The organism is Microbacterium faecale (assembly GCF_014640975.1).
Classification (GTDB): Bacteria; Actinomycetota; Actinomycetes; order Actinomycetales; family Microbacteriaceae; genus Microbacterium; species Microbacterium faecale.
In genome coordinates this window covers 939,445-1,054,787 of the sequence record NZ_BMHO01000001.1, presented here as the reverse complement: position 1 = coordinate 1,054,787, position 115,343 = coordinate 939,445, and the positions used below count along the sequence as shown (strand labels likewise).

Below are 115,343 nucleotides of genomic sequence, written 5' to 3'. Positions count from 1 at the left end.
TGAGATCACGCAGCTCGGATCCGGGCAGGCCCCGCCGCTTCCCACCATCGCGGTCGTGACGGGGACCGCCACTGCCCGCCGCCCGCTCGGGCACCGCGACCGCGCCGACCTGCGCGTGGTCCGTGGATCCGCCCGCACCCCGCACGCCGTTCTCGTCACCGGAACCGTGCCGGGGCCCGACGACGAGGGCTGGCAGCAGCATCCCGGCGACGCCATCGTGCTCGACCGCGGCGACTCGGCCGCGCTCGCCCGCGCCGTGACCGCCGTCGAGGCCGCCGGCCGCCGCGCCGTGATCCTCCCCCACACCACCGACTCCGACGACGAGAACGCGCGCATCGCGACCCAGCTCGTCGCCGACGATGTCAGCGTCTGGCAGACTCCCGCCCCCGCCTCGTCAGGTCGCGTGGTGCTGCTGACCGGGCTCAGCGGATCCGGGAAGTCGACGATCTCGAAACTGCTCGTGCAGCGCCTCGCCGAGACGGATCCGCGCACCACGACGCTGCTCGACGGCGACGAAGTGCGCCAGATCCTGTCGAAGGGTCTCGGCTTCTCGCTGCACGACCGCATGCTCAACGTGCAGCGCATCGGCTGGGTCGGCGCCCTCGTTGCCCGGCACGGCGGCATCGCGGTGTGCGCCCCCATCGCCCCGTTCGAGGCGATGCGTGTCGAGATGCGCCGCCGCGTCGAGGAGTTCGGGCGCTTCCTGCTCGTCCACGTCTCGACACCGCTCGAGGTGTGCGAGGAGCGCGACCGCAAGGGCCTCTACGCGAAGGCCAGGGCCGGCGAGATCCCGGCGTTCACCGGCATCAGCGACCCGTACGAGATCCCGCCGCGCCCCGACCTCACGATCGACGCCTCCGTCGTCTCCCCCGACGACGCGGTCGACCGGATCCTCGCCGCGCTCTCCGAGCTCGACGCCCGCTGAGCGCGCCTCAGTCCGTTCGCGCGCCCTCCGCGACGCGCGCCTTCTCGAGGCGACTCGCGGCGAGGTGCGCCCGCACGCTCCACGCGACGGCTCCGGCCCACACCAGCGCGATGACGACGTAGACCGTCCAGGCCACGGGCGCTGGCGCCGCGATCCAGTCACTCCGCAGCAGCGTGCGCGAGTTGGTCAGCACGATGAGGCCGCCGACGAGGGATCCGAGGATGCGCGGCGGCACGTGCCGAACGAGCCACGCGGCGATCGGGGCCGCGATGAGGCCGCCGATCAGCAACGCGAGCGCCCACGACCAATCGATGCCGACACCCGATAGCCCGAAGAAGAATCCGATGCTCGCCGCGACCGCGACGAAGAACTCGCTCGTGTCGATGGTGCCGATGACCTTACGCGGCTCCATCCGTCCGCTCGCGAGCAGCGCGGGGGTTCCGACGGGGCCCCACCCGCCTCCGCCCGTGGCGTCCATGAAGCCGCCGACGAGCCCGAGCGGCACGAGGAATCGACGGCGCAGGGGACGCTCGCTGCGCGTCGGGAGCCCCTGCACGGTGAACCGCAACAGCACGTAGATGCCGAGCCCGAGGAGGATCGTCGACATCACCGGCTGGGCGAGTTCGACCGCGAGCCACGAGAGGAACGTCGCACCGACGAACGCGCCGACCGCGCCGGGGATCCCGACCCTGGCGACGACCTTCCAGTCGACGTTTCCGAAACGCCAGTGAGCGGCGCCGGACGCGAGTGTCGTGCCGATCTCCGCGAGGTGAACCGTCGCGGACGCGGCAGCGGGGTTGGTGCCGATGGCGAGCAGCAGCGTCGTCGAGGTGACGCCGTACGCCATGCCGAGGCTTCCGTCGACGAGCTGTGCGCCGAGCCCGACGAGCGCGAGCAGTATGAGCGTGTTCATGGCGACGAGCATATCCTACTAATTCCGTCGGATTACCGCGGATTACGAGCCGCAAGGAGCGCGAGGCGCAGCAGTGGCCGCCGCTACTCCTGTTCCCAGGCCCCCGGATCCGCCACGAGGTTCGCGATGTCGTTCGGCAGCCGGCCGTCGGCGAGGTCGGCGAGGGTGACCGATTCGAGCACCGCCCGCACGTTCGCCCGCAGCGCGACCCAGACGTTCACCAGCGGTGTCGCCGTGCCCCGCAGCTCCACGTCCGACGGCCGGTCGTCCCGCACGTAGACGAGCGGGCCTTCCACGGCGCGGATCACGTCAGCGACCGTCACGTCCTCGGGCGCGCGAGCCAGGCGATGGCCGCCGCGCGCACCGCGCTGGCTGAGGATGATGTCGGCACGGCGCAAATCGGGCAGGATCCCCTCGAGGAAGCGCCGCGGGATGTCCTGCCCGGTGGCGATCGCCTCGGCCGACAGCGGCGCGTCGTCGGGGCGCACCGCAAGCTCGAGGCAGGCGCGGACGGCGTAGTCGCCGCGGGCGGAGATTCGCATACCTCGATTGTCTCGGATGACACTGTCTTTCTTCCGCCGACTCGCGCTTCCCGATATACGGGGGACACGACCCTAAGATGGTGCGAGATGTCAGCAACAAGGGGAGATGTGTGCTGAGACTTCAGGACGACCCGTCGTTCCTCGACTCGCGATCGACCCTCGAGATCATGCTGATCCTCGGCGTCGTCGCGGTCGCGGCGCTGGTCGTCGCTGCGCTCGCATTTCGCGTCAGATCGCGCTGGCTGTTGGCGGCGACGCTGGCACTGGGCGTCGTGCAGTTCTTCGGGCCGTTCGGCTTCACGTCGTTCGCCCTGCTCATCACGTGCACCCTGCTACCCGTCGCGTTCTGGCGCACGCGCGACGATCGGCGCACGCTGCGATCCGGCGCGACGATCTGGGCGCTGTTCCTCGCGGCGCTGGCCGCCTGGCAGGCCGTGTCAGTGCTGTGGTCGGAGAAACTCGGATCCGCTGGTTACGGGGTGGTCTTCAGTGTCGCGCTGCTCACCGTGTTCCTGCTGGCGCGCGACGTGATCCGCCGCGATCCGGCCGGAACGCCCGTCGCGCTCGCGGTCGCCTCACCGTTCGTGATCATCTCGGCCCTCATCGTGATCGTGTTCCGGCTCTGGCCGCCGCTCGAAGGGGCGTACCTCCGGTCGCCGATCGCGACGCTGTTCACCGAGCCCGACGTGATCCTCGTCAGCGATGCCGAGATCGCGATCGCGCTTGACCCGATCCGCACCCTCGGGCTGTTCGCGGGCGAGGCCATGCCGCGGCGCGAGTCGCACCCGTTGCTGCCGCGCCTCTTCACGCAGGACGACCCGACGCACTACCAGAACGTTCTCTCGCCCGACAAGGCCGGCGGCCTCTTCCTCAACGGCAACACCGCGTCGCTGTTCTTCGCGATCGCCGCCTGTGCCGCACTCTGGGCTGTCTTCGCCGGTGGGCGGCGCACGCTTCACCTCGTCACGGCCGTCGTCTCGGTCGCCGCGCTCGTGGCCACCGGATCCATGACCGCCGTGCTGCTCGTCGTCGCGCTGCCGGTCGTCGCGCTCTTCGCGCTGTTCGCGGTGCGCCGCCCGGTGATCGGCTGGATTGTCGGATCCATCGCCGTGCTCGTCGCGATCGCCGGTGCCATCGCCGTCGCGACCTTCCGGCCCGGGGCGCTGTCGGCTGGCACCACGCTCGGCGACCGCTTTACGCTGTGGCGCATGGTGGCCGAGGCCTTCCCGCACCGCTGGTTCACCGGATTCGGGTTCGGCAACTGGCGCACCCACATCGTCGACGTCTGGTCGGACTACTTCCCCGGCATCGCGACGCAGGTGTGGCCTCCGCACAACCTCATCCTGCAGGCGTGGGTGGACGCGGGCCTCATCGCGGTCGTGCTCACCGTCGCGCTCGTCGTCGTCGGCCTCGTCGGATCCCTGCGCCGCATCGGCGAGACGCGGCGGCGGCCGATGTTCTCGCGGGCGGCGCTGCGAACAGCGATCGTTCTCATCGGGCTCACGTGGGTGTTCCTGCACGGCATGGCCGACACGACGTTCTTCGTCGGAGACAACCACACGCTGCCGTTCGTCGCCGTGCTCACTGCGCTGGCGTTGACGCCGGTGGGTGGCGCCGGTGCTGCTTCTGGCGCGCATGCTTCCGCGGGGTCTGGGGCGAAGTCTCGTAAGGTCGACGCGTGACCACCTACGTCTACTACCCGAGGGGCCTCGCCACCGGCGGCCCCGAGGCGCTGCACCAGCTCGTCGACTCGCTGCGGCGACAGGGGCGCGAGGCGTTCCTCGTTCCGATCCCCGGCACGACTGCGACGCCGCGCGCCGAGCGCTATGAGCACTACGACGCGCCGGAAGCGAACGGGGTGGTCGACGCGCGCGGCAACGAGGTCATCGTGCCCGAGACGCAGGCACTGCTGCTACGCGGCCTGCGGCGAGCGCGCGGATACGTGTGGTGGTTGTCGATCGACTATGCCCCGCGCTTCGTGATCGAACGCGACGCGACGTCGCTGCTGCCGATCGAGCGCGGGCGCAATCAGCGCGCACCGCTGCTGCAAGTGCGCGCGGCCAAGCGCTTCCTACGGGGCCTCACGAGCGGCGAGGATCGCGTGCTGGCCCGCAGCGGACACCTCGCCCAGTCGCACTACGCGTGGAGCCACGTGTTCGCCCACCTCGGCCGAGCCGGATCCATCCTCAGCGACTACACGCCGCTGTCGTCGTCCGCGGTGACGGCCGAGGGGCGGATCCCCCGCATCGCTTACAACCCCGCGAAGTCGCGCGCCATCATGACGGAGTTCTCGCGGCGCTGGCCGGGCATCGAGCTGCTGCCGCTGCAGAACATGACGCGCGACCAGGTCGACGACGCCCTGCGCACCTCCCTCGTCTACCTCGATCTCGGCGCGCACCCCGGCAAAGATCGCTTCCCTCGTGAAGCCGCGGCCATGGGATCCGTGGTGCTCGTTGCCAACCGCGGCGCGGCGGCCAATGGCGTCGACGTGCCGCTTCCACATGAGCACAAGGTCGAGGTGCGCCCCGACATCGTGCAGAACGCCAAGCGCGCCTACGACCGCGTGCTCGCGGATCCGGCCGCCGCGTTCGAGGCGCAGGCCTCCTACCGCGCGCGCATCCCCCACGAACGCGCCGTGTTCGACGACGAGGTCGCCGCGATCTTCATCCACGGCATCGAGGGCTCTGACGGGGCGCAGCCGGCGCGTTAGATCAGCGGCGGGAGAGCATCGACGTGACGCGCAGGCGCCCGGAGTGGATCCACACGTCGGAGTATTCGATGGGACGCCCGTCGGCGAGATAGGTGACCTGCTCGAGGTACTGCACCGGTGACGACTCGGCGAGATCGAGGTAGCGCGCCACGATCCCGTCGGCAGCGCGCGCACTGAACGTTCGACGAGCAGACGCGATCTTGAGCCCGAACTGCCGTTCGAGCGTGCCGAACAGGCTCGTCGTCGCGAAATCGACGCCCTCGATGCCGGGCGCGAGATCGGCGCGCACGTAGTTGTAGAGGAGCGCGACGGGCCCTTCCGCCGTGCTGCGGCGGCGCACGAGTTTCAGAACCGCCCCACCTCGCGCGACGTCGAGCAGGGCGGCGATGGGGCGCGGCGGGTCGATCAGCACGGCTTCAATAACCTCGGTGTCGGTCTCGATGCCCTGCTTCGCGAAATCCTCCGTCAGCGTGCTCAGCTTCTGGGCAATCGCCGGTTCGATCGTCGTCGACGTCACGAAGGTCCCACGCCCGCGCACCTGCTTGAGCAGACCTTCCTCGATCAGCGTGGTCAGCGCGCGCCGCAGCGTGCCCCGGCTGACGCCGAGCTCGCCCGCGAGATCCGGTTCGCTCTTCAGGCGATAGTTCGCCGGCCACTCTCCGGAGGCGATGCGGGAGCGGAATCGATCTGAGATCTGAGCGTGGATCGCCACGGGAAGCTCGCGCTGGATCTCGCTCCCGATCACGTCACCCTGTTCCGCCACTCTCGCTCCTCACGCATCGCCTCTCTACAAGTATCACCGCCTGCCCAACCGAGCCGGGCAGGCGGTGAGACTCTTCCGGTCAGTAGCTCACAGTCGAGTCATCGCCGGTGTCGCTGATGATCGACGTGCCCGCGCTCGTTCCGAGAAGCACGGCGCCCGCACCGATCAGCTCGAGAGCCTGGTGATAGGTCTTGATCGACCCCGACGCCTTCACCTTGACGCCCTCACGTGCGCGACCCACCAGGTAGCGGATGTTGTCAGGGCTCGCCGTCTCGATCTGGCCGCTCGACGCGTTCTTCAGGAACGCGGCGCCTGCCTCCATCGCGAGGTCGACGGCGGCATCCTTCTCCGACTCAGTCAGCAGCGGCAGCTCGAGCATCACCTTGACGGGGATCCCGCTCGCCTTCACGACGCCCGCGATGTCATCGCGGAACGCGTCGTACAAGCCGCTCTTGAGCCAGCCGACCTGAACGCCGATGTCGAGCTGCGTCGCGCCCAGCTTGGCGATCGCTTCCGCCTCCGCTGCCTTGCCCGCGCTCGTCATCACTCCGACGGTCGGGAAGTCGAGGGCCGACGCGATCTCAACGCCCGTGCCGGCCAGTTCCGAGGCGACCTCGCGGATCCAGGACGCGGGAATCATCGCCGCGTTGAATCCGTGCTCCGCCGCCTCACGAGCGTGCGCGATCATCTCGTCACGGGTGGCCCCGGGTTCGATCTTGGTGTGCTGGATGTAGGGCGCCAATTCGGCGGGCGACAGCGAGAGCGCAGCGGGCGCAGTGGTGTCAGTCATGTTCTTCTTTCTCTGTATTTCGGGTTCTAGAGCTTCGATGCGTAGTAGTCCGGCGCGATGATGCCCTCGCCGCCGAACCAGCGCGGCACGTCGACACCACAGAAGAGGCCGATGTTGCCCCACGGCTCGAATGCCCCGGTTCGGACGATCACCTTCGCCTGCTGCGCGAGCTCTCCGAGCATGTCGGCGTGGCTGCGCGTCGTGAACTCCGCGTCCGTGAACTCCTGCTGAAGCCACTCATCGAGGCGGGGGTTGTTCGAGGTCACATCGTCAGCCCGCACGACGCCCTCGACGACCATCTCCGCGGAGATCAGTTTCAACACGGTGCGGAGGTCGGGGAGGTTCTCCGCGATGGCGAGGTCGACCCGATGCGCACTTCGCGGGATCGGGAAGCCGGCGTCGACGACCATCAGGAGGTCGGTGTGCCCGAGCGTCGCAAGCGCGCCGCTGAGCTCAGCATTGAGAATTCCGTGTCGTTTCATCACATTCCTTTCGTCGGGGTGAGTTCATCGGCGGTTGCGTTCGTCGCGAGCGCCATGATCGTCTCTTCGGTCGCGTCGTTCGACTCCACAACGCCAGCCACCTGTCCTTCACGCATCACGAGGATCCGATCGGTCGCGGTGAGCAGTTCCGGCAGGTCAGACGACGAACAGACGATCGCGACGCCTTGCTCCGCCAGCTCGAAGAGCTGTTCGTAGATCTCGACCTTCGCGCCGACGTCGACGCCGCGGGTCGGCTCGTCGAGCATCAGGACGTCCGGCCGGATCGAGATCCATCGCGCGAGCAGCGCCTTCTGCTGATTGCCTCCGGACAGGCTCGTGATCGGCTGGCCGAGGCCGGCGGTCTTCACACGCATCCGCGTCGCCAATCGCTGCGCCGACTGCGCGATCTTGCCCTTCTTGAGCATGCCGAGCGTCGAGTTCGCACGCGTTCCGAGCACGCCGATGTTGTCTCCGACCGACATCGTCGTGAGGATCCCCTGCGCGCGCCGCTCGCCAGGCAGAAAACCGAGCTTGTGCCGCACACTGGCGATCGGGGACCGTGACTCGTAAGCCGTCCCCGACAGCCAGACCTGGCCGGCTGTCCCTCGATCCGCCCCGAAGATGTTCGCCAGCAGCTCGACGCGACCCGAGTCCGGCAGTCCAGCGATCCCGACGATCTCGCCGGGCCGGACGTCGAACGAGACGTCGCGATGGCGACGGCCGCTCAGCGCATCGATTCGCAGCGCGGGCGTCGCCTGCGGATCCGTGCTTCTGTTCTCGCGCCCGTCGAACTTTTCGAGTTCACGGCCCACCATCGCGGCGACCACGTCGTCCGGGCCGACCTCCTCGCGCCGCCATGACGCGACGTGTCTGCCATCGCGCAGCACCTCGAGGCGATCGCAGAGCTCGAAGATCTCCGGCATTCGGTGCGAGACGTACACCATCGTGGTGCCCTGTGCCTTGAGCTTCGCCATCAGCACGAACAGCCGGTTCGCCTCAGCGGGGGTGAGCATCGCTGTCGGCTCGTCGAGGATCAGCACCTTGCATCCGCGCGCAACCGACCGCGCGACCACGACGAGCTGCTGGATCGCGAGATCCAGCTGCCGGACGTTCGCCCCGGGGTCGATGTCGAGGTCGAGCTCGGCGAGCAGCGCCCGCGCACGGGCGTGCATCTGCCGCTTCGACGGGAAGAGGCGAGACCCGGGCTCGATGCCGGCGAGGATGTTCTCGGCGACGGTGCGATCCTGCAGCAGCGACAGCTCCTGCGGCACGATCGCGATGGAATGCTTGGTGAGGACCGTGTTCGGGTCGAAACTCTCCACCTCCGCGCCGTCGACGCGCACCGATCCGGAGCTCGGCGGCTGCAGACCCGCAAGGATCTTCAGCAACGTCGACTTTCCCGCGCCGTTCTCACCCACCAGACCGGTGACCTCACCTTCGACGATGTCGAAGCTCACGCCGTCGAGTGCGGTGACCGGACCGAACTTGCGAGTGAGGTCGCGGACTTCGACGAGGGGCGAGACGGCACTCATCAGTCCTCCACCGTGGCTTCGTCGAGGTTGTCCTTGGTGATGATCTGCGCGCCGGTGTCGACGCTTTCGATCGCCGTGCCGTCGGTGAGGTACTCCGCGAGGACCTTGACTGCCTGGTATCCCTGCTCGGTGGGGTTCTGGCTGATCGTGAATGTCACGACGTCGTTGCGGATGTAGTCGGCGGTGGTCGAGAGCAGGTCGAATCCGACCATCGAGATCTCGCCCGTCTTGCCGGACTGCGACAGCCACTTCGCGGCGGCCGTCGTGGAGCAGCAGTCGAGGCCGGCGATCCCGACAACGTCGGACTGCCCGGACATGGTCGATTCGACGGTGTTGTACGCCTCGCTCGGCTCGTTGCCGACGTTCACCGGACCGACGATCTCGAGGTCGGTGTCTGCAAGCGCACTCTCGAACCCGCCGAAACGGTCGTGCGACCAGCCGGCGCCCGTGTCGAGCGAGAACACGACGACCTTGCCGGACGGGTTGTCACCGAGAGATTTCAGCAGCTCCTCCGCCTCGGCCTCGCCGGACGCCTTGAGGTCCTGCCCGACGAAGCCCATCTGGTCGGATCCGGGGTTGTCGGTGTTGAACGAGATGATCGGGATGCCCGCGCTGTGCGCCTGCGAGATCACGGGCTTGAGCGCATCGCTCGACGCAGATGAGACGGCGAGTCCATCAACGGCCTGCTGCTGGATCAGGGTCTGCAGCTCCGAGACCTGCTTCGCCGCATCGCCGCCCGTGGGGCCGATCAGGCTGACGTCGGCGCCGAATTCCTCGGCGGCCTCTTCCATTCCCACCTTGATCGGCGTCGCGAACGCGAGAGACGGGTCGTGGTAGCTGAGCTTGATCCGCAGCGGCTCGCCGCTGTCGACGCGCTCCTGGATGTAGTCGGCCAGCTCGAACTCGCTGTCGTCCGACGCCGAGCTCGCGGGGGTGATCGCCGCGCATCCGGCAATCAGAAGTGCGCCGGTCAGCGCGGCTGCGCTGGCTGCCATGAGGCGTCGGGCGGTTGTCTTGAGAAACATCGGTCCTCCTTTGGTCCGGGATAACGAATGGCGCATGATCCTGCGCGGGTGGATGGCGTTACGCCTTCGATTTGCGTCGGCGCTGCCAGGTATCGGTCGCGACGGCGGCGACGATGACGAGACCGGTGACGACGGTCTGCCAGAACGACGAGATGCCGTTGATGTTGAGGATGTTCTGCAGCAGGCCGATGAACGTGACGCCGATGATCGTGCCCCACATCGTGCCGGAGCCGCCGAACAGCGCCGCGCCACCGATGATCACGGCCGAGATGACGGTCAGCTCGAGACCGGTTCCCGTGACGCCCTGCACGTACGAGAGGAACGACAGGCCGAGCACGCCCGCGGCGGCGGCCGTCAGGCCGGCGATCGTGAAGGCGGCGAGCTTGACGCCCTTGACGCTGATGCCGACGAGGCGCGCAGCTTCGGGGTTGCCGCCGACCGCATACGTGTTGAATCCGAAACGCGAGCGGGCGAGGAGCAGGACGCCGATCGCCGCGATCACCGCGAAGACGATGAGCTGCATCGGAATGACACCGAAGAGATAGCCCTGTCCGATCAGGCTGAACTCCGCGACGCCCGGCTGGCTCGAGCTGAGCGAGATGGGCGCGCCGTCGGAGATCAGGAGCGCGACGCCGCGGAAGACGCTCAACGTCCCCAGTGTGACGATGAAGCTCGGAACGCCCAGCACGACGACGGCGAGGCCGTTCAGCAGACCGGCGAGCGCGCCCACGGCGAGACCGATGATGACAGCCAGCGTCCAGGTCATGCCGCCCTCGATCGCGAGGCCGGTCGAGATCGCCGCCAGCGCGTAGACGGATCCGACGGACAGGTCGATCTCGCCGTTGACGATCACGAACGTCGCACCGATCGCCATGATGCCGATCTGAGAGATCTGCTGGCCCACCGACAGGAGGTTCCCTGCCTGCATGAAGCTCGGCGACAGCACCGCGCCCAGCACGAAGAGGAGCACCAGTGCGGCGAACACTCCTGCCTCTCGCGCGTGAAGGAGCTTTCGCGGGTCGAACGAGGCGCGCCGTGGCGCGGTCGCGGTAGCAGCGGTCACAGGGATTCTCCGTTCGTGAGGTTCAAGTCCTGCCGTCTCGGCAGTGCAGGGACGACGCCGTCGGTCGCCACGGCGAATGCCCCTGCGCGCGCGGCGAAAGCGGCGGCGTCGGCAAGCGTGTGTCCTTCGGCGACGCCGACCGCGAGTGCCGCGTTGAACGCGTCCCCCGCGCCCGTCGTGTCGACGACGTGCGACGCGCGGACGGCAGCGATCTCCTGCATCGTTCCGTTCTCGATGACGATCGCCCCCTCCGAGCCACGCGTCATGATCACGGCCGCGTCGACGCGATCCGCGATGGCCTTCGCGACGTCGGCGTCGGAGGTCGTGGCATCGTCCGTGCCGAGGATGACGCGGGCCTCCGTCTGGTTCGGCGTGATGATGTCGACGTTCTTGAGCGCGTCATCCGGCAGCGGCTGCGCGGGCGCCGGGTTGAGAATCGTCGTGACGCCGAGCTCGCGTCCGATGCGGAGCGCGGCGACGACGGCGTCGATCGGGATCTCCATCGACACGAGCACGACGTCCGCCTGCGCGATCTCGTCGCGGAACGTCTCGACGTCGCTCTCGCTCAGACGGTCGAGGGCGCCCGGCGCGATCGCGATCCGGTTCTCTCCCGACGGCTCGACCATGATGAACCCGGCCATCGTGGGAGCGTCGGTGAACTCGACGACGCGCGACGCGTCAACGCCCTCGTCCGCCCACAGTTCGCGGGCGGCGCGGCCGTAGTCATCGGCGCCGATAGCGGTGAGGAAGCGGACGTCGGCACCGAGCCGGGCTGCACCGATCGCCTGGTTGGATCCCTTGCCGCCCGGGCCGGCCTCGAACGTGCCGCCGGTCAGGGTCTCCCCCGCGTCAGGCATCCGCGGCACCCGCATGCTGAGCCCCACGCCGTAGCTTCCGATCACTGCAATCTTCATCGATGCACACCCATTTGTATGTGGACAACTATGTACATGAAAAGTATGCAGTGAGGCCGAAGCGATGTCAACGCGAGGCCGAGTGGCGCCGCCGTTCGGGAGGAAGTTTTTGTTTTCGGAGGGCCAGATCGCTGTTTCGCCGCCTGTCGCTCGCAGTCTCACTCCGCTAGCTCGCCGTTTCACCACCGCGTCAGATGGTCGTGACGAGCGCCCGACGCTCGTCTTCACCGCCCCGCTCGTCCGGCACACGTCGCGTCCTTGCCGAGGGGCGGAGAATCTGGCGAGATCTAGCCGAATCGCACTTTAATTCGAGCCACTCGGCGAATTTCGAGCCACTCGCCGAATGATTCCCCTCCGGCGGGGCCGCTCCGCGCCGCCCGCGCGTCAGCGGCCGCGGAGGGCGCGGCGCACCTTGCGCATGCCACTCTGGGCCGGCGGCAGGTCGTGCGTGAGCATCGCGTCGATGTCGCTCGGGTGCGCGCGGCGAGCCGACTGGATCCGTGCCCGCTCGCGCAAGCCGTGACCGCGGGCGAGACGAAGCCCACCGATGAGGCCCAACCAGGCAGGCTTCGCGGATCCGGTGAGCGTCGCCTTCGCGAGCATCATCGTGAACAGGATCACGAATCGCGGCACGATCATGCGCCGCAGCCCGACCGGCACGTTCTTCACGAGCAGCAGCGGCAGGTTCTGGAAGTTCTGGCGCACGGTGAAGCCGGGGATCCGCCCGCTCGTCGCGCCGATCTTGTGGCGCACGACGGCCTCGGGGTCGTAGACGATCGCGTGTCCGGCCAGTCGCGCGCGGAATCCGATGTCGACGTCCTCGAAGTAGGCGAAGAACTTCTCGTCGAATAGGCCGATGTCGCGGAAGAGATCTGTGCGGAACAGTGACGCTCCGCCCGACGCCGAGAACACGGGTCCGCCGGCGGGCATCGCGTAGGGGGCGTCGCCGCGGGAGCGCGGGAAAGGCATCCCCCACGTACTGATTGCGTCGCCGGCGGTGTCGATCGTGCCATCGAGGTTCGGATCCTCGCTCGCGCGCAACATGAGGCCGGTCGCGACCATGGCACCCGTGCGCTCGAGGGCCTCGTCGAGCTTGGCGAGCCAGTCAGGGTCGGGCACGGCATCGTTGTTGAGCAGCGCGACAGCGTCGTAGCCCTCGGCCATCGCGCGGCGGATCCCCACGTTGACGCCGCCCGCGAACCCCAGGTTCTCGGGCTCCTCGTGCAGGGTGACCCTCGCGGCGCGTTCGCCGAGCGTCTCGGAATTGCGCGGCGGTCTCGAGGATCCGGCCGTATCGCCGCCTTCTCGGCGAATTTCGAGATGCTCGGCAAGGCCAGCGTCGCGCCTGATGGCGGCGCCATCCCCGAGACGCGAGGCAAGGCCAGCTGGCTCCACCCGCTCGCGCAGGCGGGCGACGTCGTCGCCGACGGATCCGTTGTCGATGACGAGCGCGTCGAAGTCATCGTGCGTCTGACGGTCGAGCGCGTCGAGGCAGGAGAGGGTGTCGTCCACGCCATTCCAGTTGAGCACCACCACGAGTGTCCGCATGCGCTTCCCTCCGTCCCCTCCACTTTGACGCATCTTGCATATGAATCTGCGCAGTCACGTGCGTCTGCGGCGAATGAGAATCATCGCGACCTGCACCAACAGCACGCACCCCTCGGCGGCGGCGAGCCCGATCGCGCCACCGAGCGCCCCGAGTTGGCCGGCGAGCAGCAGCGAGGCGGGCACGCCGACGACGGCGCCCACGACGACGCTGGCGAACACGGCGCGCGGCAGGCCCCACGCGATCAGCACGTGCCGCCCGGTCGCGGTCGACATCGACAGGCAGAAGGTGGCGATGCCGAAGAGGATCGCGGTGGGCCGGTCGATGACGTGGTCTTCGAACAGCAGCCCCGTCAGCCACGGTCCGAGCAGCGCGAACGCCGCGAAACCGACCAGGCCGAGCACGGCGTGCAGCAGCAGCGCGCGCCGGACGCGATGGCCGAAGTGCGCCCGGTCGTCCTCGACGACCCACCCCTGCAGAGCGTTGCCCTGGGCCCCGACGACGGTCTGCCCCATGCGCCACAGCTTGTCGCCGGAGATGTAGACGCCCGTCTGCGCCGTGGTGGTGCCGAGCGTCACGATCGAGACGGCGAGCGCGGTGTAGGCGCCGCTGACGACCTCGGTACCGGCGGCCGACAGCTGCCGACGGGCGAAGCGCAGCGAGTCACGCCATCCGGTCACGAGGTCGCGCGGCGTCACGGTGCGCAGGACGTAGGCTCCGATGCCGCCCACGATCGCCACGATGAGCAGCGTCGGATACGCCCACACGAGACCGTCGCCGCCGGTCACGACCAGCGCTGCGCCCGCCGCGGTCGCGAGGGCGCGCGGCAGGAGTTCGAACCCGATCAGCGGCAGCGGCGTGCCGAGCCCGATGAGATACCAGCTCGAGGTCAGCCCGCCGAGTGTGATCGCGATCGCCATGAGCAGCGACTCGAGGCGTGCGCCCTCGGGGGCGAGCAGCCAGGCGAGTACGGATCCGACGACGATCGCCGGCGCGACGAGCACGAGCCGCGCGCGCGTACCGCGGGCGAACAGAGCGGCACGGTCGGCGGCCGGGGCGAGCGCGACGAGCGTCGGGCCCTGCACGTTCAGGCCGAGGGCAACGGCGAGCGCGAGGAACCCGCCGATCGACTGCCCCACCCCGATCGCGACCCACGAGGCGTCGCCGGCCGCGTACGCGATCACCGGCAGGATGAGGAACGGAATCAGCGCCGAGAACGCCGGGATCGTCGAGAAGCTCAGCAGACGGCGAGTGAGAGACATGTCACCTCGCCCGGGCGCGTGTCGATCGCACGGCCATCACGCCCGCCAGTATCCCGCCGAGCGCATGCGAATGGACTGCAGCATGCCGATCGTGCGGTCGATGCCCTCCAGGGGGATCTGCGGACGCTCGACGCCCTTCGCGGCGCGCCATCCCTGGATCCGCCCGACCAGCGCCGAGGGATCGCGCTGCAGCACGAGGCGTCGCACGCAGACGAGCGCCTCGATCGCGAGCGCCATCGCCGCGTGACGCGTGCCGAGAACACCCCACGCGCGCAGCAGGTAGCCGCGCCCGAAGCCCGCCAGGCGCACCTGTTTCGGGGATCCGTCGCCCGCCGAGGCGCCGCCGATGTGCACGCCGCCGGGCACGGCGAGCGCACGCGTGTCGTAGCCGCCCGCGCGCAGCCGAAGGGCGAGGTCGAGCTCCTCGCCGTACATGAAGATCCCCTCGTCGAGCAGCCCCACCTCGTCCAGCGCGCGGCGGCGATACGCCGCGACGGCACCGTAGGGGCCGAGCACGAGCGGATCCCGCGGGTCCTGTCGCGACGGATCCGCGCCGTGATAGCGCACGAAGCCCGCGCACGTCGGATCCGCGGTGATGCCCTGCGAATCGATGGATCCGTCGGGCGTCGTCAGCAGCGGGCACACGCTCGCGACGTCGGCGGGCGCCATGGCGAAGGCCTCGGCGATGTCGGCCATGAGTGTCGGCTCGGCGATCACGTCACTGTTGACGAGCACGACGACGTCGGCGGATCCGTGCCGGATGCCCCGGTTGCAGGTCGCGGCGAACCCTCGGTTGGTCTCGTTGCGCAGCAGCGTGAGCTCGGGGAAGGTCGCGACAACGCGATCGGCGGTGTCATCCGGCCCGCAGTCATCGACCACGATGACGTTCACGGGGTGCGTCTGTCGGGTCAGCGCGGTCAGGCACTCCTCGACGTGCTCCCACCCGCCGTACACCGGCACGATGGCGTCGATGGTCACGGCGTGCGGCATGGGAATCATCCTAGGGCGTGTCTCATAATTGGAGCCGTCGCGGACGTGTTGCGGAATGTGGCCGATGGGGCCGGCAATGGACGGTTTGTCAGGGGTCGCGTGCGATGATGAACCTCGTTCGTCTCCGGGAGGAAATGTCGACTCGTGGCTCTGACCAAGCGCAACCGAAACCTGATCTTCATCATCGCCGGTGCCCTCGTGGTGCTGCTCGGCGGCGGCGGGATCGCCTACGCCGCGCTCTTCGCGGGCGACGAACCGCAGCCGGTCGCGACCACGCCGACTCCCACACCGACTCCGACGCCCACTCCCACACCGACGCCGACTCCTGAGAAGCCGGAGCCCGCGGAGATCCCGACATCGACCGCGCTGCACGCGATGATCGACGGCTGGTCCGGCGCCGATTCGAAGAAGATCGCCGACATCATGCCGCAGATCGGCGACGCGGCGTCCGGCCGCATGGCGGCGTACATCGACGCACCGCGCGTGAAGGAAGCGACGACGGCGCTCAGCACCGAGGTCTCGGTCGAGCCGGGCGAGACGTACGAGATCTCAGCGCAGGTGCGCGCGGGCACGCGCGAACTCGAGAAGGCGGCCGCCACGATCCGCATCGGCGACACGAAGATCCCGTTCGGCGAGGTCAACGGCGACTGGAGCGAGATCACCGGAGAGTTCACGGCACCGGACGGCGAGGACACGGCGACGATCGAGATCCGTGTGCAGGACGCCGTGTCAGCGCTCGGCATCGACGATGTGACGATGACGCCCGCCTCGGGCGGCGACAACATCGTTCCGAACGCGTCGTTCGAGAACGTCTCGGGCGAGTGGGGCATCCTCAACGACTCGCTCATCCTGCGTGAGACCGGCGCCGCGATGGGCGTTGCACTGCCCGACGGCGACGCGCAGTGGTCGGTGACGACCTCCGACGGCGACGCCGTCGCCGAGGGCACGGAGGAGGTCAAGAACGGCATCGCCCGGATCGGCCTCGACGACGTCACGCAGGGCTACTACACGTTCTCCGTCACCGACTCCGACGGCCGCCAGATCTCGACGCCGTTCGGCGTGGTCGACTACACGGGCACGCACATCACGCCCGACGACCGCTTCGGCGTCGCCACCCACGCCGATCAGAGCTGGTACTTCGACTCGGCCGACGCGATCCGCGCGGTCGGGTTCGGCCTCGCCCGCAACGACGTGCTGTGGGACCAGAACGAGACGTCGCCCGGACAGTACAGCTTCTCGGACCACTACGTGAACGAGTTCGGCAAGTTCTCGTCGCACGGCATCGACCTGCTCGGCATCGTCAACTACGGCAACCCGCTGTACGACGGCGGCAACACCCCCGCCTCCCCCGAGGCGGTTGACGCCTTCGGTCGCTACGCGGCGGCGATCGCGAAGAACTTCGACGTCGCCGGCCTCGAGGTGTTCAACGAGTTCAACCACGACCGGTTCCAGACCGGCTCCTGCGGATCCGCCCCCGAGTGCTACCCGCCGCTCGTGAAGGCGACCGAGAAGTACGTCGAAGAGGTCGACCCCGACATCCCGATCGTCTCCGGATCCACGGCGAACTACGACGGCGACTGGTTCCGCGGCCTCTGGCCGACGGGCGTCATCGAGAACTCCGACGCGATGAGCTTCCACCCGTACAACAAGTGGATCTACGACACCCCGGAGAGCCTGTCGACGGTGGTGCGCGAAGCGAACAGCGACATGAAGGACATCACCGGCACGACGGTGCCGATCTGGATCACCGAATTCGGCTGGACCACCGGCGCCGAGCTGGGCCAGCAGGTGTCGTACGCGAACCAGGCCGAGCGCCTCGTGCGTGCCGAGCTCACAGCCTTCAGCTACGGCGTCGAGAAGTACTTCTGGTACGACCTCGTCAACGACAGCACCGACGGAAACCAGCACGAGGGCAACTTCGGCATCTTCGAGCAGCGACGCGACGGGATCCAGGCCCTGCCCCCGAAGCCCGCCGCCTTCACGCAGGCGCTGCTCATCAACGAGCTCGGCGGCCGCGGCAACCCGGATCGCGTTGATGCCGGGGATGGTGTCAAGACCGCCGTCTTCGGCAAGAATGATGACAAGGTCCGCACCGCGTGGACCCTCGAGGGCGAGCGCGACGCGACGTTCTCGGTGTCGGGCCCAGTCGAGGTGACGACGATGTGGGGATCCACGAAGACGGTCAAGCCGAAGGACGGCAAGGTCACTGTGACGGTGGGCAGCTCCCCGGTGTTCATCAAGGAAAAGTAGAGACGTGGCAGACGAGAACGACCCCTTCGCCGGACTGAGTCGGCGCGAGCTCCGCGAACTGCGGGAGCGTCTCGACCAGGCCGAAGCCGCCCACGACGTGAAGGACGACGCGCCCACGACGGCGCTGCCGCACCTGCGCGACGACGATGGCTCCCCGGACGAGGCCGCGACGACGATGCTGCCGCAGCAGGAGAACAGGGCGTTCGACGAGACCGCACCTGGTGCTGGTGCCGAAGCGGGTACTGGCGCCGCGAGTGCCACAGGCGGTGCGGGTGCCGCGGGCGCGAGTGACGCGGCGACGCCGCCGATGGGAACGCCCGTCGCGATGGCCAGCGCGAGCGACGGATCCGATGACGGTTCGGGGGACGGTTCCGTGAGCGACACGAGCGCCTCGGACGACGACTCCGGCCGACGCTGGACGAAACGCCACACCAAGCGCACGATCATCATCGCCGTCATCGTGCTGCTCGTCTGCGCCGCGTGGCTGGGGATCCGCGCGCTCATGGTGAAGGGTGACCTCGAGGCCGCGCAACGCATCGTCTCGCACGTGCAGCAGGAACCCGACAGCATGGAGGCCTCGCTGCCCGTGCTGGGCGAGTACGCGGGATCCGCCGCGAGCGTGAAGTGGGATCCGGTCTGGCGCATCGCCGAGTTCATCCCGTGGGCTGGCCCGAACCTCAAGGGCGTGCGCCTCGCATCCGAGACGCTCGACGTCGCAACGAACGATCTCGCCGTGCCCGCGCTCGCGGAGATGAACTCCAACAGCGAGGATCCGGTGCTCGAGCGGCTGCTGCCGATCCTGTCGGACGTGCAGCCCGACATCACCTCGCTCGCCGGCGCCGTCGAGGGCGTCGCCGACTCCGGATCCCTCATCGCCCCCGTGCGCAGCGGCGTCGACCTCGTCAACGGCGTGCTGCAGATGGCGGAGCCCGCGATCGGCGTCGCGCCCGGGCTGCTTGGTGCCGAGGAGCCGAAGAACTACCTGCTCGTGTTCATGAACAACGCCGAGTCGGTCGGCCTGGCCGGATCCGCGGCCTCGCAGACGCTCATCAGCGTCGACTCGGGGAACCTCGAGATCACGGCGCAGGCGTCGAGTGGCGACTTCGTGGAGGGGCAGGCGGTCGACGTCGAGGTCGACGAGAGCGCCATCGACCTCTACACCGACTACCTGCGCACGCACGTCAACACGACGCCCTCGCGGCCGGACTTCCCGACCATGGCGGAGCTGACGCGCGCGTTCTGGAACCGCGACATCGGGGATCAGCAGATCGACGGCGTCGTCGCGATCGATCCGATCGCCCTCGGCTACATCCTCGAGGCCACCGGCCCGATCCACATCGAGGAGACCGGCGACACGATGTCGAGCGGGAACGCCGTGCAGATGCTACTGAGCGACGCGTACAGCAGGTACGAGCCCGAGGTGGCCGATGCGTTCTTCGCGAGCGTGGCGGCGCAGGTGTTCGACAAGATCGCGACCGCCGACTTCGACATGCTCACCATGGCGAGCTCGATGAGCCGCGGTATCGACCAGGGATCCGTGCTCTTCCACAGCTTCGACGACGAGACGCAGCAGTTCATCGCCGACGAGCGCGTGTCGGGGATCCTGCCGACCGACAACGAGGAGACCAGCACGGTCGGCGTCTACTTCCGTGACGAGTCGGCGTCGAAGATCGACTACTACATGAAGTCGAACATCGACGTGACGCAGACGTGCTCCGACGGGGGCAGCACGTTCGACGTCGCGACGACGCTGCACCTCGATATCGACCAGGCCTCAGCCGACGTTCTGCCCGACTACGTCAAGAGCGGGACCCCTGGGTGGGGCTCGCAGCGCTTCCGCACCGCCGTGTACGTGTACGGGCCTCCCGGCACGACGCTCGACGAGGTCAGCTTCGAGGGACGCGAAGTCGAGGTGAAGAACGAGGACATCGACGACCTCGGCCGTCCGGTCGCGTTCTTCTGGACCTACCTCGCGCCCACCGAGCTGGCGAGCGTCAACGCGACGTTCTCGGGCGACGGTGAGTTCGGCCCCGCCGCACTGTGGTCGACGCCGATGGTGAACGCCACCACGGGCACCGTCGACGCCTGCGGCGCCGAGTAGGTATCGGCGCCCCTCTTCGGTGGGTCGCCAAAGAATGCGGCCGCGCACGCGCGAAAGCCGCATTCTTTGGCGACCCACCGCCTGACGCGCTCAGCCGAGCCCGCGCAGGTACAGCAGCGCGCTACGAAGCGCGCAGGTAACTGGAGAGCGCGTCGCGGATCACGTCGCTCCGGTTGCGCTGCTCCTTTTCGGCACGCTCGGTGAGTGCGCGGTCGAGGTCCACCGGAAGTCGGACCTGGCGCTTGGGCGACTCGCCTCGCGGGCCAACCGCGCCGACACTGGGCCGCCCGCGTCGGATCGCCGTCTCCAGCTCGGCGAGCTCGTCCTCATCGAGCACCATTTCGATCAGTTGACGTCCACGACGGGAAGCATCCTCTCCGCTGTAGATCTTCGCGTGAGGAGAAACGTCGATGTCTCCGCGTTCGTAACGCGCAGCGCGCTCGTCGTAGGTTTCAGATGCGTCGCCCATGGTGCTTCCTCACTGCCTCTCCGATTTCTCGGCCTTCTGGATCCGACGGATGACGTGCGCACGAGCCTCCATCATGTGAAAGATCCAGATCTCTCGGGCGCCATGGTCAACTTCGGCGAAGACCTCGATCTCGGTTCCGTTGATCGCGGGGCCAATCCAACCGGCTGGATCCGGCTGCGACGAGACCCGCGAATCCTCGAACGGATCGGCGGCCAATCGCGTGCGTCTTATCGCCGCGAGAGCGTCGAACCGGTCGTATCCATGTTTATAGGCGGAGCGTGCGAGGACGATCCGTCATTTGTGAGCTTCGCCATTATTGTACTCCGAATATCCGGTCATGTGTAGTCCAATAATCGAGTGTCGTCTCCCCACTATGGGTGTGTGATCCGACAGTCGAACGCGGACGGGAGCGCGCGCACTCACGCGCAGGCGCCCACCACAGGAGCCTCACGTCAACACACCGACCACCCTGACGGTGAGCCCCTGTGGATCCCCACGTGAGGGTCGCCAGAGTTTGCAGCTCGGGATGCCCCGAAGCTGCAAACTCTGGCGACCCTCAGCGTGTGGGGCCGGGAGTGCCGCGTCAGAACGGGATCTGGCGGGTGGGGGCCGTCGGCGTACGGTCAACGGGGACGCCGAGCTCCTCGAGCACGGCGGTGCGGTTCGGATCCCGCGACGCACGCTGCGTACGGCGAGCGCGTTCCTCTTCCCACTTGGCGCGGGCGAGCACCTTTGCGTCGCGGGCGTGCACCATCGCGCGCAGCGTCGCCGCGATGAGCGTGCCGATCCAGGCGCCGAGGGAGTTGGAGATGATGTCGCGCACATCTCCGACACGATCGCCAAGGAACTCGCTCTGGAACCACTCGATGCCGATCGAGTACGCGGGCAACAGGATGAGTGCGAGCCACCAGCCCCACCCGGGAAGCGCCAGGCCGAGCAAGAAGCCGAGCGGGATGAACATGCCGATGTTCGCCGCGAACTCGAGCTCCATGTAGCCGAAGCTCTCGGGCACGCCGATGCGATGGAGGACGCTCAGCACTCGATCGGCGACGGTATCGACGCCGACGCCGTCGAGGCTCGGGGTCATCGTCACCCACATCACGAACCCGAGATAGAAGATGAAGAGCACCGTCGCGAGGCCGACGCGCAGGCGGCTACGGCGCGGCTTGCGGTCGTCGTCTGCGTACGTCATATGGGGCAGGTTAGACGCTCGACGTCAGCATGAAGCTGAGAACACGGTCACGAAGCGCTTACTCTCCGCCTCAACCGCGGCTCCGGCCACGGCGCAAACCCTGCCTACTACGCTCGGTTAACCGTATGCTCAGATGAATTTTTTCGGAGGCGTAGAATCGGAGGATGGACGGGCAGGAGGAGCGTCGCGTGAGCGATCTGGCGTCGTTGATCGACCCCCGCCTACTCGACCCCGCGGAGGAGCTCGTCACCCGTTCGCATCTGTCGGACGACGACGTGGCGGAGACCGTGGCTGTGCTCGAAGCGATGAGCGCGTGGCGCGGCGTGGAACGGGCCATGAGCGAGCGCTCCCGGCGTTACATGCGTCTCGGTGACACCGACATGCGGGCGCTGCGTTACCTCATCGCCGCGCAGCGCCAGGGCGTCGTCGCGACCCCGGGGGCGATCGCCGCGCACCTCGCTATCTCCCCCGCCGCCACGACGAAGCTCATGGACCGACTGGAGTCCGGCGGGCATATCCGCCGCCGCGCACACCCCGACGACCGCCGCAGCACGGCCATCGACGTGACGCCCGAGACGCTCAGATCGGCGCGCGCCACGGTGGGCCGCAGCCACGCGCGGCGCTTCGAGGCCGTCTCGCAGCTGTCGCCCGCGGACCGCGCGGCGGTACTGCGCTTCTTCGACGCGCTCGTCAGCGCCTCCGACGAGTAAGCGCACCCGCGCCGGCCGCGCGGATCCGCTCGTGCAACGAGAAAGCGGGCGGATCCCGAAGGATCCGCCCGCTTCTCAGCAGGACCGGAAGGGTCTTACTTGATGACGTTCGTCACCGTGCCGGCGCCGACCGTGCGGCCACCCTCACGGATCGCGAAGCCGAGACCGTCTTCCATGGCGATCGGCTGGATCAGCTCGACCGTCATGTCCGTGGTGTCACCCGGCATGACCATCTCGGTGCCCTCGGGCAGCGAGATGACGCCCGTGACGTCCGTCGTACGGAAGTAGAACTGCGGACGGTAGTTCGTGTAGAACGGGTTGTGACGGCCGCCCTCTTCCTTCGAGAGGATGTAGGCCGTGCCCTCGAAGTTCGTGTGAGGGGTCACCGAACCGGGCTTGACGACGACCTGGCCGCGCTCGACGTCCTCACGCTTCAGACCGCGAAGCAGGAGGCCACAGTTCTCGCCGGCCCAGGCCTCGTCGAGCTGCTTGTGGAACATCTCGATACCCGTGACCGTGGTCTTCTGGGTGTCGCGGATGCCGACGATCTCGACGTCGGAGTTGATCGCGAGGGTGCCGCGCTCGGCGCGACCCGTGACGACCGTGCCACGACCGGTGATCGTGAAGACGTCCTCGATCGGCATCAGGAACGGCTTGTCGCGGTCACGGACGGGCTCCGGAACGGAGTCGTCGACGGCCTGCATGAGGTCGACGATCGCCTGCGTCCACTTCTCGTCGCCCTGGAGTGCCTGGTAACCGGACACCTGCACGACGGGAGCGTTGTCGCCGTCGAAGCCCTGCGAGGAGAGCAGCTCGCGCACCTCGAGCTCGACGAGCTCCAGGATCTCCTCGTCGTCGACCATGTCGCACTTGTTGAGCGCGACGAGCAGGTAGGGAACGCCGACCTGCTTGGCGAGCAGGACGTGCTCACGCGTCTGAGCCATCGGGCCGTCGGTCGCCGCGACCACGAGGATCGCGCCGTCCATCTGGGCGGCACCGGTGATCATGTTCTTGACGTAGTCAGCGTGACCAGGGGCGTCAACGTGCGCGTAGTGACGCGCGGGCGTCTCGTACTCGACGTGCGAAACGTTGATCGTGATACCGCGGTCGCGCTCCTCCGGAGCCGAGTCGATCGAGCCGTAGTCACGCTGGACGTTGACGTCCGACGGGTACTTGTCGGCCAGCACCTTCGAGATGGCGGCGGTAAGCGTGGTCTTGCCGTGGTCAACGTGACCGATGGTTCCGATGTTGACGTGCGGCTTGCTGCGCTCGAACTTGGCCTTAGCCACTGGGTCCTCCTCAGGACGTTCGTGGAGGGCACCGGGCGCTGGATGCGACCGGATCCTCCGGGGTTTATTTCAGTCTAATAGAGACGAGTCTGTGTGAAGTTGTGCGTTGTGGATGGGGCCGACCTGACGCCGACCCCACCCCAGAGCCGTCGGGGAGGCGAGTGTTACTCGCCCTTGCCCTTCTGGATGATCTCGTCGGCAACCGCCTTCGGCACCTCGGCGTAGCTGTCGAACTCCATGGAGTAGACAGCGCGGCCGGACGTACGCGAACGCAGGTCGCCAATGTAACCGAACATGCTCGAGAGCGGAACCAGGGCCTTGATGACCTTGACGCCCGCGGCGTCCTCCATCGACTGCACCTGACCGCGACGCGAGTTCAGGTCGCCGATGACGTCGCCCATGTACTCCTCGGGCGTACGGACCTCGACGCCCATGAGCGGCTCGAGCAGCGCGGGGCTCGCCTTCTGGATGGCCTCCTTGAAGCCCATCGAACCGGCGATCTTGAACGCCATCTCCGAGGAGTCGACGTCGTGCGCGGCACCGTCGACGAGCGTCGCCTTGACGCCCACGAGCGGGTAGCCGGCGAGCACGCCGACGTTCATCGCGTCCTGGAAGCCCTGGTCGACCGAGGGGATGTACTCGCGCGGAACGCGGCCACCAGTGACCTTGTTCTCGAACTCGTACACTTTGTCGCCCTCGACCTCGAGCGGGTCGAGACGGAACTGGATCTTCGCGAACTGACCCGATCCACCCGTCTGCTTCTTGTGCGTGTAGTCGTGACGCTCAACGGCCTTGCGGATCGTCTCGCGGTACGCCACCTGCGGCTTGCCGACGTTCGCCTCGACCTTGAACTCGCGCTTCATGCGGTCCACGAGGATGTCGAGGTGCAGCTCACCCATGCCCTTGACGATCGTCTGACCGGTCTCCGGGTTGTTCTCGACGCGGAACGTCGGGTCCTCTTCGGCGAGCTTCTGAATGGCGAGACCGAGCTTCTCCTGGTCAGCCTTCGTCTTCGGCTCGATGGCGACCTCGATCACGGGCTCCGGGAACGTCATCGACTCGAGCACGACCGGTGCGGCCGCGTCGCTGAGCGTGTCGCCCGTCGTCGTGTCCTTGAGGCCGATGACCGCGTAGATGTGGCCAGCGGTGACCGACTCGACCGGCTGCTCCTTGTTGGCGTGCATCTGGAAGATCTTCCCGATGCGCTCCTTGCGGCCCTTGGTCGAGTTGACGATCTGCGCACCGGACTCGAGGTAACCCGAGTAGACGCGGATGTAGGTCAGGCGACCGAAGAACGGGTGCGAGACGACCTTGAACGACAGCGCCGCGAACGGCTCGTCGGCGTCGGCGTGACGCTCGATGATCTTCGACTCGTCCTTCGGGTCGTGCGCCTCGATGGCGGGCACGTCGACCGGCGACGGGAGGAAGTCGACGACAGCGTCGAGGATCGGCTGCACTCCGCGGTTCTTGAATGCCGAACCACAGAACACGGGGAACGCGTCGCCCGCGATCGTGCGCTTGCGGATACCCGACTTGATCTCGTCGATCGTGAGCTCTTCGCCACCGAAGAACTTCTCGAGCAGCTCGTCATCGGCCTCAGCGGCCGCCTCGACGAGCTTCTCGCGGTACTCCTCAGCCTTGGCCTGGAGGTCCGCGGGAATCTCCTGCGTCTCGTACATGGCGCCGATTTCGACGTTGCCCTTAGCATCGCCCGGCCACACGAAGGCCTTCATGCTGAGCAGGTCGACGACGCCGGTGAAGTCGCTCTCAGCGCCGATGGGCAGCTGCATGACGATCGGGGTCGCCTTCAGGCGGTCGATGATCGTCTGAACGGTGAAGTAGAAGTCCGCACCGAGCTTGTCCATCTTGTTGACGAAGCAGACGCGCGGGACGTTGTACTTGTCGGCCTGACGCCACACCGTCTCCGACTGGGGCTCCACGCCCTCCTTGCCGTCGAAGACGGCAACGGCGCCGTCGAGCACGCGAAGCGAGCGCTCGACCTCGACCGTGAAGTCGACGTGGCCGGGGGTGTCGATGATGTTGACCTGGTTGTTGTCCCAGAAGCACGTCACAGCAGCGGACGTGATCGTGATGCCACGCTCCTGCTCCTGCTCCATCCAGTCCGTCGTCGCGCCACCGTCGTGCGTCTCACCGATCTTGTGGTTGACGCCCGTGTAGTACAGGATGCGCTCGGTAGTCGTGGTCTTACCGGCATCGATGTGCGCCATGATGCCAATGTTGCGGACCTTCTTGAGGTCGGTGAGCACGTCTTGTGCCACTTCGATGTCCTTACGTGAGAGATCAGATGAAACAGGAACGTCGGCTCCGGATCGCCCCGGGGACGGATCCGGAGCCGACGTCTGGCGCTGTGGTGATTACCAGCGGTAGTGCGCGAAGGCTCGGTTGGACTCCGCCATCTTGTGCGTGTCCTCGCGGCGCTTCACCGCGGCACCCAGGCCGTTGGAAGCGTCGAGGATCTCGTTCATGAGACGCTCGGTCATCGTCTTCTCGCGACGACCCTTCGCGTAGCTCACGAGCCAGCGGAGGGCGAGCGTGTTGGCACGGTGAGGCTTGACCTCGACCGGAACCTGGTACGTCGACCCACCGACGCGGCGGCTGCGAACCTCAAGCGTGGGACGCACGTTGTCGAGCGCCTTCTTGAGCGTGGCGACCGCGTCGCCGTCCGACTTGGCGTCGACACCGGCGAGTGCACCGTAGACGATGTTCTCGGCGAGTGCCTTCTTGCCGTGGACGAGGATCTTGTTCACGAGCTGCGTGACAACGGGGGCGCCGTATACCGGGTCGTTGACGACGGGGCGCTTGGGTGCGGGACCCTTACGAGGCATCTAACTCAACCCTTCTTTGCGCCGTAGACGCTGCGCGCCTGCTTGCGGTTCTTGACGGCCTGCGTGTCGAGCGCGCCACGGACGATGCGGTAACGCACACCCGGGAGGTCCTTGACACGACCGCCGCGCACGAGCACCAGCGAGTGCTCCTGCAGGTTGTGTCCCTCGCCGGGGATGTAGGCCGTCACCTCGGTGCCGTTGCGGAGCTTCACACGAGCGACCTTGCGCATCGCCGAGTTCGGCTTCTTCGGGGTGGTGGTGTACACACGGGTGCACACGCCGGCCTGCTGCGGGTTCGCCTTCAGAGCCGGCGAGTTCGAGGTCTTCTTCCTCGTCTGGCGGCCCTTGCGAACCAACTGCTGAATAGTTGGCACGTCTCTCCTTGATTCAAATGCTGCACGGTGACAGCAGTGCGTGATGTTTCACGTCGGACCCACCCATGCGAACGAACGCTCACATGTACTGCGATGGGTATGCCGTGGGGGTGGACCTGTTCGCAGGCCTGAACCCTTATGTGTTCGCGCGCACGCGAAAACGCATGTACGCAGACTGACCCATCATACGCGTGCGACACGCCGCCCGCAAACGCCTGCGTGTCACTACCCTGAGTGTATGGAGCGCTCACTGGAGACCCGGGTGAGCCAGGCCGTCGATGCCTGGCTGCGTTGGCTGCCCCGCTGGGAGCCGGCCACGCACCGCGGGCGCCGCTCCCCGTGCTCGCGCTGCTTCGGATCCCCGGTGCTCACCGCCGCGGGAATCGACACCGACACGCCGCACGGCGTGCAGCACGGCCTCTCGACGCGCATCAAGACGATCGTCGACCAGCGTGTCGCGACGTACACAGCCAACAACCTGCCGCTGCTGCAGTCGGAGCTCGATCAGCAGGCGGCGCGCAACAACGCGCGCAGTTACCGGCCGCGCGAGGATCTCGGGCCCGAGTTCGACGGCCTCCCGCTGGATCCCGAGCCCGAGCCCGGCGCGCCCTTCCTCTTCACGATCGCCGACTTCGAGGCCGAGGCCGCTCAGGAGACCCCTCCCCTGCCGCCGCTCTCGGAGGAGGCGAAGCAGTCGCTGCGACGCGAGGTGCACCTCGCCGACGCATTCGCGAACGACGTCGGACGCGAGGTGTGTCGGCTCCTCGAGACGCACCGCCAGCGCGTGCGCGCCGCAGTGAGCGAGTACGTGGATCCGCAGATCGACGCGATGCTCAAGGAGCTCACCAGCTCGCTCGACGCGCCGTTCGACCCACGCGACTTCGGCGCGTAGGGCCTGCTTCACAGTTCGAGCCGTCGCGAGAACGGGGCTGCACGCCGAACCGCCGCTACTCCTCGTCCTCCCACGGCCAGCGTGGACGGTCGGCGCGCGTACGGCGCATCGCGACCGCCGCCCAAGCCGCCATCGCGGCGGTGAGCGCGATGACGGGCGTCACCCATCCGATGAGCACTTCGCCGACCACGCCGATTGCGACGCCGATGTCGCCGGAGTCGATGACCGCCGTCAGCGCGAGCGTGGCGAGATGTGCGAGAGCCGCCCCGATCGCGATGGGGACGACGGACACGTAGCTCGGCCGATCACGCGCGACGGTGCTGCGCACGAGCAGCGCGAACGTCACGAGCGCCACGGCCGCCGCGACGTAGGCGGGGATCAGCCCGACGCCCTGCGTCTCGATCACGTCAGAGTCGGTCAACAGGCTCGCGAAGCCGAGGCCCGCCACGAGCAGCGCCAGGTAGCCGATGCTCGCGAGCGACGTGAGCACGGCATCCGGCAGCTGTTCCCGACTGGTCATGCCTTCATTGTCTCGCCCCGGACGCGATGAGGGCGAAGATCCGCAGATCCTCGCCCTCGTCACCGGTCAGCGCCGTCAGGCGCGCTCGGGACCCTTCGGCCCCTCGGACATGACCTTGTCGTACTCCGCACGCTCCTCTTCGTTCAGCTTGGTGACGCGCGCTCCGCGACGCGACACCCACGAGCCGAACCAGATGGTGACCTCGCGAGCGATGATGAACGCGAGCAGCACCAGCGGGGAGAAGACGAGGTTGCCGAGCAGCGTGACGCCCTCGTCCGAGGTGAGGTTCCAGAACGGCGCCTCGAGGAAGTGGCCCACGATCGCGCCAACGTAGGTCAGCAGCGCGACGATGATGCCGAGCACGACCCACGACCACCAGCGCGCACGGTTCACGAACACGCCGAGCAGCCAGAACGACAGCCAGAACGCCACGACGGTGAACCAGAACGGCGGCGTCAGCAGCACGTCGGTCACGAACGTCGCGGGGTCGGTGGTGCCCTCGCCGACGGCCGCGGTGCCCCAGCCGAGGAACGCCTCCCAGGCGAAGTTCACAACGGCGAACAGCAGCGCGAACACGACAGCTGCCAGGAGACCGATGAGGCCGGCGGCGCCACGGTTGCCGCGCTTACGCGGCGGCTCGGGTGCCTGCACGAAGATCGGACCGGGTGCGGCGGCGGGCGGCGGGGTCGACGTCGCGTGGGGCGTCGCGTCCGGCGCGTCCAGCGTGGCGGGCTGCTGGTGTTGCGGCTCGGAAGCGGAGAACGTCTGCGACGTCGCCGGCTCGAACCAGGGATCCGCGGTTTCGTTCGTCGGCTCGGGCTCGCGCGCGCCAGGAGCGACGGGCGCGGCGGCGGCCGTGTCGGCCTCGAGCCGGTCGAGCTCGGCCGCGAGGGCCTCGTAGTCGGGCTCCTCGTCGGTCGTCTCGGGCGCGGTGACCTCGCCGCGACGGTCGGCGCTCACGGAGCTGTCCGCGGCATCCACACCGGAAGCGCCCTCGGCGCTGAACTCCGTCGTCTGCGGCTCCGGTCCGCTCCGCGTCAGCTCGGGCTCGGCGCCCGGGGCGTCGTACGGCGCGGCGTCGCTCGGCGCCACGTCATCCGCGGATCCGGGCTCCTCCGTCGCGTGCGCGGATTCGGCGGCGGCTTCGTACAGCGGCTCGTCCTCGGTTCCGTTCGCAACCTCGGCCGCGTCGTTCACGGATCCATCGGTCGGCGCCTGCTCTGCGGCAGGCGCGTCGGCGGAGGCGGGAGCGGTGCGGTCGGCCTGCTCATCGCCGTCGTTCTTCGGGCCCTCTGCGTCAGTCATCGCAGGCACTCCTCACGGTCGCGGGGTCTCTCCCCTCCGCCGCAGGATAACGCGCGCAGAGACGCTGGCGCGTGCGCCACGCGCGGCGATCATCGGCTATCCAGTCGTGAGGTTGTCGGCTACCCAGCCGTGAGTGAGCGCAGCCAGTCGAAGAAACCGAAGAAAAGGTCGGAGATCCACTCCCCCACGATCGGCCAGAACGGCCAGGCCGCCCACACGAGCAGCCCCACGACGGCGAGGATCAGGATCGCGCCGACCGCCGTCGCCACCTTGCTGCGCCCACCGATCGCCATGCGGCCAGGCTATGACACCGGCCCTGCGTCCTCGCTTCACGCGAGCGCGCGTCACGTATCTCGGAGATCTCACGAAATGCGGGCGTTTCGCGCGGATCCGCCCGAGATACGTGAGATCTCCGAGTTTCGTGATGCGGGACGAACGCGACGGAGCCCCGTGACCGGTGGTCACGGGGCTCCGAGGCTCAATCAGTTGTGTTCGCGACTTTGTCGCTCGACAACCTCAATTGGTTCGGCCAATCGAGCAAGCTCGCTTGGCTCTCGCCTCAATCAGTTGTACGTACCGGGCGTGAAGTCGTCCGTCGAGAACGCGTCGAAGTCGACGTAGCTGTACTCGCCGTCATCGAGCGCGCCGTCCGACGCGAAGATGCGGTTCGGGTACCGCTCGCTCTTCGCCTCTTCGGTCGCTTCCACCTCGACGTCGCGGTACTTGGCAAGGCCCGTACCGGCCGGGATGAGCTTTCCGATGATGACGTTCTCCTTGAGACCGATCAGCGGGTCGCGCTTGCCCTGGAGCGCCGCCTCCGTGAGGACGCGGGTCGTCTCCTGGAACGATGCAGCCGACAGCCACGACTCCGTCGCGAGCGACGCCTTCGTGATACCCATCAGCTCCGGACGGCCCGAGGCGGGACGCTTGCCCTCGCCGACGGCCGCGCGGTTGACACCCTGGTAGTGGCGCATGTCGACCATCTCACCCGGCAGCAGGTCGGTCTCGCCGTGGTCAACCACGGTGACCTTGCGCAGCATCTGCCGCACGATGACCTCGATGTGCTTGTCGTGAATCGGCACACCCTGCGAGCGGTACACGTCCTGCACGCCGTCGACGAGGTACTTCTGCACCTCGCGAGCGCCCTGCACACGCATGATCTCCTTCGGGTCGAGCGTGCCGACCTGAAGGGCCTGTCCGACCTCGACGTGCTCGCCGTCCTCGACGAGGAGCGTCGCGCGCTTCAGCACGGGGTAGATGTGGGGCTCGTCTCCGTTGTCGGGAGTGACGATGACCTTCTTCCCCTTCTCGCTCTCCTCGATCGTGACGCGACCGGCCGACTCGGAGATCGGCGACGCGCCCTTGGGGGTACGCGCCTCGAAGAGCTCCTGCACGCGGGGCAGACCCTGCGTGATGTCGTCCGCCGATGCCGAACCACCGGTGTGGAACGTACGCATCGTCAGCTGCGTGCCGGGCTCACCGATCGACTGAGCGGCGATGATGCCAACCGCCTCGCCGATGTCGACGAGGTTGCCGGTCGCGAGCGAGCGGCCGTAGCAACGGGCGCAGACACCGACGGCCGAGTCACAGGTGAGCACGGAGCGCACCTTGATCTCGGTGACGCCAGCGGCGACGAGCTTGTCGATCATCGGGTCACCGATGTCCTGGCCGGGCTCCGCGATGACAGTGCCGTCTTCCGCCACGACGTCGACCGCAAGGCTGCGGGCGAACACCGAATTCTCGACGTTGCTGTCCTTGACGAGCGTGCCGTCCTCGCGCTTCTCCGCAATCGGGTAAGCGAGGCCCTTCGACGTGCCACAGTCGTCCTCGCGGATGATGACATCCTGCGAGACGTCGACGAGACGACGCGTGAGGTAACCCGAGTCGGCGGTACGCAGAGCCGTGTCGGCGAGACCCTTACGCGCACCGTGGGTGGCGATGAAGTACTCGGCGACCGTGAGGCCCTCACGGAACGACGACAGGATCGGGCGGGGGATGATCTCGCCCTTCGGGTTGTTCACGAGACCACGGATCGCAGCGATGTTCCGGATCTGCAGCCAGTTGCCTCGCGCACCCGACGACACCATGCGGTAGATCGGGTTGTCCTCCGGGAAGGACTCCTTCATCTCCTTCTGGAGAACATCGGTCGCCTCCGTCCAGAGCGCGGTGAGCTCCTGACGACGCTCGTCGTCAGTCGTGAGGCCCTTCTCGTACTGGGCGGTGATCTTCGCGACCTTCTTCTCGTACTCCGCGATGATCTCCGGCTTGCGCTCGGGCGTGATGATGTCACTGACCGCGACCGTCACACCGGAACGCGTGGCCCAGTAGTAACCGGCGTCCTTGATGTTGTCGAGCGTCTCGGCGGTGACCGTCTTCGGGTACTCCTCCGCGAGCTTGTTCACGATCTGCGAGAGCTTGCCCTTGTCGGCCTGCTCACGCACGAACGGGTAGCCCTTCGGCAGCTGACCGTTGAAGATCATCTGACCGAGCGAGGCGTCGACGAGACCGTGCGTGTCGTAGCCCTCCGGAGAGTCGCCCTCGAGGAACGCGAGGCCCGGCTGGAAGATGCGCGCACGCGCCTGGAGGTGCAGCGTGCCTTCCTCGAACGCCATCTGCGCCTCTTCGACGGAGCCGAACACGCGACCCTCGCCCTCGACATCCTCGAGCACCGTCGTCAGGTGGTGCAGACCGATGATCATGTCCTGCGAAGGCAGGGTCACCGGGCGGCCGTCCGACGGCTTGAGGATGTTGTTCGACGCGAGCATCAGCACGCGAGCCTCGGCCTGCGCCTCCACCGACAGGGGAAGGTGCACGGCCATCTGGTCGCCGTCGAAGTCGGCGTTGAACGCCGCGCAGACGAGCGGGTGCAGCTGGATCGCCTTGCCCTCGACGAGCTGCGGCTCGAACGCCTGGATACCGAGACGGTGCAGCGTCGGCGCACGGTTCAGCAGAACCGGACGCTCGCGGATCGCCTCGTCGAGCACGTCCCAGACCTCGGGACGTGCGCGCTCCACGGCGCGCTTGGCGGCCTTGATGTTCTGCGAGTGACCGAGGTCGATCAGGCGCTTGATGACGAACGGCTTGAACAGCTCCAGCGCCATCTGCTTGGGCAGACCGCACTGGTGCAGCTTCAGCTGCGGGCCGACCACGATGACCGAACGGCCCGAGTAGTCGACACGCTTGCCGAGCAGGTTCTGACGGAAACGTCCCTGCTTGCCCTTGAGCATGTCACTCAGCGACTTCAGCGCACGGTTGCCGGTGCCCGTGACGGGGCGACCGCGGCGGCCGTTGTCGAACAGTGCGTCGACGGCCTCCTGCAGCATGCGCTTCTCGTTGTTCACGATGATCTCGGGAGCCCCGAGGTCGATGAGGCGACGCAGACGGTTGTTGCGGTTGATCACGCGGCGGTAGAGGTCGTTCAGGTCGCTCGTCGCGAAGCGGCCACCGTCGAGCTGCACCATCGGGCGCAGCTCCGGCGGGATCACGGGAACGACGTCGAGGACCATCGCGGCCGGGCTCATGCCCGTCGTGAGGAACGAGTTGACGACCTTGAGGCGCTTGATCGCGCGGATCTTGCGCTGGCCCTTGCCCTCGGCGATCTGCGTACGCAGCGACTCGGCCTCGCCGGCCAGGTCGAACTCCGCGAGACGCACCTGCAGCGACTCGGCGCCCATGCGGGCGTCGAAGTACTGGCCGAAGCGGTCCTGCAGCTCCTGGAAGACGTCGTCCTCCGGCTTGAGCTGACCGACCTCGAGCGTGCGGAACTCCTCCCACATGCGCTCGAGCTTGGCGACCTGCTCGTCCGCACGCTTGCGGATCGTCGCCATCTCCTTCTCGGCGGCGTCCTTCGTCTTGCGCTTCTGGTCGGCCTTCGCGCCTTCCTCTTCGAGGGTGGCGAGCTCCTCCTCCAGCTTCTGGAGGCGGTCGGCGACGCGGGCGTCACGACGGTCGGACAGCGCCTTGATCTCGAGGCGCAGGTTGTTCTCGTGCGTCGGCAGGTCGCGGTGGCGCGCGTCCTCGTCGACCGAGATCACCATGTAGGCGGCGAAGTAGATGACCTTCTCGAGGTCCTTCGGCGCCATGTCGAGCAGGTATCCGAGGCGCGACGGAACGCCCTTGAAGTACCAGATGTGCGTGACGGGAGCAGCGAGCTCGAGGTGGCCCATGCGCTCACGGCGCACGGAGCTCTTGGTGACCTCGACACCGCAGCGCTCGCACACGATGCCCTTGAAGCGCACGCGCTTGTACTTACCGCACGCGCACTCCCAGTCGCGGCTCGGTCCGAAGATCTGCTCTCCGAACAGGCCGTCCTTCTCGGGCTTCAGGGTGCGGTAGTTGATCGTCTCGGGCTTCTTGACCTCGCCATAGGACCAGCGACGGATGTCGTCCGCGGTGGCCAGACCGATACGAAGCTCATCGAAAGTGGTTGCGTCGAGCAATTGACTCTCCTGTGTGGAAATCTAGAAATCGGCCGGGCGGATCAAATCTCGTCGATCGAGGCGGACTCGAATCGCGACGAGATGTTGATACCGAGCTCCTCCGCCGCGCGGAAGGCCTCGTCGTCGGTGTCCTTCAGGCTGACGGGCTCGCCGCCCGCTCCCAGGACCTCGACGTTCAGGCAGAGCGACTGCATCTCCTTCATGAGCACCTTGAAGGACTCGGGGATGCCAGGCTCCGGGATGTTCTCGCCCTTGACGATCGACTCGTAGACCTTGACGCGGCCCAGAATGTCGTCGGACTTGACCGTAAGCAGCTCCTGCAGGGCGTAGGCGGCGCCATAGGCCTCGAGGGCCCAGACCTCCATCTCGCCGAAGCGCTGACCACCGAACTGCGCCTTACCACCGAGCGGCTGCTGGGTGATCATCGAGTACGGTCCGGTCGAACGCGCGTGGATCTTGTCGTCGACCAGGTGGTGCAGCTTCAGGATGTACATGTATCCGACCGCGATCGGGTACGGGTACGGCTCTCCGGTGCGTCCGTCAATGAGGCGGGCCTTGCCCGTGCCGTCCACGAGGCGCTCACCGCTCTCCGCCGGCAGCGTCGAGTCGAGAAGTCCGCGGACCTCTTCCTCTTCGGCACCGTCGAACACGGGGGTCGCCACCGAGGTGCCGGCCGGAACATCGCGGAACTCCTCCGGAAGGTGCATCGCCCACTCGGGCGTGCCCTCGATCTTCCAGCCCTGCATCGCGATCCAGCCGAGGTGCAGCTCGAGCACCTGGCCGAAGTTCATGCGGCCGGGGATACCCATCGGGTTGAGGATGACGTCGAGCGGCGTGCCGTCCTCGAGGAAGGGCATGTCCTCCTCGGGCAGGATCCGGGCGATGACGCCCTTGTTGCCGTGACGGCCGGCGAGCTTGTCGCCCTCCGTGATCTTGCGCTTCTGAGCGATGTAGACCACGACGCGACGGTTGACGCCCGAGCCGAGCTCGTCGTCACCCTCTTCCGCGTCGAACTCCTTGACCGCGATGACGGTTCCCTGCTCACCGTGCGGGACCTTCAGCGACGTGTCGCGCACCTCGCGGCTCTTCTCGTTGAAGATCGCGCGGAGCAGTCGCTCCTCGGCGCTGAGCTCGGTCTCGCCCTTCGGCGTGACCTTGCCGACGAGGATGTCGCCGGGGCGAACCTCGGCACCGATGCGGATGACGCCGCGCTCGTCGAGGTCCTTCAGCAGCTCCGGGCTGACGTTCGGGAGGTCACGGGTGATCTCTTCCTTGCCGAGCTTCGTGTCGCGCGCATCGATCTCATACTCCTCGATGTGGATCGACGTGAGTGAGTCGTCCTTCACGAGTCGCTGGTTGAGGATGATCGCGTCCTCGAAGTTGTACCCCTCCCACGGCATGAAGCCGACGAGGAGGTTCTTCCCGAGCGCGAGCTCACCGTGGTCGGTCGACGGACCATCGGCGATGATCTCGCCGATCTCGATCCGGTCGCCCGTCTTCACCGCGGTCTGCTGGTTGTAGGTGTTGCCCTGGTTCGAGCGGTCGAACTTGCGCAGGAAGTGCTCCTGCGTGCCACCTTCGTCGAGCTGCAGCGAGACGTAGTCGGCGGTCACGTCGGTGACGACGCCGGGCTTGTCTGCGATGAGGGAGTCACCCGAGTCGATCGCGGCGAAGCGCTCCATGCCCGTACCGACGATCGGCGCCTCGGGCTCGAGGAGCGGCACCGCCTGACGCTGCATGTTTGCGCCCATGAGCGCGCGGTTCGCGTCGTCGTGCTCGAGGAACGGAATCAGGGCAGTACCCACCGACACCATCTGGCGCGGCGAGACGTCCATGTAGTGCACGTCCTCCGAGGGGATCAGGTCGACCTCGTCGCCGTGCTCGCGGGCCAGCACGCGGTCGTCGACGAAGGATCCGTCGTCGTTCAGGCGCGTGTTGGCCGGGGCGACGTTGAAGGCCGCCTCTTCCGCGGCCGACAGGTAGTCGATCTGATCGCTGACCTTGCCGTCGACAACGCGACGGTAGGGCGTCTCGATGAAGCCGAAGGTGTTGATCCGGCCGTAGGTCGCGAGGCGGCCGATGAGGCCGATGTTCGGGCCTTCCGGCGTCTCGATCGGGCACATGCGGCCGTAGTGCGACGGGTGAACGTCGCGGACCTCGACACCCGCACGCTCGCGCGAGAGACCGCCCGGACCGAGCGCCGACAGCGTGCGCTTGTGGGTGATGCCCGCGAGCGGGTTGTTCTGGTCCATGAACTGCGACAGCTGGCTCGTGCCGAAGAACTCCTTGATCGCTGCCACGACGGGGCGCACGTTGATCAGGGTCTGCGGCGTGATCGCCTCGATGTCCTGCGTCGTCATGCGCTCGCGCACGACGCGCTCCATCCGGCTCAGGCCCGTGCGGACCTGGTTCTGGATGAGCTCGCCGACGGCGCGGATGCGGCGGTTGCCGAAGTTGTCGATGTCGTCGACGACGATCGGCTTGTCGACGATCTCGCCGCCCTTGCCGACGCCCTCGAACGTCTCGTCGCCGCGGTGCAGGCGCACCATGTACTTGATCGTCTGCACGATGTCGTCGATCGTCAGCACCGTGTCGGTGAGCGGACGGTCGAGGCCGAGCTTCTGGTTCAGCTTGAAGCGGCCGACCTTCGCGAGGTCATAGCGCTTCGAGTTGAAGTAGAAGTTGTCGAGCAGCGAGCGCGCGGCCTCAGCGGCAACCTGCTCGCCCGGACGCAGCTTGCGGTAGATGTCGCGCAGCGCGTCTTCCTGGGTGAGGACGGTGTCCTTCGCGAGGGTGTCCTCGATCGAGACGATGCCTTCGAACTCCTCGAGGATCTGCTCGCTCGTCATGCCGAGCGCCTTGAGGAAGACCGTGACGGACTGCTTGCGCTTGCGGTCGATGCGGACGCCGACCTGGTCGCGCTTGTCGATCTCGAACTCGAGCCATGCGCCGCGGCTCGGAATGACGCGCGCCGAGACGACGTCCTTGTCGGAGGTCTTGTCGGGCGTCTTGTCGAAGTAGACACCGGGCGAACGGACGAGCTGCGACACGACGACACGCTCGGTGCCGTTGATGATGAACGTGCCCTCGCGCGTCTGAAGCGGGAAGTCGCCCATGAACACCGTCTGGGTCTTGATCTCACCCGTCTGGTGGTTCATGAACTCGGCCTCGACGTAGAGCGGGGCCGCGAACGTCTTACCGCGGTCCTTGCACTCTTCGATCGAGTACTTCTCGGGCTCGAGGTACGGGTTCGTGAACGACAGCTGCATTGTCTCGCCGAGGTCTTCGATTGGAGAGATCTCCTCGAAGATCTCCTCGAGACCACTGTGCTCCGAGACATCGGAACGGCCGCTGGCCTTCCGGTCAGCGACCTGAGCCTTCCAGTCGTCGTTGCCGACGAGCCAGTCGAACGAGTCCTTCTGCAGCGCGAGGAGGTCTGGGACCGTCAGCGCGTCAGTGACTTTTCCGAACGACAGACGCCGAGCGTCGCGTCCGTTCTTGGTGGTGGGGTTGGATGCGTTGCGCGAAGCAGCCAAGGGAATGAACCTCCGTGGACCCACTCAGGGCCCTAGAATCCTTGCCGACAGGGTGTGAGGCGCGCCCATATGCCTCGTTCGCATCGACCCGCGCCGCAATCTGCGGGGATCCCACGAGAGTTTCCTGCCAACCACCATATGAAGGCACGGAAGAGCCAATGAGCGCAACTGTCGACTCTACCCGGAGAGACACGCGATGTCTACCCCGGTAGTTGACTCACATTTTCCTCTCGGGTATAACCCCGGCGCGCAACCCTCGTGTCCCATACGCTGGGTGACATGAATCGTTGGCCCTGGCACCCGTCGAGCGAGAAAGCCTGGCCCGCATCGGGCACGACCCTGAAGACCGGCCTCGCCCAGCTGCTGTCGCGGCTCGAGGCGTCGGGCGTGAAGGTGGAGTGGAACGACTCCCCCGGCATGCGCGTGAGCTCGTCGGCGTTCACGAGCCGATCGCACGTCGAGCAGCTCACCGCGGATCTGACCGGGGCCGAGATCTCAATCGACGGCTCGCGCCTCGCACACGACGACGGCGCGTGGATCCCGGATCCGTCGCGCGACGAGGTCGTCTCGCGCACGCCGGGCAGCATCGGTGAGCTGCGCCTGCGCGCGGATCCCGTGACCGTCGAGGGCGTGGAGATGCGCGCGGAGGTCGCCGTTACGCACGCTCCGATCGAATGGATCCTCGTGCGCCGGAACGGCCGGCTTCTCGGCACGTTCGGCGAGGGGCGGGACGACGAGAAGCGCACCCGCGGATCCTTCCGGTTCTCGATGGCGCAGGAGGACATCGCGGCACTCGCCCTCTCGCTCGCGCAGTCGCGCATGCGCGACGCGACGCGGTGGACGGCGTCAGCCAAGGACCTCAAGCTCGCGGTGAAGCCGCAGGGAGAGAACCGCTTCGTCGTGACGGTCGGGGGCGCCGCGAAGGTGTTCTTCGTGCCGATGTCGGCGCGTATCGGGTTCGACGTGTCGGTGTCGGAGGCCGGCGAGGTCACGGTGCATCGGGCGACGGCCGCGAGCAAGAGCTTCCTCACCAAGCTCCTCCTCCTGCCGCTGCGCCCCCAGCTGCGCGAGATGGCGGGCACGGCGTTCCAGTTCGGATCCTCGTCGCTCGAGGTGTCGGGTCTGAAAATCGACGCCGAGGGGGGCCGGCTCTCGGTGCGTGGCGACCTCCGCGCGCGGGGCAACAGCGACGACGCCACGTTCGGCACCCGCGCGCGGTAGCCGTTCGTCCCCCGGGAGCGGAGGTTTTCGGACGCGCCCGGACACCGGCTTGCTGGCCCTGACACGTGCGGGCGCCAAGTCCGCATGTCTCCGACGGGTCCGCAAGTCTCCGACAAGTCCGTTGCGATTCACGCCGGACTTGTCGGAGACTTGCGGACTCGCGGGAGGGCGACCGGCGAGCGCGATGCGCCACAGAGGCTCGAGTGAGGCGCAACATCCGAGAGAATGGCCACGTGGGACGGCAACGAAAGAAGGACATCGCGTTTCCGCAGGCGCGGCTCGACGGCGGCGGCATCGCCGAGATCCGCCCCTCGGAGTTCGACGACGGCTTCGAGGTCGTCGTCGACGGCACGCCGCAGTCGCACGTCGACCTCGCAGATCCGAGCCACCTCTCGTTCGAGTACGTTGCGCGGATGGGCGCGGTCATCGATCAACTGCCGGAAGGTCCGATCAGCGCGGTCCACCTCGGTGCGGGCGGCCTGACGCTCCCTCGTTTCATCGCGCACACGCGTCCCGGCTCCAGCCAGCAGGTCGTCGAACTGCACCAGCCGCTCGTCGATCTCGTGCGCGAGCACCTGCCGCTGCCGCGCGACGCACGGATCCGGGTGCGCTTCGGCGATGCGCGTGCCGGCCTGTCGCGCATGCCTCCCGCGCTCGTCGGATCCGCCGATCTCGTCGTGAGCGACGTGTATTCGGGCGCGCAGACACCCGCTCACCTCACGACCGTCGAGTTCTACACCGAGGCAGCCACGCTGCTCGCGCCGCATGGGATCCTGCTCGTCAATGTCGCCGACGGATCCGGGCTCGCCTTCGCGCGCCGGCAGGCCGCGACGATCCGGGAGGCTCTGCCGCACCTCGCGATCCTCGCGGAGGTGCAGGTACTCAAGGGGCGCCGCTTCGGCAATCTCGTGTTCGCCGCCTCGGCGGATCCGCTGCCGACCGATTGGCTGCCGCGGCTGATGGCGGCCGGCCCGCACCCGGCGAAGGTGGCCGAGGGAGCCGAAGTGGACCGCTTCGTCGCCGGCGCCCTCCCCGCGACCGATGCCGACGCCACCGCCTCTCCGAAACCCTCGCTGTCGCTGTTCGAACGGTGATCCTCCGCGCGCCGAGGCTGTTATCAGGCCGTGACCAGGCAGGATGGAAGTCTGCATCGCAAGAAGCGGGAGAAGGGATTCGGCGTGGGCTTGATTCGGGGTTACGACACGGAGACCCTCCAGGAGATCGTCGATCGGACCGAGGCGTACGAGCGCCTGGCCGAGGTGCGCAGTCAGCGCAGCTTTCCCGCGCAGCTCGAGCAGGTCTGGCTGCTGAAGGTGCTCGGTGAGATGGCCGAGGCCCTCGACATCTCCGAGCACACCGTGCGCCTCGCGCGCATGTCGGGCACCCGCAAGGATCTGCTGCACGCGAGAATCCTGCACGCGTCGGTGAACCAGCTGCGCGGCGCGTACACGAGCGCCGAGACCGAGCTGACGACGTGCATCGAAGAGGCCGAGGGGCAGGGGTGGCCGCGGATCGCGGCGCTCGCCTACTCGCACCGCGGCAAGACCCGATACGACGCGGGCGACTACAACGGGGCGCGCGCGGACTTCAAACGCGAGCTCTTCATGCGTCAGGAGCTCGGCGCCGATGACACGCAGCTCGAGCAGGCGATGAGCTTCATCGAGGCGGCCGAGCGCCGCCGCTCCGCGATCGCCTGAGCGGGGGGTCGTTCTCGGGGCGGTTCTCGGGCTGTTGGCGCGGTCGAGCTGGCCGTGCCGCGGTCGATCGGGGGTGCTGCCGCGGTCGAGCTGGCCGTGCCGCGGTCGATCGGGGATGCGGGCGTGGCCGAGCAGGAGATGCCGAGGTCGATCGGGGGTGCGGCCGTGGCCGAGTGGGACGCGCCGTGGTCGAGCGCGCGGTGCCGTGCGAGTCGCGCCGCTACTGGCCGACGAGCGTGGCGCGAGGATTCGTGTCGGAGGATCGCCGTAGCCTGGAGCCGTGGCTGATCTGGATCGTGTGACTGTGTGGGCGAACGCGCTCATCCGCATGCACCTCGATCCGTCGTGGACGTTCGCGTTCGACAACGCCAAGCGACGCGCCGGGCTGTGCGACTTCACGCGGAAGCGGATCTCGGTCTCGCGCTATCTCGCCGCGCGGTTCTCCGACGACGACATCCACCAGACGCTGCTGCACGAGGTCGCGCACGCGCTGGCTGGTCCGGCTGCCGGTCATTCCGCGAAGTGGAAGCGCATCTCGCGCGAGCTCGGATACGTGGGCGGCACGACCCACAGCCTCGAGACGGCGACGGAGCTCGCGCCGTGGATTGGCGTATGCCCCAACGGGCATACCGTCTACCGCCACCGCCGGCCGTCGCGCGCGTCGTCATGTGTGAAGTGCGCGCGCGGATTCGACGCGCGCTTCGCGTTCCGGTGGCAACGGCGGGAGATCACCCGCGCCGATCGGCTCGCCGCCCAGCGCCCGCGGTAGGTCGAACGCATCGGCGACGCCGCGGCCAGGCCGGGGTGCGCCGAACGTCTGGGCGGTCGGCCGCTTCGCCGACCATCTCGAAATCCGCCCAGATCGGGCACATACGCGCGATTTCTCGAGATGCTCGCCGAATTTCCCGATGGACGGCAAGGTCCCGGGCCGCCGCAGCCCGCGCGTTTCGCGGTTCCGCGTCGTCAGTCTTCTTCGGCGATGATGACGCGCGTCGGCTCCGCCTCCGCGTCGAGCTCGGCCGCGGTACGCGCGTCGGGTCCCTTGCCCTCGGCTGTGAGCGCGAGACCCGCCGCGCTCGCGGACACGAGGTGCTTGAGCGCGCGGGTCAGGGGCCGGAACCCCTCCGTGGCGACGGCGACATCGGGCGACGAGTGGTCCAGCCCGCGGGCGGACAGCCCGTCGGCGATTGCGCCGGCGGCGAGGTAGTCCTCGACAGCGAACGCGCCGTCGTCGCCGACCAGCACGAGGTTGATGGCGTTGCGCCCGCCCCGTGCGAGGTGCTCGTCGTAGACGGCCTGGGCCGTGGCCGTCGCGTTGCGCAGCGTGCCGAGGAAGACGGTCGGATCGTTCGGCTGCTCCACCGCGTCGGCCGCAAGCTTCTCCGGGGATCCGATCACGTCGATCACGACGATGATCCCTGCGGGCGCCAACCGTGCGAGCCCCTCGGCGCCCCACGCGAGGCGGATCTGGTAGGTGGACTGAGACCGCGGATCCGTCATGCCTCCAGGCTACGCGTCGCCCGGCTTCAGATGCACGCGGCCCGTCATCCGCCGTCAGACACGACCGCCGGGGCGGAGCGTGACGCGCGGTGGTGGCAGAATCGGGCCATGCCGATCCGGATCCGCCGTGCCGAACTGTCCGATGCCGCGGCGATCGCCGACCTGCACGTGCGCACGTGGCAGTCCACCTACCGGGGATTGCTGCCGGATGCCCTCCTCGACGAGCTCGATGTCGCTGCGCGCACCGAGCGGTGGCAGCGGATCCTCGGCGGGGCGAGCGCGACTGTGGGCACCGCCGGCGCAGGCGGGCACGCCGGCATCGAGACCGACACTCCGACGTCCGCGACGGTCGTCGCGGTCGAGGGCGAACGCGTGCTCGGGTTCGCCTCGGCTGGCGCCGCGCGCGACAACGACGCGCCCTGCGCGCGTGAACTGTGGGCGCTGTACGTGGATCCGATCGCGCACGGCGCGGGTGTGGGCGCCGAGCTGCTGCGCACCGCGATTGGCGCGGATCCGGCGTACCTGTGGGTGCTCGAGGGCAACAACCGTGCGATCGCGTTCTACGAGAAGCACGGGTTCCGGCTCGACGGGGGCGTCGAATCCGAGGAGCGCGGCGGCCGCATGCTGCGCGACCTGCGCATGGCGCGCCCCTGACGAGTTCTCGGCGTCGAGCCGTGTGGTCGCCGCCGGCGCATACTCTGGATCCGTGGAACCGCTGCATGACGCCGCCCGCCGTACCTTCGCCTCCGACAATTACGCGGGGGCTCACCCCGAGGTGATCGAGGCGGTGCGCATCGCCAACCTCGGTCACGTGAGCTCGTACGGCGACGATCCCTACACCGCGGAACTGCAGCGGCGATTCGCTGAGTTGCTGGGTGACGAGACCGAGGTGTACCCCGTCTGGAACGGCACCGGCGCCAACGTGCTCGCCCTGCAGAGCATGGTCAGCCGCTGGGGCGGGGTCATCACGCCCGCGCTCGCGCACGTCAACACTGACGAGGGCGGGGCTCCCGAGAAGGTGGGCGGGCTGAAGATCGTGCCGGTCGACGTTCCGGACGCGAAGCTGACACCCGATCTCGTGCGCCGCCATGCCGGATCCCGCGGCGTGCACACGATCGTGCCGGAGGTGGTGTCGATCACGCAGTCGACCGAGATGGGCACGCTCTATTCGGTCGAGGAGATCGGCGAGATCGCCGAGGTCGCGCACGAGTTGGGGCTCGCGGTGCACGTCGACGGTGCGCGCATCGCGAACGCCGTCGCGGCTCTCGGCCGACCGTTGCGCGAGATCCTTTCCGGTGTCGATGTGCTCAGCTTCGGCGGCACGAAGATCGGCGCGATGGGGGCCGAGGCGGTCGTGGTGCTGAACCCGGGCGCGGTGACGGGGATCGACTTTCTGCGCAAGAGCACGATGCAGCTCGCCAGCAAGATGCGGTTCGTGTCGGCGCAGCTCGTCGCGCTGCTCGAAGACGACCTGTGGATCCGCGCGGGCGCGCAGGCGAACGCCATGGCCGCGCGCCTCCGCAAGGACATCGAGGGGCGCGGGATCCCCGGCGTGGGGTTCACGCAGGCCACCGAGGCCAACGGCGTGTTCGCGACGCTGCCGCCCGGCGTCGCCGACCGCCTGCGCGAGCACGTGATGTTCTACGACTGGAACGACGCGACCGGCGAAGTGCGGTGGCTCACCAGCTGGGACACGGAGCCCGCCGACATCGACCGCTTCGTCGGGGCCCTCGACCGCCTCTGCCGCTGACCACCCCATTGGGTCGCCAAAGAATGCAGGTGTCAGGCCCTCGACGCTGCAAACTCTGGCGACCCAATGGGGTTGGCGCGCGGTCTTCACGCGCCACATGGAATGGGTCGCCAAAGAATGCAACGTGGGTGGCCCCACGCGTGCAAACTCTGGCGACCCTTGAAATTGGGCTGGGTCAGTGGGCGACGAGGGATCCGGCGCCGCCGGCGACGACCGGGACCTCGTAGCGGCGCGGGTTGCCGAAGCGGTGCGCCGTGATCGAGACCGCCTGCTCGCGCACGAACGGCAGCATCTCCACGCGCCCCGATCCGGTGACCTCGCCGTCGTAGACGGCGACGTTCGGCTCACCCTCGGTCGCGAGGAAGATCGGCTCCGACGAGCCGCCGACGAGACGGATCCGCGCACCACTCTTCGCGAACGCCGCGGCACGCGTCGCCCAGGCCGCGCCCTCCTCGACGCGGAACGCCACGCCGACGTCCGCGAGATAGTCGCGCACCTCCTGCGCCACGGGCAGGGCCGACGACACATCGATCGGCGCACCGATCCGCACTCCGGCGGCGACCACGCGCACGAGTTCCTCGACGCGAGATCCCTCGTAGCGAATGGTCACCGGCGTCGGCACGTACCGCAGCACGTTCTGCTCGAGCTCGAGGCCCTGCACGTCGCGCGCGACACCGTACTCATCGGCGAAGGCGCGAATGTCACTCGCCAGCGCCCTCTCGAGCCACGCGGGATCCCCCTCCGGCAGGGCCTTCACGGCGCGGCGCGAGGCGGCATCCGCATGTCCGCGCGCGTCCCGCCGCGACGAGGTCTGCGGCGCGTCGGTCCAGGTGCCCAGGCCGAACAGGTAGCTGGGCCCGCCCGCCTTCGTGCCGGGGCCGACCGCCGACTTCTTCCATCCACCGAACGGCTGGCGCTCGACGATCGCGCCCGTGATGACGCGGTTGATGTACGCGTTGCCCGCCTGCACGGATCCGAGCCACTGCTGGATCTCGTCGACGTCGAGGGAGTGCAGACCGCTCGTCAGGCCGTACTCGATGTCGTTGACGATCGAGACCGCCTCCTCGAGCGTCTCGGCCGTCATGATGCCCGTGATCGGCCCGAAGTACTCGGTCAGGTGGAACTCGCTGCCGCGCTCGACGTTCTCGCGGATACCGGGCGACCACAGCGCACCCGAGTCGTCGAGCTGCTGCGGCTCGATCACCCACTTCTGCCCCGGCTCGAGCTTCGTCAGCCCGCGCAGGAGCTTGCCCTCGGCGGGGGCGATGACCGGTCCGATCCGCGCGCCCTCGGCCCACGGATAGCCGACCTCGTAGCCGTCGACGGCGTCGAGCAGCTGGCGACGGAAGCGCTCGCTCTTCGACACGGATCCGACGAGGACCACGAGCGACGCGGCCGAGCACTTCTGCCCGGCGTGCCCGAACGCGGAGTACGCGATGTCCTTCGCCGCGAGGTCGAAGTCGGCGCTCGGCGTGACGATGATGGCGTTCTTGCCGCTCGTCTCGGCGTACAGCGGCAGGTCCTGACGGAACGAGCGGAACAGCTCGGCCGTCTCGTATGCGCCCGTGAGGATCGCCTGGTCGACCCGCTCATCCGCGAGCAGCTGCTCGCCGAGGTCGCGGCCGTCGAGGCGTACGAGGCGCAGCACCTCGCGCGGCACGCCGGCGGCCCAGAGTGCCTCGGCGATGACGGCGCCGGTGCGGGCGGCCTGACGGGCCGGCTTGAAGATCACGGCGGATCCGCTCGCCAGCCCCGCGAGCGCACCGCCAGCCGGGATCGCGGCGGGGAAGTTCCACGGCGGGATGACGGCGGTCACCTTCGCGGGAACGTATTCGGCCCCGTCGACCTCCGCGAGCTTCTCGGCACTGCGAGCGTAGAAGTGGGCGAAGTCGATCGCCTCGCTCACCTCGGGGTCGCCCTGTTCGACGACCTTGCCGCACTCGGATCCCATGACCTCGAGCAGGTCGCCGCGACGCCGCTGCAGCTCGTCACCGGCGCGGTGTAGGATCTCGACGCGCTCGGCGAGCGGGCGCGCTCGCCACTCGTCGGCGGCAGCGAAGGCGCCGGCGATCGTCTCGTCGAGCGCCTCGGGGGACGAGAGCGTCGCCTCCTCGATCGTCGCGTTGCCGAGGTCCGACTCCTGCATGCGTGCGCGGATGTCGGCGGCCCAGTCGCGGTTCGCATCGACCGCCGGATCCGTGTCGGGGGTGTTGCGGAACTCGCCGCGGGGACCGTCGGGCTGCGGCTCGCGGCGATCCATGACGCGGTTCGGCTCCGGCACCTCTGTCGGCATCATGTCGACTGAGGTGAGGAAGCGCTCCCGCTCACGCTGGAACAGCCGCTCGTCGCTGTCGATGTCGAACACCGCCGACATGAAGTTGTCCGAGCTCGCGCCCTCCTCGAGACGGCGAACCAGGTAGGCGATCGCGACATCGAACTCGCTGGGATGCACGACCGGCGTGTAGAGCAGCAGCTCGCCGACGTCGCGACGGACGACGGCCGCCTGCTGGGTCGCCATGCCGAGCAGCATCTCGAACTCGACGCCGGATCCGGGGGCGATCTGGATGCCGCGCCGCTCGGCGAGCAGCTTTGCGAGCGCGACGTCGAAGAGGTTGTGGCCCGCGACGCCGACGTGCACGTTCGCGATGCGCTCGGGGGTGAGCGCGTAGTCGAGCACCTGCTTGTAGCCGGCGTCGGTGTGCTGCTTCGACTGCCAGGTCGCGAGCGGCCAGCCGTGCGTCTCGGCCTCGACCTGCTCCATCGGCAGGTTCGCGCCCTTGACGACGCGCACCTTCACCGCGGATCCGCCGTTTGCGACGCGCGTCGCCGCCCATTCCTGCAGCCGGATCATCGCGGCGAGGCAGTCGGGCAGGTACGCCTGCAGCACGATGCCCGCGCGCGAGCGCTGGAATTCGTCGCGGTCGAGGATCTGCTGGAACACGTCGAGCGTGACGTCGAGATCCTTGTACTCCTCCATGTCGAGGTTGACGAACGTGTCGTTGGCGACCGCGGCGCGGAACACCGGCGCGAGCGCCTCGACGGCCTCGGCGACAGCCTGGTCGTGGGCCCAGAGGCTGTGCGGCACGACGGTCGACGAGACCTTAATCGAGACGTACTCGACGTCGTCGCGCTCGATGAGACGGATCGTGTCGGCGACGCGCTTGTCGGCCTCGCGCTGGCCGAGGATCGCCTCGCCGAGCAGGTTGATGTTGAGTCGCGTGCCCTCGCCGCCGATCTTCTTGAGCGCCGGGCCGAGGCCCTTCTCGCTCGCGTCGACGATGAGGTGGCGCACCATCTCGCGCAACACCTTGCGCGCGATCGGCACGACGATCGGCGGGAACATCGGGGCGACGGCTCCGCCCAGGCGGACGAGACCGCGCAGGGGCGCGGGCAGGAAGCGGGGGACGTCGCGCGAGACGCGCTGGAAGTTGCGCGCGGCGACGTGGAGATCCTCGGGCTGCACGACACCGTCGACGAATCCGACGGCGAAGTCGAGGCCCTTGGGGTCGCTCAGCACGCCGGCGAGGTTCTTGGCTGCCGAATCGACCTTCTCCGCTCGCGCCTCGATCAGCCACGTACGCACCTGTGCGATCGCCTCGTCCGCAAGCGCCCTGTCGAGCCGCGCAGTCACGTCTGGGGCCGAGAACTGCGTCGATCCACCCTGTTCGATGGTCATGAAGGTCACCTCTTCTCCGATGGTGATTCCATCGTGCGCCCGAATAACCGTCAGGTAAAGCGCAAAGTTTCGAAGGAATCCATTCGGAAAGCTCGAACGTTCTTGTTCCGGGCGCATCGTCGGCACCCGCCCTCATCCTCCCGCTGACCCCGCGCGCGATCTACCCCCTTCTGCCGAACGGATCCGTTCGGCCGCGGCGATGGGTCGCGAGCAGAGGACTTTCGCGTCGCGCGAGGGCGGATCCGGCAATGAGGGCCTCGCGTCGACGAAAAGTCATCCTCTCGGGAATGGATCGGCAGGTAACGTCGGATCCATGAGCGCCCCGTGGAGTTCGCACCGCCTGCTGCTCCTGCGCGAGCTGCAGCTGCGCGGCACGATCACCGCCGTCGCCGCGGCGCTCAGCTACGCCCCGTCGACCGTGTCGCAGCAGCTCGCCCAGCTCGAGAGCGAGGTCGGCGTTCCGCTGCTGCAGGCTGACGGCCGCCGTGTGCGCCTGACCGCTCAGGGCGAGACCGTGGCGGCGCATGCGGCCGAGGTACTGGCGCTCGAGGAGCGGGCGCGGGCCGAGCTCGACGTGGACAACCCCATGCCCGCGCCCGTGCGCATCGCGGCCCTGCAGACGTCGGCCCGCGCACTCCTGCCCCGAACGCTGGAGATCCTCGAGACGACCCACCCCGGCATGCGCGTCGAGATCGCGGTCGTGCCACCCGAGGAGGGCCTGTTCGAGGTCGCCGCCCGCGGGTTCGACCTCGTGATCGCGGAGCAGTACCCGGGGCACACCCGCGAGCACGTCGCCGGACTCGACCGCGTGGCGCTCGGCAGCGACCCGATTCGCCTCGCGGTCGGTCACTCCTCGGCGGTGACCTCCCTCGCGGAGGCCGCCAATGAGGCATGGGTGATGGAGCCGCGCGGCACCGCCGTGCACGCGTGGTCTGTGCAGCAGTGCCGCGCGATCGGATTCGAACCCGACGTCCGCTACAGCGCGGCCGACCTGCTCGCGCAGCTGCGCATGATCTCGGCCGGGCGGGCGGTCGGCCTGCTGCCGGAACAACTGCTCGCCGGCGATGAGAGCCCCGTGCGGTTGATCGACCTGCCCGACGCCCCCACGCGCGAGATCTTCACCTCCGCTCGCGAGGCGTCCGCCGGATCCCGCGGCGTCGTCGCGGTGCGCGCTGCCCTGCAACGCGCCTTCCACGACGCCGGCCGGTCGTCGTAAGGCCTCCGATCCACGGCGTCCCGGGCGCCCACATTCCACAAATGGCTCCAACTCGCGCGTTTTAGAGCCATCTGTGGAAGGTTGCGCGCCCGCTACCGCGAGGCGGGGTCACTCCACGGCGAGGGCCTCGACCGGGCTGATGCGGGTGGCCAGGCGCGTCGGCGCGACCGAGGCGACGATGGTCAGCACCGCCACCGCGGCGACCACGATCGCGACGGGGATCCACGGGATCGCGGGCGCGATGAGCAGCCCGCCCTCCGGCACGGATCCGGTGGTCGACTGCGCGCCGATCCAGCCGTAGGCGACGCCCAGCGCGAGGCCGAGGAGCGTCGAGGAGAGCGTGATGTGCACTGCCTCGAGCAGCACCATGCGGCGGATCTGTCCGATCGACAGCCCCAGCGCACGCAGCAGGCCGAGCTCGGCGCGGCGCTGCACGACGCCGATCGTGAGCAGGTTGACCAGCCCGACCGCGGCGATGACACCGGCGAACCCGACGAGCCCCATCATGACCCCGGAGAGCATGTCGATGAACCCCGAGATGCCGGTCGCCTCGGCCTCGTCCGGGGGCACGCCGACGAGCAGGATCCGCTCGAACGTCTCGGCGGCGACCGCCAGCATCACGACGAGCGTGACGCCCACGACGACCCCGATCGACATGCGACTGGACCGCTCCGGGTAGCGCAGCGCGTTCTGTGCCGCCATACGCGCCGTCGCGGATCCGCCGAACGCGCGCCCGACGAGCCGCAGGATCGGCGGCATGATCGCGGCCGACGCCATCACGAGCGCCGTGAACGACAGCAGACCGCCCACGAACGCGATGAGGACCGCGAGCGGCGTGTACAGCCCGAGCACGAGGCCCGCCGTGAGCAGCAGGATCCCGAGGATTCCAAGCGTCATCGCGGCGCCGTTGCGTCCGCGGCGCCCCGCCTGGTCGGCGTGCGTGCGGGCGACCGCTCCCCCGAGCGCCTCGTTCGGTGTGACGCTCAGCACGCGACGGGATCCGCCCCACGCCGCGACCCATGTCGTGAGGATGACCGCCGGGATCGGCAGCAGCATCCAGAGCGTCACGGGGTCCTCGTACGCCGGCGCGGACAGCACGCTCTCGGCGATCGCGGGTCCGGCGTACGCGACCGCGACGCCGACGACGAGGCCGATGACGGATCCGATGACGCCGACGACCAGCCCCTGGTTCGCGACCTTTCGGCGCTCGTCGCGGGCCGTGGATCCGATCAGCCGCATCAGCGCGATCTGCCGCGTGCGGCCGGCCACGATCGTCGCGAAGGTGTTCGCGGTGACGATGGCGGCGACGTACATCGCGATCACGATGAACAGCACCGTGAGCACGGTGACCATCACCCCGACGGTGCCGCCGTAGCCCATGTACTCCTGGGCGAGGAAGCCGACGTAGGTGGCGAGAGCGAGCAGCGCGACGCCGAAGCCGGACGACAGCGCCGTGACGAGCACGCTCGCGCCCATCCCCCGCTCGCGGAGGAAGGTGAGGGAGGCGCCGCGCGCCGGGGCGTCGAGCACCCCGGCGCGGTCCGGCGCTTCGAAGGCGACGGCGCTCACGCGACGGCCGCCATCTCGCTGCGGAGCATGTGCTCGGAGATCTGCTCGGCGCTCTGGCGGGGCTTGTCGGCGACGACCCGGCCATCGCCGAGGAACAGCACGCGGTCGGCGTAGCTCGCGGCAATAGGGTCGTGCGTTACCATCACGATGCTCTGACCGCCCTCGCTCGCTCGACGCAGGATCCGCAGCACCTCACGCCCCGTGCGGGAGTCGAGGTTGCCGGTCGGCTCGTCCGCGAAGACGACGTCGGGCGCCGTGGCCAGGGCGCGCACGATCGCGACGCGCTGCTGCTGTCCGCCGCTGAGCTGGTGGGGACGGTGCGTCAGGCGGTCGCCCAGACCGAGGTCGTAGACGAGATCCTGCACGAGGTGCTGCTCGGCCGCCGTCGGGCGGCGCCCGTCGAGGTCGAACGGCAGCAGGATGTTGGCTTTGACATCGAGCGTCGGCACGAGGTTGAACGACTGGAACACGAACCCGGCCTTGCGACGCCGCAGCAGCGTGAGCTCGCGGTCGCCGAGCCCCGTGATCTCGGTGTCGCCGATCCAGGCGCGACCCTGAGTGGGGTCGTCGAGGCCCGCCATGATGTGCATGAGCGTCGACTTGCCGGAGCCGCTCGGCCCCATGATCGCCGTGAACTCGCCGCGGCGGATGCCGACGTTGACCGCGTCGAGCGCGGTGACGGCGCCCGAACCGGATCCGAAGCTCTTCGTGAGGTCGATGACGCGGGCCGCGAGACCCTCTGTGTTCTCCATACCTCCGACGGTATTTTCCGCCGCCGGGTCGGGACATCGGGCGGTGGGGTGATCCTCGTACATCGAAAGGATGACGTTCGCGTCCACCTCAACGCAGTCGCTTCGCGTCCGGAGCGAGCCTGGCGCGGCGGTTCGTGCGAACTTTCGCGGGACCGGCGGCGTCGTGTTGGGAGGGCGGTGTGCGAGGGCGAGCGCGATGCCGGGTCAGCCGGTGAGGCCGTGGTCGTGGGCGAAGACCACCAGTTGCACGCGATCGCGCAGGGCGAGCTTGGTGAGGATCCGGCTGATGTGCGTCTTCACCGTCGCCTCGCTGAGGAACTCGCGCGCGGCGATCTCCGCGTTGTTCAACCCGCGTGCGGCGAGGCCGAAGATCTCGCGCTCGCGTTCGGTGAGACGGGCGAAGACCTCGGGGACCGGCTTGCGGTCGGCATAGTGGGCGAAAAGCTCCCGCGTCTCGGCCGCCGCGATGACGCTCGAGCCGGTGTGCACGCCGCGGATCGCGGCGAGGAGGAACTCCGGGTCGGCGTCTTTGAGGAGGAACCCGCTCGCACCGCCGCGGATCGCGCGTGCCGCTGCCTCATCGAGGTCGAAGGTCGTGAGCATGATGATGCGCGGCGGATCCGGTCGCGTGAGGATCTCCCTCGTCGCCTCGATCCCGTCCATGACGGGCATGCGGATGTCCATGAGGACGATATCGGGCCGCTCCTGGTCCACGAGCGTGATGCCGGCGCGGCCATCACCCGCCTCGCCGATGATCCGCATGTCCGGCTGCGAGTCGACGAGCATGCGAATGCCCGCGCGGAACAGCGACTGATCGTCCACGAGGGCGACGCCGATCATGCCTCTTCCTTCCACGGGATCTGTGCGCGTACGGCGAACCGGCCGTCGGCGTGCTCCACCTCGAGCGTCCCGCCGGCGAGCTGTGCACGCTCGCGCATCCCGATGATGCCATGCCCCGTGGTCCGGCTCCCCTCCTCGCCGCGCGAGTCGCCGTGGGCGCCGCGCCGGTCGAGCTGGGGTCCGCGCGGCTCCGCGAGGATCCCCCGTGGCTCGAGTTGCGATCCACGCGGCTCGAGCGGCGACGCGCTCGCCGCGTTGTCGACGGCGAGCGCGACGGATCCGGGATGCCAGGCGAGGCGGACGTCGACCGTCCCGCCGTCACCGTGGCGCAACGCGTTCGTGAGCGCCTCCTGCAGGATCCGGTACACCGCGAGCTGCACCGCCGCGGGCACGTCGCCGCGCGGCGCCGGGTCGATGTCGACGGCGAGGGTCACGCCGGCCTGCCGCACCTGCGCGAACAGCGCGTCGAGATCGGCGAGCGTCGGCTGCGGCCCGTCTGCCTCGCGGTGCCGTAGCTGGGCGAGCAGCACGCGCACGTCGGCGAGCGCGGATCCGGCCGTCTGGCTGATCGTCGCGAGCGCGTCCGTCGCGATCTGCGGATCCGTCTTGGCCGCGTAGCGTGCACCGTTCGCCTGCGCGACGACGACCGCGAGCGAGTGCGCCACGACGTCGTGCATGTCGCGGGCGATGCGGCCGCGCTCGTGTTCGGCGACCGCGTCCGATTCGGCGCGTTCCTGGGCGCGGCTGTTGTCGTCGGCGCGACGCAACGCGCGGACGAGGGCGCCGGCGGTCCACGACAGGCCGAATCCGAACAGCGCGGCGAGCCCGGTGGGGACCGCGTCCATCAGGAGATCGATCGGGCGGTACCAGGGCGAGGTGGTGGTTGTCGCGATCAGGTAGCCCGCGACCGTCATCGCCCCGACACCGGTCGACGCGAGGCCGATCCACATGATCAGCCGGGATCCGTATGCCGCGGTGACGTAGAGCACGCCGAAGATCGCGAAGTCCACAGCGAGGGGCGGCAGGCCGAGCGACATCTGCACGATCGCGCCCAGCCAGGCGATCCCCAGGGAGAGCCCGGGCGAGAGCCGACGCACGGCGAGCGCGGCCGCCATGAACACCGCAATCAACGCCTCGGCCCCTCCCGAGTACAGCGCGGCGTACCAAGCCACGGCCAGCAACACGACCGCCATCGCGATGTCTATGCCGAGGCGGATCGGGCCGATGGGGCGGAAGAAGCTCACGGTCTCACGGTACGAGACCGACCGCTACCGCGCGTCATTCCGCGGATGTATTGCGGTCGGCTCACGGGGGCGTCTGGGCGCGGGGCGTGGTCGCAGGATGTGTGGGGGCCGAGGGCGCTTCGTGAGTGACGGGCCTGGCCGCAGGATGTGCGGGGGCTCGGGCGCTTCGCCGCAGGATGTGTGGGGGCGCGGGTGGCTGACGGGGCGTGAACCCGTGACTCCTGGCGCGAAAGACGTCAGCGCAACATGCCGACGCTGGCGAGCGCCTGACGGATCAGCGTGCCGCGGCCACCCTCCATCTCGGCGGCGAGCGCGTCGGACGCCGCTTCCTCCGGCGTCATCCACGTCACCTCGAGAGCGTCCTGCCGCGGATCGCACGACCCAGTGACGGGCACGACGTAGGCGAGCGACACCGCGTGCTGGCGGTCGTCGTGGAACGGCGTCACGCCGGGGATCGGGAAGTACTCGGCCACCGTGAACGGCGTCGGCTGTGGCGGCACCTGTGGGAACGCCATCGGGCCGAGGTCGTTCTCGAGGTGGCGGTACAGCGCGTCGCGCACCGTCTCGCCGTAGCGCACGCGGCCGGACACGATCGTGCGCACCAGCTCACCCACGCTCGTCGAGCGCAGCAGGATCCCCACCTCGGTCACCTGGCCGGCGCCGTCGGTGCGCACCGGGACGGCCTCGACGTAGAGCATCGGCAGGCGGCGTCGTGATTCCGCGAGCTCGATGTCGCTGAGCCATGCGGGGTTCGCGGATCCGCCCGGCACGCTCGAGACGCCGCTCAGATCGCTCGCGTCATCGCCCGGCTGGTCATCGGGATCAGGATCGGGGGTGCGAACGGCCATGTGCTCACGCTACTCGGATCCGGCGACATCCGACGGGCGCGGCCGTCATGAGTCGTCGAGCATCGCCTCGAGCGCGGGCATCCGCACAGTGGCGATGCGCCAGACGATGTCGTGATCGATCTCCTCATAGTGGTGCGCGATGAAGTCCCGGAAACGCGCCGCGTGTTGCCACGCTGGATCGGCGAAACGGTCAGCGTCAAGCGCGCGGAGCCGCTTGATCGCCTCGCCGATGTTCTCCGCCGTACGCTCGACGGCCCGGCGGACCGCGAGATCATCGTCATACGCACATTTGCCGCGATCCACGAACTCACTCATCTCGCGGAAGAATCGGCGCAAGTCCCCCGCAAAGCGCGCGATCCGGTCGCCTGCGTTCACAACGGCACGGCCTCCGCGAGAATCGGATGCCCTTCGGCGAGCGTGCCACGGTCAATGACGTCGACAGAGCGACGGAGAACAGCTTCAACGTCGATCGCGAACTGTGCGGAGTCGAAGTAGTCAGCTCCGGCACCGAGCGAGACGAGGAGGTCGATATCGCTGTCGACCGTGTCTTCACCACGCGCGACGGACCCCACCAGGGCGACATCATGGAGGTTGGCTGCCTCGGCCAGGTGCGCGATCACGTCGCGGAGGCGATGCACCTCATCACGGAACGCGATCGTCGGCGCCGACCAGTGAAAGTCGATCGGTGCGATGACTGCTTCCGGCTTCCGATGCGAACCGACGACGACTGGCGCCGCCGAACGCGGATCCGTTCGAAACGCGCGAAGGATCCGACTGAAGTCGCGACGCGCCTCGGCGACGGGCACCACGCTGGTTCGGTTCATGTCGCCTCCAAAAGTTGTACATATTTTTGCACAACTCTTCTGCGGCGACAAGTGCGCGTCACGATGCGAAGACTTCTGGAAGGGCCGCAACGAATTCGTCGAAATGCCCGAACCATACGGAATGCCGGGCTCCTCGGATGCCCCGCACGTCGACGCCGCTCGCGATGAGGGCACGCGCGTCCTGCTCCGCGACTGTGTGGCGGTCTTGCTCCCCAACGAGCGCGGGGAGCGCATCGACGGGTCAGCTGCGGGTGACGTGGCGGCGCCGGATCAGCGGAAGCGGCGGAGGCGCAGGCTGTTGAGCACCACGAACACCGAGCTGAACGCCATGGCGGCGCCCGCGAGCATCGGCGCGAGCAGTCCCGCGGCGGCGAGGGGGATCGACGCGACGTTGTACGCAAATGCCCAGAACAGGTTGCCCCGGATGATCCGGAGCGTCTTGCGCGACAACCGCACGGCATCAGCCGCCACTCGCAGGTCTCCGCGGACGAGGGTCAGATCGCTTGCCTCGATCGCAACGTCGGTGCCCGTGCCCATCGCCATACCGAGATCCGCCTGTGCGAGGGCCGCGGCGTCGTTGACGCCGTCGCCGACCATCGCGACGGTACGCCCTTCCTGCTGCAGTTCCGTCACCACGGTCACCTTCTCGTGCGGTAGGACGCCGGCGATGACCCGGTCGATTCCGACCTCGGCGGCCACCGCGCGGGCGGGCGCCTCGGCGTCGCCGGTCACGAGGATCGGATCCAGGCCCTGCGCGCGCATCTCGGCCACTGCCTCGGCACTGGTGGGTTTGACGGTGTCGGCCACGGCGAGGAGGCCGCGCGGGGCGCCGTCCCACGCGATGGCGACGACGGTCGCGCCGGTGGCCTGCGCCTCGTCGAACGCGCGCTGGAGCTCGGGTGTGAGGCCGACCGACCACTGGTCGAGCAGCTGCGGACGTCCGACGACGACCGCGCGCCCGTCGACGATGCCCTGCGCGCCGAGCCCCTCCACGTTGCGGAAGTCGGTCACCCCCGGAAGTGGGTCGCCAGAGATGGCGGCGGGAGGGGTGGTTGCGCCTGCAAAGTCTGGCGACCCATTACCTGATGCCTCGCCAGAGATGGCGGCGGGGAGGGTGCCCGGAGCTGCAAAGTGTGGCGACTCATCACCCAATGCCTCGCCAGAGATGGCGGCGGGGAGGGTGCCCGGAGCTGCAAAGTGTGGCGACTCAACGGCGGCGGTGGCGATGGCGCGCGCGATGGGGTGCTCTGAAGCGACCTCGAGCGCGCCCGCGGTCCGGAGCACGTCGTCAGCCGATTCGCCAGCGGCCGGGATGACCTGTGTGAGCGTCATCCGCCCCTCGGTCACCGTGCCTGTCTTGTCGAGCACGATCGTGTCGATGCGCCGGGCACGCTCGAGGGCGGCGGCATCCTTGATGAGGATCCCGCGCTTCGCCCCGGTTCCCGTCCCCATCATCATCGCGAGCGGCGTCGCGAGGCCGAGCGCGCACGGACACGCGATGATCAGCACCGCGACGGCCGCCGTGAACGCCGCCGCAACAGGCTGTCCGATGAGGATCCACGTGGCGAGCGTCGCGATCGCGATAACGATCACGATCGGCACGAAGATCCCCGAGATCCGGTCGGCGAGCCGCTGCACCTCCGCCTTCGACGCCTGCGCGTCTTCGACGAGCTTCGCCATCTGCGCGAGCTGCGTGTCCTTGCCGACGCGCGTCGCCCGCACCACGAGCAGCCCGCTCGCGTTGACCGTGCCGCCCGTGACGGCGGATCCCACCCCGACCTCGGCGGGCACCGGCTCGCCCGTGACCATCGAGACGTCGACGGCACTGGATCCCTCGATCACCTCGCCGTCGGTGGCGATCTTCTCCCCCGGGCGCACGACGAACGCGTCACCGACGCGCAGTTCGCTCGCGGGGATCCGCCGCTCGACGCCATCGTCTCCGCGCACCGCGACGTCCTTCGCGCCGAGATCCAGCAGCGAGCGCAGCGCGTCGCCCGCGCGGCGCTTGCTGCGCGCCTCGATGTAACGTCCCAGCAGGATGAACGTCGTCACGCCCGCGGCGGCCTCGAGGTAGATGGATCCGGATCCGTCGGCCTGCGTCGCGAGCAGCGACCATCCGTGCGTCATGCCGATCTCGCCCGCCGTGCCGAAGACCAGCGCGTACACGCTCCACCCCAGCGCGGCGAGCGTGCCGACCGAGACGAGCGTGTCCATGGTCGCGGCGCCGTGGCGGAGGTTCATCCACGCGGCGCGGTGGAACCCGGATCCGCCCCACAACACGACCGGCAGCGCGAGCAGCAGAGACACCCACTGCCACGCCGGGAACTGCAGCGGCGGAATCATCGCGACGAGGATCACCGGCACGCTGAGCGCGATGCTCCAGATCAGGCGAGTACGCAACGGGTCGCTCGCGTCAGGGTCGTCGTTCGATATCGGCGAAGGAAGGCCTGCGCCGTAGCCGGCCTCCTCGACGGTGCGGATCAGATCCTCGGGCGTATGCGCGTCGGGGAATGACACGTGCGCCTTCTCGCTCGCGTAGTTCACGCTCGCCGTGACGCCGTCGAGCTTGTTGAGCCGCCGCTCGATGCGGTTTGCACAGGACGCACACGTCATCCCCTGGATGTCGAGGTCGAGCTCAGTCGTACTCATCGGTTCCTCACTCGTTCGATCGGACGCCACGAAACTCGGAGATCTCACGAAATACGGGCAGATCCGCGTATTCGGCCCGCAATACGTGAGATCTCCGCGTTTCGTTGCGGGCCGGGGAGGCTTACGCGGGGCTCAGGCCGAGGTCGCCGGGCGCGGCAAGGGAATAGCCAGCCTCGTTGACCGCCGCCTTCACCGCGGCGTCGTCGATCACGGACGCCGTCACCTCGAGGCGACCGCTCGCGAGGTCGACGTCGACCTTCTCCACGCCGGTGATCGCCGAGACCTCCTCGGTCACGTGGTTCACGCAGTTGCCACAGGTCATTCCCTGAACGGAATACGTCTTGGTGGTCATGTCATTCCTCCTCATGAGCGGACGAGGCGCGCGATCGCGTCGGACGCCTCGGTGATCTTGTCGTTCGCCACGTCGCCACCCTCCCGGACGGCATCCGCGACGCAGTGTGAGAGGTGGTCGTCGAGCAGACCGAGCGCGACCGACTCGAGCGCCTTCTTCGTCGCCGACACCTGCGTGAGGATGTCGATGCAGTACTGCTCCTCGTCGACCATCCGCTGCAGACCTCGCACCTGACCCTCGATCCGGCGCAGGCGCGCCAGCACCTTGTCCTTGCCATCGATGTAGCCGTGGTGGCTGTGATCCGTCATGCGACTCCCTCTCGTCATTGGTGCCAACAGCATACCCCCCAGGGGTATTCCCGCGACGCGCGATCCGCTTCTGAGAGATGATGGATCCATGCTGACGCCGCCTCTCGACAACGATGCCGTGCTGTGGTCGCGCGATCCGGGGGACGATCCCCTCATCGTGTTCCTGCACGGATACGGATCCGACGAACGCGATCTGTTCGCTCTCCGCGAGCACCTGCCGGGCGATTTCGTCTATGCCTCCGTGCGCGCGCCGCTTGAGCCGCCGTTCCCGATGAGCGGCCACTCCTGGTACGCGATCGACTCACTCGACTCGCGGGATCCGGAAGCCATCACGCACGGCGCGACCCGACTGCTTGAGTGGCTGGACACTGTCTCCCCGACCCGCGTCGGCCTGATCGGGTTCTCGCAGGGCGGCGCGATCGCACTGCAGGCGCTGCGTCTCGCTCCCGAGCGGGTCGACTTCGTCGCGAACCTGTCCGGATACGCGGCTGGCGGATCGCTTCCGGGCGACGACGTGATCGCCGAGCAGCGTCCGCCCGTGTTCTGGGGGCGCGGATCCGCCGACACCGTCATCCCGCAGGCTGCGATCCAGCACACCACCGAGTGGCTGCCGGGGCACAGTGACCTCGTCGGGCGCATCTATCCCGGGCTGTCGCACGCGGTCTCCCCGCAGGAACTCGAGGACCTGGCGCGCTTCGTCGCGAAGCAGCTCGACTGACGCGGATCCGAGCGGGTGCGGTGCCCGGGGACGGGCCCGAATGAGCGCACCTCACGACGCGCAGACGTCAGCCACTCGCCGTGCGGATCCGGGCTGTCAGCGGTCGTCGCGCGATGACGCGAGCGCGACGGCGAACATCACCGCGAACGAGACGCCCACACCGAGCCAGAGGATGCTGTCCGTGACGAGCCACGCCAGCGCGCCCGCCACGAGGCTAATGGCCACGACAAGGCCCCGCTTCAGCCTGCCGGGCCGACGATCGGTCATGCGATCACGGTAACGCGATCCCGTCAGCTCGTCGCCGACCCGGGCGGGTCAGGGGCGTCGCCGCAGGCGTGACCGCTGACGTCATCGTCGTCGTTGTCGGTCTCGTCCGTCGGGTCCTCAGCGTCTGCGTCGCCGCGCGTGTCGTCGGGGTCGCCCACAGTGCCGCCGACAACGTCACCGAAGCCGTGGTCCGTGTCGTCGGCGCCCGCCGTGCCGCCATCAACGTCGGCGCTGATCAGATCCGCGGCGCCCACGTCGCCGAGGCCGTGGCCGGTGTCGTCGTCAGTCGGATCCGCGTCACCTGCATCATCGCCGTCGCGACCGTCAGGGTCGTCGCGATCGCCGGTCATGTCACCGTCGCCGGCCGGATCCGCGCCGGCTGCGTCATCGGTTGTTTCGTCCTCCGATGCCTCCGTTCCGGTGCCGTAGGCGAAGGCGACCGACAGCGCGATTCCGATCCCGACGAACGCCCAGTTGTCGAGCACGATGGACATCACCACGCCGAACACGATGCCGAGGGCCATTCCGGAGCCCCAGTTCGGTTCGCGCTTCTTCTCCGCCGCTTCGGTCATCTGCTCACCGCCTCCTCCCGTTAAGGTACGGATCCGCGACGTGCTGCACATCCTCCGCTGGAGGGAGATCTCGTGGCTGCGCTCGGGCGCCGGCGGGACCCGTGTGGTCACTGCGCACTGTGGGAAGCGATCATGCCGGAGGCGTCACGCGGTCGGAAGCGTCGCGTTGTGGGAAGCATCACGCTGTAGAAGACGTCACGTTGTGAGGGACGCCGCGCTCTGAGAGGCAACACGCTGTGAGGAGCATCACGCTGCTGGCGACGACCACGCTACCGGAGGCGTCACTGCGGCGCGCGCTCGGTCCCGTTCTCACCCTCGTCGCGCTTCGGCTTGCCTCCCAGGGAACCGCCGATGGCCACCGCGACGCCAATGCCGATCGCGAGATAGGCCCAGTTGTCCATCGACACGGACATCGCCGTCCCGACTCCCGCGCCGAGGGCGATGCACAGCCCCATGCCCCACGCCTTCTGCGTCTTCCGCTCGCCGACCATGCTGCGACCACCTTCCCGTCTTCGACGCTACCGAGCACGCCGCGGGCGCGCCTCCGCCGGGCGACGGAGATCCGACTTCGTCTGGTGGAGTGTTGACACGCATCTGCACGGTCGCGTAGCGTTCCATCGTCCTGTCCCCGACGAACGGAACGAATCGGTGTGGAACCTCGCGTGATCTCGCGCTGACCGACCACCCTCACTCCTGAGGCATCGCGCAGCGCCCATCCGCGCTGGTCCGATGCACCGTTCTTCTGGCATCTCCGCCGATCAGCGCATCCGTGCACTGATCCCGGGAGGTTTTCCATGCCAGTAATCGTTCTCGACCACCTCACGTTCGCGTGGCCGGACGGATCCGTCGCCCTCGACAGCGTCTCCGGCGCCCTGCGCGCCGCACGCACCGGGCTTGTCGGCCGCAACGGATCCGGCAAGTCGACGCTGCTCAAGCTCATCGCGGGCGAGCTGTCGCCGACGTCCGGCGCCGCGCTCGTCGACGATGCCGCAGCCCGCGTCGCGTACCTTCCTCAGCGGCTCACGCTCGACACTCGTGCCCGGGTGGCGTCGCTCCTCGGCGTCGCCACTCCCCTCGATGCGGTACGGGCGATCGCGGTCGGCGACGTCGCTCCCGAGCGGTTCGACGAGGTCGGCGACGATTGGGACGTCGAAGCGCGGTCGCACGCGGCGCTCGCCGAAGCGGGTCTGGATCCGAGTGTGCTCGACCGACGGGTCGGCGAGTTGTCGGGAGGCGAGGGGATGCTCGCGGCGCTCACGGGGATCCGTCTCGCTGCCGCGTCCGTGACCCTGCTCGACGAGCCGACGAACAACCTCGACGGCGACGCCCGGCAGCGCGTGTACGACATGGTGCGCTCGTGGCGCGGCACACTCGTGATCGTGTCGCACGACCTCGACTTGCTCGAGCTCATGGACGCCACCGCCGAGCTGCACGGGCACCAGCTCACGGTGTTCGGCGGACCGTACTCGGAGTGGCGCGCGGCGGTCGACGCGGAGCAGGAGGCCGCGCGGCAAGACCTCACGGACGCCAAGAAGGTGCTCGCCAAGGAGAAGCGCCAGCGGATCGAGCTCGAGACGAAGATCGCGCGCCGCAACCGCCAGGGTAAGAAGAAGGCCGAGACACTGCCGACGATCGTGGCGAATGCGTACGCGCGACGGGCGGAGGAGTCAGCCGGCCGCCTGCGGATCGAGGCCCGTGGGAAGGAGGGTTCGGCCCAGGCCGCGCGAGATGAGGCCGACGCGCGGATCCGCTCGGACGATTCAGTGGTCTTCGATCTGCCGGACCCCGGCGTGGCGGCGGGACGGCGCATCCTGACGCTCGGTGACGGCGAGCGGCAGTGGATCGTGCAGGGCCCGGAGCGGGTGGCGCTCGTCGGTCCGAACGGCGCCGGCAAGACCTCCCTGCTGCGGGCGCTGCTGGGGATCGGCGATGCCAGCGGGGGCGCGGGGGCCGGTGACGCCGGCGGCGGCGCGGGGGCCGACGGACTGGCGGCCGCGGATTCGGTGCCAGGCGGACTGGGAGCGACAGAGCCGGGGTCCAGCGGAGTGGGAGTCCGCAACGCACGCCAGGCTCCGGGACATGGTGGGCTGGCTCCCGCGGATCCCGCACACGGTGGGCTCGCGACGGCAGATCCAGGCTTCGTTGGGCTCGCGGCGACGGATACGGGGCTCAAAACCGCGACGTGTGCGGGAGAACCAGATCCGGAATCTGACACCGCGCCCGTCGCGGACTGGTGGCGTTGCGCTGCGGCGTCGAAGCTGCATACCGACCGGGTGGCGTACCTGCCGCAGCGACTGGACGCGCTGGATGACGCCGAGTCGGCGATCGACGCGGTGCAGCGGGCGGCGCCGCATGTTCCCGATCGAGAGCTGCGCAATCGCCTCGCGCGGTTCCTCATCCGTGGCGAAGCAGCGCACCGACCGATCGGCGACCTCTCCGGCGGTGAGCGCTTCCGCGTCTCGATCGCGCGGCTGCTGCTCGCGGATCCGCCGCCCCAGCTGTTGGTACTGGACGAACCGACGAACAACCTCGACGTCGACACGGCCGAACAGCTGCTCGCAGCGCTGCGCGCCTACCGCGGAGCCGTGCTGATCGTCAGCCACGACGCGGCGTTCCTGCGGCGACTCGCCCCCGACCTCACGCTCGAGCTGCGCGATGGGACGTTGGCGGAGGTAGCGGCGAGCTCCACCTGAACCATCCGCCGCGGGATGGTGCATTCGTGTCATGTGGCGGATTAGAGCGGCCCCGCCGACGCCGCGGATGGAGATGTCGCCGCGGGGGGCGCGGCGAGCTCATCGCTACGCCGTTCGTGTGACGCCCGTGACCCTTCCCGACGCAACGAAGGGTCACGGGCGTCACACGAATCGGGCGGCTGGTAGTTTCAGGCGCACCGATGCGTGAGGAGTGGGCAGATGAGGATCGTCGTGCTGGACGACTACCAGCGGGTCGCCGAGGGCTATGCCGATTGGGACGCACTCGGTGCCGATGACGTGCGGTTCGAGTCGGAACCCCTCGTGGGCGATGCGCTGCTGCGCGCCCTGGCCGGAGCGGAGGTCGTCGTCGCGATGCGCGAACGCACCGCGTTCACGGCCGAGGTGCTCGCACAGTTGCCCGACCTGCGGCTGCTCGTGACGACGGGGCCGAGCAATGCCGTAATCGATGTCGCGGCCGCCAACGCGCGCGGTGTCGTCGTGTGCGGCACCGAATCGCCCAGAACGGCGACGCCCGAGCTCGCGTGGGGGCTCATTCTTGCGGTGCTGCGGGAGATCCCGACGGAGAACGCGGCCGTTCGCGACGGCGGCTGGCAGACCACGATCGGCGGTGGCCTCGACGGCCGTCGCCTCGGCATCGTCGGCCTCGGCAGACTCGGATCCCGCATGGCGCACATCGGGCAAGCGTTCGGCATGGAGGTCGTCGCGTGGAGCCAGAACCTCGATGCCGACACCGCCGCCGCGCAGGGCGCGACCCGCGTCACCAAGGAGGAGCTGTTCCGCACCTCGGACGTCGTCACCGTGCACTACAAGCTGAGCGAGCGCAGTCGCGGGCTCATCGGCGCCGCCGAACTCGCGCTCATGAAGAGCTCGGCGATCCTCGTAAACACGTCGCGGGGTCCGCTCGTCGACACCGACGCGCTGCTCGATGCGCTCCGCGCGGGGCGGATCCGCGGCGCCGGGATCGACGTGTACGACACCGAACCGCTCCCTCGCGACCATCCGCTTCGCAGCGCCCCGCGAACTGTCCTCACGCCGCACATCGGCTACGTCACTGACGAGACCTACCGGATCTACTACGGTCAGGCCGCCGAAGACATCGCGGCATGGATCCAGGGGTCCCCAATTCGGGTCATCGGGTAGCGGGCCATTCCGGTCGCGCAAAGGCACCTTCGTTGCGCTGGGAAGGTGCCTTTGCGCGACTGGAGCGCCGCTGCCCCACATGACAACCGCGGCGGGGAGGGTGCATCTGCGTGATCTAGAGCGCGGCTGCCCCATATGACACGAATGGCTCCAACCACCGCGTTTTGGGTGCGTTTGCGTCACTTGAAGCGCGGCCCCCGCGCCATATGACACAAATGGCGCCAACCGCGGCGGGGTGGGTGCATTTGCGTCATGTGGGCGGGCGGGTTCGCGGGAGGATGGGGAGATGGATCCGAACCGTCGCACCGAGGCGGAGTCCCCCTGGGGCGACGCGGCGCGCATCGCGATCGGGCGCGCGAGTGACCGGCGCATCGTCGCCGCCGATCCGGACGGGGTGCGCCGTACGTTGAGCGATGCCGAGTTCCCCGCCTGGGTCGCGGCGCGCGAGACGGAACGCCGCGTGCGCTGGGTGTGGTCGAGCACCGCCGAGTGGTACCCCTCCCTCCTCGCGGCCGGCGTGAGGATCGAGCGCTGCCACGACCTGCGACTGAGTCACGCAATCCTGAAGAACGCCGTGCCCGGATCCGCGCTCGCCGCGCATGCGCAGTGGGACGCCCCCGACGAGGAGCACGCTCCGGCCCTGTTCGACCTCGACACCGGACCGCGACGCGACGCGCTCGACGAGGTGCTGCGCGAGCTCGCGCGCCAAGACGAGTCGCTCGAGGCCTCCTCGGATCCGGGGCGTATGCGGCTGCTGCTCGCTGCGGAATCGGCAGGAGCGCTCGTCGCTTCCGAGGCGCGATCGGCGGGCGTCCCATGGGACGCCGCAGAACACAACCGGATCCTCGAAGACGCGCTCGGGCACCGGGGAGCCGGCGGCGTTCCCACCACGATGGCGCGGCTGGCGGGCGAGGTGCGCGGGGCGCTCGAGGATCCGCAGGTGTCACTCGATTCGCCACCACAGCTTCTCAAGGCGCTGCGGGCGGCGGGCATGCACGTCGACTCCACGAGCAAGTGGGTGCTGCAGGAGATCGACCATCCGGCGATCGCGCCCTTGCTCGAGTACAAGCGCCTCGCGCGCCTGCTCACTGCGAACGGGTGGGCGTGGCTCGACGAGTGGGTGCGCGATGGCCGGTTCCGCCCGGTGTACGTGCCCGGCGGCGTCGTGACGGGGCGCTGGGCGGCGGCCGGTGGCGGCGCGCTGCAGATTCCGCGGCAGCTGCGGGCGGCCTTGCGGGCGGATCCCGGCTGGCGCATCATCGACGCCGACGTCTCGCAGTTGGAGCCGCGCGTGCTCGCCGCGATGGCGCGTGATGAGCGGATGGCCGACGCCGCACGCGGGCAGGATCTCTACGACGGCGTCGTCGCGGACGGGGCGGTGGCGACGCGATCCGAGGCGAAGATCGCCGTGCTGGGCGCAATGTACGGTGCAACGACCGGCGACTCCGGGCGCCTCGTGCCGCGACTCCGGCGCGTGTACCCGCGCGCAATGCGCCTCGTCGACGAGGCGGCGCGCACGGGCGAAGAGGGCGGCACGGTCGCGACGTGGCTCGGTCGCACCTCTCCCCCGCTCGATGAGGCGACGCGGCGACTGCTGTCGACGGCGACGACGGCCGCGGACGAGCAGCGCGCGCTGCGTCGCGCCCGCGATCACGGCCGTTTCACGCGTAACTTCGTCGTGCAGGGCACGGCCGCGGAGTGGGCGCTGGCATGGATGGCAGATCTGCGAATCCGTCTCGCCGCGCTGCCCGCGGTACCGGCCGAGGATGCGGCGCCGCGCTCCGGACGCGCGTTCGCCCGTCGCGCGCACATCGCGTTCTTCCTGCACGACGAGGTCATCGTCCACGCGCCCGCCGATCAGGCGAACGCTGCCGCCGAGGCGATGCGCGAGTCCGCCGCGGCCGCAGGGCGCCTGCTGTTCAGAGGCTTCCCCATCGACTTCCCGCTCGATCTGTCGATCGGCGACAGCGCGGTGGCGTAGCGGGCGACACCAAAGCTCCGGCCCCGCGTGTCGGTGGTCCGCGGCAGGATGGATCCGTGGACGTTCTCGACAGCTTCAGCGAACCGACCGCGGCGTGGTTCCGCGGGGCGTTCGCGGCGCCGACCAATGCGCAGACGGGCGCGTGGAAGGCGATCTCTGAGGGGCGTCACGCGCTCGTGGTGGCGCCGACCGGATCCGGAAAGACCCTGTCGGCATTCCTGTGGGCGCTCGACCGCGTGTTCCGCGAAGGGTCGTCGGGCGACGCACTGCCGGGCTTCGAGGGGCGCACGCGCAAGGCGAAGCGGCGCACGAAGATCCTGTACGTCTCACCGCTCAAGGCTCTCGGCGTCGACGTCGAACGCAACCTGCAGTCGCCGCTCGTCGGCATCACGCAGGCGGCGAAGCGGCTGGGGGTGGATCCGCCGGAGGTGTCGGTCGGCGTGCGGTCGGGCGATACGCCGCCGCGCGATCGTCAGCGGATGCTGCGCAATCCGCCTGACATCCTCATCACGACGCCCGAGTCGCTGTTCCTGATGCTGACGTCGAGCGCGCGCGACACCCTGCGCGAGGTGCACACGGTGATCATCGACGAGGTGCATGCGGTCGCCGCCTCGAAGCGCGGCGCGCACCTGGCCGTGTCGCTCGAACGGCTCGACGACCTGCTCGAGACGCCGGCGCAGCGCATCGGGCTGTCCGCGACGGTGCGCCCGATCGACGAGGTGGCGCGGTTCGTCGGCGGCGAGGCGCCGGTCGACATCGTCGCGCCGCGCGCGTCGAAGACGTTCGAGCTCGCGGTGCGGGTGCCGATCGACGACATGACGGATCCGCCTCCCGCGGCACCGCGGGAGGCCTCGCACCGGGCCGATCTCGCGGGGGCGGGCTCGGGCGAGCCGATGGCGCCCGCCGACGACCGGTTCTGGGAGGGAACGCCGGGCGCCGACGGTGGCGGGACCGACCGTGCGGCGACGCCCGGCGGCTCCGACGACGACCCGGCCGCTCCCGCGAGCGACGCGTTCTGGGAGGAGGGATCCGAGAACACGGAGGTGACCGGATCCATCTGGCCGCACGTCGAAGAGGCGATCGTCGACCGCGTGCTCGAGAACACATCGACGATCATCTTCGCGAACTCCCGCCGCCTCGCGGAGCGCCTGACGGGGCGGCTCAACGAGATCCACGCCGAGCGGCTCGGGATGGACGTGCCCGACCAGACCGCGCCAGCCGCGGCGATGCCGGCGCAGGGCGGCCAGACCGCCGGGGTGGCGCCGGTACTCGCGAAGGCGCATCACGGATCCGTGTCGAAGGAGCAGCGCGCGATCGTCGAGGACGAGCTGAAGCGCGGCGACCTCCGCTGCGTCGTGGCGACGAGCAGCCTCGAGCTCGGCATCGACATGGGTGCGGTCGATCTGGTCATCCAGGTGGAGTCGCCGCCCAGCGCCGCGAGCGGCCTACAGCGCGTCGGCCGCGCCGGGCACCAGGTGGGCGAGATCAGCCGCGCCGACCTGTTCCCCAAGCACCGGGGCGACGTGCTGCACACCGCCGTCGTCACCGAGCGGATGCTGTCAGGCGCGATCGAGGCGATCCGCGTGCCGCAGAACCCGCTCGACATCCTCGCGCAGCAGACGGTCGCCGCGTCGGCGCTCGATTCGGTCGAGGTCGAGGGCTGGTTCGAGACCGTGCGCCGCAGTGCGCCGTTCCGGTCGCTGCCGCGCAGTGCGTTCGAGGCCACGCTCGATCTGCTCGCCGGGCGCTACCCGTCCGACGAGTTCGCCGAACTGCGGCCGCGCATCGTCTGGGATCGCGATCGCGGGGTCTTCGAGGGGCGTCCGGGCGCGCAGCGGCTGGCGGTCACGAGCGGCGGCACGATCCCCGACCGCGGACTGTTCGGGGTCTTCATCGCGGGCGAGACGCAGAACGCCCGCGTGGGCGAGCTCGACGAGGAGATGGTCTACGAGTCGCGCGTCAACGACGTCTTCACGCTCGGCACGACGAGCTGGCGGATCGTGGAGATCACGCACGACCGCGTCAACGTCCTCCCCGCCTACGGGCAGCCGGGGCGTGTGCCGTTCTGGACGGGCGATGGCCTTGGTCGCCCCGCCGAACTCGGCGAGGCACTCGGCGCGTTCACGCGCGAAGTCGCGGCGGCGCAGCCCGAGACCGCCCACGCGCGGCTGAAAGAGGCCGGACTCGACGACAACGCGCGCGTGAACCTCCTCGCGCACCTCGACGAGCAACGCGAGGCGACCGGATCCCTCCCGACAGACGTGACGCTGACGGTCGAGCGCGGCCGCGACGAGGTCGGCGACTGGCGGCTGATCCTCCACTCGCCCTACGGCATGCCCGTGCACGCACCGTGGGCGCTCGCGGTGAGCGCGCGGATCCGCGAACGACTCGGCGTCGACGGGTCGGCCGTGGCGAGCGACGACGGCATCGTCGCGCGGATCCCGGATGCCGAGGCCGAGCCGCCCGGCGCCGAACTGTTCGTGTTCGACGCCGACGAGCTCGAGCAGCTCGTGACCGACGAGGTCGGTGGCTCCGCGCTGTTCGCCTCGCGGTTCCGGGAGTGCGCGGCCCGCTCGTTGCTGATGCCGCGGCTGCGCCCGGGCAAGCGGATGCCGCTCTGGCAGCAGCGGCAGCGATCGGCCGCGCTGCTCGACGTCGCGCGCGGTCACCCAACGTTCCCCGTGATCCTTGAGACGCTGCGCGAGGTGCTGCAGGACGTCTACGATCTGCCCGCGCTCGTGCGGATCGCGCGCGGTGTCGCGGAGCGACGGATCCGGATCGTCGAGAGCGAGCCCGCGCAGCCGTCGCCGTTCGCGCGCGACCTGCTGTTCGGATACATCGGCGCATTCATGTACGAGGGCGACTCCCCGCTCGGCGAGCGCAAGGCGGCCGCCCTATCGGTGGACCCGGCGCTGCTCGGCGAGCTGCTCGGCCGCGTCGAGATGCGCGAACTGCTCGATCCCGACGTCGTGGCGCGCTTCGAGCTGGAGGTGCAGCGGCTCGCGGCCGACCGGCGCGTGCGCGGCGTGGAGGGGGTCGCCGACCTGCTGCGTCTGCTCGGTCCCCTCACCGCGGACGAGGTGGCGGCCCGCCTCGCCCCCGCCGCGGGGCCAGGTGACGCCATTGGCGTGCCCGATGCGAATGGGTCGCCAGAGATGGCGCCAGGCGACGGCGTGTCGGACGCAAACTCTGGCGACCCACGTGAGGCAACCCGCGCCCAACCCAATGGGTCGCCAGAGATGGCGCCGAATGAGGGTGCGGACACGACCATCTCTGGCGACCCAATCGGCGGCGGGCCTCATGCGGGCACCGACGAAGCGGCGGGGCTGCTGGAGGATCTGGTTCGGGCGCGTCGAGCCATCCGCGTGAGCATCGCGGGCGTCGAGCGCGTCGCTGCCATCGAGGACGCCGGACGTCTGCGCGATGCCCTCGGCACCGCACTGCCGGTGGGCGTTCCGGTCGCGTTCACCGAGCCGGTCGCGGATCCGCTGGGAGACCTCGCCAGCCGATATGCGCGCACGCACGGCCCGTTCACGATCGGCGCGCTCGCGGAGCGCCTCGGCATCGGCGCGGCGGTCGCGCGTCACGCCCTGCAGCGCCTTGAGACACAGGGCCGCGTCGTCGGCGGATTCTTCCTGCCCGAAGGCGCCGCCACCTCTCTCGCGGATGAGGCGGAGTGGTGCGACACGGAGGCGCTGCGGCGGATCCGGATGCGGTCGCTCGCCGCGCTGCGCGGATCCATCGAGCCGGTCGCTCCCGCCGCGTACGCGCGCTTCCTCCCCGCATGGCACCACATGGATCGTCCGCTCGAGGGCGTCGACGGCGTGCTGCAGGTCGTCGAACAGCTCGCGGGGGTGCCGATCCCCGCGAGCGCCTGGGAAACGCTCGTCCTGCCCACCCGCGTGCGCGACTACGCGCCGGCCATGCTCGACGAACTCACCGCGGCCGGCGAGGTCGCGTGGTCGGGGCACGGCCAGATCGCCGGACGCGACGGATGGGTCGCCCTGCATCCCGCCGACGCCGTGCCGCTCACGATCGCACCCGAAGACGACATCGTGATGGATCCGCTCGACACCCGCATCCTCGAGGCGCTCGCGCCGGGCGGGGCCTTCTTCGCCTCGCAGGTGGCCGACATGGTGCGCTCGCAGCTCACGGCCGCCGAAGCGGCGGAGGTCTCGGAGGCGGCCGTGACGGCGTCGCTGTGGCGGCTGGTGTGGGCCGCGCGCGTCACGAACGACACGTTCGCGCCCGTGCGCACGCTGCTGTCGGGCGGATCCCAAAGCCACAAGACGAAGCGCCGCACGCCGCGCACACGCACCTTCCGCGGCATGACGCTCGCGCGCCCGGCCGCCGCTCCGCGCGATCCGGCCGCGGGCGGGAGGTGGTCGCTACTGCCCGCGCCCGAGGCCGACGACACGATGCGGGCGGCCGCGCACGCGTCTCTGCTGCTCGATCGGTACGGCGTCGTGACACGCGGATCCGTGCAGAACGAGGGCGCGCCCGGCGGGTTCGCGCAGGTGTACCGCACGCTCGCGACGTTCGAGGAGTCGGGGCACTGCCGACGCGGGTACCTCATCGAGAAGCTCGGCGCCGCGCAGTTCGCCGCCTCCACGACCATCGATCGGTTGCGCACGTTCAGTGCGGTTGCAGATCCGCCCCCGCTCGCGTCGCGCGTGCTCGCGGCGACGGATCCGGCGAACCCTTATGGCGCGGCGCTCGCGTGGCCGGCGCTCGAGGAGGTCACCCATCGCCCCGGTCGCAAGGCGGGGGCGCTCGTGGTGCTGATCGACGGCGAACTGGTGCTCTATCTCGAGCGCGGCGGCCGCACGGTGCTCGCGTTCTCGGAGGACGACGACGTGATCGCCGCCGCGATGCGCGGGCTCGCCGCCGAGGCGCGGGCGCGGCGCCTCGAGACGCTCACGGTGGAGAAGATCAACGGGGTCGGCACGTACTCGTCCCCGCTCGCGCGTCACCTCCGCACCGCGGGCTTCGTCGAGGCGCCGAAGGGGCTGTCCCTCCGAAAGGAACTGCGGTGACTACTCGCCGAGCGTCTCGAAATTCGGCGGGGTCCGGCGACATCGCCCAAGGTTTCCCGACGGTCGGCGAATTCCGAGACGGTCGGCGACAACGCGATGGCTCCCGATGTGAGGAGGATGGCTGATGCCTGAGGGAGACACCGCCCACCGCACCGCGCGGCGCCTGCACGAGGTGCTCGCGGGTGAGGTGCTCACGGCGTTCGACCTGCGCGTACCGCGGGCTGCGACGGCCGATCTGACCGGCCAGCGGGTCGAGTCCGTCCGCGCGGTGGGCAAACACCTCCTGCACCGCGTCGGTGAGTTCGTGCTCCACACGCACCTCAAGATGGAGGGCGAGTGGCACACCTACCCGCGCGGCGATCGGTGGCGTCGGCCCGCCTTCCAGGCGCGCGCCGTGCTCGCGACCGACGAGTGGCAGACGGTCGGCTTCGACCTCGGCGTCGTCGAGCTTCTCCCCCGCGACCGCGAAGGCGACGTGATCGCGCACCTCGGGCCGGATCCGCTCGGGCCCGAATGGGATCCCGACCTCGTTACCGCGCGCCTCGCCGCGGATCCGCACCCCGCACACGTCGCCCTGCTCGACCAGCACAACGTCGCCGGGTTCGGCAACGAGTACGCCAACGAACTGCTCTTCCTGCGCGGCGTCGACCCGCACACGCCGATGTCGCGCGTCGACGTCCCTGCGCTCGTCTCGCTCGGAGCCCGGGCGATCCGCAGCAACCTCACGCGCCCCGTCCGCACGTTCACTGGCGACACGCGCCGCGGCCGCGACCACTGGGTGTACGGGCGCACGAACCTGCCCTGCCGGCGCTGCGGCACGGTGATCCAGGAGACGACGCTCGGCGACGCCACGCGCGAACGTCGCGTGTTCTGGTGCCCGAGCTGCCAGGCGTCGCGCGACTGACTCTCGCGCCGATTCGGGCACGGCATTACGGTGGCCGCATGACACGCACCGATCGTGCAAGCCTCCTCGTACACGTCGACCGCGCGGCCGCCTTCGCCGCCCTCACCGAAGCCGACGCGCTTGCGACGTGGTTGCCGCCCGCGGACATGCGCGGGCGGTTCGAATCGTTCGAGATGCGCACGGGCGGCGCGTACCGACTTGTCCTCACGTACGACGACGCCAGCGGATCCCCGGGGAAGACGACCGCGGATGAAGACGTCTCGAACGTGCGGATCCGGGAGATCGTCCCCGGAGAACGCGTCGTTCAGGAGATCGAGTTCGAGGCGACGGACCCGAACCTGCAGGGCATGATGACGATGGAATGGAACCTCCACGACGACCCCGCCGGCACCATCGTGGAGATCGTCGCGCGCGATGTTCCCCTCGGCGTCGCGGCGCGCGATCACGCCGCGGGGCTCACCTCGTCGCTGGCGAACCTCGCTGCCTTTCTCGAACCGGAGCATTGATACCCCCTAGGGGTATCATGGGGTGAACGTTCGCGCGGGAAGTCGGAGGACACGCGATGAGCCAGCACGACGCACACGCCAGCGATGGCGGGAACACCGACCACGCAGGGCACGTGCACGCAGACCCTACGGGTCACGCGGGACACGACCACGGTGACCACGTCGGTCAGTTCCGGCGTCTGTTCTGGATCATGCTCGTCCTCGCGATCCCGACCGTCGGGCTGTCGCCGATGTTCGCGTCGTTCTTCGGCTACCCGTTGCCGGACGCCGCATGGATCCCCTGGGTCTCGCCCGTGCTGGGCACCGTCATGTACGCGTGGGGCGGCGTGCCGTTCCTGACGGGCGCGGTCAGCGAGCTGCGCGCCCGGCAGCCGGGCATGATGCTGCTCATCGGCCTCGCGATCACCGTCGCCTTCGTCGCGTCGTGGGGCTCGACCCTCGGGGTCATCGACGCGCAGCTCGACTTCTGGTGGGAACTCGCGCTGCTGATCGTCATCATGCTGCTCGGCCACTGGATCGAGATGCGCTCACTCGCGCAGACGACCTCCGCGCTCGACTCGCTCGCCGCGCTCCTTCCCGACGAGGCCGAACGCGTCGAGGGCGACACCACCGTCACGGTCGCGCCGGCCGAGCTGCGCGCAGGCGACGTCATCGTGATCCGGCCCGGCGGGCGCGTGCCCGCGGACGCTCGCGTCGTCGACGGATCGGCGAGCATGGACGAGTCGATGATCACGGGAGAATCGCACCCCGTCCACCGCGCGGCCGGCGACACCGTCGTGGCCGGAACGGTCGCGACCGACTCGGGGATCCGCGCGGAGGTCACCGCGACCGGGGACGAGACGGCGCTCGCGGGGATCCAGCGCCTCGTGGCCGACGCGCAGACCTCGTCATCGCGAGCGCAGCGCCTCGCCGACCGCGCCGCCGCGTGGCTATTCTGGTACGCGCTCGGCGCCGCCGTCCTCACCGCGCTCGTGTGGACGATGATCGGCCGCCCGGACGAGGGCGTCGTGCGCACCATCACGGTGCTCGTCATCGCCTGTCCGCACGCACTCGGACTCGCGATCCCCCTCGTCGTGTCGATCTCGACCGAGCGGGCAGCGCGCGGCGGTGTGCTCGTGAAGGACCGACTCGCCGTCGAGACGATGCGCACGGTCGACGTCGTGCTGTTCGACAAGACGGGAACGCTCACGAAGGGCACCCCGGCGGTCACGGGCGTCGACGCGACCGCCGGTGACAGCGACCGCGTGCTCGCCCTCGCGGCGGCCGCGGAGACCGACTCGGAGCATCCGCTCGCCCGTGCCATCGTGGCCGCGGCCCGAGACCAGGACCTCGAGATCCCGAGCGCGACGAACTTCTCCTCCTCCCCCGCCGTCGGTGTGACCGCGACCGTCGAGGGCCAGACCGTGCGGGTGGGCGGACCGGCGCTCCTCGACGAGGAGTCGGCCAACGAGCGCCCGATCGCCGACGCGTGGCGCGACGAAGGCGCGATCATCCTGCATGTCGTCGTCGACGGATCCACCGCGGGTGCGCTGCGCCTCGCCGACGAGATCCGCGACGAATCGCGCGAGGCCGTCGACGTCCTGCACGCGCGGGGAGTCGACGTCGTGATGATCACCGGAGACGCCGAGGCGGTGGCCCTGTCGGTGGCGGCCGAGCTCGGGATCGACCGCGCCTTCGCGGGCGTGCGCCCCGAGGACAAGTCCGCCACTGTGAAGCAGCTGCAGGACGAGGGCCGGAAGGTCGCGATGGTCGGCGACGGCGTGAACGACGCCCCCGCGCTCGCCCGCGCCGACGTCGGCATCGCGATCGGGGCGGGAACGGACGTCGCGATCGGATCTGCCGGGGTGGTCCTCGCGAGCGACGATCCACGCGCCGTGCTGTCGGTCATCGAGCTGTCGCGTGCCGGCTTCCGTAAAATGACCCAGAACCTGTGGTGGGCGGGCGGTTACAACCTCATCTCCGTGCCGCTCGCGGCGGGCGTGCTCGCCCCCATCGGCTTCGTCATGCCGATGTCGGTCGGCGCGATCCTGATGTCGCTGTCAACGATCATCGTCGCCGCGAACGCCCAGCTCCTGCGCCGGCTCGACCTCGACCCCGCCGCAGTCGCCAGCGCGCGGCGCAGCGGAGAGTAGCTACGTCCGCCGAGGGTCTCGGAACTCGGCGAGATCGAGCCGATTCCGTGATCCGGTCAAGACGCCCGGCCAATTTCGAGACGCTCGGCAAGGTCGCCGCGCTCACTCCGCGTTCCACAGGTCGCGGAAGAACGCGATACGGGCGGGATCCGGATCCACGCCGTACCCCGCGTAGACCTCGCCCTCGTATCCCTCGCCGTAGTTCCAGACCGTGCTCATCGCCAGGACGGCAAGATCGGCCCAGCGGTCGCCGACGCCGAGATCGCCCAGGTCGACGTGGCCGGCTGCCACGCCGTCAGAGAGCAACGTGTTCGGCGCGCACGCATCACCGTGGCAGACCACCAGCCGGTCGATCCGCGGATTCGCGCTGGCCAGTCGCTCGCGTGTGCGCACGTCGCGGACCCGCGCAATTCGGTCGCGACTCGACCACGTCCACGGGCAGGCTTCGACAGGCAGCGCATCGTGGAACGTGCGCAATCCGGCGCCGAGAGCCCACGCAGCTGCCGCCGGACGCTCCGTCCACGGCGCCAGGACCGCCGACGTGCCGCGAATCGTGTCAGTCACGAGCACCTGTTCTCGGCCGACCTCGACGACGTCACGCACGGGCGGCACCGCGGTGAACTGCGACGCCCACGAGAGCCGCTCCGCCTCGACGCGGAGGTCGACGCTCTCAGACTGCCGTTCCCCTCCGCACGACAGATCTGCCCCGCTCCGAGATGGTGGGGGCTGCCACTTGGCGTGGCGTGCCGGCAGCGATCCGATCGCGGGGAGGCAGAACGTCACGCCGCCGAGCTGATTGCGCCATACCGCCTCGGCCCGGTCGCCGCCGGGCAGTTCGGCGACGATTCGCGGCACCTCGGCGTCTGTGGGCACGCCCGCGAGGTCGCTCGGCGGATTCATACGCCCCTCAACCGCTCGATGATCCCCACTGCCTTTGCTCCGGCAGCGCGAGCGCGGGCCGCAACCGCGGAGATGCGCCGCAACCGCGGATCCGTCTCTCGAAATCGCACGCGGTTATGGCTCATCACCGCGGGTCCGGACCGGGTCGCGCGGACGGCACGTAGCGTACGAACCGCGCCCCTCACGCCGCCGCCGCGTTGGGGTGCTCGTGGCGGTCGGCGGCGAGCGCGCCCGCGATGTCGTCGGCGGCGTCGCCCCAGTGCGACACCGTCACGTGCCCGAGGCCCTGCCACGCGGCCGCGCGCCGCAATTCCGCGGCGACGCGATCCGGATCCGCCGCCACACCCTTTTCCCACCACGCCGACTGCACGCGCAGGGTCGAACACGCCCGGTCGGCCTTGAGATCGAGCCGGCCGGCGATGCGCTCATCGACGAGGAGCGGCAACGAGTAATACCCGTACTGCCGCTTCGGCCCGGGCACGTAGATCTCGATGCGGTAGCGGAAGTCGAACAGCCGTTCGGCGCGGTCGCGGAACCACACGATGGGATCGAACGGCGTCAGCAGAGTGGTCTGCTCGATCGCGCGCGGGACCCGGGCATCGCGGTGCAGCCACGCGGGGATCGATCGCCCCACGGCGGTCGTCCAGCCCTCGACCTCGACGGGGGCGACCTCACCGACCGCCTCGAGGTCGTCGATCGCCCGCCGCACCGCCTTCTGGTCGCGGAAGCGGTAGTAGTCGTTGAGATCGGCGAGCGTGGCGACGCCATACGCCTTCGCCGCGCGTCGCACGAGTTCGCGGATCGCGTCATCGCGCGGGCGATCGTCGCGCAGCTCGGCCGGGATCACGTGTTCGGCGAGCGCGTAGACGCGTTCGAACCCGTCGCGGCCGGCGATGGCGACCTCGCCGGTGCGCCAGAGGTGCTCGAGAGCGTTCTTGACGTGATCCCAATCCCACCATGGCCCGCGGCGCGCCTGCCGCACGACCGACTCGATCTGGCTCGGCTTCAGCGCCCCGCGGTCGGCCAGCTCTGCGCGAACGCACGCGATGACGTCCGCATTGTGCGGCTCGGCGGCCCAGGCGCCCGGACGCGTGAGGCGCTCGGTGAACGCGTGGCGCCGGAAGCCCCACAGCGGCCAGTCGTCGAGCGGCATGAACGCGGCCTCGTGCGCCAGGTACTCGACGTACGTCGGGCGGCGGCGCCGCATCACGAGGCCGTCGAGCGCCGCCGGATCGTACGCGCCAATGCGTGAGTACCCGGGCAGGTAGTGCGACCGCGCGAACACGTTCACCGAGTCGATCTGCAGCACGCCCATCCGTGCGATCTGTGATGCGAGCGCGCGCCTCGTGCCGCCCGACCGGGGTCCGCCGAGGCCCTGCGCCGCGAGCGCGACGCGCCTCGCCTGCTCCGCTGTGAGTGTCGTCCGTACCACCTCGTCGACGCTACTCGCGATGTCGGACGTTCGGGAGATCCTGCTTTCCCAGGCGGCACATAGGCGCCCCACAGCGAGTACGTGTGGCGAGATACCAGGATGAGCATTCAGCGGGGAATAACGACGGGCTCCTCGTCGTTGACCCCTATGTCCGACTCCTCAGACATTGGAAGGACACTGTGGGCAAGAACTACATCGACATTGAAGACGACCAGGGCGGCGTGCTGCGCTACCGCAAGCACGCGAACGGTCGAGGCCTCGTCGCGCACGGCGCGAAGGTCGCGGCCACCGCACGCGTCGAAGCCGGCGCGTATATCGAACCGCGTGCGCGGGTCCTCGACGGCGCGCGCATCGCCACGGGAGCCTGGATCGAACCGGGCGCCATCATCGGCGCCGGAGCGATCATCGACGCAGGCGCTCACGTCGGCCCCGAGGCCGCCGTCGGCGCGAAGGCGAAGATCGGCGTGCGCAGCCAGGTAGGGAAGGGCGCGCAGATCGCCGGAGGATCCCTGATCGGCGACGACGAGAAGATCGGCGACGGCCAACGGATCGCCACCGATCGGCGCGGATTTCATCTCGCTGCCTAGGGCACGCTGACTCACGACGACAAGGCCGCTCACCACACGGGTGAGCGGCCTTTGACGTCCCGCGGCTCACACGCGATCGCGCAGCCAATCGAGCTGCACGCGACGGTGCAGCGCGCCGCCGCCCTCGTGGCCGTTGTATGCGTAGTGCTCAATGTGCTTGTCGTCGTGCGCCCAGTTGTTGAACGCGCCGAACACGGTCGACGGCGGACAGATCTCGTCCATGAGAGCGACCGAGTGCAGCGTCGGCACGTTCGCGCGGGTGGCGAGGTTCACGCCGTCGAAGTAGCTCAGCGTGCGGAAGGTCTCCTCGATCCGGTCGCGGTGCGCGACGAGATAGCGCACGATCTCCGAGTACGGCGCCGCGTTCGTGATCGACGTCGAGCGCGGGAAGTCGCTGAGGAACGGCACGTCGATGAGGGATCCGGCGACATCGGCGCCGAGCGCCGCCGCGGCCGTCGCGATGCCGCCGCCCTGGCTGACGCCAGCGACGAAGACCGGCAGGTCCGGCGCGAGCTCGTGCGCGACGTCGACGGCGCGCACCGCGTCGGTGAACACGCGACGATAGAAGTAGGTCTCGGGCGAGCGGATCCCCCGCGTCATGCTGCCTGGGGTCGCGGGCTCGGACCCGTGCGGGTCGGCCGTGTCGCCCGGCGAGAACTCGCCGTACCCCTGACCGCGCGTATCGACCTTGAGGTGCGCGTAGCCAGCGAGCGCCCAGTCGGAAGCCTGGTGCGCGTAGCCGCGTCCGCCGGAGTATCCGATGAACTCGACGACGACGGCGGTCGGAGCGTCCCTCGCCGGCCGGTGGTACCAGGCGCTGATCGGATCGCCCGCGAAGCCCGAAAAGGTGATGTCACTCGTGTCGACGAGGGTGAAGCCGTTGTCGACGTCGCGGGCGTACGTCTCACCGTGGGCCGCGCGACTGCCCTCGATGGTGCTCTCCCAGAACGCGTCGAAGTCGCTCGGGGGCGTGACGTCCGAGCGGTGTGCGCGGAGCTCGGCCAGGGACAGATCGAAGTGCACCATCGGGATCCTTTCGTCAGAGTGAGCGTAGCGGGTCCCCGCCCCCTTACGAACGGCGTCGGGGCATAGGCTGAGGGGATGGCCGACGCGACCGGATCACACGCAGGCGCAACGATCCTGCGGCTCGGCGCGGTGCCGGGCGCGACACCGGGAAAGTGGATCGAGCGCTGGCGCGAACAGCACCCGCGACAGCCGCTTGAGCTGGTGCCGCTCGATGCGGCCGATCAGCTCCGCGCCATCCGCTCCCGCGAGGTCGACGTGGCGATCTGCCGCGGGCGCGTCTCGGATGACGATCTGCACCGCGTCGCCCTCTACGACGAGGACGCGGTCGTCGTGATGAGCGTCGACTCGCACCTCACGGTCGCCGAGGAGCTGCGCCCGGACGACCTCGCTGGCGAGACGCTCCTCACGCCGCTCGATGACGTGTTCGGCCCGCTCGACCTGCCGACCGTCGCGCCGAATTTCGATCCGGTGCCCACGACAGCCGATGCCATCGCCACGGTCGCGACGGGCGTCGGGATCACCGTCGTGCCGATGTCGCTTGCGCGCCTGCATCACCGCAAGGACGTCACGTTTCGGCGGCTGCCCGCGGCGCCGGCGTCGCCGGTCGTCCTCGCCTGGCTGCGCGAGCGGGACGCCGACGACATCCAGGCGTTCGTCGGCATCACCCGCGGCCGCACCGCGCGCTCCTCGCGCTGAGATCGCCGCCGCGGGCACGCAGAACGGGGCGTGCGGACCACACGGATCCGCACGCCCCCTTCACCTTCGTCAGGGCGTGTTTTCGCCCTCGGGATATGCGTCGACCTCGGGACGGGCCGTGAGGAAGCCGATGCTTCCGATCAGGCCTCCCCAGACCACGACGGCCGAGATCACGAGGAACACGATCGCGATGGGAGTCATCGCCGGCCTCCCTTCACCTGTAGCTGTTCATTGGTGGGCCACGCGGTGAACTCGTCGGGATCGCTGCGCCACGTCACGAGTGGCAGCACGATCGCGGCGAGGATCGCGAGGCCGATGGATCCCCATCCGGCGACGCCGAGGTACCACGTCGCGTACCCCTCGTAGCCGTTTGTCGCGAGGTCGATGAGCTTCGCGACGAGGATGTAGATGAGCACGGCCGGTGCGACGAGGCCGGTCAGCAGCACCCACAGGCGACCGACCTTGAACGTCGAGACCGCACTGAGGTGCTTCGACAGCTCTCCGCCGCGGCGCTTCACCCAGATCACGATGATCGTCATGAAGATCGCGCCCGCCACGATGCCGACGTTGTTCGTCCACTGGTCGATAGTGTCCAGCGCGATGAGGCCCGACGAGGTGCCGAGCAGCACGATCGAGATCACGGCGAGCAGGCCGATTCCTCCGACCGCCTGAGCGCGCGTCATGCCGAACTTGTCGCGGATCGCGGCGATGACGACCTCGAGGATCGAGATCAGCGAGGTCAGTCCCGCGAGGGTCAGCGTGCCGAAGAACAGCGCGCCGGTCCACCCGCCGCCCGGCATCTCGCTGACGATCGCGGGGAACGTCATGAACGCCAGGCCGACGCCCGAGAGGCCCTCGAGATCGCCGACACCAACCCCCTGCTGGAAGGCGAAGAAGCCGAGCGTCGAAAAGACGCCGATGCCGGCGAGGATCTCGAACGACGAGTTTCCGAACGCGACGACGAGACCGGCGCCGGTCATGTTCGACCGGCGACGTCGGTAGGAGGCGTAGGTGATCATGATGCCGAAGGCGATCGACAGCGAAAAGAACACCTGCCCGTAAGCGGCCACCCACACACCCGGATCCGCGAGTGCCGCGAAGTCGGGCGTGAAGAACTCGTTGAGGCCCTCGAGAGCGCCCGGCAGGAACAGCGCCCGCACGACGAGGGCGACGAACGCGACCACGAGCAACGGAATGATGATGACGTTCGCGCGCTGCACGCCCTTGACGACGCCGGCGCCGAGGATCACGAGAGTGACGATCCACATCAGCACGAGCGGGATGAGCACGCCCGGCACGAAGTCGAATGTGAACGGCGTCGTCGCGCCGTCCGAGGCCTGCAGGTACTCGCCGACGAAGAAACCGGTCGGGTCGTCACCCCACTTCTGGTCGAACGAGAAGACGAAATAGCTGGCCGCCCAGGCGAGGACGCCCGTGTAGTAGATCGCGATCAGCGCAGCGATCGTGACCTGGAACCAGCCGATCCCCTCGCCAAGCTTGCCGCCGAGGCGACGCAGCGCAAGTGGTGCGGATCCGCGGAAGCGGTGACCGATGGCGTAGTCGAGGAAGAGGATCGGGATACCGGCGGTGATGAGCGCGACGAGGTACGGAATGAGGAACGCGCCTCCACCGGACTCATACGCGACGCCGGGAAAGCGCCAGATATTGCCGAGGCCGACCGCGGACCCGACGGCGGCCAGGATGAACCCGACCTGCCCTGTCCACTGCTCGCGCTCGGGAATCGCGCCCGTTGCGGGCTGTGCTCGAGACATGCTTCTCCTTGGTCAGATCGTCGACGCCATGAATATCCTGTGAACGTCGTCGTGCCCAAAAGATAGCTATGAACGGCCCTCAAGGGAAGATCTGCCCACGATCGGGCGTCGCGTGTTGCGACGAACCTCGCAGGCTGCTCAGCCCTGCGCGAGGCGGATCCGCTCGTCGAGATAGTCCGCGAGCGGCGTGAGGAATCCGGCCGGCGACCAGCGCAGCATGAGGCGTTCGCCGTCCCAGGTGACCGGACCCGAGGATCCGCCGCTCGTGATGCGCTCGACGTCGATCGGCGACCACTCGACGTGGAATGTCTCACCGGTCGCGAAGCCGCCGCGGAACGCCATGCCGCGGATGACGGCGCGCTCGCGCTGTGACTCGGCGGAGTAACCGCGGATCACCTCGCGCTCGGCGCGCAGCACCGTGCCTGTCGCCCAGACGTCCGCCTCCCCCACGAGCAGCACGCCGAGGTGCCAGACCTTGTCGGCGGGCGCGATGACGGGGCGGCCCCCGAACAGGCGACGGATCCGGCCGGGACCACGCACCTCACCGAGTCGCGCGCGCGGCACGGCGGCCAGTCGCTCGCGCGTCTCGCGCAGCAGGGTGGGCAGATCCTCCATGCCAACAACCTAACGAAAGCGGGCAAAGCGGCGTCAGGTCGCGCCGCCTGACGGCTCCCTCATGATCGGCCACCCGGCGTCGAGCCTCTGCCCCCGCATGCGCTAGAATTGAGTCATTCAAATCTTCGGCCCCGTCGTCCACGAAAGGCAACAATGACTGAAAGCAATGGCACATGCCCCTTCGGGTATGGATCCGGTGACTCCGCCGCACAGGAGAGCCCGACCGTCGCGGGCGACTACACGCACGACGGCGACGTCGCGACGTCGGGCACGCGCGTGCACCCGACGAAGGGCAGCGCGAACGCCGAGTGGTGGCCGAACCGCCTGAACCTCAAGATCCTCGCCAAGAACCAGCCGGTGGCGAACCCGCTGGGCGGCGACTTCGACTACAAGAAGGCCTTCGAGAGCCTCGACCTCGACGCGCTCAAGGCCGACATCACCGAGACGCTGACGACCTCGCAGGACTGGTGGCCCTCCGACTTCGGCCACTACGGTCCGCTGATGGTCCGCATGGCCTGGCACTCGGCCGGCACGTACCGGTCGCACGACGGCCGCGGCGGCGGCGGATCCGGCATGCAGCGGTTCGCACCGCTGAACTCATGGCCGGACAACGTCCTGCTCGACCGCGCACGGCGTCTGCTCTGGCCCGTTAAGCAGAAGTACGGCCAGCAGATCTCGTGGGCCGACCTGTTCATCCTCGCCGGCAACGTCGCTCTGGAGTCGATGGGCTTCGAGACCTTCGGCTTCGGCGGCGGCCGCGTCGACGTCTGGGAAGCGGACGATGACGTGTACTGGGGCCCGGAGAAGGTCTGGCTCGACGCCGAACGCTACCAGGGCGACCGCGAGCTCGACGCCCCCTTCGCGGCGACGCAGATGGGCCTCATCTACGTCAACCCCGAGGGCCCGGGCGGCAACCCGGATCCGCTCCTCGCGGCCCAGGACACGCGTGAGACCTTCGCGCGCATGGGCATGAACGACGAGGAGACCGTCGCGCTCATCGCCGGTGGTCACACGTTCGGCAAGACCCACGGCGCGCACCCCGACGACCGTCAGGGCCCGGATCCCGAGGCGTCACCGCTCGAGCAGCAGGGTCTCGGCTGGAAGCAGGGCTACGGCGACGGTCGGGGAGGAAACGACACCGTCGGATCCGGCCTCGAGGTCACCTGGACCTACCACCCGACGCGCTGGGACAACGAGTTCTTCCACATCCTGTTCGCTTACGAGTGGGAGCTCTTCGAGTCGGCCGCGGGCGCCAAGCAGTGGCGTCCGAAGGACGGCGGCGGCGCCGACATGGTGCCGATGGCACAGGGCCCGGATCGCCGCGAGCCGCGCATGCTCACGACCGACATCGCGCTGCGCGAGGACCCGGCCTACCGCGAGATCTCGATGCACTTCCGCAACGACCAGCAGGCGTTCACGGACGCGTTCGCCCGCGCCTGGTTCAAGCTGACGCACCGTGACATGGGCCCCAAGTCGCGCTACCTCGGCCCCGAGGTCCCCGCAGAGGACCTCATCTGGCAGGATCCGCTGCCCGAGCAGACCGCCGCGACCGACGACGCGTCGATCGCCGAGGCGCGCAAGCTCGTCGCCGAGGCAGGTCTCACGGTGCAGCAGCTCGTGTCGACCGCATGGAAGGCGGCGGCGACGTTCCGCAGCTCGGACAAGCGCGGTGGCCCGAACGGCGGCCGGATCCGCCTCGAGCCGCAGGTCAGCTGGAAGGTCAACCAGCCGGCCGAGCTGAAGCCGGTCATCGCGAAGCTCGAAGAGGTCGCTGAGACCTCTGGCCTGTCGTTCGCCGACGTGGTTGTCCTCGCCGGTGGCGTGGGCGTCGAGCAGGCGGCCTCGGCCGCGGGCGTCGAGGTCCAGGTGCCCTTCACCCCGGGCCGTGTGGACGCGACGCAGGAGCAGACGGATCCCGAGCAGTTCAACTGGCTCGAGCCCGTCTCGGACGGCTTCCGCAACTACGACAGCCGCACGATCGACCTGCCGAGCGAGTACCTGCTGATCGACCGCGCCAACCACCTCGGCGTGAGCGCGCCGCAGATGACGGCGCTCGTCGGTGGTCTGCGCGTGCTGGGCAATAACTGGGACGGCTCCAACATCGGCGTGTTCACCGATACCCCGGGCGCCCTCACGAATGATTTCTTCGTGAAGCTGCTCGTGAATGGGCTGGACTGGACGCCGGCGGCTGACGGACAGACGTTCACGTCGAGCACCGGCCTGGTCGGCAGCCGCGTGGACCTACTGTTCGGCTCGAACAGCGAGCTGCGCGCAATCGCCGAGGTCTACGCGTCGGACGACGCGAAGGAGAAGTTCGTGCAGGACTTCGTGTCGGCCTGGGCACAGGTCATGGAGAACGACCGCTTCGACCTGAGCTAAGTCGCCTTTTCACGACAGGGGCCGCTCCGCATCGCGCGGGGCGGCCCCTGTGGTGTCTGGAAGCGACTCTCATGCCGGATCCGTAAATTTCGGTGTTCTTAACCGCATTCACCCCCTTCAAACCCCTTGTTCGTCGCGCATGATCGAAGCAATAAGACTTATCTCGTGACGTTCCAATGAAGGAGAGCATCATGGTTGACACCCTCTACGACACCGACGCAGACCTCTTCCTCGGCCGCCCGCTGTGGTTCGAGAAGCACCCCTCGCAGGCCGAGGGCGAGGCGTACTGACTCTGCGCTGAGCGCGCGAAAGGGCGGTGCGAGATTCGTTTCTCGCACCGCCCTTTGCTGTGCCCGGACAGCTATTCGCGCTGGCGGCGGGTCACGGCGCGCTGCAGCAGCACGAACAGCAGGAGGATCCCGCCGGTGATGATCGTCGTCGCCTCCGGCGGCACGGATCCGTCGCGGGTGATCAGCACGATCATCAGTCCCAGCACGAGCGCACCGACGACGGATCCGAGCACGTAGCCCGCTCCGCCGGTGAGCAGCGTTCCGCCGATGACGGCGGCGGCGATCGCGTCGAGCTCCCACCCGATGCCCGTGATGTTCTGCGCGCTGCCGAGCCGCGCTGTGTAGACGACCGCCGCGAGACCGGACAGGCCACCGCTGATGACGTACACCCACACCTTCGTCGCGGCGACGGGCAGGCCCATCAGCGCCGCCGATGGTTCGGATCCGCCGATCGCGTAGACCGTGCGGCCCATGCGCGTGCGGTGCAGCACGAAGAACGAGATGATCACGACGAGCGCCGCGATGATCACGCCGGGGGTGATGACGATGTCGTTGACCTTCGGCCCGTCGTAGAGCTTGAGCTTCTCGCCGAGGAGCATGAGTGCCGAGTCATCGGGGACGCGCTCGGGCACGGTGCTGAGGATCGACGCGAGCCCGCGGCCGAGGAACATCATCGCCAACGTCGCGATGAACGGTTGCACGTTGAAGTACTGCACAAGAACGCCGGCGATCACCCCCGAGAGCGCGCCGATGAGGATCATCAGCACGGCAACGAGCCACGGGTTCCATCCCGCGTTCAACAGCATGACGCCGGCGACGCTGCTGACGGCGATGACGGACCCGACAGACAGATCGATGCCGCCGGTCACGATCACGAACGTCAGCGCGACAGCCAGGATGACGAGGTGCGCGTTGTTGATCAGCAGATTCGAGATCGTGTTGAACTGCAGAATCCGGCCGTAGGCCAGCTCACCGAACACGACCATGCCGACGAAAATGAGGATCGACGCCACCGTCGGGAGCGCGTCGAGGTGCAGCGCGAGGCGCTTGCGGAGCGGCAGGCGCTCGTTAGTGCCCAGCGGCGCGGGCGGCGCGGTGAGCGAGCTCATGCGGCGACCTCCTCCTTCTTCTCAGCGGCCGGTCTCAGGATCCGTCGCCTCCGGAACGCGCGACGCACGCGCTCGGACTGCAGCAGAACGAGCGCGACGATGATGATCGCCTTGAACGCGGGCGTCGCCGACGACGAGATGCCGAGGAACACGACGGTCTTGTCGAGGGTGGCGATGAGGATCGCGCCGAAGGTCGCGCCCGTGATGTTGAACTTGCCGCCCGCGAGTGACGTGCCGCCGATGACGACCGCGAGGATCGCGTCGAGCTCGAGCTGGTAACCCGTGCGCGAGACGTCCACGGTCATCACGCTCGCGGTGGCGAACACGCCCGCGATGCCCGCAAGGATCCCGCCGAGAATGTAGACCGTGAACAGCAGCGCGCGGCGATTGACGCCGGCAAGGCGCGCGGCCTGCGCGTCCATGCCGATCGCCTCGAGCATCAGCCCGAGCGCGCTGCGGCGCACGAGCAGACCGACGAGGATCACGAGCGCGAGAGCGATGAGAAAGATGACGGGGAAGCCGAAGACGCGGCCGTTCGCGATCCACGAGAACGCGTCGTTGTTCGCGGACGTGTTCTGCCCCGCCGTGATGACCTTCGCGAGCCCGCGGCCGGCGAGCATGATGATGAGCGTGCTGATGAATGGCTGCAGCCCGACCACCGAGACGAGGATCGCGTTGACGGCGCCGAGCGCGGCGCTCACGAGGATGACGAGGCCGACGGCCACGAGGGCGGCACCGACCGAGTCGGGCGCGGCGGCGGCGAGGTACTCCATCGCGACGGCGCCGGCGACGACCATGACGGATCCGACCGACAGGTCGATGCCCTTCGTCGCCACGACGAGGCACATGCCGACGGCGATCATCATGATGGGTGCGGCGGCGCGCAGGATGTCGATGACGTTGCCGACGAGGTTGCCGCGCTCACTGACCGTGATGGCGAGGTAGCTCGGGTCGCCGGCGAGGTTGATCGCGAGCAGCACGACGATCGCGGCGATGCCCCATACGTAGTGGTGCTTCAGGATCCCCGTCAGCGCGGCGAGCGGACCGGTGGGCGTGTCGTTCACGAGGTGACCTCCTCGCGCGAGATCTCGCGCTCTCCCCCGCCGTCGGAAGACTCCTCGGCGATGATGCTGACGATAGCGTCCGCCGAGACGTCGGGCCCGCCGTCGATCTCCGCGATCTTCTTGTGGTCCTTCATCACGACGATGCGGTCACTCAACCGCACGACCTCTTCGACCTCGGACGAGATGAACACGACCGAGACGCCGTCGTCGGCGAGGCGGGCGACGTACTCCTGGATCTCGGCCTTGGCGCCGACGTCTATGCCGCGCGTGGGCTCGTCGAGGATGAGGATGTCAGGTTCGGTCGCGAGCCAGCGCCCGAGGAGCGCCTTCTGCTGGTTGCCACCGGAGAGGTTGCCGATCGGACGCTCCGGGTCGGCCGGGCGCACGCCGAGGGCTGCGATGAAGCGACCGACGATCTCGTCCTGCTCGCGGCGCGGCAGAGGCCGGGCCCAGCCGCGCTTCGCCTGGACGGCGAGGATGATGTTCTCGCGCACGCTGAGGTCGCGGATGATGCCCTCGTCGCGCCGGTTCTCGCTGGAGAACGCGATGCCCTTCGCCAGCGCGGCGGCAGGCTTGGTGATGTCGGCGGCGCGGCCGCGCAGGCGCACCTCGCCGGCGTCGGGCTTGTCGGCCCCGTAGACGAGGCGCGCGAGTTCGGTGCGGCCGGATCCGAGCAGGCCGGCGACGCCGACGACCTCGCCGCGGTGCAGTTCGAGGTCGAGCGGCTCGAGCATGCCCTTCTTGCCGATGCCGACGGCCGAGTAGACCGGGTCTCCCTCGGCGGCGGCGCGGCGGGCGCCGCGCGCCTCGACCGCGGCGAGCGCGGCAGCGTCCTTGCCGATCATCTTCGAGATGAGGGCGGCTCGAGGGATGTCCGGTGTCAGGTATTCGCCGACGAAGCGGCCGTTTCGCAGGACGGTGAGGCGGTCGCTGATGGCGTAGACCTGGTCGAGGAAGTGCGAGACGAAGAGGATCGCGACGCCCTCGTCGCGCAGTCGCCGGATGACGCCGAACAGCTGCTCGACCTCGGCGGCGTCGAGGCTCGAGGTCGGCTCGTCGAGGATCAGCACTTTGCACTCCGCCACGACCGAGCGACTGATCGCGACGAGCTGCTGCAGTGCGAGCGGCAGCGTCGAGAGCGACTGGCGCGGATTGAGGTGGCCGAGGCCGAGCTTCGCGAGCGCCTCGCGCGCGGCGCGGTGCGTGGCGTGCCAGTCGATGCCGAGCAGGCCGCGGATCTCCTGCCCGAGCATCACGTTCTCACCGATCGTGAGGTTGGTGCAGAGGTTGACCTCTTGGTAGACGGTCGAGATGCCAGCGGCCTGCGCGTCCGCTGTCCCGGAGAGGCGGCGTGCCTCGCCGTTGATCCGGATCTCGCCGCCATCGATGCGATAGACGCCGGTGAGGGCCTTGATCGCCGTCGACTTGCCGGCGCCGTTCTCTCCCATGAGGGTGTGCACCTCGCCGGGGAACAGGCGGAAGTCGACCTCGTCCAGCGCCTTCACGCCGGGAAAGGTGATCGTGATGCCGGTCATCTCGACGATCGGCTGCGACTGCGTCATCGCGTCCTCCACATCTCATCCTCGCGCATGGCGAGGCGGGTCGGGGGTGCGGGCCGCGTGGGCCCGCACCCCTCGGGGCGGGGTCGGTCTGTCAGGGACGGACGCGGATCAGTACTCGCGCTCGGGCAGCGCCTCTTCGGCAGCCTCGGGCGAATCGAACGTCTCGCTCGGCACGATGATGTACGGCTCGACGCTCTCACCCGCGAGGGCCTTCTCGACCGCGTCGAGGGCGGTGTCACCGAAGAGCGGGTTGTACTCCGCGACGAAGCTGAGCTCGCCGGCGGCGAGCGCTTCCATCGCCCCCCTCGTGCCGTCGATCGTCGCGATCTTGACGTCCTCGCCGGGCGTGAGGCCCGCCTCTTCGACGGCCTGGATGGCGCCGAGCCCCATCTCGTCGTTCTGCGCGAACAGCAGCTGCACGTCGTTGTCGTTCGACTTGAGCACGGTCTCGAAGACGCTCTTGCCCTCCTCAGTCGACCAGTTCGCGGTCTGCGCACCGAGCTTGGTAAATCCGGACTCGGAGTCCATGACCGAGTCCCAGCCCTCGTTGCGCTCGTTGACGACGGAGACGCCCGCGGGCCCCTCGAGCACGAAGTAGTTCGCGCCGTCCGGGAACTCGCTCACGGCCCACTCGGCGACGCCGGCGGCCACCTGTGGGTTATCGGGCGCGATGCGCGTGACGTAGAGGTCGGTGTTGTCGGGCTCGATGCCGCGGTCGATGAGGATGACGGGGATCTCCGCCTCCTGCGCGCGCTCGAGCGAGTCTTCCCAGCCGGACCCCTCGGTCGCCGACAGCAGGATGACATCGACGCCCTCGTCGACGAACGACGTGAAGGCGTCGATCTGCGACTTCTGGTCGAGGTTCGCAGCGGGCGCGTACTTCAGCTCGTACCCGGCATCCTCCGTGAACGTGTCCTGGATGTTCGTCTCGTTGGCGGCGCGCCAGTCGCCCTCGGGGCCGACCGCGACGAAGCCGACGGTCGTCAGCTCGTCGCCGCCATCCCCGCCTCCTCCGTCGTCGCCCCCGCCACCGGCGCAGGACGCGAGGCCCAGTGCCAGGACTCCGGCAGCGGCGATGCCAGCCGCCTTGATGATGCGCGTGCGTGCGGACATATTCTCCTCCTCGAGAACACGGGCTCAGGGCGCCCGGGTGCGCGGACCGCTCTCGGATCCGCTGTGGGTTGCTGTGACGACAGGTGCGTCGTTCCCGGAATGTTACCGGGAACAATCGGGGAAGAGCAAGACCGTGTTCGGAACATCGCGCCGTTACGCGTCGATGCCGCCGAAGCCCTCGCCCGCGAGGTCGGCCGCGATCATCTCGACGATCGTGTCGACCGTGACGCCGGGGCCGTTCGACATTTCGCCGATCTTCTCGCGGTCCTTGAGCACCACGATCCGGTCGCTGATGCGCACGACCTCCTCTAGCTCTGAGGAGATGAATACGACCGCGACGCCCTCCCCCGCGAGCTTGGCGATGCGTCGCTGGATGTCGACTTTCGCTCCGATGTCGATCCCGCGGGTGGGTTCGTCGAGGATCAGCACGTGGGGTCGCGTCGCGAGGAGGCGCGCGAGCATCACCTTCTGCTGGGTGCCGCCGGACAGCGTCTCGACGGGGCGGTCGAGGTCGTCCGCCGCCAGGTGGAGCGCGTCGAGATAGGTGTCGATGAGCGCGTCCTGCTCGCCGCGCGAGAGGGGACGCGACCATCCGCGCATCGCCTGCAGCGCGAGCATGATGTTCTCGCGCGCAGTGAGGCCGCCGATCACGCCCTCCTCGCGCAGGTTCTCAGTCGACAGTGCGATCCGGTGGCGCAGCGCCGCGCCCGGGCTGCGAAGACGCACGCGTTTTCCGTCCAGCCACAGTTCGCCGGAGTCGGCGCGATCGACGCCACCCACGAGCCGCGCGAGCTCGGTGCGTCCGGATCCGCGCAGCCCCGCGACGCCCACGACCTCGCCGCGGGAGAGCTCGAGGTCGGTCGGATCCAGCACGCCGCGCCGGCCGAGCTCGCGCGCGTGCAGCATGGCGGGGCCGCCGGGTGCGTAGTGATGGGCGAGGCGGTCGGAGCGCAGCTCGCGCAGGGCGTCGATGTCCTCGCCGATCATGTTCGAGATGAGCTCGGCGCGCTCGACATCCGCGGCGTCGTATTCGGCAACCACGCGGCCCGCGCGCAGCACAGTGAGCCGGTCGGCGACGGCGAGCACGTGCTCGAGGAAGTGCGAGACGAACAGGATCGCGGTACCCGCGTCGCGCAGACGCCGCACGATCCGCAGCAGCGTGCGCGCTTCCTCCGCGTCGAGGCTCGACGTCGGCTCGTCGAGCACGAGGATCCGTGGTTTCAGCACCAGGGCGCGCGCGACCGCGACGAGCTGCGCGACGGCGGGCGACAGCGACGACAGGCGCGCCCGTGGGTCGAGGTCGCTCAACCCGAGCTGCGCGAGCACCTCCGCGGTGCGCTCGCGGTTCGCCGTCCAGTCGATGCCGAACCGGCCGCGCACCTCGTTGCCGAGCATGACGTTCTCGACGACCGTGAGGTTCGGCGTGAGGTGGGTCTCCTGGAACACGGTCGCAATGCCGTCCGCGCGGGCGTCGGCCACGCCCGTCGGTGTGCGCGCCTCGCCCGCGATGAGGACGGATCCGGAGCGAATCGGGTGCGTGCCCGTGAGCGCGCCGATGAGCGTCGATTTGCCCGCGCCGTTCTCGCCCATGAGCGCGTGGACCTCGCCGGGATGGATCGTCAGGTCGACACTGTCGAGCGCCCGTCGGCTGGCGAACTCGACCACGACCGACGTCATCTCGACGAGCGGTCCCCTCATCGTGGATCCGCCCCTCGCCTTGCGGCCGCGCTCGATCCGCGCGCGATGAGCTCGGTCGGGATCCGTGTCACCTTCGGGATCTCGCGGCGTTCGATCGCGGCATGGAGCATGTCGACGACCGAGGATCCGAGTGCGCGGAAGTTCTGGGTGACCGTGGTCAGCGGCGGGAGGACGTGGGCTGCGAGCGGGATGTCGTCGAACCCGACGACGCTGAGGTCGTCCGGCACCGAGAAGCCGCGGTCGTGGAGGCCGTGAATGAGGCCGACCGCCATGGAGTCGTTGGCGACGAAGACGGCGGTGTACTCGGGCAGCTCGCGCATGCCGTTGGCGAAGTCGTAGGCGAAGTCGGCCGACCAGTCGCCGACGACGATCGGGCGCTGGCGAATTCCCCACTCCTTCGCCCGCGCGTGAAACGCACGTTCGCGGGCGCGGGCGTCGAGCCAGTCGAGGGGCCCGGCGAGGTGAAGGATGTCGCGGTGGCCGAGTGAGACGAGGTGGTCGACCGCGAGGGTCGTGCCCTGCTGTTGGTCGATCGATGCGGTGAGGAACGTCGGGTCGTCGTCGGGCTTGACGACGAGGACGGGGACGCTCATGGACGTCTTGCGCAGGGCAGCGACTGACGAGGAGCGCGGGGCGACGACGCACAGGGCGTCGATGCCCTGGCCCGTCAGGTTGTCGACCGCCTCCTGCGGGCTGATCTCGTCGCCGTCGCCTGCCGCGATCGAACTGACCGCGTAGCCGGCCCCGCGGGCGGCTGACTCGACCGCGCGCAGAATGCTCGTGGGTCCGAATTCGATGGCGCTCTCGACGAGCACGCCGATCCGCTGCGTCCGGTGCGTCGCGAGGGCGCGGGCGGCCATGTTCGGTCGGTAGCCCAGCTCCTCGATCACGTCGAGCACGCGGCGTCGCGTCGCCTCGCGGATGTGGGGATAGTCGTTGAGCACACGCGACACGGTCATGTGCGAGACGCCCGCGATGGCCGCGACCTGCCGAATGTTCGGCTTCGTCGCACCCGAGTCGGTCACCTCGCTCCTACTCACGGCGCCAGCTTATCCCGCGGTCGGCGGCCGATTCCGTGCGGCTCGTTCCCGGTATCACCCATGCGTGGTCTTGCCGATGCTCGCGCGCCGCGACGAGCCCCAGCGGATCCCCAGGTGGTGAATTTTGTGCGACGATCACCGCGCCGTAAGCTTGTCCGCGGTGACGTGTCCGAGCGGCCGAAGGTGCGACACTCGAAATGTCGTGTAGGGCGACCCCCTACCGTGGGTTCAAATCCCACCGTCACCGCCAGAAACGAAGCCCCGCGATCCCTTGTAAAAACTGGGATCGCGGGGCTTTTTCTTTCTCTCGTGCTCCCCGCTGAGTCTGAGATCGTGACAGACGGGGTGTCTCGGATCCGGCGGTTGATACCCCCTCCGATGGTGTCCTTGCGCTTTCACCGTGGCCAAACCCACCCCTCGGTCGTATACTGAAATTGATGTTCGCATGGTGAGCATCGTCGAAGTCCTGGTATGCAACAGGACTGTCGGCACGGACGACAACAAGGTGGTTGTAACTTGCTGGACCGAACGCTCCCCGAACCCACTGCTGCGGTAGACGAGCCGCTCACACCCATCTCTGTCTCAGGCGTCTACTGGATCGAGCTCGCGCCCGTGCTGGTGGCGGCCCGAGATTTCTACCCTCAACCCCTGACCGTGGGGGACGGCGGCATCACCAGGATCACGTCGGGTGAGGCCGACCTCGCCACGAACGCGGAGACACAGCTTTTGCGCGAATCGGTGACCAACTCCGACCTGAGGATCATCATGACGGTCACCGAGGGGTTCTTCCGGATCGTGGGGCGTCGATCGGCAGGCATCGAAACACCTGCAGACCTGAAGGGCAAGACGATCATGCTGCCTCGGAAGACATCGGCGAACTACTTCCTCGTGGCGATGTTGGAGACCGTCGGTCTTACCGAGGACGACGTCAACATCATTGGCCTCGCGAAGGAGAAGGACGGACAGGGTGGGATGGCGCAGATGTCTGGCTATCTCGCCCGCGGAGAAGTCGATGCAATCTCCATCTGGGAGCCGGAGCCGGTTAACGCCATTGAGCAGCTGGGTGATGATGCGATCCTCTTCCAGGATCGAGACCTTTACCGCGAGGTGTTCAATCTCCACGCGAGGGCGCAAGACCTCGCCGACCCCGAGAAGCGCCGCTCGATCGTCGCGTATGTGCGCGCTGTCGCCGAGGCGAGTGAAGCGCTGAAGGAAGAGCCCACGCGTTACTGGGACCACATCTCCGATATCTCCGGATTCTCGCTTCACGAGATTGAACAGAGCTGGCCGGAGCTGGAGTTCCCCGTCCAGATAATTCCCGACATGCTGGATGTACTGGAGCGCGAGGACGTGTGGGTGGCCAAGGAACTTCACCGGGCACCGCGCAGTCGCGAAGAGCTGGCAAAGCTGATTGACCGATCTGTCCTGGCCGAGGCCCTCGGGGGTCACAATGATCGCTGACGACACCCACCACCAAAGCCGAGGCGAGTGTTCGCATTTTACGCGGCTGCACCACAATGTGGTTTTGATGCGCGCCCGCATGCGGTAATGACAGCCATCCGGTGGGGTCTCACCACCACAAAATGTCCCCTAATGTGAACGGCCTGCTCAGTATGTGAAAAAAAGCTTGTTTGACCGACCGCGTATCAGGTAGCCTGAAAAGCGCATTTGCTGAATCGGAGACGCAGGCCGCTTCTCCGTACGCAGTATTTACCCTCTGACAAGGAAGTCACATGATTCGATCACGACGGAACGCAACGCGGCCACCGTCAGCACCTCTGGGGACGCTCCGATGAAGCGGCTGATCCACTACAGCAAGCTGCTGTTGTCGTCGTTCGTCTTATTCCTGGTAGTTATCAGCGTCCTGTTTCTCCTGCTCGAGGCATCCCCGGGCGACCCCGTCCACGCCATTCTGGGGGATACGCCGGTCACCGACGAGTTCCTCGAAAAAATGCGACAGACCTACGGCCTGGATCGCCCCGTGTGGGAGCGATACTTCATCTATATGGGCAATGTGCTCACGGGAAACCTCGGCTACTCCTATCTTCATGCCGGGAGCCCCGTTCTGACGCTGGTGCTGGAGCGCATCGGACCGACCTTGGCGCTCGCAATTCCCGCGTTTCTGATTTCCACCGCCGGCGGTCTGGTGTTCGGCGCAATCGCCGCCCGTACCCGCAAGCGTTGGCTGGATAGCTTCATCTCCGGATCCGCGATCGCGCTGTTTTCAATTCCCAACTTCTGGCTGGGAATGCTCCTCCTGCTGAGTTTCTCGATTGAACTCGGATGGCTACCGATTCAGGGGGCAAGCCCACGGGGCGTGCCAGGCATTCAGGTCCAGTATTTGATCCTGCCTGTGCTGACGATGGCAACGAGCGAGCTTGCTTACAAGACTCGAATCATGCGCGCGTCCGTCATCGAGTCGCTGGGGCAGGACTACATCGATACGGCGAGGTCCAAGGGCCTGACGGAACGAGAGGTTCTCTGGCGGCACGCGCTGCCCAATGCGCTGCTGCCGATGGTGACGGTGGCCGGCTACAGCCTGGGCTTCATGGTCGCGGGGTCAGTCGTCACCGAGCGAGTCTTTGGCTGGCCCGGCATGGGGCTGATGTTCGTTGAGTCGGTCGAGCGCGGTAACAACCAAGTTGTTCTCGGCATTGTCATCGTTCTCACCTTCACCATCATCATTGTCAACATCCTCACGGACATGCTTTATGGGCTGGTGGATCCGCGAGTGCGCGAGAGCTTCGCATCGAGCAAGAAAGTGAAAGTGGCCGCCTCATGACACTTCAGCAGCGGGCAGCGACGCCCGACATTTCCTCTGGAGCGCAGAACGCCGCCCCGAGCCGAGGGGTGAGTGCGCAACGGATGGCTTGGGCGATGTTCATCCGGAAACCAACGACAATTGTGTTCGTCCCCCTCCTGGCATTGATGGTTGTCTTCGTGGTGGTCGTGCCGTTCTTCGGACCGAGCCCGATCATGACCGTGTTTCCCGTGATGTCAGCACCGAATCCGGACAACCTGCTGGGTACGGATGAGTTGGGGCGTGACTTCCTCGTCCGAGTGGCGAACGGGGGCAGGATCTCGCTGATGGTCGGCTTCGCGGTTGCCGTGCTGTGCATGACCATCGGGCTCGTCATTGGTGGGGCCGCCGGATACTACCGTGGGGCCGTCGACCTCGGCCTGGTGAAGATCGCGGAGTTTTTCCAGGTGCTCCCGGCAATCGTGCTCGCAATCGTTGCCGCAGCATTGCTCGGGGACGGTATGTGGCTCATCGTCATCATCCTTGCCGTGACGATGTGGCCCGGGGTAGCGCGCATCGTGCGTGCCGAGGCGATGCGCATCTCACAGATGGGCTATGTCGAATCGGCCCGCGCGGTCGGGTTCCCCGGATATCGGATCATCGTGTCCGATGTGATTCCTAATCTCATGCCACCAGTTCTGGTCGCCACGACGTTGACTGTCGGCCGAGCGATTCTCATCGAGTCGGGCCTCGCCTTCATCGGGATCGGCGATCCAAACAACCCCAGTTGGGGCACTTTGCTTTCCGATGCGCAGGGGCACATGCGCGAAGGCTGGTGGCTCGCAGTGTTCCCCGGAGCCTGCATCTTCTTCGTTGTCCTCGCGGTGAACATGCTGGGGGACGCGCTGAATGACTCCTTCAACCCGATGATCGGACGTGTCAAGTGAGTATTCAAACGGATACGGTCACACCGTCGGAAGGGCGGCCGCCGCTCCTGGAAATCGAAGGACTTCGTGTCGTGCTCCCGACCGGTCCGCGCAGCTCGGTCGAGGCAGTGCGGAGCGTCGATCTCCGTGTCCGCGACGGGGAGCGGGTCGGGATCGTCGGCGAGTCCGGGTCGGGGAAGTCGATCACCGGGCGCGCTATCGCCGGACTGCTTCCGAGATCTCCTCGCGTTGACGTGACCGGTTCGCTTCGTTTCGAAGGCAAGGAGATGCTGGGCGCACCTGCCGCCGAGTGGGCTGAGATCCGCCGCCACCGAGTCGGGATGATCTTTCAAGACCCGATGTCCTTCCTGAACCCGACCACGCGAATTGGTCGTCAGGTTGCCGAGTCCTTCTCTCCGGAACGTGGACGGAAGCGCTCCGAGCAGAAGGAAGAAGTGTATGGCTTCCTGGAGCAAGCAGGTCTGGACAATCCTCGGCAGGTGGCCGCGAGGTTCCCCCACGAGCTGAGCGGTGGCATGCGCCAACGGGTACTGGTTGCGATCGCCATCGCGAAGCGCCCACAGCTCATCCTCGCGGACGAACCGACCACCGCACTCGATGTGACCGTTCAGCAGCGCGTCTTGAAGACGCTCGACGCGACCGTTCGCGACCTGGATACGTCCCTGATCCTGATCTCTCACGACTTGGCGGTCGTGGCAGGCATGACCGACCGCGTCTACGTCATGTACAACGGGCGAATCCTTGAGGAAGGGAAAACCGAACGCGTCATCACTGACCCGCAGCATCGCTACACGAAGGCGCTGCTGCGCAGCGTGCGCAGTCTGACGGGGCGCGGGGAAGAACTGTACTCGATGCCGCCAGAGCTTCGTCGAAGCCTGAATGAGGAGACGGCGCATGCTTCTTGAGGCGAAGAACCTCTCCAAGACGTTCCACACCAGGCAACGGTCGGAGCCAGTACATGCCGTTAAAGACGTCAGTCTGCACGCCCGACCCGGCGAGTTCGTCGCGATCGTGGGAGAGAGCGGGAGCGGGAAGAGCACAGTTGCTCGAATGCTGCTCGATCTCATCTCGGTGACATCCGGCACGGTCGAATTGGATGGTCGCCCGATCGGGTCGCTGCGTCGACAGGAGTACCGGGCATACCGCAGGAGCGTGCAGGCAGTGCTGCAGGACCCCGCAGGATCGCTGAATCCTCGCAAGCGCGTCGAGCAAGCCATCGGCGAGGTCATCCGATTTCATAAGCTCACATCTGGCCAATCGGAGATCCGCGCTCTCGCGATCGAAGCGCTGCAGCAGGTAGGGCTCAGCCCGGCTGAGAATTTCCTTGAGCGTTTCCCTCACGAACTCAGCGGTGGGCAGCGCCAGCGGGTCCTCATCGCCCGCACGCTTGTCCTCCATCCCCGCATCATCGTGGCCGATGAGGCGGTGTCCGCTCTGGACGCGTCGGTCAAGGCCGGCGTGCTGCGAGTGATGGCCGACCTCAAGGACAGGCTCGGCATCGGATACGTATTCATCACGCACGATCTACCGATCGTGGAAAAGGTCGCCGACCGCGTGTACGTCATGCGGTCCGGTGAGGTTGTCGAGGAAGGCACGACGGAAGCCGTCTTCTCCAATCCGGAGCACCCGTACACGCAAAACCTTCTACAAGCTACGCCCGTCTTACCGCCGTTGACGTGATCGCAGGTACGGCACAGCTGGCTTTTTCCCATCAACATCCATGCAGAGAGGCAGGATATGACAATCACACTCACACGGCCCCGTGCGCGTCGCACCAAGAGACGGTTCGGCGCATTGCTCGCCATAGGACTCGCCGCGTCACTCGCGATCGCGGGATGCACCTCGTCGGAGGGCGGGGCATCGTCGGATGCCGAACGGACATATGTCAAGTGGGTCACGAACGGTGACCCGATGGGCATCGGGCTCAACGCTCAATTCGCATCCGGGAACGCTGCGACCGCGTTCAGCGCCCAGATTCTGGAGCCACTCATCTTCGCTTCCGGAGTGGGCGAACTCACCCCGGGTCTGGCGACGGATTGGGAACTCAGCGACGACGCACTGACGTTGACCCTCAACCTCAGGGAAGGAGTCACCTGGCATGACGGCGAGCCGTTCACCGCAGAGGACGTGAAGTTCAACTTCGAGGAGATCGTCCCTCTGGCAATCATGGGCGCGGAGATCACCAAGCGGCTCACCACGGTGGAGATCATCGATGACCACACTGTGGCTATGAAGCTGAGTGACCCGCTCGGTCCCATCCTGGAAGTGATTTCAGAGCAATACATGCTTCCCAAGCACCTGTACGAGGGGACGGACTTCGTCACCAATGAAGCGAACTACGCGGGCATCATCGGCACCGGTCCGATGAAGTTCGGCGAGTACAACCCCGGGGTGGAAATCGTCCTGGTGAAGAACCCCGATTACTGGGATGGGGAATCGCAGGTCGACCGCGCATACTTCGTGCAGATGGCCGACGAGAATACCCGTCAGGAAGCGCTGTTCGCGGGGGAGCTCGACGAGACTCTTGTCGCTGCCTCGGCGCTCGAACGTATTCGCGATTCGGAACAGACGGACTTCAGGCGCACTGGCTACTTCCCCGGCATCATGCCGGTGTTCTTCAACACACGCAGCGAGTACCTGTCGGACCCTGCCGTACGCCGCGCGATATTCGCCTCATTCGACCGGGACGCGATGGTCGACAAGGCGATGTACGGCATCGGTGGCCAGACTGCCACCGGTTTCATGCCCGACGCGTGGGACTGGGCGGCAAGCGAGGAGGTCGACTTCGCGGAAGACTTCCCGCGCGACCTCGATGCGATTAACGCGGCGCTGGACGAAGCGGGCTTCCCTGTCGGGGCGGACGGGAAGCGGTTCACCCTTCGTATCCGCTATATCCAGAGCGTGGACGATCTTGCGGCGACCGTCGACATCATGCAGTCACAGCTCGCAGAGGTCGGGATCGGCGTGGAGCTCCTGGGCACGACGTCCCAGGTCTACCTCGAGGGCGTTTATGACACCTTCGATTATGACATCGGGGTGACGACGCAGCGGCTCGGTCCGGAGCCGTCTGTCGGAATGATGCGCTGGTTCACGTGCAATCCTGACGATCGAACGAACGCCAACTCCACGGGGGTCTGTGATTCGGAGATCGACGAGGCAGCGGCTCTCGCGCTGAGCACCACTGACCGTGACGAGCGGGCCGAGCACTACAAGAGGTTGCAGGAGCGTGCGGCCGAGCTGATGTATTACGCGCCGCTCTTCTGGAATCTGAACGCGGATCCGTCTATCAACACCACCAATTGGACTGATGCCGAGCCCAAGGAATTCCGCGAACGACTCTCGTGGACCACGATGCAGCCCGTAGATTAGGGCGTGTCTATTAAAGAGGTCGGATGGGGAGCTGGGGTCGTCGATGTCGTGTCGCGATTCCAGCTCCTCTCGGGCGATCAGCGGGGCCTAAGAGGCTGGAGCTCTCGCTGAGTCAGCCGGGGTTTTCCTCGTTTCCGACTCCCGCATACGTCAGGCGGCGCAACATCGCTTCCGCGGGTCCGCGCACTCCGCGCCGTTCGAGCAGGGCGGCGATCGGGACCGAGACGATCCAGACGATGACCGCGATTCCCACCGCGAGCGCCGTCCCGGCAGTGCCGCCGAGACCGAAGCCCCACGCACTGAACAGCGGCGCGAAGATCAGCGACTGGAACAGGTAGAACGTCAGCGAGCGCTTGCCGACCGCCGCGATCGCCCGGACGGGCGCCGGCGGCGCCTCCTGCCAGCGTGCCGCGAGCAACGCGAAGACGGCGACATATCCCAGCGCGCTGGCCGCGCCCGTGATCGTCGTGAGCCCTGAGAACGTCCAGGAAGGCAGTCCGATTGCGCCGACGTGCGTGAGCGCGGCGGGCAGGCCGCCGAGCCAGCCGACGGGGATCCCGATCCACGCGACGGCCCGCAGCAGGCGACGGTGCGCACTCGGATCCTCGAGCACCCCGCGACGCGCCGCGAGCCAGGCGAGCAGGATGCAGATGGGCACGGTGGTGATCAGGCCCTGGGTGATGCCGCCCATGCTCCACATCGCGAGTCGTCCGACGATGCTGGCGACGTAGCTCTCCTCGCCGGCGGTCATGCCCTGGATGTCGGGGGCGTACGCCGCGCCCGATTCCGCCATCTCGGGGGCAAAGAGGTTCGTCATGACGCCGCCGAACGCACCGAAGAGCGCGAAGAGAGTCCAGACGCCCGTGATGACCCATACCCAGACCCAGAGCGTTTTGTCGCGGCGGTCGAAGAACAGCCAGACCAGCAGCAGCCCGACGATGCCGTAGGCGGCGACGATGTCGCCGAGAAACAGCAGCGCGGCATGCAGCGCGCCGATGACGATCATCCACCAGTGTCGCTGCCGGAGCATGCGGCGCGTCTGCGGGTAGGTGACGCCGCGTGCCATCCGCGAGCGGACGAACTGCACCATGCCGTACCCGAACAGGAAGCCGAACAGCGGATATGCACGGCCGTCGACGGTGACCATCATGAGGATCTGCACGGCCTTGTCCAGCGCGGATCCGTCCACCAGGTGCGCGCCGGTCAGCGCGGACTCGCGACCCCAGAGGAACCACGACACGTTCGCAGCCGCGATGAGCAGCAGCATCAGACCGCGAGAGACGTCAGGCGCGAGCGCTCGCGACGTGCGAGACAGGGTGGCGTTGTGATCCGTCATCGTGCCATTGTGCCGAACGGCCCCGCGCGAGCAATAGGACGAATGTCACTGATCACGGGCTGCCCGCACCGCGCGTTCCGACCTCAGCCGGTGACGAGCAACGAAACGATCATCGCGATGATGATGGTGTTGAACGCGAAGGCCGTCGTCGCGTGGATCGTGACGTTGCGACGCGTGGCGCGGTCGGTGATCGACACGTCGGACGTGCCGAAGGTCATCTGCACGGCGAGGGAGAAATATACGTAGTCCGCGAACCCGATCCGTCCCTCCCCTGGGAAGGCGAGGCCGCGGCTGCCCTGCGCGATGTAGTTCTCGGCGAAGAGCAGCGCCGTGTTGATCCAGGCGATCACGACGAAGGCGAGCGTGAGCGCGACGAGGTAGCGGTCGCCGCGGAACGCCGGGGTCAGCACGATCACCGCGACGATGACGAGCACGACGAGCGGCGTCTGCACGGCCAGCGCACGCGCACTCGACGTCATGCCGAAGTCACGTCGCTTCACGAGGACGATTGAGCGATGCAGGCGGGCGCCCTCGAGGCCCCAGAGCGCCGCGACGGTGAGGCCTGAGTGCACGAGCGCGAACGTGCCCCAGAACACCATCACGACCGGAAGACTCCACTCCTCGGCCCGCTGCGCCGGATCCGACACGATGACCCAGATGAACGCCGCCAGCGGCAGCATCGACGCGAACGTCGCGAGCCAGTTTCGGCGCGACGGCGATGCGAGCCAGCGCGGCGCCCGCGGATCCTCGGGTTCGGGGCTCGGCGGGACGGTGCGCGGCTGCGGGCGCTGCCGGCCGCGCTGCCGCGAGGCCGCGCCCAGCGCGAACGCGGCAAACGGCGCGAGCGCTGCAACGGCCAGCGCGACGCGATCGGTGGTCTTCACCCCTTCACGGTACGCACTGCGGCGGACGAGCGCGCGGTGAAGCGAGATTCGTGCGGGACTGTTCCGCGGATCCGTGGTGTTGTAGACCTGTGACCCCGCCAGAAGGACGCGACATGACCGATCAGAAGCCCTCCGTGCTGTTTGTGTGCGTACACAACGCCGGTCGCTCGCAGATGGCCGCCGGATATCTCCGCGACGTGTCGGGCGGCCGCATCGAGGTGCGGTCTGCCGGATCCATACCTGCCGAGGCGATCAACCCCGTCGCGGTCGAGGCGATGCGCGAGGACGGCATCGACATCACCGCCGAACAGCCAAAGGTGCTCACGATCGACGCCGTGCAGGCCTCCGACGTTGTCATCACGATGGGCTGCGGCGACGCGTGCCCGATCTTCCCCGGCAAGCGCTACGAAGACTGGGAGCTCACCGACCCCGCCGGGCAGGGAATCGACGAGGTACGGCCGATCCGCGACGAGATCAAGGGACGGATCGAGGCGCTGGTCGCCGAGCTGCTCGCCTGACAGGGGCGCGTCAGCGGGGGGAACGTCAGCGGGCGAGCGTCAGCGCCCCGCACCGGATGGGCTTCGGCGGGCACTCACCGCGGGCCCCGCGGCTCGACTCGGCATCGCCACTATTCGTTCGACATATACGGGAACCAACAGTTGACAGAACCGGCGCAACCACTTAGGTTCCATAGTGAGCTATAGAACCTAAGAAGGATGATGCGATTGCTTACAGGGGACGGACCGATCTATCAGCAGCTCGCTGATCGGGTCGCGGAGGACATCCTCGCCGGAACGTTTTCGGCGGGATCCCACGTGCCCTCGACGAACGAGTATGCGGCGTTCTACGAGATCAGTCCCATCACGGCGTCGAAAGGCCTCAACCTGCTCGTCGAGCAGGGGGTGCTGCACATGAAGCGCGGCGTCGGGATGTTCGTGACCGACGACGCACTGACCGTGTTGCAAGCGCGGCGGCGCACAGAATTCCGGGAGAAGCACGTCCTCCCCCTCATCCGAGAAGCTCGTCTGCTGCACATCGCGAAGGACGAGATCGCAGAAATGATCGATCAGGAGGACGACCGATGATGAACGCCATCGAGGTGCAGTCGGTAACTCGCACCTACGGTCGAGTGAACGCACTCGACGACATCAGCTTCCGCATTCCCCAGCACTCGATCGTGGGCCTGCTCGGACGAAACGGCGCCGGGAAGACGACGATCATGTCGATCCTGGCGGGCCAGGATCGGGCGACCTCCGGACGCGCCGAGGTGCTCGGGCACAGTCCCTTCGAACACGGCCCGACCCTCGCGCAGATCACCTACGTGCGTGACAACCAGCGTTACCCGGACGACTATCGCCTCCACCACGTGTTGCGCATCGCGCCCGATTTCGCGCCGAACTGGAACCCGGACGTCGCGGCGGAGCTCGTCGAGGGGTTTCGGATCCCGAAGAAGACCGCCATCAAGAAGATGTCGCGGGGCCAGCTCTCCTCGGTCGCGATCGTGCTCGGCCTCGCGTCGCGCTCCCCGGTCACGCTGCTCGACGAGCCGTACCTCGGGCTCGACGTCACGGCGCGGGCCTTGTTCCACGAAGTGCTCCTGCGGGAGTACGAGCGCGAACCCCGCACGATCCTGCTGTCCACGCACCTCATCGAGGAATCCGAATCCCTCTTCGACCGCGTGGTGATCATGGATCGCGGACGCATTGTCATGGACGCCGACCGAGACGAGACGAGCGAATCGGCGTGGGTGGTCAGCGGCACGACGGATGCCGTCGACCAGGTGGTCGCCGATCGGCGCGTGCTGCAGCGCAGCACCATCGGCGGGTTGTCCTCGGTCACGGTCGCCGGCGCCATCGATGACGACACCCGCGAACGCGCGGGCGACCTGCGACTGAAGATCGAGCGAGCGTCCCTGCAGCAGCTCGTCGCCGCTTACGGCGCAGATGAATCCCGACTGGTCGACGCCAAGGAGGTCTGACGACCATGAACATGACGATTTCGAGTGCCAAGCTCCACTTCAACAAGCGCGAGACCACGTTCGCCGTGCCGCTGTACATCACCGCCGCGGTCGCGGTCATCTCCGTGCTGATCTCGTTCCTCTTCTGGCGGTTCGGCAGCGAGCCCGGATCCCCCGGCTGGGTGCAGGGATCGCAGTCGAACCCCGGGATCGCGTACGCACTGCTCGGCTTCCTCGGATACCTCGGCGTGCAGTCGGTCGCCACGACGTTCCCGTTCGCGCTCACGCTCGGCGCTCCGCGCCGAGCGTTCGTGGGCGGAACGTTCCTCTGGAGCGTCGCGGTCGCCGCCTACTTGACGGTCGCCTTCGCGCTGCTGGCCACGATCGAGACCGCGACGAACCACTGGTTCTCCGGGTTCTACATCTTCGACGTCTATGTGCTCGGCGCCGGCGACCTCACGCTGCTGATCCCGATCGTGTTCCTCGGCGTGCTGACCCTGCTCTCGCTCGGCGGAGTCTTCGGCGCCTCGTGGGTGCGGTTCGGTGCGCGCGGGCCTCAGCTCATCGCGGTCGGCATCGCCATCGTCGTGATCGGCGCACTCATCGCGATCCTGCCCGCGATGTCCGACATCCTCGCCGCGTTCGAACTGTGGTGGCTCGCGATCCTCGCCGGCGTCATCACTGCGCTCTCCTGCGTCGGCACCTGGCTCCTCCTGCGCACCGCGACCGTGCGGTAGGGGTCGTCTCAGTCGCAGAAGGCGGCGGCCGAGTCGCGGAGATTCTCGACCGCTTCGATCGCCTCCGGAGAGTCGGGGCCCGACACGTCAGCGAACTTCTCGGCGTTCGAGCGGATCACGTCACCGATCTCGCCGCCGACGTCGTCAGCGAGGTCCTCGAGCTTCGCGACGACGTCGGCGTGCGCCGACTCGATCTGCTGCTCCGTGACCTCGCCCTTCTCGAGCATCGTCTCGTAGCTCTCGTAGGCGTCGTCGATCGTCGTGCAGACCTCGTCGACCGGCACTCCAAGGGATTCGCCGGCGAACTGCGTCACCTGTGCGCAGCCGCCGAGCGCGACGACGGCGAGCAGGGGCAGGATCGCGAGACGGCGCATACGGGGAGGCTAGTCGCGCGCCCTATGAAGCGGGTGCGTACGCGCCGTCAGTCGTCGCAGCCGTCTGGGCCGCAGGTCACGCCGTCGGTGCCGAGGGAGCTCAGCGGCTGGACGGGAGCCGGGTTCAGCTCGTCGTAGACCTTCGTGAGCGCCTCTTCGAACACCGCGGCGGGTTGCGCTCCGGAGACGCCGTAGCGTCCGTCGAGCACGTAAAACGGCACGCCCTGGATGCCGAGCGTCGCCGCCTGGCTGACATCGGCCTTTGCCTGGTCGTCGAACGCGTTCGGATCCGACAGCACCTCGTCTGCGACGTGCACGGGAAGACCCGCCTCGACCACGACCGCCTTCAGCCCAGCGCCGTCGCCGACGTCGAGGCCATGCTCGAAGTACGCCACGAACAGGGCGTCGACGACCTTCGCCTGCACGTCGTGTGCGGCAGCCGCCTGAATGAGGCGGTGAGCGGTCCACGTGTTAGACGGCACGACGTCGTCGTGGTTGAACGTGAAGCCGATCTCGTTGCCGGCCTCGCTGAGGTGCTTGTGGCCGGCCTCGAGGCGCGCTGGGTCGAGGCCGCGTCCCGCGAGGTACTCCGCCTGCGACTGCGTCGCCTTCTCCGGCGCTCCCGGATCCAGCTGGTACGAGTGGAATCGCACGTCGACGTGCTCCTTGAACGGCAGCGTGTCGATCACCGCGTCAAGGCGGCGCTCGCCGAGCGCGCACCACGGGCAGGCGATGTCGAGCCAGACGTCGATGCCGAGGCGTGCAGGGGCCGGGGTCGTGTCAGTCATACTCGGGTCAACGCCCGGTGACGAGGGTTTGTTCCGTCACGTTCGTGTCTTCCGCTGTGGGGTCGTGCATCCCGCGTCAGAAGGCTGGGACATCGTCGTGGGGCTCCCTCGCGCGCGCTCGTCGCGACCGTGCCGCGGCGAGCGCGTCGCGCACGCGACCGGCGCGATCATCGATGACGGTCGCGTATCCCAGCCGCGACGCCTCCGCGCGACGTTGCGGCGCCTGCGTAACGGGACGGACCTCGCCCGCGAGCGAGAGCTCGCCCGCCGCCGCGACGTCGCGCGCGACGGCGAAGTTGCCCACGGATCCGGCAACCGCGATCGCGATCGCGAGATCGGCGGCAGGTTCGGTGAACTTCACCCCACCCACGGTCGAGACGTACACGTCGAGGTTGCTCGTCGTGACGTTCGCGCGCCGCTCGAGGACGGCGAGCACCATGGCGACCCGTGAGGAATCGACACCGTGGACGATGCGGCGCGGGTTCGGTGCGGTCGTCGGGATCGTCAGCGCCTGCACCTCGACAGGGAGCGCGCGCTTGCCCTCCATCGAGATGCCGACGCACGTGCCTGCTTCGGGGACGCCCTGCGACAGAAACATGCTCGACGGATCCGGGACCTCGCGGATGCCGTCGCCCGCCATCTCGAAGCACCCGACCTCGTCCGTCGGACCGAAGCGGTTCTTCAGCGCGCGCACGAATCGCAGCGACGTCTGGCGGTCGCCCTCGAAGTGGCACACGACATCGACGAGGTGCTCGAGCACCCGCGGGCCCGCGACGTTGCCGTCCTTCGTGACGTGGCCGACCAGGATGATCGGCACCGAGCGCTCCTTCGCGATGCGGATCAGCGTCGACGCCACTTCCCGCACCTGGCCCGGCATTCCGGCCGCGCCGTCCTGCTCCGACGAGGCGACCGTCTGCACGGAGTCGACGATGACGAGTTCGGGCTCGACCTGGTCGATGTGGCCGATCACCGTGCCGAGGTCGACCTCGCTCGCGAGGAAGAGGTCGTCGTGCAGCGCATTCGTCCGCTCGGCGCGCAGGCGCACCTGGGCCACCGACTCCTCAGCGCTGATATAGAGCACCCGCCGCCCCTCGCGTGCCGCCCGCGCGGCGACCTCGAGCAGCAGGGTCGACTTGCCGACGCCGGGCTCACCCGACAGCAGCACCGCCGCGCCGGGAACGATGCCGCCGCCGAGCACGCGGTCGAACTCCCCCACGCCACTCGCCCGCCGCGGCGACTCGCTCGTCGTGACCTGCGTGATCGGACGCGCCGCAGAGCGGGGCACCAGCGACGCCACCCGACGCGATGCGGGCTTGGCACCCTGCTCTTCGACCGTGCCCCACTGCTGGCATTCGCCGCACCGCCCCACCCACTTCGCGGTCGTCCAGCCGCACTCGGTGCAGGCGTAGGCGGGAGTGGAGCGTTTCGAAGCCATGTGACCAGGCTATGTGCGACGTCCGACAGTCGAAGCACGTGGCGGCGCGGCGCGGCCGAGCAGGAATACGGCACGACCCGCGATCCGGCGGGTCGGAATCGGCGCTGACGCAGGCGATGTGCCGTCGTTGTGCATCGCACCCGCGGGACAATGGCGGAATGGAGATGTGCCCCTGCGGATCCGACGCCTACGACATGTGCTGTGGGCCGTTGCACCGCGGCGAGCGCGACGCCGCCACGCCCGAGCAGCTGATGCGGGCGCGCTACGCGGCGTTCGCGAAGCAGGATCCGTTCTACCTCGCGCGCACGTGGCACCCGCGCACGCGCCCCGACGACGTCACCGCGGATCCGTCCCTCACCTGGACCGGGCTGGAGATCCTCGCGACCTCCGTCGAAGACGACGAACACGGCACCGTCGACTTCATCGCGCGCTTCACGACGCCCGATGGCCCCGGCGAGCTGCGGGAGCACTCACGCTTCACCCGCCGTGCGGGCCGCTGGATGTACGTCGACGGCGACGCGGGGTAGCCGAACAGCGCCCACGACACCACCGCGCCGCCGGTTCCGCGGAGAATCACCACAACGGCGGACCAGAACCCGCGGTGGGCTCCGCGGGTCGAGCGCATCTCCGCGGTTCCGGGGGCGCTGCACGGAACGCCGGGAAAACTCCGTCGCCCGGCCTCTCCCCCGACGGCGTACGCTTTCCGCGTGACCACTCCGACGCGGATCCTCTGGGTCGCGATCCTCGCCTCGTTCGTCTCGTTCCTCGACGGGACGATCGTGAACGTCGCGCTGCCCGCGATCGATCGCGAGCTCGGCGGAGGCCTCTCGACGCAGCAGTGGGTCGTCGACGGCTACCTGATCACGCTCGGTGCGCTCATGCTGCTCGCCGGATCCGTGAGCGACGCGTTCGGGCGCGCGCTCGTGCTGCGGATCGGCCTCGTGGGCTTCGGCATCGCGTCGGTCGCGATCGCGTTCGCCCCGGATCCGGTCACGCTCGTCATTGCGCGCCTCGTGCAGGGCGCGGCGGGCGCGTTCCTCGTGCCCAGCTCGCTCGCGCTCATCACCTCGACGTTCTCGGGCCCGGCGCAGGCGCGCGCGATCGGCACCTGGACGTCCTTCACGACCGGCGCGATGGTCGTCGGTCCCCTGCTCGGCGGGGTCCTCGTCGATCTCGCGAGCTGGCGGCTGGCGTTCCTCATCAACGTGATCCCGATCGCGATCACGCTCTGGCTGGTGCGCGGCACGAAGGATCCGCAGCGTCGCCCGGACGCCCGCATCGACATCATCGGCGCCCTGCTGTGCACCGTCGGCCTGGGCGGCGTCGTCTTCGCCCTCATCGAGCAACCGCGCCTCGGTTGGACGCACGCCGGGATCCTCGTCACCGCCATCGGCGGCGCCGTCCTGTTCACCCTCTTCCTCCTGCGGCAGCGGACGGTCCGCGCGCCGATCCTTCCTCTCGACCTGTTCCGCGCGCGGAACTTCTGGACCGGCAACGTCACGACGACCTTCGTCTACGCCGCCCTCTCGCTCAACGGATTCGTCGTCGCGATCTACCTGCAGCAGGGCGCGGGTCTGTCAGCGACGCTCGCGGGGCTCGCGAGCCTGCCCGTCACGATCCTCATGATCCTGCTGAGCTCGCGCATCGGATCCCTCGCCGGCCGCTGGGGTGCGCGCGGCTTCATGACCGTCGGTCCGCTGCTGATGGCGGGCGGATCCGCGCTGCTGCTGTCCGTCAGCGAGGACTTCGACTACTGGTGGCAGGTGCTGCCGAGCATGATCCTGTTCGGGCTCGGGCTGTCGGTCACCGTGGCGCCGCTCACCTCGACCGTGCTCGGCGCCATCACTCCGGAGCGCAGCGGGATCGCCAGCGCCGTCAACAACGCGATCTCTCGCGTCGCCGGCCTCATCGCGGTCGCCATGATCGGCACGGTGATCGGCGGATCCCTCGATCTCGACGGCTTCCATCGCGCGTGCCTGGTCGTCGCGGTCCTGCTCGCGGCCGGCGGCCTCGTCTCGTGGCTCGGGATCCGCGACGTGCGCGCGCCCCCGCCGGATCCCCGGGATTGAGCGGACGCCACATCATTGGGTCGCCAGAGATTACCTTGCGCGGCGTGCCGCGCGGGTAATCTCTGGCGACCCAGCGTCCCTACGCCTCGAGTGCGAGCAGCAGCTCCCCCGGGGAGGCCTGCATCGGGTGGGGGCCGGCGATGTCGAGGAACACCGTCGTGATGGTGTCGCGGTACGTGGTCAGGAATGACGTGAGCCACTCCGGCGAGTAGGCGGCGACGGCGGGCGGCAGGTTCTCGGGCTTGTTGCGCGCGTCGCTGAACAGCAGCAGCGCCACGTCACCCGTCTTGGGATCGCGGTACGTCCACACCTCGCCCGAATCGAGCGGGTTGTCGCGCGCGCCGGGTGCGATGAGCGGCACGATGGTCCGGCCGTTGCGCAGTGCGAGCGCGACCGCGGCCATGTCCTGCTTCTCCAGTGCCTGCGCGAGCGCCTCGGATCGGAACTCGTTCGGATCCGCGACCTTCCGCTTGCCTCGCCTCTTCGCCATACGTCCAGCGTACGGGCGTCAGTGCAGGATGAACGCCGTGGGCTGCGAGGCGACCTCGCCGAGCTTCACCGTCAGCGAGTAGGTCGCGCCGCCACCGGCAGCTTGCGGGCGATCCGACGCGTCGCACGTGTCAGGGTACGAGCGGGTGCGGTCCCAGGTCAGCGGATCCGTGCTTGCTGTCTGGCCCGCGTCGATCGTGACCCAGTTCTCGGAGGCGTCCTGCTGACAATCGCCGGAGCGCCACCACTCGTCGACGCCGCTCGCAACCGTGAACTGCTGCGCGCGCGTGCCGACGTCGACGATGCACGCCACGTCGCCCGTGTTCGTCAGCTCGAGGGTGAACTTCGGCTTCTCGTCACCGCCGTACTCGTTCTTGTCGGTGTGCGCGGTGATCTCGAGGGCCCCGGGCACGCAGGCTTCCGGATCCTCGGGCTCGGGAGACGCGCTCTCGGACGGTCCCGGAGACTGCGGGGCGGACGTCGGATAGATCGTGGGAATCGGATCCGGCGTCTCGGCCGCCACGGGATCGTTTCCGACGAACGGCAGGTTCTCCCAGGGCTTCGCCTCGGCAAGCCAGCGGATCCCGAAGGTCGCGCCGATCGCGATACCCGCCACGAGGAGGAGGGTCACGATGAGCAGCAACAGGCGCCGACGCCGGTAGACGGCTTTCGACTGCCTGCGCGGCTTCCGCTTCGCTCCCACGTCGCCAGATTAGAGGAGCTGTTTAAGCATCCGCGTGTTGCCGAGCGTGTTCGGCTTCACGTGGGCGAGATTGAGGAACTCGGCGATGCCCTCGTCGGGGCTGCGGACGAGCTGCGAGTAGACGTCCGGTGAGACGACCTGCTCGCCGATCTCGGTGAATCCGCGGCGCTCGAAGAACGCCGTCTCAAAGGTGAGGCAGAACAGGCGCTTCAGGCCGAGCAGCCGGGCGTTGTCCTCGAGGCCGTCGACGAGCGCACGACCGACTCCGCGGTGCAGCCATTCGTCGGCGACAAGCAGCGTACGCACCTCACCGAGGTCTTCCCACATGACGTGGAGCGCGCCGCACCCGATCACCCTGTCACCGGCGTCGACTGCGACGAGGAACTCCTGCGTCGACTCGTACAGCACGACGAGGTCCTTGCCGAGGAGGATCCGCTTCATCACGTACGGCTGCAGCATCGCGTGCACGGCCGCCATGTCGGCGGCGTGAGCGGGGCGCACGGTGAAGTCGGTCATCGCGTTCAGGCTACTGCGCACGCCTGGTGGCGACCTCGGAGGCGCGCGGCGGAGGCTTCGCTGCCCCGCCAACACAACGCCGTCAACTCAGGCGACCGCCTTGTGGGGGTGGGGGCGCAACACCCCCGTTGGGTCGCCACACATTGCAGGTTTCGTGGGGCAAAACCTGCAATGTGTGGCGACCCAATGACGGCGGCTCAGGACGAGCGGCCGCGGCGGCGAATCAGTCGCACGACGAACCAGACGATGAGCCCGGCGACGCCGAGGACACCGACCCACGGCAGCAGGAACCCGAACGCCACGACGAGCCCGTTGAGGAACACGATGAGGCCGTTCCAGCCCGTCAGCAGTCCGTCGCCGAAGCCCGCGGGATCCGTCGACGCGGCCGCACGGTCACGCGTCAGCTCGATGTCGAGCGTCGACATCGACACCTGGTCGTCGAGGTGGTCGAGTTCGCGCTGATACGACTCGAGCTGCGACTGCCGCTCGGACAGCGCGGTCTCGGCCTCGATGAGGTCCCCGACGGAGCCGGCCTTGTCCATCAGGTCCGTGAGGCGGTCGGCCGACGCCTGGAGCGAATCGATCCGTGCCTCCAGGTCGATCGCTTGGCTCGTGACGTCGCGCTCGGAGACCTCGATACGCGAGATGTCGCCGATGCTGGCGAGATCCGAGCGCGCGCCGTCCAGATGGTCGGCCGGAATCCGCAGCGTCACCCATCCCGAGGTCGCGTCGGACGCGTCGTCGGACGAGTTCGAGGATCCGAGGCGCTCGACGTACCCGTCGTATTCGGCGGCCAGCTGCGTGAGCTTCTCGGTCGCGCCCGCGATGTCGTCGACGATGAGGGCGGCCTCGCCGTCGCGGATCACGCGGCGCTCGGCGATCTCCTCGGGGCTGATCGCGCCGACGCCAGCCGACTCGCTGCTGGCCATGTCGCTTTCCTCCGCCGGCGCGCTGTCGGCGCCCCCGACCGGGCCCGCGTCATAGCTGGCAGACGGGCCGACGCCCTCGAGCATGAGGGGCGTGATCGCGATCGCCGCGACAACGACGGCGGCGGCCGAGATGCCTCCGCCGATCCAGCGGCGACGCGTGCGTGCGCGAGTATTGCGCGAGACGTGATCGCGAGTGATCGCGGAGAACACGTTGGCCTCGATCCTCCTGACGGCGTCGTCGGTCAGTTCCGGCAGATCCTTGTCGTTGGCGTTCATCGCTCTTCCTCTCTCACGGCACCACGCAGGCGCGTTCGTATGCGAGAGAGACGATTGCGCACGGATCCGTGGCTGACGCCGAGTTCGTCGGCCGCAGCCTGGTAGGCGTATCCGTCGACGATGCAGAGGGTGAAGATGCGGCGGTCGGATTCCGACAGCCTCGACACCTCGGCGGCGATGCGGTCGGCGAGCTCGCGGTCGATCACCTGCTGCTCGACGTTGACGATGTCGGGCTGGCGCTCGTCGACGACGCCGGCCGTGTTCTCGCGCTCGCGACGGAGCCCGCGGATCCGGTTCGCCGCGACGTTCCGGCAGATCGTCGCGAGCCACGGCAACGCGGAGTCTCCCGCGAGCTCGAAGCCGCGCAGCTTTCGCCAGGCCGTGGTGAACGTCTCCTGCGCCACGTCCTCCGCATCGCGGCGGTCACCCAGCAGGCCGTGCGCGATCCAGAAGACCGGACGCACGTAGGCGTGGAACAGCTCCCGGAAGGCAGCCTCGCTACCCGACGCGGCCGCCGCCACCAGGTCGGCGTCAGTCAAGTCGTCGATCATGTCCCCACCCGTCATCCGTGCAATCATCTCTCACCCTGGACAGTGTCACGAGGCGCAGGATCGTCTCAGATCGATTCTGGGTCGCCAGAGTTTGCGGGTTCGGGCTCCGCAAACCCGCAAACTCTGGCGACCCATTCGTGTCGCGCGGGAGGAGAATGGATCCCATGACGCAGCTCGATCTCGACAGCTACCTCGACCGGATTGGATACGCGGGGAGCCTGGATCCGACCCCTCGCGTGCTCGACGAGGTCATCGCCCACCACACGAACGCGATCCCATTCGAGAACCTCGATCCGTTCCTCGGCACGCCGAACCGGATCGACCTCGAATCGCTGCAGCGCAAACTGGTGTCCGGCGGACGCGGCGGCTACTGCTTCGAGCACAATCTCCTCCTGCGCGCCGTGCTGCTGCGCCTCGGCTTCGACGTCACCGGGCTCTCGGCGCGGGTGCGGTGGGGCATGCCCGACGACGCGGTGACCCCGCGCAGCCATATGCTGCTGCGCGTGAGGGCGGAAGGCGAAGAGCGGATCGCCGACGTCGGCTTCGGCGGCATGGTGCTCACCACGAGCCTCGCACTGCGGTCGGGCGACGAGCAGCCGACGCCTCTCGAACCCTTCCGGCTCGTCGCGGACGGCGACGAGTTCACGCTGCAGACCTTCGTCGCGGGCGAGTGGCGGTCGCTGTACCGCTTCGACCTGCAGCCACAGCTGCCGATCGACTACGAGGCCTCGAACTGGTACACGTCGACGGCGCCGGAGTCGAAGTTCGTCACGGCGCTCATCGCCGCGCGGGCGACCCCCGATCGCCGGCACGCGCTGGCGGGTCGACGTCTGACGACAAGGGTCGTCGGCCAGCCGCCAGAACAACGGATCCTCGGCAACGCCGACGAACTCCGCGACGCGCTCACGGAGCTGTTCCGTATCGACACGAGTGCGCTCGACCTCGACGCCGCCTTCGCGAAGGCGGACCCGCCAGCCTGATCCCCGTTGGGTCGCCAGAGATGGTCAGTCCCCGGCGCCCACACCGGTATTCTTTGGCGACTCATCCTGCCCCATCCCTGCATGGGCGGCGCGCCCGCTCCGGCAACGCAAGAGGGTCGCCAGAGTTTGCGGGTTTGGCGGGGCAAAACCTGCAATGTGTGGCGACCCAATGACGGGTGCGCACGCGACGACGCCCCGCCACCCGAGATCGGGGGCGGGGCGTCGTCGTGTGGGGGTTACTCGCCGAAGGCTGTGACCTCCGGGGTCGCGGAGATGTCGCCGCTGCCGGTGTTCACACCGACCGAGAGCTTCTCACCGCGCGGCTCGTTGTGGAACACGAACTCGCCGTCGACGAAGTCGACCTTGATGTGGTGTCCCGACTCGAGCTGACCGGAGAGCATCGACTCGCTGAGACGATCCTCGATCTCGCGCTGCATGGCCCGGCGCAACGGGCGCGCACCGAGCGCGGGGTCGAACCCGACGTCGATGAGGCGCTCCTTGGCGGACTGCGACAGCTCGATCGACATGTCGCGGTCGAGCAGACGCTCGGCGAGGCGCTTCGTGAACAGATCGACGATCTGCAGCAGCTCGCTCTTCTTCAGCTGCGGGAAGACGATGACGTCGTCCACGCGGTTGAGGAACTCGGGCTTGAAGTGCCGCTTGAGCTCTTCGTCGACCTTGCCCTTCATCCGCTCGTAGCTCGTCGTCTCGTTGCCCTCGACCTGGAAGCCGACCGGGCCACCGGCGATCGCCGACGAACCGAGGTTCGTCGTCATGATGATCACGGTGTTCTTGAAGTCGACCACGCGGCCCTGACCGTCGGTCAGACGACCCTCCTCGAGGATCTGCAGCAGCGAGTTGAAGATGTCCGGGTGAGCCTTCTCGATCTCGTCGAAGAGCACGACCGAGAACGGCTTGCGCCGCACCTTCTCGGTGAGCTGGCCACCCTCTTCGAACCCGACGAACCCGGGAGGGGCACCGAAGAGGCGCGAGACCGTGTGCTTCTCGCCGAACTCACTCATGTCGAGCGAGATGAGGGCGTCCTCGTCGTCGAACAGGAACTCGGCGAGGGCCTTCGCGAGTTCCGTCTTGCCGACGCCCGTGGGGCCGGCGAAGATGAACGACCCCGAGGGGCGCTTCGGATCCTTCAGGCCGGCACGCTGACGACGGATCGTCCGTGCGAGGGCCGTGATGGCTTCCTCCTGGCCGATGACGCGCTCGTGCAGCGCCCGCTCCATGAAGACGAGACGGCTCGACTCTTCCTCGGTGAGCTTGAAGACCGGGATCCCCGTGGCCTGTGCGAGCACTTCGGCGATCAGGCCCTCGTCGACGACCTCGTTGGACTCGACGTCGCCCGCGCGCCACTGCTTCTCGAGGCGCAGGCGCTCACCGAGCAGCTGCTTCTCCTCGTCGCGCAGAGCGGCGGCCTTCTCGAAGTCCTGCTCCTCGGAGGCTTCTTCCTTCTGCTCGCGCACCTTGGCGATCTTCTCGTCGAATTCACGCAGCTCGGGCGGGCTCGAGAGGATCGACAACCGCAGGCGCGCGCCCGCCTCGTCGATCAGGTCGATCGCCTTGTCCGGCAGGAAGCGGTCCTGCACGTAGCGGTCGGCGAGGTTCGCGGCGGCGACGATCGCGCCGTCGGTGATCTGCACCTTGTGGAAGGCCTCGTAGTGGTCGCGCAGGCCCTTCAGGATGTTGATCGCGTGGGGCAGCGCGGGCTCGTTGACCTGGATCGGCTGGAAGCGACGCTCGAGGGCCGCGTCCTTCTCGAAGTGCTTGCGGTACTCGTCAAGCGTCGTCGCACCGATCGTCTGCAGCTCGCCGCGAGCGAGGAGCGGCTTCAGGATGCTGGCCGCGTCGATCGCGCCCTCGGCTGCGCCCGCGCCCACGAGCGTGTGGATCTCGTCGATGAAGACGATGATGTCGCCGCGGGTGCGGATCTCCTTGGTGACCTTCTTGAGGCGCTCTTCGAAGTCACCGCGGTAGCGGGATCCGGCGATGAGCGAACCGAGGTCGAGCGAGTAGACCTGCTTGTCCTTGAGCGTCTCGGGCACGTCGCCCTTGACGACGGCCTGCGCGAGGCCCTCGACGACGGCGGTCTTGCCGACGCCGGGCTCGCCGATCAGGACAGGGTTGTTCTTCGACCGGCGCGACAGGATCTGCATCACGCGCTCGATCTCCTTCTCTCGCCCGATGACGGGGTCGAGCTGGTTGTCGCGCGCCGCCTGCGTGAGGTTGCGGCCGAACTGGTCGAGCACCTGGGATCCGCCCTTGCCGCCGGACTCCTGCTGCTCCTGACCGCTGGAGGCCACGCCCACGGGCTCCTTGCCCTGGTAGCCGCTGAGCAGCTGGATGACCTGCTGGCGCACCTTGTTCAGGTCGGCGCCGAGCTTGACCAGCACCTGCGCGGCGACGCCCTCGCCCTCGCGGATGAGGCCGAGGAGGATATGCTCCGTGCCGATGTAGTTGTGGCCGAGCTGCAGGGCCTCGCGGAGGCTGAGCTCGAGCACCTTCTTCGCTCGGGGCGTGAAGGGGATGTGGCCGGTGGGCTGCTGCTGACCCTGGCCGATGATGTCCTGCACCTGCTCGCGGACGGCATCGAGGGAGATGTCGAGCGACTCCAGCGCCTTCGCTGCGACTCCCTCCCCTTCGTGGATCAGGCCGAGCAAGATGTGCTCCGTGCCGATGTAGTTGTGGTTGAGCATCTTCGCCTCTTCTTGGGCGAGGACGACAACGCGGCGGGCGCGGTCGGTGAATCTCTCGAACATGTCACTCCTCCGGGCGCTGGACGGTTCGGCGGCACGCGGAACGCGCCGTGATCCCACGCTAGTCAGCGGCGATGGGGTAGGGAGCCGTGTTCGCCGTGGGCATATCCGAAGTTCTGACGCTCACCCAACACAACGCGGTCAATATTGGCCGGCCGTCATGACGCCGGTGCGGCGCACAACTACGGCATCGCGTGGCCAGATCACGCCGCCACTCCCGCACCGCGCAGCTGCGGCACCAGACTGCCGTCGTCATGCGTCACACCCTTGACTTAACGATAATCGTTGTTATCGTTTATCGTGAAACTTTGGGAGGATGTCATGGGACGAGCATTTGAGTGGGCACGCGAGACACCCGATGCAGGGACGATGAAGAAGAGCGACCGCGTCGCGATGTGGGGCGTGATCGGCGTACTGGT

Annotated in this window: 101 protein-coding genes and 1 tRNA gene (2 of these 102 only partly in view); 41 read left to right on the top strand and 61 right to left on the bottom strand. The window is 68.4% G+C overall.

Features of this window, described 5'->3' with window-relative positions:
- On the top strand, positions 1-925 hold the 3' portion of the coding sequence (gene cysC, locus IEW87_RS04785) for an adenylyl-sulfate kinase (RefSeq protein WP_229730957.1). Its footprint begins 206 nt before the window's first position; only the last 925 of its 1,131 coding nucleotides appear in the window; its start codon lies beyond the left edge, outside the window; its stop codon occupies positions 923-925.
- Positions 926-932: 7 nt separating this feature from the next.
- On the opposite strand, the gene IEW87_RS04780 is transcribed toward cysC, so the two are convergent.
- Positions 933-1,838 (bottom strand): sulfite exporter TauE/SafE family protein, encoded by a 906-nt coding sequence (locus tag IEW87_RS04780; protein ID WP_188711137.1) that lies wholly within the window; start codon positions 1,836-1,838, stop codon positions 933-935.
- 83 nt (positions 1,839-1,921) lie between these two features.
- A complete protein-coding gene (locus IEW87_RS04775) occupies positions 1,922-2,380 on the bottom strand; it encodes an RrF2 family transcriptional regulator (RefSeq protein ID WP_188711136.1) in 459 nt (152 codons plus the stop codon).
- A gap of 110 nt (positions 2,381-2,490) precedes the next feature.
- Between IEW87_RS04775 and IEW87_RS04770 the strand changes: the two genes are divergently transcribed.
- The gene (locus IEW87_RS04770) at positions 2,491-4,062 is read left to right on the top strand and encodes an O-antigen ligase family protein (RefSeq protein WP_188711135.1); all 1,572 of its coding nucleotides are present in this window, start codon (positions 2,491-2,493) and stop codon (positions 4,060-4,062) included.
- Positions 4,059-5,090, top strand: coding sequence for a hypothetical protein (locus IEW87_RS04765; RefSeq protein WP_188711134.1), 1,032 nt, complete (start codon positions 4,059-4,061; stop codon positions 5,088-5,090). The genes IEW87_RS04770 and IEW87_RS04765 overlap by 4 nt, the downstream gene beginning before the upstream one ends.
- Before the next feature lies 1 nt (position 5,091).
- Here IEW87_RS04765 and IEW87_RS04760 read toward each other — a convergent pair whose 3' ends face one another.
- From IEW87_RS04760 to IEW87_RS04715, 10 genes are all read right to left on the bottom strand, one after another.
- On the bottom strand, positions 5,092-5,853 hold the full coding sequence (locus tag IEW87_RS04760; protein WP_229730955.1) for a GntR family transcriptional regulator: 762 nt from the start codon (positions 5,851-5,853) through the stop codon (positions 5,092-5,094).
- A 79-nt stretch (positions 5,854-5,932) separates the two neighbouring features.
- Positions 5,933-6,643 (bottom strand): deoxyribose-phosphate aldolase, encoded by a 711-nt coding sequence (gene deoC, locus IEW87_RS04755; RefSeq protein WP_188711133.1) that lies wholly within the window; start codon positions 6,641-6,643, stop codon positions 5,933-5,935.
- A 26-nt stretch (positions 6,644-6,669) separates the two neighbouring features.
- Positions 6,670-7,125 carry a D-ribose pyranase gene (gene rbsD, locus IEW87_RS04750; protein ID WP_188711132.1) on the bottom strand — a complete coding sequence of 152 codons (456 nt, stop codon included), beginning with the start codon at positions 7,123-7,125 and terminating at the stop codon, positions 6,670-6,672.
- Complete coding sequence (locus IEW87_RS04745; protein WP_188711131.1) at positions 7,125-8,657, bottom strand: sugar ABC transporter ATP-binding protein; 1,533 nt, start codon at positions 8,655-8,657, stop codon at positions 7,125-7,127. The genes rbsD and IEW87_RS04745 overlap by 1 nt, the downstream gene beginning before the upstream one ends.
- The gene (locus IEW87_RS04740) at positions 8,657-9,682 is read right to left on the bottom strand and encodes a sugar ABC transporter substrate-binding protein (RefSeq protein WP_188711130.1); all 1,026 of its coding nucleotides are present in this window, start codon (positions 9,680-9,682) and stop codon (positions 8,657-8,659) included. Before IEW87_RS04740 ends, IEW87_RS04745 begins: the two co-directional genes overlap by 1 nt.
- A 58-nt stretch (positions 9,683-9,740) precedes the next feature.
- Entirely contained in the window at positions 9,741-10,745 is a 1,005-nt protein-coding gene (locus IEW87_RS04735) for an ABC transporter permease (protein ID WP_229730954.1), read from the bottom strand.
- Entirely contained in the window at positions 10,742-11,659 is a 918-nt protein-coding gene (locus IEW87_RS04730; protein ID WP_188711129.1) for a ribokinase, read from the bottom strand. Before IEW87_RS04730 ends, IEW87_RS04735 begins: the two co-directional genes overlap by 4 nt.
- 384 nt (positions 11,660-12,043) lie before the next feature.
- Complete coding sequence (locus tag IEW87_RS04725) at positions 12,044-13,207, bottom strand: glycosyltransferase family 2 protein (protein ID WP_188711128.1); 1,164 nt, start codon at positions 13,205-13,207, stop codon at positions 12,044-12,046.
- Between the two features lie 54 nt (positions 13,208-13,261).
- Positions 13,262-14,467, bottom strand: a complete 1,206-nt coding sequence (locus IEW87_RS04720) for a polysaccharide biosynthesis protein (protein ID WP_188711127.1) — start codon at positions 14,465-14,467, stop codon at positions 13,262-13,264.
- Between the two features lie 36 nt (positions 14,468-14,503).
- Positions 14,504-15,457 carry a glycosyltransferase family 2 protein gene (locus IEW87_RS04715; RefSeq protein WP_188711126.1) on the bottom strand — a complete coding sequence of 318 codons (954 nt, stop codon included), beginning with the start codon at positions 15,455-15,457 and terminating at the stop codon, positions 14,504-14,506.
- 144 nt (positions 15,458-15,601) lie between these two features.
- Here IEW87_RS04715 and IEW87_RS04710 point away from each other — a divergent pair, with 144 nt between their 5' ends.
- Both IEW87_RS04710 and IEW87_RS04705 read left to right on the top strand, forming a co-directional pair.
- A complete protein-coding gene (locus IEW87_RS04710) occupies positions 15,602-17,707 on the top strand; it encodes a carbohydrate binding domain-containing protein (RefSeq protein ID WP_188711125.1) in 2,106 nt (701 codons plus the stop codon).
- A gap of 4 nt (positions 17,708-17,711) precedes the next feature.
- Positions 17,712-19,808, top strand: coding sequence for a DUF4012 domain-containing protein (locus IEW87_RS04705; RefSeq protein ID WP_188711124.1), 2,097 nt, complete (start codon positions 17,712-17,714; stop codon positions 19,806-19,808).
- Between the two features lie 121 nt (positions 19,809-19,929).
- On the opposite strand, the gene IEW87_RS04700 is transcribed toward IEW87_RS04705, so the two are convergent.
- The gene (locus tag IEW87_RS04700) at positions 19,930-20,277 is read right to left on the bottom strand and encodes a ribbon-helix-helix domain-containing protein (RefSeq protein ID WP_188711123.1); all 348 of its coding nucleotides are present in this window, start codon (positions 20,275-20,277) and stop codon (positions 19,930-19,932) included.
- Positions 20,278-20,352: 75 nt separating this feature from the next.
- Here IEW87_RS04700 and IEW87_RS04695 point away from each other — a divergent pair, with 75 nt between their 5' ends.
- The gene (locus IEW87_RS04695) at positions 20,353-20,622 is read left to right on the top strand and encodes a hypothetical protein (protein WP_188711122.1); all 270 of its coding nucleotides are present in this window, start codon (positions 20,353-20,355) and stop codon (positions 20,620-20,622) included.
- A gap of 238 nt (positions 20,623-20,860) precedes the next feature.
- Here the strand turns inward: IEW87_RS04695 and IEW87_RS04690 are convergent, their stop codons facing one another.
- The gene (locus IEW87_RS04690) at positions 20,861-21,469 is read right to left on the bottom strand and encodes a VanZ family protein (RefSeq protein WP_188711121.1); all 609 of its coding nucleotides are present in this window, start codon (positions 21,467-21,469) and stop codon (positions 20,861-20,863) included.
- Positions 21,470-21,633: 164 nt separating this feature from the next.
- On the opposite strand from IEW87_RS04690, the gene IEW87_RS04685 reads away from it, so the two are divergent.
- The gene (locus IEW87_RS04685) at positions 21,634-22,179 is read left to right on the top strand and encodes a MarR family winged helix-turn-helix transcriptional regulator (RefSeq protein WP_229730953.1); all 546 of its coding nucleotides are present in this window, start codon (positions 21,634-21,636) and stop codon (positions 22,177-22,179) included.
- Positions 22,180-22,274: 95 nt separating this feature from the next.
- On the opposite strand, the gene tuf is transcribed toward IEW87_RS04685, so the two are convergent.
- The 4 genes from tuf to rpsL form a co-directional block, all read right to left on the bottom strand.
- Positions 22,275-23,468, bottom strand: a complete 1,194-nt coding sequence (gene tuf, locus IEW87_RS04680) for an elongation factor Tu (RefSeq protein WP_188711120.1) — start codon at positions 23,466-23,468, stop codon at positions 22,275-22,277.
- A 164-nt stretch (positions 23,469-23,632) separates the two neighbouring features.
- On the bottom strand, positions 23,633-25,747 hold the full coding sequence (fusA, locus tag IEW87_RS04675; protein WP_188711119.1) for an elongation factor G: 2,115 nt from the start codon (positions 25,745-25,747) through the stop codon (positions 23,633-23,635).
- Positions 25,748-25,843: 96 nt separating this feature from the next.
- Positions 25,844-26,314: a 30S ribosomal protein S7 gene (gene rpsG, locus IEW87_RS04670; RefSeq protein ID WP_188711118.1), complete on the bottom strand. Its 471-nt coding sequence runs from the start codon at positions 26,312-26,314 to the stop codon at positions 25,844-25,846.
- A 5-nt stretch (positions 26,315-26,319) separates the two neighbouring features.
- Positions 26,320-26,688 carry a 30S ribosomal protein S12 gene (gene rpsL / locus IEW87_RS04665; RefSeq protein ID WP_188711117.1) on the bottom strand — a complete coding sequence of 123 codons (369 nt, stop codon included), beginning with the start codon at positions 26,686-26,688 and terminating at the stop codon, positions 26,320-26,322.
- Between the two features lie 238 nt (positions 26,689-26,926).
- Between rpsL and IEW87_RS04660 the strand changes: the two genes are divergently transcribed.
- Positions 26,927-27,580, top strand: coding sequence for a spermidine/putrescine ABC transporter substrate-binding protein (locus tag IEW87_RS04660; RefSeq protein WP_188711116.1), 654 nt, complete (start codon positions 26,927-26,929; stop codon positions 27,578-27,580).
- Positions 27,581-27,635: 55 nt separating this feature from the next.
- Here IEW87_RS04660 and IEW87_RS04655 read toward each other — a convergent pair whose 3' ends face one another.
- The 5 genes from IEW87_RS04655 to rpoB form a co-directional block, all read right to left on the bottom strand.
- On the bottom strand, positions 27,636-28,100 hold the full coding sequence (locus IEW87_RS04655) for a DUF6121 family protein (RefSeq protein ID WP_188711115.1): 465 nt from the start codon (positions 28,098-28,100) through the stop codon (positions 27,636-27,638).
- Positions 28,101-28,175: 75 nt separating this feature from the next.
- A complete protein-coding gene (locus IEW87_RS04650) occupies positions 28,176-29,405 on the bottom strand; it encodes a hypothetical protein (RefSeq protein WP_188711114.1) in 1,230 nt (409 codons plus the stop codon).
- Positions 29,406-29,524: 119 nt separating this feature from the next.
- Positions 29,525-29,698 (bottom strand): hypothetical protein, encoded by a 174-nt coding sequence (locus IEW87_RS04645; RefSeq protein WP_188711113.1) that lies wholly within the window; start codon positions 29,696-29,698, stop codon positions 29,525-29,527.
- Between the two features lie 270 nt (positions 29,699-29,968).
- Positions 29,969-33,844 carry a DNA-directed RNA polymerase subunit beta' gene (locus IEW87_RS04640; protein WP_188711112.1) on the bottom strand — a complete coding sequence of 1,292 codons (3,876 nt, stop codon included), beginning with the start codon at positions 33,842-33,844 and terminating at the stop codon, positions 29,969-29,971.
- Positions 33,845-33,885: 41 nt separating this feature from the next.
- On the bottom strand, positions 33,886-37,380 hold the full coding sequence (rpoB, locus tag IEW87_RS04635) for a DNA-directed RNA polymerase subunit beta (RefSeq protein WP_188711111.1): 3,495 nt from the start codon (positions 37,378-37,380) through the stop codon (positions 33,886-33,888).
- Between the two features lie 279 nt (positions 37,381-37,659).
- On the opposite strand from rpoB, the gene IEW87_RS04630 reads away from it, so the two are divergent.
- The 4 genes from IEW87_RS04630 to IEW87_RS04615 all read left to right on the top strand — a co-directional run bounded on the left by IEW87_RS04630 (position 37,660) and on the right by IEW87_RS04615 (position 41,067).
- On the top strand, positions 37,660-38,601 hold the full coding sequence (locus IEW87_RS04630; RefSeq protein WP_188711110.1) for a hypothetical protein: 942 nt from the start codon (positions 37,660-37,662) through the stop codon (positions 38,599-38,601).
- 233 nt (positions 38,602-38,834) lie between these two features.
- Positions 38,835-39,695, top strand: a complete 861-nt coding sequence (locus IEW87_RS04625; RefSeq protein WP_188711109.1) for a spermidine synthase — start codon at positions 38,835-38,837, stop codon at positions 39,693-39,695.
- Positions 39,696-39,725: 30 nt separating this feature from the next.
- Positions 39,726-40,298, top strand: coding sequence for a hypothetical protein (locus IEW87_RS04620; protein ID WP_308420913.1), 573 nt, complete (start codon positions 39,726-39,728; stop codon positions 40,296-40,298).
- Between the two features lie 280 nt (positions 40,299-40,578).
- Positions 40,579-41,067 (top strand): SprT-like domain-containing protein, encoded by a 489-nt coding sequence (locus tag IEW87_RS04615; protein WP_188711108.1) that lies wholly within the window; start codon positions 40,579-40,581, stop codon positions 41,065-41,067.
- Positions 41,068-41,261: 194 nt separating this feature from the next.
- Here IEW87_RS04615 and IEW87_RS04610 read toward each other — a convergent pair whose 3' ends face one another.
- Positions 41,262-41,798 carry a 2-phosphosulfolactate phosphatase gene (locus tag IEW87_RS04610; RefSeq protein ID WP_188711107.1) on the bottom strand — a complete coding sequence of 179 codons (537 nt, stop codon included), beginning with the start codon at positions 41,796-41,798 and terminating at the stop codon, positions 41,262-41,264.
- A 108-nt stretch (positions 41,799-41,906) separates the two neighbouring features.
- On the opposite strand from IEW87_RS04610, the gene IEW87_RS04605 reads away from it, so the two are divergent.
- Positions 41,907-42,452 carry a GNAT family N-acetyltransferase gene (locus tag IEW87_RS04605; RefSeq protein ID WP_188711106.1) on the top strand — a complete coding sequence of 182 codons (546 nt, stop codon included), beginning with the start codon at positions 41,907-41,909 and terminating at the stop codon, positions 42,450-42,452.
- A 52-nt stretch (positions 42,453-42,504) separates the two neighbouring features.
- A complete protein-coding gene (locus IEW87_RS04600) occupies positions 42,505-43,548 on the top strand; it encodes a threonine aldolase family protein (RefSeq protein WP_188711105.1) in 1,044 nt (347 codons plus the stop codon).
- A 175-nt stretch (positions 43,549-43,723) separates the two neighbouring features.
- On the opposite strand, the gene IEW87_RS04595 is transcribed toward IEW87_RS04600, so the two are convergent.
- Positions 43,724-47,224 (bottom strand): bifunctional proline dehydrogenase/L-glutamate gamma-semialdehyde dehydrogenase, encoded by a 3,501-nt coding sequence (locus IEW87_RS04595; RefSeq protein ID WP_188711104.1) that lies wholly within the window; start codon positions 47,222-47,224, stop codon positions 43,724-43,726.
- 313 nt (positions 47,225-47,537) lie between these two features.
- Here IEW87_RS04595 and IEW87_RS04590 point away from each other — a divergent pair, with 313 nt between their 5' ends.
- Positions 47,538-48,440: a LysR family transcriptional regulator gene (locus IEW87_RS04590; RefSeq protein WP_188711103.1), complete on the top strand. Its 903-nt coding sequence runs from the start codon at positions 47,538-47,540 to the stop codon at positions 48,438-48,440.
- Between the two features lie 108 nt (positions 48,441-48,548).
- Here the strand turns inward: IEW87_RS04590 and IEW87_RS04585 are convergent, their stop codons facing one another.
- The 10 genes from IEW87_RS04585 to IEW87_RS04540 form a co-directional block, all read right to left on the bottom strand.
- Positions 48,549-50,009, bottom strand: coding sequence for an ABC transporter permease (locus IEW87_RS04585; protein WP_229730952.1), 1,461 nt, complete (start codon positions 50,007-50,009; stop codon positions 48,549-48,551).
- The gene (locus IEW87_RS04580) at positions 50,006-50,761 is read right to left on the bottom strand and encodes an ABC transporter ATP-binding protein (RefSeq protein ID WP_188711102.1); all 756 of its coding nucleotides are present in this window, start codon (positions 50,759-50,761) and stop codon (positions 50,006-50,008) included. Before IEW87_RS04580 ends, IEW87_RS04585 begins: the two co-directional genes overlap by 4 nt.
- A 204-nt stretch (positions 50,762-50,965) precedes the next feature.
- Positions 50,966-51,601: a response regulator gene (locus IEW87_RS04575; protein WP_188711101.1), complete on the bottom strand. Its 636-nt coding sequence runs from the start codon at positions 51,599-51,601 to the stop codon at positions 50,966-50,968.
- Entirely contained in the window at positions 51,598-52,845 is a 1,248-nt protein-coding gene (locus IEW87_RS04570) for a sensor histidine kinase (RefSeq protein ID WP_229730951.1), read from the bottom strand. Before IEW87_RS04570 ends, IEW87_RS04575 begins: the two co-directional genes overlap by 4 nt.
- Positions 52,846-53,081: 236 nt before the next feature.
- On the bottom strand, positions 53,082-53,693 hold the full coding sequence (locus IEW87_RS04565; protein ID WP_188711100.1) for an NUDIX hydrolase family protein: 612 nt from the start codon (positions 53,691-53,693) through the stop codon (positions 53,082-53,084).
- Positions 53,694-53,738: 45 nt separating this feature from the next.
- Positions 53,739-54,008, bottom strand: coding sequence for a HepT-like ribonuclease domain-containing protein (locus tag IEW87_RS04560; protein ID WP_188711099.1), 270 nt, complete (start codon positions 54,006-54,008; stop codon positions 53,739-53,741).
- Between the two features lie 56 nt (positions 54,009-54,064).
- Positions 54,065-54,517 (bottom strand): nucleotidyltransferase domain-containing protein, encoded by a 453-nt coding sequence (locus IEW87_RS04555; protein ID WP_188711098.1) that lies wholly within the window; start codon positions 54,515-54,517, stop codon positions 54,065-54,067.
- 270 nt (positions 54,518-54,787) lie between these two features.
- Positions 54,788-57,166 (bottom strand): heavy metal translocating P-type ATPase, encoded by a 2,379-nt coding sequence (locus IEW87_RS04550; protein ID WP_188711097.1) that lies wholly within the window; start codon positions 57,164-57,166, stop codon positions 54,788-54,790.
- Positions 57,167-57,287: 121 nt separating this feature from the next.
- Positions 57,288-57,518, bottom strand: coding sequence for a heavy-metal-associated domain-containing protein (locus tag IEW87_RS04545; RefSeq protein WP_188711096.1), 231 nt, complete (start codon positions 57,516-57,518; stop codon positions 57,288-57,290).
- An 11-nt stretch (positions 57,519-57,529) separates the two neighbouring features.
- Positions 57,530-57,826 carry a metal-sensitive transcriptional regulator gene (locus IEW87_RS04540; RefSeq protein WP_188711095.1) on the bottom strand — a complete coding sequence of 99 codons (297 nt, stop codon included), beginning with the start codon at positions 57,824-57,826 and terminating at the stop codon, positions 57,530-57,532.
- An 88-nt stretch (positions 57,827-57,914) separates the two neighbouring features.
- Here IEW87_RS04540 and IEW87_RS04535 point away from each other — a divergent pair, with 88 nt between their 5' ends.
- On the top strand, positions 57,915-58,544 hold the full coding sequence (locus IEW87_RS04535; RefSeq protein ID WP_188711094.1) for an alpha/beta hydrolase: 630 nt from the start codon (positions 57,915-57,917) through the stop codon (positions 58,542-58,544).
- A gap of 96 nt (positions 58,545-58,640) precedes the next feature.
- Here the strand turns inward: IEW87_RS04535 and IEW87_RS04530 are convergent, their stop codons facing one another.
- The 3 genes from IEW87_RS04530 to IEW87_RS04520 form a co-directional block, all read right to left on the bottom strand.
- Positions 58,641-58,811 (bottom strand): hypothetical protein, encoded by a 171-nt coding sequence (locus tag IEW87_RS04530; protein WP_188711093.1) that lies wholly within the window; start codon positions 58,809-58,811, stop codon positions 58,641-58,643.
- A 23-nt stretch (positions 58,812-58,834) separates the two neighbouring features.
- On the bottom strand, positions 58,835-59,383 hold the full coding sequence (locus IEW87_RS04525) for a hypothetical protein (RefSeq protein WP_188711092.1): 549 nt from the start codon (positions 59,381-59,383) through the stop codon (positions 58,835-58,837).
- Positions 59,384-59,664: 281 nt separating this feature from the next.
- A complete protein-coding gene (locus IEW87_RS04520; protein ID WP_188711091.1) occupies positions 59,665-59,874 on the bottom strand; it encodes an OmpA family protein in 210 nt (69 codons plus the stop codon).
- Between the two features lie 303 nt (positions 59,875-60,177).
- Between IEW87_RS04520 and IEW87_RS15020 the strand changes: the two genes are divergently transcribed.
- From IEW87_RS15020 to IEW87_RS04480, 7 genes are all read left to right on the top strand, one after another.
- Positions 60,178-62,076, top strand: a complete 1,899-nt coding sequence (locus tag IEW87_RS15020) for an ABC-F family ATP-binding cassette domain-containing protein (RefSeq protein ID WP_229730948.1) — start codon at positions 60,178-60,180, stop codon at positions 62,074-62,076.
- A 219-nt stretch (positions 62,077-62,295) separates the two neighbouring features.
- A complete protein-coding gene (locus IEW87_RS04505) occupies positions 62,296-63,237 on the top strand; it encodes a D-2-hydroxyacid dehydrogenase family protein (RefSeq protein ID WP_188711090.1) in 942 nt (313 codons plus the stop codon).
- Between the two features lie 286 nt (positions 63,238-63,523).
- Entirely contained in the window at positions 63,524-65,218 is a 1,695-nt protein-coding gene (locus tag IEW87_RS04500; protein ID WP_188711089.1) for a bifunctional 3'-5' exonuclease/DNA polymerase, read from the top strand.
- A gap of 56 nt (positions 65,219-65,274) precedes the next feature.
- Positions 65,275-70,254, top strand: a complete 4,980-nt coding sequence (locus IEW87_RS04495) for an Lhr family ATP-dependent helicase (RefSeq protein WP_188711088.1) — start codon at positions 65,275-65,277, stop codon at positions 70,252-70,254.
- A 124-nt stretch (positions 70,255-70,378) separates the two neighbouring features.
- A complete protein-coding gene (locus IEW87_RS04490) occupies positions 70,379-71,158 on the top strand; it encodes a DNA-formamidopyrimidine glycosylase family protein (protein ID WP_188711087.1) in 780 nt (259 codons plus the stop codon).
- 38 nt (positions 71,159-71,196) lie between these two features.
- The gene (locus tag IEW87_RS04485) at positions 71,197-71,664 is read left to right on the top strand and encodes an SRPBCC domain-containing protein (RefSeq protein WP_188711086.1); all 468 of its coding nucleotides are present in this window, start codon (positions 71,197-71,199) and stop codon (positions 71,662-71,664) included.
- A gap of 56 nt (positions 71,665-71,720) precedes the next feature.
- Positions 71,721-73,796 (top strand): heavy metal translocating P-type ATPase, encoded by a 2,076-nt coding sequence (locus IEW87_RS04480; protein WP_188711085.1) that lies wholly within the window; start codon positions 71,721-71,723, stop codon positions 73,794-73,796.
- A 102-nt stretch (positions 73,797-73,898) separates the two neighbouring features.
- Here IEW87_RS04480 and IEW87_RS04475 read toward each other — a convergent pair whose 3' ends face one another.
- Complete coding sequence (locus tag IEW87_RS04475) at positions 73,899-74,696, bottom strand: phosphotransferase (RefSeq protein WP_188711084.1); 798 nt, start codon at positions 74,694-74,696, stop codon at positions 73,899-73,901.
- A gap of 181 nt (positions 74,697-74,877) precedes the next feature.
- Positions 74,878-76,128 (bottom strand): winged helix-turn-helix domain-containing protein, encoded by a 1,251-nt coding sequence (locus IEW87_RS04470; protein WP_229730946.1) that lies wholly within the window; start codon positions 76,126-76,128, stop codon positions 74,878-74,880.
- Positions 76,129-76,307: 179 nt separating this feature from the next.
- On the opposite strand from IEW87_RS04470, the gene IEW87_RS04465 reads away from it, so the two are divergent.
- Positions 76,308-76,715, top strand: a complete 408-nt coding sequence (locus IEW87_RS04465) for an LbetaH domain-containing protein (protein ID WP_188711083.1) — start codon at positions 76,308-76,310, stop codon at positions 76,713-76,715.
- Between the two features lie 66 nt (positions 76,716-76,781).
- Here the strand turns inward: IEW87_RS04465 and IEW87_RS04460 are convergent, their stop codons facing one another.
- On the bottom strand, positions 76,782-77,741 hold the full coding sequence (locus IEW87_RS04460; protein WP_188711082.1) for an acetylxylan esterase: 960 nt from the start codon (positions 77,739-77,741) through the stop codon (positions 76,782-76,784).
- A 75-nt stretch (positions 77,742-77,816) separates the two neighbouring features.
- Here IEW87_RS04460 and IEW87_RS04455 point away from each other — a divergent pair, with 75 nt between their 5' ends.
- Positions 77,817-78,437 carry a LysR family substrate-binding domain-containing protein gene (locus tag IEW87_RS04455; protein ID WP_188711081.1) on the top strand — a complete coding sequence of 207 codons (621 nt, stop codon included), beginning with the start codon at positions 77,817-77,819 and terminating at the stop codon, positions 78,435-78,437.
- Between the two features lie 69 nt (positions 78,438-78,506).
- On the opposite strand, the gene IEW87_RS04450 is transcribed toward IEW87_RS04455, so the two are convergent.
- From IEW87_RS04450 to IEW87_RS04440, 3 genes are all read right to left on the bottom strand, one after another.
- Positions 78,507-78,638 carry a MetS family NSS transporter small subunit gene (locus tag IEW87_RS04450; RefSeq protein WP_188711080.1) on the bottom strand — a complete coding sequence of 44 codons (132 nt, stop codon included), beginning with the start codon at positions 78,636-78,638 and terminating at the stop codon, positions 78,507-78,509.
- On the bottom strand, positions 78,635-80,209 hold the full coding sequence (locus IEW87_RS04445; protein WP_188711079.1) for a sodium-dependent transporter: 1,575 nt from the start codon (positions 80,207-80,209) through the stop codon (positions 78,635-78,637). Before IEW87_RS04445 ends, IEW87_RS04450 begins: the two co-directional genes overlap by 4 nt.
- Before the next feature lie 138 nt (positions 80,210-80,347).
- Positions 80,348-80,824, bottom strand: coding sequence for a glutaminase (locus IEW87_RS04440; RefSeq protein ID WP_188711078.1), 477 nt, complete (start codon positions 80,822-80,824; stop codon positions 80,348-80,350).
- 153 nt (positions 80,825-80,977) lie between these two features.
- On the opposite strand from IEW87_RS04440, the gene katG reads away from it, so the two are divergent.
- Positions 80,978-83,203, top strand: coding sequence for a catalase/peroxidase HPI (gene katG / locus IEW87_RS04435; protein ID WP_188711077.1), 2,226 nt, complete (start codon positions 80,978-80,980; stop codon positions 83,201-83,203).
- Between the two features lie 361 nt (positions 83,204-83,564).
- Here katG and IEW87_RS04430 read toward each other — a convergent pair whose 3' ends face one another.
- From IEW87_RS04430 to IEW87_RS04405, 6 genes are all read right to left on the bottom strand, one after another.
- Positions 83,565-84,602 (bottom strand): ABC transporter permease, encoded by a 1,038-nt coding sequence (locus tag IEW87_RS04430; RefSeq protein ID WP_188711076.1) that lies wholly within the window; start codon positions 84,600-84,602, stop codon positions 83,565-83,567.
- Positions 84,599-85,666, bottom strand: a complete 1,068-nt coding sequence (locus IEW87_RS04425) for an ABC transporter permease (protein ID WP_188711075.1) — start codon at positions 85,664-85,666, stop codon at positions 84,599-84,601. The genes IEW87_RS04430 and IEW87_RS04425 overlap by 4 nt, the downstream gene beginning before the upstream one ends.
- Complete coding sequence (locus IEW87_RS04420) at positions 85,663-87,228, bottom strand: sugar ABC transporter ATP-binding protein (RefSeq protein ID WP_188712657.1); 1,566 nt, start codon at positions 87,226-87,228, stop codon at positions 85,663-85,665. Before IEW87_RS04420 ends, IEW87_RS04425 begins: the two co-directional genes overlap by 4 nt.
- 108 nt (positions 87,229-87,336) lie before the next feature.
- Positions 87,337-88,341 carry an ABC transporter substrate-binding protein gene (locus IEW87_RS04415; protein ID WP_188711074.1) on the bottom strand — a complete coding sequence of 335 codons (1,005 nt, stop codon included), beginning with the start codon at positions 88,339-88,341 and terminating at the stop codon, positions 87,337-87,339.
- 153 nt (positions 88,342-88,494) lie between these two features.
- Complete coding sequence (locus IEW87_RS04410; RefSeq protein ID WP_188711073.1) at positions 88,495-90,039, bottom strand: sugar ABC transporter ATP-binding protein; 1,545 nt, start codon at positions 90,037-90,039, stop codon at positions 88,495-88,497.
- Positions 90,036-91,079: a LacI family DNA-binding transcriptional regulator gene (locus tag IEW87_RS04405; protein WP_229730944.1), complete on the bottom strand. Its 1,044-nt coding sequence runs from the start codon at positions 91,077-91,079 to the stop codon at positions 90,036-90,038. The genes IEW87_RS04410 and IEW87_RS04405 overlap by 4 nt, the downstream gene beginning before the upstream one ends.
- Before the next feature lie 159 nt (positions 91,080-91,238).
- Between IEW87_RS04405 and IEW87_RS04400 the strand changes: the two genes are divergently transcribed.
- From IEW87_RS04400 to IEW87_RS04370, 7 genes are all read left to right on the top strand, one after another.
- Positions 91,239-91,329: transfer RNA gene (locus IEW87_RS04400), tRNA-Ser, on the top strand.
- 221 nt (positions 91,330-91,550) lie between these two features.
- Positions 91,551-92,540, top strand: coding sequence for an ABC transporter substrate-binding protein (locus IEW87_RS04395; protein ID WP_188711072.1), 990 nt, complete (start codon positions 91,551-91,553; stop codon positions 92,538-92,540).
- Between the two features lie 331 nt (positions 92,541-92,871).
- Entirely contained in the window at positions 92,872-93,861 is a 990-nt protein-coding gene (locus tag IEW87_RS04390) for an ABC transporter permease (protein WP_188711071.1), read from the top strand.
- Positions 93,858-94,766 carry an ABC transporter permease gene (locus IEW87_RS04385; RefSeq protein WP_188711070.1) on the top strand — a complete coding sequence of 303 codons (909 nt, stop codon included), beginning with the start codon at positions 93,858-93,860 and terminating at the stop codon, positions 94,764-94,766. Before IEW87_RS04390 ends, IEW87_RS04385 begins: the two co-directional genes overlap by 4 nt.
- Complete coding sequence (locus IEW87_RS04380) at positions 94,763-95,671, top strand: ABC transporter ATP-binding protein (protein ID WP_188711069.1); 909 nt, start codon at positions 94,763-94,765, stop codon at positions 95,669-95,671. Before IEW87_RS04385 ends, IEW87_RS04380 begins: the two co-directional genes overlap by 4 nt.
- Positions 95,661-96,446, top strand: coding sequence for an ABC transporter ATP-binding protein (locus tag IEW87_RS04375; RefSeq protein WP_188711068.1), 786 nt, complete (start codon positions 95,661-95,663; stop codon positions 96,444-96,446). The genes IEW87_RS04380 and IEW87_RS04375 overlap by 11 nt, the downstream gene beginning before the upstream one ends.
- Before the next feature lie 231 nt (positions 96,447-96,677).
- Complete coding sequence (locus IEW87_RS04370; RefSeq protein ID WP_188711067.1) at positions 96,678-98,135, top strand: ABC transporter substrate-binding protein; 1,458 nt, start codon at positions 96,678-96,680, stop codon at positions 98,133-98,135.
- 112 nt (positions 98,136-98,247) lie between these two features.
- Here the strand turns inward: IEW87_RS04370 and IEW87_RS04365 are convergent, their stop codons facing one another.
- Together IEW87_RS04365 and IEW87_RS04360 are read right to left on the bottom strand one after the other, a co-directional pair.
- A complete protein-coding gene (locus IEW87_RS04365) occupies positions 98,248-99,471 on the bottom strand; it encodes a DUF418 domain-containing protein (protein ID WP_188711066.1) in 1,224 nt (407 codons plus the stop codon).
- 83 nt (positions 99,472-99,554) lie between these two features.
- On the bottom strand, positions 99,555-100,355 hold the full coding sequence (locus IEW87_RS04360) for a DUF1345 domain-containing protein (protein WP_188711065.1): 801 nt from the start codon (positions 100,353-100,355) through the stop codon (positions 99,555-99,557).
- Positions 100,356-100,468: 113 nt separating this feature from the next.
- Between IEW87_RS04360 and IEW87_RS04355 the strand changes: the two genes are divergently transcribed.
- The 4 genes from IEW87_RS04355 to IEW87_RS04340 all read left to right on the top strand — a co-directional run bounded on the left by IEW87_RS04355 (position 100,469) and on the right by IEW87_RS04340 (position 103,049).
- The gene (locus tag IEW87_RS04355; RefSeq protein WP_188711064.1) at positions 100,469-100,873 is read left to right on the top strand and encodes an arsenate reductase ArsC; all 405 of its coding nucleotides are present in this window, start codon (positions 100,469-100,471) and stop codon (positions 100,871-100,873) included.
- A 198-nt stretch (positions 100,874-101,071) separates the two neighbouring features.
- Positions 101,072-101,440 (top strand): GntR family transcriptional regulator, encoded by a 369-nt coding sequence (locus tag IEW87_RS04350; protein WP_229730942.1) that lies wholly within the window; start codon positions 101,072-101,074, stop codon positions 101,438-101,440.
- A complete protein-coding gene (locus IEW87_RS04345; RefSeq protein ID WP_188711063.1) occupies positions 101,437-102,333 on the top strand; it encodes an ABC transporter ATP-binding protein in 897 nt (298 codons plus the stop codon). The genes IEW87_RS04350 and IEW87_RS04345 overlap by 4 nt, the downstream gene beginning before the upstream one ends.
- A gap of 11 nt (positions 102,334-102,344) precedes the next feature.
- On the top strand, positions 102,345-103,049 hold the full coding sequence (locus tag IEW87_RS04340; protein WP_229730939.1) for a hypothetical protein: 705 nt from the start codon (positions 102,345-102,347) through the stop codon (positions 103,047-103,049).
- Between the two features lie 8 nt (positions 103,050-103,057).
- On the opposite strand, the gene IEW87_RS04335 is transcribed toward IEW87_RS04340, so the two are convergent.
- The 3 genes from IEW87_RS04335 to radA form a co-directional block, all read right to left on the bottom strand.
- Entirely contained in the window at positions 103,058-103,423 is a 366-nt protein-coding gene (locus IEW87_RS04335) for a hypothetical protein (protein WP_188711061.1), read from the bottom strand.
- A gap of 47 nt (positions 103,424-103,470) precedes the next feature.
- Complete coding sequence (locus IEW87_RS04330; protein WP_188711060.1) at positions 103,471-104,211, bottom strand: DsbA family oxidoreductase; 741 nt, start codon at positions 104,209-104,211, stop codon at positions 103,471-103,473.
- Between the two features lie 76 nt (positions 104,212-104,287).
- Positions 104,288-105,646 carry a DNA repair protein RadA gene (gene radA / locus IEW87_RS04325; RefSeq protein WP_188711059.1) on the bottom strand — a complete coding sequence of 453 codons (1,359 nt, stop codon included), beginning with the start codon at positions 105,644-105,646 and terminating at the stop codon, positions 104,288-104,290.
- A gap of 158 nt (positions 105,647-105,804) precedes the next feature.
- Here radA and IEW87_RS04320 point away from each other — a divergent pair, with 158 nt between their 5' ends.
- Positions 105,805-106,173, top strand: a complete 369-nt coding sequence (locus IEW87_RS04320) for a YchJ family protein (RefSeq protein ID WP_188711058.1) — start codon at positions 105,805-105,807, stop codon at positions 106,171-106,173.
- A 180-nt stretch (positions 106,174-106,353) separates the two neighbouring features.
- Entirely contained in the window at positions 106,354-107,715 is a 1,362-nt protein-coding gene (locus IEW87_RS04315) for an MFS transporter (RefSeq protein WP_188711057.1), read from the top strand.
- A 79-nt stretch (positions 107,716-107,794) separates the two neighbouring features.
- Here IEW87_RS04315 and IEW87_RS04310 read toward each other — a convergent pair whose 3' ends face one another.
- From IEW87_RS04310 to IEW87_RS04290, 5 genes are all read right to left on the bottom strand, one after another.
- Entirely contained in the window at positions 107,795-108,205 is a 411-nt protein-coding gene (locus IEW87_RS04310) for a dehydrogenase (protein WP_188711056.1), read from the bottom strand.
- An 18-nt stretch (positions 108,206-108,223) separates the two neighbouring features.
- Positions 108,224-108,907, bottom strand: a complete 684-nt coding sequence (locus IEW87_RS04305; RefSeq protein WP_188711055.1) for a hypothetical protein — start codon at positions 108,905-108,907, stop codon at positions 108,224-108,226.
- A gap of 9 nt (positions 108,908-108,916) precedes the next feature.
- Positions 108,917-109,423 (bottom strand): amino-acid N-acetyltransferase, encoded by a 507-nt coding sequence (locus IEW87_RS04300; protein WP_188711054.1) that lies wholly within the window; start codon positions 109,421-109,423, stop codon positions 108,917-108,919.
- Positions 109,424-109,620: 197 nt separating this feature from the next.
- Positions 109,621-110,628 (bottom strand): DUF4349 domain-containing protein, encoded by a 1,008-nt coding sequence (locus tag IEW87_RS04295; RefSeq protein ID WP_188711053.1) that lies wholly within the window; start codon positions 110,626-110,628, stop codon positions 109,621-109,623.
- Complete coding sequence (locus IEW87_RS04290; RefSeq protein WP_229730938.1) at positions 110,625-111,194, bottom strand: RNA polymerase sigma factor; 570 nt, start codon at positions 111,192-111,194, stop codon at positions 110,625-110,627. The genes IEW87_RS04295 and IEW87_RS04290 overlap by 4 nt, the downstream gene beginning before the upstream one ends.
- Positions 111,195-111,343: 149 nt before the next feature.
- Between IEW87_RS04290 and IEW87_RS04285 the strand changes: the two genes are divergently transcribed.
- Positions 111,344-112,159: an arylamine N-acetyltransferase family protein gene (locus tag IEW87_RS04285; RefSeq protein ID WP_229730937.1), complete on the top strand. Its 816-nt coding sequence runs from the start codon at positions 111,344-111,346 to the stop codon at positions 112,157-112,159.
- 236 nt (positions 112,160-112,395) lie between these two features.
- On the opposite strand, the gene IEW87_RS04280 is transcribed toward IEW87_RS04285, so the two are convergent.
- Positions 112,396-114,927, bottom strand: coding sequence for an ATP-dependent Clp protease ATP-binding subunit (locus IEW87_RS04280; protein ID WP_188711051.1), 2,532 nt, complete (start codon positions 114,925-114,927; stop codon positions 112,396-112,398).
- Between the two features lie 318 nt (positions 114,928-115,245).
- On the opposite strand from IEW87_RS04280, the gene IEW87_RS04275 reads away from it, so the two are divergent.
- A protein-coding gene (locus IEW87_RS04275; protein ID WP_188711050.1) for a hypothetical protein crosses the window boundary here: on the top strand, positions 115,246-115,343 show its start. The gene runs 517 nt beyond the window's last position; only the first 98 of its 615 coding nucleotides appear in the window; the start codon lies at positions 115,246-115,248; the stop codon falls past the right edge of the window.

Bases quoted from the DNA above. Each gene is read 5' to 3' on its own strand.
- IEW87_RS04690 (WP_188711121.1), bottom strand. From the start codon at position 21,469: ATGACGTACGCAGACGACGACCGCAAGCCGCGCCGTAGCCGCCTGCGC.
- IEW87_RS04395 (WP_188711072.1), top strand. From the start codon at position 91,551: ATGCAACAGGACTGTCGGCACGGACGACAACAAGGTGGTTGTAACTTG.
- IEW87_RS04535 (WP_188711094.1), top strand. From the start codon at position 57,915: ATGCTGACGCCGCCTCTCGACAACGATGCCGTGCTGTGGTCGCGCGAT.
- IEW87_RS04485 (WP_188711086.1), top strand. From the start codon at position 71,197: ATGACACGCACCGATCGTGCAAGCCTCCTCGTACACGTCGACCGCGCG.
- IEW87_RS04285 (WP_229730937.1), top strand. From the start codon at position 111,344: ATGACGCAGCTCGATCTCGACAGCTACCTCGACCGGATTGGATACGCG.
- IEW87_RS04525 (WP_188711092.1), bottom strand. From the start codon at position 59,383: ATGACCGAAGCGGCGGAGAAGAAGCGCGAACCGAACTGGGGCTCCGGA.
- rbsD (WP_188711132.1), bottom strand. From the start codon at position 7,125: ATGAAACGACACGGAATTCTCAATGCTGAGCTCAGCGGCGCGCTTGCG.
- IEW87_RS04280 (WP_188711051.1), bottom strand. From the start codon at position 114,927: ATGTTCGAGAGATTCACCGACCGCGCCCGCCGCGTTGTCGTCCTCGCC.
- IEW87_RS04610 (WP_188711107.1), bottom strand. From the start codon at position 41,798: ATGACGGATCCGCGGTCTCAGTCCACCTACCAGATCCGCCTCGCGTGG.
- IEW87_RS04345 (WP_188711063.1), top strand. From the start codon at position 101,437: ATGATGAACGCCATCGAGGTGCAGTCGGTAACTCGCACCTACGGTCGA.
- IEW87_RS04660 (WP_188711116.1), top strand. From the start codon at position 26,927: ATGGAGCGCTCACTGGAGACCCGGGTGAGCCAGGCCGTCGATGCCTGG.
- IEW87_RS04300 (WP_188711054.1), bottom strand. From the start codon at position 109,423: ATGACCGACTTCACCGTGCGCCCCGCTCACGCCGCCGACATGGCGGCC.
- IEW87_RS04420 (WP_188712657.1), bottom strand. From the start codon at position 87,228: ATGACGCAGTCGCAGCCGATCGTCGAGATGACCGGCATCACGATCACC.
- IEW87_RS04645 (WP_188711113.1), bottom strand. From the start codon at position 29,698: ATGGCGATCGGTGGGCGCAGCAAGGTGGCGACGGCGGTCGGCGCGATC.
- IEW87_RS04725 (WP_188711128.1), bottom strand. From the start codon at position 13,207: ATGCGGACACTCGTGGTGGTGCTCAACTGGAATGGCGTGGACGACACC.
- IEW87_RS04430 (WP_188711076.1), bottom strand. From the start codon at position 84,602: ATGAGCTCGCTCACCGCGCCGCCCGCGCCGCTGGGCACTAACGAGCGC.
- IEW87_RS04685 (WP_229730953.1), top strand. From the start codon at position 21,634: ATGGACGGGCAGGAGGAGCGTCGCGTGAGCGATCTGGCGTCGTTGATC.
- deoC (WP_188711133.1), bottom strand. From the start codon at position 6,643: ATGACTGACACCACTGCGCCCGCTGCGCTCTCGCTGTCGCCCGCCGAA.
- IEW87_RS04715 (WP_188711126.1), bottom strand. From the start codon at position 15,457: ATGCCGCACGCCGTGACCATCGACGCCATCGTGCCGGTGTACGGCGGG.
- IEW87_RS04605 (WP_188711106.1), top strand. From the start codon at position 41,907: ATGCCGATCCGGATCCGCCGTGCCGAACTGTCCGATGCCGCGGCGATC.
- IEW87_RS04415 (WP_188711074.1), bottom strand. From the start codon at position 88,341: ATGTCCGCACGCACGCGCATCATCAAGGCGGCTGGCATCGCCGCTGCC.
- IEW87_RS04450 (WP_188711080.1), bottom strand. From the start codon at position 78,638: ATGACTCCCATCGCGATCGTGTTCCTCGTGATCTCGGCCGTCGTGGTC.
- IEW87_RS04350 (WP_229730942.1), top strand. From the start codon at position 101,072: ATGATGCGATTGCTTACAGGGGACGGACCGATCTATCAGCAGCTCGCT.
- IEW87_RS04580 (WP_188711102.1), bottom strand. From the start codon at position 50,761: ATGGAGAACACAGAGGGTCTCGCGGCCCGCGTCATCGACCTCACGAAG.
- IEW87_RS04330 (WP_188711060.1), bottom strand. From the start codon at position 104,211: ATGACTGACACGACCCCGGCCCCTGCACGCCTCGGCATCGACGTCTGG.
- IEW87_RS04745 (WP_188711131.1), bottom strand. From the start codon at position 8,657: ATGAGTGCCGTCTCGCCCCTCGTCGAAGTCCGCGACCTCACTCGCAAG.
- IEW87_RS04295 (WP_188711053.1), bottom strand. From the start codon at position 110,628: ATGAACGCCAACGACAAGGATCTGCCGGAACTGACCGACGACGCCGTC.
- IEW87_RS04290 (WP_229730938.1), bottom strand. From the start codon at position 111,194: ATGACGGGTGGGGACATGATCGACGACTTGACTGACGCCGACCTGGTG.
- IEW87_RS04505 (WP_188711090.1), top strand. From the start codon at position 62,296: ATGAGGATCGTCGTGCTGGACGACTACCAGCGGGTCGCCGAGGGCTAT.
- IEW87_RS04720 (WP_188711127.1), bottom strand. From the start codon at position 14,467: ATGTCTCTCACTCGCCGTCTGCTGAGCTTCTCGACGATCCCGGCGTTC.
- IEW87_RS04565 (WP_188711100.1), bottom strand. From the start codon at position 53,693: ATGGCCGTTCGCACCCCCGATCCTGATCCCGATGACCAGCCGGGCGAT.
- IEW87_RS04555 (WP_188711098.1), bottom strand. From the start codon at position 54,517: ATGAACCGAACCAGCGTGGTGCCCGTCGCCGAGGCGCGTCGCGACTTC.
- IEW87_RS04355 (WP_188711064.1), top strand. From the start codon at position 100,469: ATGACCGATCAGAAGCCCTCCGTGCTGTTTGTGTGCGTACACAACGCC.
- IEW87_RS04575 (WP_188711101.1), bottom strand. From the start codon at position 51,601: ATGATCGGCGTCGCCCTCGTGGACGATCAGTCGCTGTTCCGCGCGGGC.
- IEW87_RS04310 (WP_188711056.1), bottom strand. From the start codon at position 108,205: ATGGCGAAGAGGCGAGGCAAGCGGAAGGTCGCGGATCCGAACGAGTTC.
- IEW87_RS04460 (WP_188711082.1), bottom strand. From the start codon at position 77,741: ATGGTGCACTTCGATCTGTCCCTGGCCGAGCTCCGCGCACACCGCTCG.
- IEW87_RS04455 (WP_188711081.1), top strand. From the start codon at position 77,817: ATGGCCGACGCGACCGGATCACACGCAGGCGCAACGATCCTGCGGCTC.
- IEW87_RS04650 (WP_188711114.1), bottom strand. From the start codon at position 29,405: ATGACTGACGCAGAGGGCCCGAAGAACGACGGCGATGAGCAGGCCGAC.
- IEW87_RS04520 (WP_188711091.1), bottom strand. From the start codon at position 59,874: ATGGTCGGCGAGCGGAAGACGCAGAAGGCGTGGGGCATGGGGCTGTGC.
- rpsG (WP_188711118.1), bottom strand. From the start codon at position 26,314: ATGCCTCGTAAGGGTCCCGCACCCAAGCGCCCCGTCGTCAACGACCCG.
- IEW87_RS04780 (WP_188711137.1), bottom strand. From the start codon at position 1,838: ATGAACACGCTCATACTGCTCGCGCTCGTCGGGCTCGGCGCACAGCTC.
- IEW87_RS04440 (WP_188711078.1), bottom strand. From the start codon at position 80,824: ATGGAGGATCTGCCCACCCTGCTGCGCGAGACGCGCGAGCGACTGGCC.
- IEW87_RS04445 (WP_188711079.1), bottom strand. From the start codon at position 80,209: ATGTCTCGAGCACAGCCCGCAACGGGCGCGATTCCCGAGCGCGAGCAG.
- IEW87_RS04730 (WP_188711129.1), bottom strand. From the start codon at position 11,659: ATGAAGATTGCAGTGATCGGAAGCTACGGCGTGGGGCTCAGCATGCGG.
- IEW87_RS04700 (WP_188711123.1), bottom strand. From the start codon at position 20,277: ATGGGCGACGCATCTGAAACCTACGACGAGCGCGCTGCGCGTTACGAA.
- IEW87_RS04480 (WP_188711085.1), top strand. From the start codon at position 71,721: ATGAGCCAGCACGACGCACACGCCAGCGATGGCGGGAACACCGACCAC.
- IEW87_RS04590 (WP_188711103.1), top strand. From the start codon at position 47,538: ATGAGCGCCCCGTGGAGTTCGCACCGCCTGCTGCTCCTGCGCGAGCTG.
- IEW87_RS04655 (WP_188711115.1), bottom strand. From the start codon at position 28,100: ATGACCAGTCGGGAACAGCTGCCGGATGCCGTGCTCACGTCGCTCGCG.
- IEW87_RS04500 (WP_188711089.1), top strand. From the start codon at position 63,524: ATGGATCCGAACCGTCGCACCGAGGCGGAGTCCCCCTGGGGCGACGCG.
- IEW87_RS04740 (WP_188711130.1), bottom strand. From the start codon at position 9,682: ATGTTTCTCAAGACAACCGCCCGACGCCTCATGGCAGCCAGCGCAGCC.
- IEW87_RS15020 (WP_229730948.1), top strand. From the start codon at position 60,178: ATGCCAGTAATCGTTCTCGACCACCTCACGTTCGCGTGGCCGGACGGA.
- IEW87_RS04530 (WP_188711093.1), bottom strand. From the start codon at position 58,811: ATGACCGATCGTCGGCCCGGCAGGCTGAAGCGGGGCCTTGTCGTGGCC.
- IEW87_RS04560 (WP_188711099.1), bottom strand. From the start codon at position 54,008: ATGAGTGAGTTCGTGGATCGCGGCAAATGTGCGTATGACGATGATCTC.
- IEW87_RS04390 (WP_188711071.1), top strand. From the start codon at position 92,872: ATGAAGCGGCTGATCCACTACAGCAAGCTGCTGTTGTCGTCGTTCGTC.
- IEW87_RS04320 (WP_188711058.1), top strand. From the start codon at position 105,805: ATGGAGATGTGCCCCTGCGGATCCGACGCCTACGACATGTGCTGTGGG.
- IEW87_RS04630 (WP_188711110.1), top strand. From the start codon at position 37,660: ATGAATCGTTGGCCCTGGCACCCGTCGAGCGAGAAAGCCTGGCCCGCA.
- IEW87_RS04475 (WP_188711084.1), bottom strand. From the start codon at position 74,696: ATGAATCCGCCGAGCGACCTCGCGGGCGTGCCCACAGACGCCGAGGTG.
- radA (WP_188711059.1), bottom strand. From the start codon at position 105,646: ATGGCTTCGAAACGCTCCACTCCCGCCTACGCCTGCACCGAGTGCGGC.
- IEW87_RS04385 (WP_188711070.1), top strand. From the start codon at position 93,858: ATGACACTTCAGCAGCGGGCAGCGACGCCCGACATTTCCTCTGGAGCG.
- IEW87_RS04550 (WP_188711097.1), bottom strand. From the start codon at position 57,166: ATGAGTACGACTGAGCTCGACCTCGACATCCAGGGGATGACGTGTGCG.
- IEW87_RS04340 (WP_229730939.1), top strand. From the start codon at position 102,345: ATGACGATTTCGAGTGCCAAGCTCCACTTCAACAAGCGCGAGACCACG.
- katG (WP_188711077.1), top strand. From the start codon at position 80,978: ATGACTGAAAGCAATGGCACATGCCCCTTCGGGTATGGATCCGGTGAC.
- IEW87_RS04545 (WP_188711096.1), bottom strand. From the start codon at position 57,518: ATGACCACCAAGACGTATTCCGTTCAGGGAATGACCTGTGGCAACTGC.
- IEW87_RS04775 (WP_188711136.1), bottom strand. From the start codon at position 2,380: ATGCGAATCTCCGCCCGCGGCGACTACGCCGTCCGCGCCTGCCTCGAG.
- IEW87_RS04335 (WP_188711061.1), bottom strand. From the start codon at position 103,423: ATGCGCCGTCTCGCGATCCTGCCCCTGCTCGCCGTCGTCGCGCTCGGC.
- IEW87_RS04375 (WP_188711068.1), top strand. From the start codon at position 95,661: ATGCTTCTTGAGGCGAAGAACCTCTCCAAGACGTTCCACACCAGGCAA.
- IEW87_RS04365 (WP_188711066.1), bottom strand. From the start codon at position 99,471: ATGACGGATCACAACGCCACCCTGTCTCGCACGTCGCGAGCGCTCGCG.
- IEW87_RS04410 (WP_188711073.1), bottom strand. From the start codon at position 90,039: ATGAGGGGACCGCTCGTCGAGATGACGTCGGTCGTGGTCGAGTTCGCC.
- IEW87_RS04490 (WP_188711087.1), top strand. From the start codon at position 70,379: ATGCCTGAGGGAGACACCGCCCACCGCACCGCGCGGCGCCTGCACGAG.
- IEW87_RS04370 (WP_188711067.1), top strand. From the start codon at position 96,678: ATGGGCATCGGGCTCAACGCTCAATTCGCATCCGGGAACGCTGCGACC.
- IEW87_RS04540 (WP_188711095.1), bottom strand. From the start codon at position 57,826: ATGACGGATCACAGCCACCACGGCTACATCGATGGCAAGGACAAGGTG.
- IEW87_RS04595 (WP_188711104.1), bottom strand. From the start codon at position 47,224: ATGACCATCGAACAGGGTGGATCGACGCAGTTCTCGGCCCCAGACGTG.